At 62.5% G+C, this 115,343-nt stretch carries 91 protein-coding genes and 1 tRNA gene (1 of these 92 running past the window's edge); 39 read left to right on the plus strand and 53 right to left on the minus strand.

The genetic code is table 11. The features are described 5' to 3' along the window. From HU750_RS16605 to fdhA, 7 genes are all read left to right on the plus strand, one after another. Positions 1 to 493: PLP-dependent aminotransferase family protein (locus HU750_RS16605; protein WP_514132425.1), on the plus strand; the 493-nt coding region annotated here is incomplete at its 5' end. Between the two features lie 15 nt (positions 494 to 508). Then, positions 509 to 1,759, plus strand: a complete 1,251-nt coding sequence (locus HU750_RS16610; RefSeq protein WP_008089646.1) for a sarcosine oxidase subunit beta family protein — start codon at positions 509 to 511, stop codon at positions 1,757 to 1,759. A gap of 14 nt (positions 1,760 to 1,773) precedes the next feature. Further along, the gene (locus tag HU750_RS16615) at positions 1,774 to 2,109 is read left to right on the plus strand and encodes a sarcosine oxidase subunit delta (protein ID WP_027594307.1); all 336 of its coding nucleotides are present in this window, start codon (positions 1,774 to 1,776) and stop codon (positions 2,107 to 2,109) included. Continuing rightward, positions 2,106 to 5,123 carry a sarcosine oxidase subunit alpha gene (locus HU750_RS16620; protein WP_186681246.1) on the plus strand — a complete coding sequence of 1,006 codons (3,018 nt, stop codon included), beginning with the start codon at positions 2,106 to 2,108 and terminating at the stop codon, positions 5,121 to 5,123. Before HU750_RS16615 ends, HU750_RS16620 begins: the two co-directional genes overlap by 4 nt. Before the next feature lie 181 nt (positions 5,124 to 5,304). Beyond that, a complete protein-coding gene (locus tag HU750_RS16625; protein WP_186681248.1) occupies positions 5,305 to 5,937 on the plus strand; it encodes a sarcosine oxidase subunit gamma in 633 nt (210 codons plus the stop codon). 12 nt (positions 5,938 to 5,949) lie between these two features. Continuing rightward, positions 5,950 to 6,807, plus strand: coding sequence for a formyltetrahydrofolate deformylase (gene purU, locus HU750_RS16630; protein WP_027594310.1), 858 nt, complete (start codon positions 5,950 to 5,952; stop codon positions 6,805 to 6,807). Positions 6,808 to 7,077: 270 nt separating this feature from the next. Further along, positions 7,078 to 8,277, plus strand: coding sequence for a formaldehyde dehydrogenase, glutathione-independent (gene fdhA, locus HU750_RS16635; protein ID WP_186681250.1), 1,200 nt, complete (start codon positions 7,078 to 7,080; stop codon positions 8,275 to 8,277). A gap of 484 nt (positions 8,278 to 8,761) precedes the next feature. Here fdhA and HU750_RS16640 read toward each other — a convergent pair whose 3' ends face one another. Both HU750_RS16640 and HU750_RS16645 read right to left on the minus strand, forming a co-directional pair. Beyond that, positions 8,762 to 8,953: a hypothetical protein gene (locus HU750_RS16640; protein ID WP_186681251.1), complete on the minus strand. Its 192-nt coding sequence runs from the start codon at positions 8,951 to 8,953 to the stop codon at positions 8,762 to 8,764. A gap of 304 nt (positions 8,954 to 9,257) precedes the next feature. Further along, positions 9,258 to 10,184, minus strand: a complete 927-nt coding sequence (locus HU750_RS16645) for an RHS repeat-associated core domain-containing protein (RefSeq protein WP_186681253.1) — start codon at positions 10,182 to 10,184, stop codon at positions 9,258 to 9,260. 328 nt (positions 10,185 to 10,512) lie between these two features. Here HU750_RS16645 and HU750_RS16650 point away from each other — a divergent pair, with 328 nt between their 5' ends. Next, positions 10,513 to 11,088, plus strand: a complete 576-nt coding sequence (locus HU750_RS16650) for a DUF2780 domain-containing protein (protein ID WP_186681255.1) — start codon at positions 10,513 to 10,515, stop codon at positions 11,086 to 11,088. 151 nt (positions 11,089 to 11,239) lie between these two features. On the opposite strand, the gene HU750_RS16655 is transcribed toward HU750_RS16650, so the two are convergent. Together HU750_RS16655 and yihG are read right to left on the minus strand one after the other, a co-directional pair. Beyond that, the gene (locus tag HU750_RS16655; protein ID WP_186681257.1) at positions 11,240 to 12,589 is read right to left on the minus strand and encodes an APC family permease; all 1,350 of its coding nucleotides are present in this window, start codon (positions 12,587 to 12,589) and stop codon (positions 11,240 to 11,242) included. A gap of 245 nt (positions 12,590 to 12,834) precedes the next feature. Continuing rightward, positions 12,835 to 13,722: a 1-acylglycerol-3-phosphate O-acyltransferase, YihG family gene (yihG, locus tag HU750_RS16660; RefSeq protein ID WP_186681259.1), complete on the minus strand. Its 888-nt coding sequence runs from the start codon at positions 13,720 to 13,722 to the stop codon at positions 12,835 to 12,837. Positions 13,723 to 13,904: 182 nt separating this feature from the next. Here yihG and rloA2 point away from each other — a divergent pair, with 182 nt between their 5' ends. The 4 genes from rloA2 (at position 13,905) to creD (ending at position 18,197) form a co-directional block, all read left to right on the plus strand. Beyond that, positions 13,905 to 14,405, plus strand: a complete 501-nt coding sequence (gene rloA2 / locus HU750_RS16665; RefSeq protein ID WP_186681261.1) for a retropepsin-like aspartic peptidase RloA2 — start codon at positions 13,905 to 13,907, stop codon at positions 14,403 to 14,405. A 151-nt stretch (positions 14,406 to 14,556) separates the two neighbouring features. After that, a complete protein-coding gene (creB, locus tag HU750_RS16670; RefSeq protein ID WP_186681264.1) occupies positions 14,557 to 15,237 on the plus strand; it encodes a two-component system response regulator CreB in 681 nt (226 codons plus the stop codon). Continuing rightward, the gene (gene creC / locus HU750_RS16675) at positions 15,237 to 16,670 is read left to right on the plus strand and encodes a two-component system sensor histidine kinase CreC (RefSeq protein WP_186681266.1); all 1,434 of its coding nucleotides are present in this window, start codon (positions 15,237 to 15,239) and stop codon (positions 16,668 to 16,670) included. Before creB ends, creC begins: the two co-directional genes overlap by 1 nt. 198 nt (positions 16,671 to 16,868) lie before the next feature. After that, on the plus strand, positions 16,869 to 18,197 hold the full coding sequence (creD, locus tag HU750_RS16680) for a cell envelope integrity protein CreD (RefSeq protein ID WP_186681268.1): 1,329 nt from the start codon (positions 16,869 to 16,871) through the stop codon (positions 18,195 to 18,197). A gap of 218 nt (positions 18,198 to 18,415) precedes the next feature. On the opposite strand, the gene HU750_RS16685 is transcribed toward creD, so the two are convergent. The 5 genes from HU750_RS16685 to aceE form a co-directional block, all read right to left on the minus strand. Further along, positions 18,416 to 19,039 carry a glutathione S-transferase gene (locus HU750_RS16685; RefSeq protein ID WP_186681270.1) on the minus strand — a complete coding sequence of 208 codons (624 nt, stop codon included), beginning with the start codon at positions 19,037 to 19,039 and terminating at the stop codon, positions 18,416 to 18,418. Positions 19,040 to 19,042: 3 nt separating this feature from the next. Then, positions 19,043 to 19,711 (minus strand): peptide-methionine (S)-S-oxide reductase MsrA, encoded by a 669-nt coding sequence (msrA, locus tag HU750_RS16690; RefSeq protein ID WP_186681273.1) that lies wholly within the window; start codon positions 19,709 to 19,711, stop codon positions 19,043 to 19,045. 165 nt (positions 19,712 to 19,876) lie between these two features. Next, positions 19,877 to 22,567 (minus strand): putative bifunctional diguanylate cyclase/phosphodiesterase, encoded by a 2,691-nt coding sequence (locus HU750_RS16695; protein WP_186681275.1) that lies wholly within the window; start codon positions 22,565 to 22,567, stop codon positions 19,877 to 19,879. Positions 22,568 to 22,928: 361 nt separating this feature from the next. Then, on the minus strand, positions 22,929 to 24,560 hold the full coding sequence (gene aceF / locus HU750_RS16700) for a dihydrolipoyllysine-residue acetyltransferase (protein ID WP_186681277.1): 1,632 nt from the start codon (positions 24,558 to 24,560) through the stop codon (positions 22,929 to 22,931). 13 nt (positions 24,561 to 24,573) lie between these two features. Next, positions 24,574 to 27,219 carry a pyruvate dehydrogenase (acetyl-transferring), homodimeric type gene (aceE, locus tag HU750_RS16705; RefSeq protein ID WP_027594324.1) on the minus strand — a complete coding sequence of 882 codons (2,646 nt, stop codon included), beginning with the start codon at positions 27,217 to 27,219 and terminating at the stop codon, positions 24,574 to 24,576. 383 nt (positions 27,220 to 27,602) lie between these two features. On the opposite strand from aceE, the gene glnE reads away from it, so the two are divergent. The 8 genes from glnE to HU750_RS16745 all read left to right on the plus strand — a co-directional run bounded on the left by glnE (position 27,603) and on the right by HU750_RS16745 (position 37,669). After that, positions 27,603 to 30,536, plus strand: coding sequence for a bifunctional [glutamate--ammonia ligase]-adenylyl-L-tyrosine phosphorylase/[glutamate--ammonia-ligase] adenylyltransferase (gene glnE, locus HU750_RS16710; RefSeq protein WP_186681280.1), 2,934 nt, complete (start codon positions 27,603 to 27,605; stop codon positions 30,534 to 30,536). 172 nt (positions 30,537 to 30,708) lie between these two features. Then, the gene (gene waaF, locus HU750_RS16715; RefSeq protein WP_027594326.1) at positions 30,709 to 31,758 is read left to right on the plus strand and encodes a lipopolysaccharide heptosyltransferase II; all 1,050 of its coding nucleotides are present in this window, start codon (positions 30,709 to 30,711) and stop codon (positions 31,756 to 31,758) included. Then, positions 31,759 to 32,817 (plus strand): lipopolysaccharide heptosyltransferase I, encoded by a 1,059-nt coding sequence (waaC, locus tag HU750_RS16720; protein ID WP_186681282.1) that lies wholly within the window; start codon positions 31,759 to 31,761, stop codon positions 32,815 to 32,817. Further along, the gene (locus HU750_RS16725) at positions 32,817 to 33,941 is read left to right on the plus strand and encodes a glycosyltransferase family 4 protein (RefSeq protein ID WP_186681284.1); all 1,125 of its coding nucleotides are present in this window, start codon (positions 32,817 to 32,819) and stop codon (positions 33,939 to 33,941) included. The genes waaC and HU750_RS16725 overlap by 1 nt, the downstream gene beginning before the upstream one ends. After that, positions 33,938 to 34,744 (plus strand): lipopolysaccharide core heptose(I) kinase RfaP, encoded by an 807-nt coding sequence (gene rfaP, locus HU750_RS16730; protein WP_085274046.1) that lies wholly within the window; start codon positions 33,938 to 33,940, stop codon positions 34,742 to 34,744. The genes HU750_RS16725 and rfaP overlap by 4 nt, the downstream gene beginning before the upstream one ends. Continuing rightward, positions 34,744 to 35,478: a lipopolysaccharide kinase InaA family protein gene (locus HU750_RS16735; RefSeq protein WP_186681286.1), complete on the plus strand. Its 735-nt coding sequence runs from the start codon at positions 34,744 to 34,746 to the stop codon at positions 35,476 to 35,478. Before rfaP ends, HU750_RS16735 begins: the two co-directional genes overlap by 1 nt. Continuing rightward, positions 35,475 to 36,227, plus strand: coding sequence for a lipopolysaccharide kinase InaA family protein (locus tag HU750_RS16740; RefSeq protein WP_186681288.1), 753 nt, complete (start codon positions 35,475 to 35,477; stop codon positions 36,225 to 36,227). The genes HU750_RS16735 and HU750_RS16740 overlap by 4 nt, the downstream gene beginning before the upstream one ends. Then, complete coding sequence (locus HU750_RS16745) at positions 36,227 to 37,669, plus strand: lipopolysaccharide kinase InaA family protein (RefSeq protein WP_186681290.1); 1,443 nt, start codon at positions 36,227 to 36,229, stop codon at positions 37,667 to 37,669. The genes HU750_RS16740 and HU750_RS16745 overlap by 1 nt, the downstream gene beginning before the upstream one ends. On the opposite strand, the gene HU750_RS16750 is transcribed toward HU750_RS16745, so the two are convergent. From HU750_RS16750 to HU750_RS16785, 8 genes are all read right to left on the minus strand, one after another. Further along, positions 37,630 to 40,644, minus strand: coding sequence for a dermonecrotic toxin domain-containing protein (locus HU750_RS16750; RefSeq protein ID WP_186681292.1), 3,015 nt, complete (start codon positions 40,642 to 40,644; stop codon positions 37,630 to 37,632). The genes HU750_RS16745 and HU750_RS16750 overlap by 40 nt on opposite strands. 69 nt (positions 40,645 to 40,713) lie before the next feature. Then, positions 40,714 to 40,890 carry a hypothetical protein gene (locus tag HU750_RS16755; protein WP_172960334.1) on the minus strand — a complete coding sequence of 59 codons (177 nt, stop codon included), beginning with the start codon at positions 40,888 to 40,890 and terminating at the stop codon, positions 40,714 to 40,716. Beyond that, on the minus strand, positions 40,887 to 41,999 hold the full coding sequence (locus HU750_RS16760; protein WP_186681295.1) for a PepSY-associated TM helix domain-containing protein: 1,113 nt from the start codon (positions 41,997 to 41,999) through the stop codon (positions 40,887 to 40,889). The genes HU750_RS16755 and HU750_RS16760 overlap by 4 nt, the downstream gene beginning before the upstream one ends. An 83-nt stretch (positions 42,000 to 42,082) precedes the next feature. Beyond that, a complete protein-coding gene (locus HU750_RS16765; RefSeq protein WP_186681298.1) occupies positions 42,083 to 44,515 on the minus strand; it encodes a TonB-dependent siderophore receptor in 2,433 nt (810 codons plus the stop codon). A 252-nt stretch (positions 44,516 to 44,767) separates the two neighbouring features. Continuing rightward, the gene (locus tag HU750_RS16770; protein ID WP_085274052.1) at positions 44,768 to 45,724 is read right to left on the minus strand and encodes a FecR domain-containing protein; all 957 of its coding nucleotides are present in this window, start codon (positions 45,722 to 45,724) and stop codon (positions 44,768 to 44,770) included. Further along, the gene (locus HU750_RS16775; RefSeq protein WP_099428143.1) at positions 45,721 to 46,239 is read right to left on the minus strand and encodes an RNA polymerase sigma factor; all 519 of its coding nucleotides are present in this window, start codon (positions 46,237 to 46,239) and stop codon (positions 45,721 to 45,723) included. The genes HU750_RS16770 and HU750_RS16775 overlap by 4 nt, the downstream gene beginning before the upstream one ends. A gap of 399 nt (positions 46,240 to 46,638) precedes the next feature. After that, on the minus strand, positions 46,639 to 47,349 hold the full coding sequence (locus HU750_RS16780; RefSeq protein ID WP_027594338.1) for a 3'-5' exonuclease: 711 nt from the start codon (positions 47,347 to 47,349) through the stop codon (positions 46,639 to 46,641). After that, a complete protein-coding gene (locus HU750_RS16785) occupies positions 47,346 to 49,283 on the minus strand; it encodes a DUF294 nucleotidyltransferase-like domain-containing protein (RefSeq protein ID WP_186681300.1) in 1,938 nt (645 codons plus the stop codon). Before HU750_RS16785 ends, HU750_RS16780 begins: the two co-directional genes overlap by 4 nt. 179 nt (positions 49,284 to 49,462) lie before the next feature. On the opposite strand from HU750_RS16785, the gene HU750_RS16790 reads away from it, so the two are divergent. Continuing rightward, entirely contained in the window at positions 49,463 to 49,912 is a 450-nt protein-coding gene (locus tag HU750_RS16790; protein WP_225874407.1) for a response regulator, read from the plus strand. Between the two features lie 130 nt (positions 49,913 to 50,042). Here HU750_RS16790 and HU750_RS16795 read toward each other — a convergent pair whose 3' ends face one another. After that, positions 50,043 to 52,220: a malate synthase G gene (locus HU750_RS16795; RefSeq protein ID WP_186681302.1), complete on the minus strand. Its 2,178-nt coding sequence runs from the start codon at positions 52,218 to 52,220 to the stop codon at positions 50,043 to 50,045. 453 nt (positions 52,221 to 52,673) lie between these two features. Between HU750_RS16795 and HU750_RS16800 the strand changes: the two genes are divergently transcribed. Further along, entirely contained in the window at positions 52,674 to 53,192 is a 519-nt protein-coding gene (locus HU750_RS16800; protein WP_027594342.1) for a glycine cleavage system transcriptional repressor, read from the plus strand. Positions 53,193 to 53,525: 333 nt separating this feature from the next. Here the strand turns inward: HU750_RS16800 and rarD are convergent, their stop codons facing one another. Next, a complete protein-coding gene (gene rarD, locus HU750_RS16805; protein WP_186681305.1) occupies positions 53,526 to 54,413 on the minus strand; it encodes an EamA family transporter RarD in 888 nt (295 codons plus the stop codon). A gap of 64 nt (positions 54,414 to 54,477) precedes the next feature. Continuing rightward, positions 54,478 to 55,452 carry an SrkA family protein kinase gene (gene srkA / locus HU750_RS16810; protein ID WP_186681307.1) on the minus strand — a complete coding sequence of 325 codons (975 nt, stop codon included), beginning with the start codon at positions 55,450 to 55,452 and terminating at the stop codon, positions 54,478 to 54,480. Positions 55,453 to 55,761: 309 nt separating this feature from the next. On the opposite strand from srkA, the gene HU750_RS16815 reads away from it, so the two are divergent. Beyond that, positions 55,762 to 59,865 carry a DUF1588 domain-containing protein gene (locus tag HU750_RS16815; protein ID WP_186681309.1) on the plus strand — a complete coding sequence of 1,368 codons (4,104 nt, stop codon included), beginning with the start codon at positions 55,762 to 55,764 and terminating at the stop codon, positions 59,863 to 59,865. Position 59,866: 1 nt separating this feature from the next. Next, positions 59,867 to 61,219, plus strand: coding sequence for a DUF1552 domain-containing protein (locus HU750_RS16820; protein WP_186681311.1), 1,353 nt, complete (start codon positions 59,867 to 59,869; stop codon positions 61,217 to 61,219). A 1-nt stretch (position 61,220) separates the two neighbouring features. Here HU750_RS16820 and modE read toward each other — a convergent pair whose 3' ends face one another. Further along, on the minus strand, positions 61,221 to 61,985 hold the full coding sequence (gene modE, locus HU750_RS16825; RefSeq protein WP_186681313.1) for a molybdenum-dependent transcriptional regulator ModE: 765 nt from the start codon (positions 61,983 to 61,985) through the stop codon (positions 61,221 to 61,223). A 26-nt stretch (positions 61,986 to 62,011) separates the two neighbouring features. After that, positions 62,012 to 62,749, minus strand: a complete 738-nt coding sequence (locus tag HU750_RS16830) for a ComFC family protein (protein WP_186681315.1) — start codon at positions 62,747 to 62,749, stop codon at positions 62,012 to 62,014. 89 nt (positions 62,750 to 62,838) lie between these two features. On the opposite strand from HU750_RS16830, the gene bioB reads away from it, so the two are divergent. The 9 genes from bioB (at position 62,839) to HU750_RS16875 (ending at position 73,323) form a co-directional block, all read left to right on the plus strand. After that, on the plus strand, positions 62,839 to 63,897 hold the full coding sequence (bioB, locus tag HU750_RS16835) for a biotin synthase BioB (RefSeq protein ID WP_027594348.1): 1,059 nt from the start codon (positions 62,839 to 62,841) through the stop codon (positions 63,895 to 63,897). A 1-nt stretch (position 63,898) separates the two neighbouring features. Then, positions 63,899 to 65,071, plus strand: coding sequence for an 8-amino-7-oxononanoate synthase (gene bioF, locus HU750_RS16840; protein ID WP_027594349.1), 1,173 nt, complete (start codon positions 63,899 to 63,901; stop codon positions 65,069 to 65,071). Then, on the plus strand, positions 65,064 to 65,795 hold the full coding sequence (locus HU750_RS16845; RefSeq protein WP_186681317.1) for an alpha/beta fold hydrolase: 732 nt from the start codon (positions 65,064 to 65,066) through the stop codon (positions 65,793 to 65,795). The genes bioF and HU750_RS16845 overlap by 8 nt, the downstream gene beginning before the upstream one ends. Continuing rightward, the gene (gene bioC / locus HU750_RS16850; RefSeq protein WP_186681319.1) at positions 65,788 to 66,606 is read left to right on the plus strand and encodes a malonyl-ACP O-methyltransferase BioC; all 819 of its coding nucleotides are present in this window, start codon (positions 65,788 to 65,790) and stop codon (positions 66,604 to 66,606) included. Before HU750_RS16845 ends, bioC begins: the two co-directional genes overlap by 8 nt. A gap of 10 nt (positions 66,607 to 66,616) precedes the next feature. Then, positions 66,617 to 67,297 (plus strand): dethiobiotin synthase, encoded by a 681-nt coding sequence (gene bioD / locus HU750_RS16855; protein ID WP_186681321.1) that lies wholly within the window; start codon positions 66,617 to 66,619, stop codon positions 67,295 to 67,297. 112 nt (positions 67,298 to 67,409) lie between these two features. Next, positions 67,410 to 67,706 carry a pyrroloquinoline quinone biosynthesis protein PqqE gene (locus HU750_RS16860; RefSeq protein WP_186681324.1) on the plus strand — a complete coding sequence of 99 codons (297 nt, stop codon included), beginning with the start codon at positions 67,410 to 67,412 and terminating at the stop codon, positions 67,704 to 67,706. A 364-nt stretch (positions 67,707 to 68,070) separates the two neighbouring features. Then, a complete protein-coding gene (locus HU750_RS16865) occupies positions 68,071 to 69,876 on the plus strand; it encodes a phenylacyl-CoA dehydrogenase (protein ID WP_099452704.1) in 1,806 nt (601 codons plus the stop codon). A 261-nt stretch (positions 69,877 to 70,137) separates the two neighbouring features. Beyond that, positions 70,138 to 71,421 carry a GGDEF domain-containing protein gene (locus tag HU750_RS16870; protein WP_027594355.1) on the plus strand — a complete coding sequence of 428 codons (1,284 nt, stop codon included), beginning with the start codon at positions 70,138 to 70,140 and terminating at the stop codon, positions 71,419 to 71,421. A 123-nt stretch (positions 71,422 to 71,544) separates the two neighbouring features. Further along, the gene (locus tag HU750_RS16875) at positions 71,545 to 73,323 is read left to right on the plus strand and encodes an acyl-CoA dehydrogenase C-terminal domain-containing protein (RefSeq protein ID WP_186681326.1); all 1,779 of its coding nucleotides are present in this window, start codon (positions 71,545 to 71,547) and stop codon (positions 73,321 to 73,323) included. Positions 73,324 to 73,684: 361 nt separating this feature from the next. Here HU750_RS16875 and HU750_RS16880 read toward each other — a convergent pair whose 3' ends face one another. After that, positions 73,685 to 74,608 carry a LysR family transcriptional regulator gene (locus HU750_RS16880; RefSeq protein ID WP_085274061.1) on the minus strand — a complete coding sequence of 308 codons (924 nt, stop codon included), beginning with the start codon at positions 74,606 to 74,608 and terminating at the stop codon, positions 73,685 to 73,687. A 211-nt stretch (positions 74,609 to 74,819) separates the two neighbouring features. Between HU750_RS16880 and HU750_RS16885 the strand changes: the two genes are divergently transcribed. Together HU750_RS16885 and HU750_RS16890 are read left to right on the plus strand one after the other, a co-directional pair. Beyond that, positions 74,820 to 76,100: an aspartate aminotransferase family protein gene (locus HU750_RS16885; RefSeq protein ID WP_186681328.1), complete on the plus strand. Its 1,281-nt coding sequence runs from the start codon at positions 74,820 to 74,822 to the stop codon at positions 76,098 to 76,100. Positions 76,101 to 76,372: 272 nt separating this feature from the next. After that, the gene (locus HU750_RS16890; protein ID WP_007904205.1) at positions 76,373 to 76,531 is read left to right on the plus strand and encodes a YqaE/Pmp3 family membrane protein; all 159 of its coding nucleotides are present in this window, start codon (positions 76,373 to 76,375) and stop codon (positions 76,529 to 76,531) included. 197 nt (positions 76,532 to 76,728) lie between these two features. On the opposite strand, the gene HU750_RS16895 is transcribed toward HU750_RS16890, so the two are convergent. From HU750_RS16895 to HU750_RS16955, 13 genes are all read right to left on the minus strand, one after another. Beyond that, a complete protein-coding gene (locus tag HU750_RS16895) occupies positions 76,729 to 77,658 on the minus strand; it encodes an RHS repeat-associated core domain-containing protein (RefSeq protein WP_186681331.1) in 930 nt (309 codons plus the stop codon). Between the two features lie 189 nt (positions 77,659 to 77,847). After that, complete coding sequence (locus HU750_RS16900; RefSeq protein WP_186681333.1) at positions 77,848 to 79,674, minus strand: S9 family peptidase; 1,827 nt, start codon at positions 79,672 to 79,674, stop codon at positions 77,848 to 77,850. Beyond that, positions 79,640 to 80,800, minus strand: a complete 1,161-nt coding sequence (gene pqqE / locus HU750_RS16905) for a pyrroloquinoline quinone biosynthesis protein PqqE (RefSeq protein WP_186681335.1) — start codon at positions 80,798 to 80,800, stop codon at positions 79,640 to 79,642. Before pqqE ends, HU750_RS16900 begins: the two co-directional genes overlap by 35 nt. Next, positions 80,772 to 81,047, minus strand: a complete 276-nt coding sequence (gene pqqD, locus HU750_RS16910; RefSeq protein WP_027594361.1) for a pyrroloquinoline quinone biosynthesis peptide chaperone PqqD — start codon at positions 81,045 to 81,047, stop codon at positions 80,772 to 80,774. Before pqqD ends, pqqE begins: the two co-directional genes overlap by 29 nt. Then, positions 81,044 to 81,799: a pyrroloquinoline-quinone synthase PqqC gene (gene pqqC, locus HU750_RS16915; RefSeq protein WP_027594362.1), complete on the minus strand. Its 756-nt coding sequence runs from the start codon at positions 81,797 to 81,799 to the stop codon at positions 81,044 to 81,046. Before pqqC ends, pqqD begins: the two co-directional genes overlap by 4 nt. A 9-nt stretch (positions 81,800 to 81,808) precedes the next feature. After that, positions 81,809 to 82,720, minus strand: a complete 912-nt coding sequence (gene pqqB / locus HU750_RS16920) for a pyrroloquinoline quinone biosynthesis protein PqqB (protein ID WP_027594363.1) — start codon at positions 82,718 to 82,720, stop codon at positions 81,809 to 81,811. A gap of 78 nt (positions 82,721 to 82,798) precedes the next feature. Next, positions 82,799 to 82,870 (minus strand): pyrroloquinoline quinone precursor peptide PqqA, encoded by a 72-nt coding sequence (pqqA, locus tag HU750_RS16925; RefSeq protein WP_003243383.1) that lies wholly within the window; start codon positions 82,868 to 82,870, stop codon positions 82,799 to 82,801. Between the two features lie 169 nt (positions 82,871 to 83,039). Further along, positions 83,040 to 85,319: a pyrroloquinoline quinone biosynthesis protein PqqF gene (gene pqqF / locus HU750_RS16930; RefSeq protein ID WP_186681338.1), complete on the minus strand. Its 2,280-nt coding sequence runs from the start codon at positions 85,317 to 85,319 to the stop codon at positions 83,040 to 83,042. Positions 85,320 to 85,559: 240 nt separating this feature from the next. Continuing rightward, positions 85,560 to 86,354, minus strand: a complete 795-nt coding sequence (locus HU750_RS16935; protein ID WP_186681340.1) for a carbon-nitrogen hydrolase family protein — start codon at positions 86,352 to 86,354, stop codon at positions 85,560 to 85,562. A 14-nt stretch (positions 86,355 to 86,368) separates the two neighbouring features. Further along, complete coding sequence (locus HU750_RS16940; RefSeq protein WP_027594366.1) at positions 86,369 to 88,051, minus strand: flavin monoamine oxidase family protein; 1,683 nt, start codon at positions 88,049 to 88,051, stop codon at positions 86,369 to 86,371. Positions 88,052 to 88,213: 162 nt separating this feature from the next. After that, positions 88,214 to 88,528, minus strand: coding sequence for a type II toxin-antitoxin system RelB family anti-toxin transcriptional regulator (gene relB / locus HU750_RS16945; RefSeq protein WP_027594367.1), 315 nt, complete (start codon positions 88,526 to 88,528; stop codon positions 88,214 to 88,216). Further along, positions 88,506 to 88,868: a type II toxin-antitoxin system RelE/ParE family toxin gene (locus HU750_RS16950; protein WP_186681342.1), complete on the minus strand. Its 363-nt coding sequence runs from the start codon at positions 88,866 to 88,868 to the stop codon at positions 88,506 to 88,508. The genes relB and HU750_RS16950 overlap by 23 nt, the downstream gene beginning before the upstream one ends. A 193-nt stretch (positions 88,869 to 89,061) precedes the next feature. Next, positions 89,062 to 89,523, minus strand: coding sequence for an Lrp/AsnC family transcriptional regulator (locus HU750_RS16955; RefSeq protein WP_027594369.1), 462 nt, complete (start codon positions 89,521 to 89,523; stop codon positions 89,062 to 89,064). Between the two features lie 114 nt (positions 89,524 to 89,637). Between HU750_RS16955 and HU750_RS16960 the strand changes: the two genes are divergently transcribed. Beyond that, on the plus strand, positions 89,638 to 90,195 hold the full coding sequence (locus HU750_RS16960) for an LbetaH domain-containing protein (RefSeq protein WP_186681344.1): 558 nt from the start codon (positions 89,638 to 89,640) through the stop codon (positions 90,193 to 90,195). A 63-nt stretch (positions 90,196 to 90,258) separates the two neighbouring features. On the opposite strand, the gene HU750_RS16965 is transcribed toward HU750_RS16960, so the two are convergent. The 5 genes from HU750_RS16965 to rpsU all read right to left on the minus strand — a co-directional run bounded on the left by HU750_RS16965 (position 90,259) and on the right by rpsU (position 98,652). Further along, positions 90,259 to 90,335 (minus strand) — tRNA-Ile (locus tag HU750_RS16965). Between the two features lie 16 nt (positions 90,336 to 90,351). Then, positions 90,352 to 94,095 (minus strand): bifunctional diguanylate cyclase/phosphodiesterase, encoded by a 3,744-nt coding sequence (locus tag HU750_RS16970; RefSeq protein WP_099452713.1) that lies wholly within the window; start codon positions 94,093 to 94,095, stop codon positions 90,352 to 90,354. A 131-nt stretch (positions 94,096 to 94,226) separates the two neighbouring features. Then, the gene (gene rpoD / locus HU750_RS16975; protein WP_085274068.1) at positions 94,227 to 96,074 is read right to left on the minus strand and encodes an RNA polymerase sigma factor RpoD; all 1,848 of its coding nucleotides are present in this window, start codon (positions 96,072 to 96,074) and stop codon (positions 94,227 to 94,229) included. 67 nt (positions 96,075 to 96,141) lie between these two features. Beyond that, entirely contained in the window at positions 96,142 to 98,124 is a 1,983-nt protein-coding gene (gene dnaG / locus HU750_RS16980) for a DNA primase (RefSeq protein ID WP_186681346.1), read from the minus strand. A gap of 312 nt (positions 98,125 to 98,436) precedes the next feature. Beyond that, positions 98,437 to 98,652: a 30S ribosomal protein S21 gene (gene rpsU, locus HU750_RS16985; protein ID WP_003255575.1), complete on the minus strand. Its 216-nt coding sequence runs from the start codon at positions 98,650 to 98,652 to the stop codon at positions 98,437 to 98,439. Between the two features lie 204 nt (positions 98,653 to 98,856). Here rpsU and tsaD point away from each other — a divergent pair, with 204 nt between their 5' ends. Next, on the plus strand, positions 98,857 to 99,882 hold the full coding sequence (gene tsaD / locus HU750_RS16990) for a tRNA (adenosine(37)-N6)-threonylcarbamoyltransferase complex transferase subunit TsaD (protein WP_027594375.1): 1,026 nt from the start codon (positions 98,857 to 98,859) through the stop codon (positions 99,880 to 99,882). Between the two features lie 6 nt (positions 99,883 to 99,888). On the opposite strand, the gene plsY is transcribed toward tsaD, so the two are convergent. Beyond that, positions 99,889 to 100,458: a glycerol-3-phosphate 1-O-acyltransferase PlsY gene (gene plsY / locus HU750_RS16995; protein ID WP_027594376.1), complete on the minus strand. Its 570-nt coding sequence runs from the start codon at positions 100,456 to 100,458 to the stop codon at positions 99,889 to 99,891. Between the two features lie 74 nt (positions 100,459 to 100,532). Between plsY and folB the strand changes: the two genes are divergently transcribed. Beyond that, a complete protein-coding gene (gene folB / locus HU750_RS17000; RefSeq protein WP_033703061.1) occupies positions 100,533 to 100,889 on the plus strand; it encodes a dihydroneopterin aldolase in 357 nt (118 codons plus the stop codon). Then, entirely contained in the window at positions 100,880 to 101,389 is a 510-nt protein-coding gene (gene folK, locus HU750_RS17005; RefSeq protein ID WP_027594378.1) for a 2-amino-4-hydroxy-6-hydroxymethyldihydropteridine diphosphokinase, read from the plus strand. The genes folB and folK overlap by 10 nt, the downstream gene beginning before the upstream one ends. Before the next feature lie 139 nt (positions 101,390 to 101,528). Here folK and HU750_RS17010 read toward each other — a convergent pair whose 3' ends face one another. From HU750_RS17010 to HU750_RS17060, 11 genes are all read right to left on the minus strand, one after another. Beyond that, a complete protein-coding gene (locus HU750_RS17010) occupies positions 101,529 to 102,647 on the minus strand; it encodes a multifunctional CCA addition/repair protein (RefSeq protein ID WP_186681349.1) in 1,119 nt (372 codons plus the stop codon). Positions 102,648 to 102,707: 60 nt separating this feature from the next. Continuing rightward, positions 102,708 to 104,276 (minus strand): SpoVR family protein, encoded by a 1,569-nt coding sequence (locus HU750_RS17015; protein ID WP_027594380.1) that lies wholly within the window; start codon positions 104,274 to 104,276, stop codon positions 102,708 to 102,710. Beyond that, positions 104,273 to 105,544 carry a YeaH/YhbH family protein gene (locus tag HU750_RS17020; RefSeq protein WP_027594381.1) on the minus strand — a complete coding sequence of 424 codons (1,272 nt, stop codon included), beginning with the start codon at positions 105,542 to 105,544 and terminating at the stop codon, positions 104,273 to 104,275. The genes HU750_RS17015 and HU750_RS17020 overlap by 4 nt, the downstream gene beginning before the upstream one ends. A gap of 119 nt (positions 105,545 to 105,663) precedes the next feature. Next, complete coding sequence (locus HU750_RS17025; RefSeq protein ID WP_027594382.1) at positions 105,664 to 107,586, minus strand: PrkA family serine protein kinase; 1,923 nt, start codon at positions 107,584 to 107,586, stop codon at positions 105,664 to 105,666. 283 nt (positions 107,587 to 107,869) lie between these two features. Beyond that, positions 107,870 to 108,199, minus strand: coding sequence for a thiosulfate sulfurtransferase GlpE (gene glpE, locus HU750_RS17030; protein WP_027594383.1), 330 nt, complete (start codon positions 108,197 to 108,199; stop codon positions 107,870 to 107,872). A 14-nt stretch (positions 108,200 to 108,213) separates the two neighbouring features. Beyond that, positions 108,214 to 109,080, minus strand: coding sequence for a symmetrical bis(5'-nucleosyl)-tetraphosphatase (locus HU750_RS17035; RefSeq protein WP_027594384.1), 867 nt, complete (start codon positions 109,078 to 109,080; stop codon positions 108,214 to 108,216). Beyond that, the gene (gene apaG / locus HU750_RS17040; protein WP_027594385.1) at positions 109,080 to 109,460 is read right to left on the minus strand and encodes a Co2+/Mg2+ efflux facilitator ApaG/CorD; all 381 of its coding nucleotides are present in this window, start codon (positions 109,458 to 109,460) and stop codon (positions 109,080 to 109,082) included. The genes HU750_RS17035 and apaG overlap by 1 nt, the downstream gene beginning before the upstream one ends. A 163-nt stretch (positions 109,461 to 109,623) precedes the next feature. Beyond that, positions 109,624 to 110,424, minus strand: a complete 801-nt coding sequence (gene rsmA, locus HU750_RS17045; protein WP_027594386.1) for a 16S rRNA (adenine(1518)-N(6)/adenine(1519)-N(6))-dimethyltransferase RsmA — start codon at positions 110,422 to 110,424, stop codon at positions 109,624 to 109,626. Further along, positions 110,421 to 111,410, minus strand: a complete 990-nt coding sequence (gene pdxA / locus HU750_RS17050; RefSeq protein WP_186681351.1) for a 4-hydroxythreonine-4-phosphate dehydrogenase PdxA — start codon at positions 111,408 to 111,410, stop codon at positions 110,421 to 110,423. Before pdxA ends, rsmA begins: the two co-directional genes overlap by 4 nt. Next, positions 111,407 to 112,726: a peptidylprolyl isomerase SurA gene (gene surA, locus HU750_RS17055; RefSeq protein WP_027594388.1), complete on the minus strand. Its 1,320-nt coding sequence runs from the start codon at positions 112,724 to 112,726 to the stop codon at positions 111,407 to 111,409. Before surA ends, pdxA begins: the two co-directional genes overlap by 4 nt. Next, a protein-coding gene (locus HU750_RS17060) for an LPS-assembly protein LptD (RefSeq protein ID WP_027594389.1) crosses the window boundary here: on the minus strand, positions 112,707 to 115,343 show its 3' portion. Its footprint extends 171 nt past the window's final position; the window shows 2,637 of its 2,808 coding nt (coding positions 172–2,808); its start codon lies beyond the right edge, outside the window; it ends in the stop codon at positions 112,707 to 112,709. Before HU750_RS17060 ends, surA begins: the two co-directional genes overlap by 20 nt.

Here is a 115,343-nt window from a genome sequence, read left to right on the forward strand (position 1 = left end):
TGCCGTGTTCCCCGGCGCCCAGGGTGGCCCGCTGATGCACGTCATCGCCGCCAAGGCCGTGTGCTTCAAGGAAGCGCTGGAGCCAGGCTTCAAGGCCTACCAGCAACAAGTCATCGAAAACGCCCAGGCCATGGCCCAAGTGTTCATCGACCGCGGCTACGACGTGGTTTCCGGCGGCACTGACAACCACCTGTTCCTGGTCAGCCTGATCCGCCAGGGCCTCACCGGTAAAGATGCCGACGCCGCCCTGGGCCGCGCGCACATCACCGTCAACAAGAACGCCGTACCGAACGACCCGCAGTCGCCGTTCGTCACCTCGGGCCTGCGCATCGGCACCCCGGCCGTCACCACCCGCGGCTTCAAGGTCGCTCAGTGTGTGGCCCTGGCCGGCTGGATCTGCGACATCCTCGACAACCTCGGTGACGCTGACGTCGAAGCCGATGTGGCGAAGAACGTCGCGGCGCTATGCGCAGACTTCCCTGTTTACCGCTGAGTGGAGTAAACGACCATGCAACGCTACTCGGGCTTCGGCCTCTTCAAACACTCCCTCAGCCACCACGAAAACTGGCAGCGCATGTGGCGCACGCCGACCCCTAAAAAGGTCTACGACGTGGTCATCGTTGGCGGTGGCGGCCATGGCCTGGCCACGGCCTACTACCTGGCCAAGGAACACGGCATCACCAACGTCGCAGTGATCGAGAAGGGTTACCTGGGCGGCGGCAACACCGCCCGTAACACCACCATCGTGCGTTCCAACTACCTGTGGGACGAATCGGCGCAATTGTACGAGCACGCCATGAAGCTGTGGGAGGGCCTGTCCCAGGACATCAACTACAACGTGATGTTCTCCCAGCGCGGTGTCTACAACCTGTGCCACACCTTGCAGGACATTCGTGACTCCGAGCGCCGCGTCAGCGCCAACCGCCTCAACGGTGTCGATGGCGAACTGCTGAACACCGCCCAGGTCGCGGCCGAAATCCCGTACCTGGACTGCTCGAAGAACACCCGTTACCCGATCCTCGGCGCGACCGTTCAGCGCCGTGGTGGCGTTGCCCGTCACGACGCCGTGGCCTGGGGTTACGCCCGTGCCGCCGACGCCCTGGGCGTGGACCTGATCCAGCAGACTGAAGTCATCGGTTTCCGCAAGGAAAACGGCGCGGTCATCGGTGTCGAAACCAACAAAGGCTTCATCGGCGCCAAGCGTGTCGGCGTGGTCACCGCGGGTAACTCCGGGCACATGGCCAAACTGGCCGGCTTCCGCCTGCCGCTGGAATCGCACCCGCTGCAAGCCCTGGTGTCCGAGCCGATCAAGCCGATCATCGACAGCGTGATCATGTCCAACGCCGTGCACGGCTACATCAGCCAGTCCGACAAGGGCGACCTGGTGATCGGCGCCGGTATCGACGGTTGGGTCGGCTACGGCCAGCGCGGTTCGTACCCGGTGATCGAGCACACCCTGCAAGCGATCGTCGAGATGTTCCCCAACCTCTCGCGCGTGCGCATGAACCGCCAATGGGGCGGCATCGTCGACACCTCGCCGGACGCCTGCCCGATCATCTCCAAAACCCCGGTCAAGAACATGTTCTTCAACTGCGGTTGGGGTACCGGTGGCTTCAAGGCGACCCCGGGTTCGGGCAACGTCTTCGCTGCCAGCCTGGCCAAAGGCGAGATGCACCCACTGGCCGCGCCGTTCTCCATGGACCGTTTCTACAACGGCGCACTGATCGACGAACACGGCGCCGCCGCCGTCGCCCACTAACCGGAGACACCGTCATGTTGCATATTTTCTGTCCCCACTGCGGCGAGCTGCGCTCCGAAGAAGAGTTCCACGCCTCTGGCCAGGCGCACATCGCCCGCCCGCTGGACCCTGCCGCCTGCTCCGACGAGGAGTGGGGTACCTACATGTTCTTCCGTGACAACCCGCGCGGTATTCACCACGAACTGTGGGACCACGTTGCCGGCTGCCGTCAGTACTTCAACGTCACCCGCGACACCGTGACCTACGAGATTCTGGAAACCTACAAGATTGGCGAGAAGCCGCAGGTGACCGCCAACGGCAAGCAAAACAGCGCACCGTCGACCGTCAAAGGCCAAGGGGAAAAAGTATGAGCCAGACCTATCGCCTCGCCAGCGGCGGCCGTATCGATCGCAGCAAGGTCCTGAACTTCACCTTCAACGGCAAGACCTACCAGGGTTATGCCGGTGACAGCCTGGCCGCTGCGCTGCTGGCCAACGGCGTCGACATCGTCGGCCGTAGCTTCAAGTACTCGCGCCCGCGCGGCATCATCGCCGCCGGTACCGAAGAGCCGAACGCCATCCTGCAGATCGGCTCCAGCGAAGCCACCCAGATCCCTAACGTGCGTGCCACCCAGCAGGCGCTGTACGCCGGCCTGGTCGCCACCAGCACCAACGGCTGGCCTAACGTCAACAACGACGTCATGGGCATCCTTGGCAAGGTGGGCGGCAGCATGATGCCGCCGGGCTTCTACTACAAAACCTTCATGTACCCGAAATCGTTCTGGATGACGTACGAGAAGTACATCCGTAAAGCGGCCGGCCTTGGCCGTGCACCGCTGCAGAACGACCCGGACAGCTACGACTACATGAACCAGCACTGCGACGTGCTGATCGTCGGTGCCGGCCCTGCTGGCCTGGCCGCCGCCTTGGCTGCTGCCCGCAGTGGCGCCCGCGTGATCCTCGCCGATGAACAGGAAGAGTTCGGTGGCAGCCTGCTCGACACCCGCGAAACCCTCGACGGCAAGCCTGCCGCTGATTGGGTCAATGCGGTGGTCAAAGAGCTGGAAAGCCTGCCGGAAGTGACCCTGCTGCCACGTGCCACGGTCAACGGCTACCACGACCACAACTTCCTGACCATCCACGAGCGCCTCACCGACCACCTCGGCGACCGCGCCCCGATCGGCCAGGTGCGTCACCGCGTGCACCGTGTGCGTGCCGGCCGTGTGGTACTGGCCGCTGGCGCCCACGAGCGCCCGCTGGTGTACGGCAACAATGACGTGCCGGGCAACATGCTGGCCGGCGCTGTGTCCACCTACGTACGCCGCTACGGTGTGGCCCCGGGCCGCAAGCTGGTGCTGTCGACCAACAACGACCACGCCTACCGCGCCGCGCTGGACTGGCACGACGCTGGCCTGCAAGTGGTCGCCATCGCCGACGCCCGCCACAACCCACGCGGCTCGCTGGTTGAAGAAGCGCGTGCAAAAGGCATCCGCATCCTCACTTCCAGCGCCGTGGTCGAGGCCAAAGGCAGCAAGCACGTGACCGGCGCCCGCGTGGCCGCCATCGACGTGCAGGCCCACAAAGTCACCAGCCCAGGCGAAACCCTCGAGTGCGACCTGATCGCCAGCTCCGGCGGTTACAGCCCGATCGTCCACCTGGCGTCGCACCTGGGCGGTCGCCCGGTCTGGCGCGATGACATCCTCGGCTTCGTGCCGGGCGATGCACCGCAAAAACGCGTTTGCGTCGGCGGCATCCATGGTGTCTACGCCCTGGGCGATGTGATTGCCGACGGCTTTGAAGGCGGCGCTCGCGCAGCCACCGAAGCCGGCTTCAAGGCCACCACCGGCACCTTGCCGAAAACCGTGGCACGCAAGGAAGAGGCCACCGTGGCCCTGTTCCAGGTGCCGCACGACAAGGGCAGCAAAGGGCCTAAGCAGTTCGTCGACCAACAGAACGACGTGACCGCTGCCGGTATCGAGCTGGCCACCCGCGAAGGCTTCGAGTCGGTCGAACACGTCAAGCGCTACACCGCGCTGGGCTTCGGTACCGATCAGGGCAAACTGGGCAACATCAACGGCCTGGCCATCGCCGCCCGTTCGATCGGCATCACCATCCCGGAAATGGGCACCACCATGTTCCGCCCCAACTACACGCCGGTCACCTTCGGTGCGGTAGCGGGCCGTCACTGTGGCCACCTGTTCGAACCTGTACGCTTCACCGCCCTGCATGGCTGGCACGTGAAGAACGGCGCCGAGTTCGAAGACGTTGGCCAGTGGAAACGCCCGTGGTACTTCCCCAAAGCCGGTGAAGACATCCACGCCGCCGTGGCCCGCGAGTGCAAGGCCGTGCGTGACAGCGTCGGCCTGCTCGACGCCTCGACCCTGGGCAAGATCGACATCCAGGGCCCGGACGCGCGTGAGTTCCTCAACCGCATCTACAGCAACGCCTGGACCAAGCTCGACGTGGGCAAGGCCCGCTACGGCCTGATGTGCAAGGAAGACGGCATGGTCTTCGACGACGGAGTGACCGCCTGCGTTGGCGACAACCACTTCTACATGACCACCACCACCGGCGGCGCCGCACGCGTGCTGCAGTGGCTGGAGCTGTACCACCAGACCGAATGGCCAGAGATGAAGGTGTACTTCACCTCGGTCACCGACCACTGGGCGACCATGACCCTGTCCGGCCCCAACAGCCGCAAGCTGCTGAGCGCGCTGACCGACGACATCGACCTGGACAAGGACGCCTTCCCGTTCATGACCTGGAAGGAAGGCACCGTCGCCGGCGTACCGGCCCGTGTGTTCCGCATCTCGTTCACCGGTGAGCTGTCGTACGAAGTGAACGTGCAGGCCAACTACGCCATGGGCGTGCTGGAAAAGATCATCGAGGCGGGCAAGCAATACAACCTGACCCCGTATGGCACCGAGACCATGCACGTGCTGCGTGCCGAGAAGGGCTTCATCATCGTCGGCCAGGACACTGACGGCTCGATGAACCCAGACGACCTGAACATGAGCTGGTGCGTCGGCCGTAACAAGCCATTCTCGTGGATCGGCCTGCGTGGCATGAACCGCGAAGACTGCCTGCGCGACAACCGCAAGCAGCTGGTCGGCCTCAAGCCGGTGGACCCGACCCAGTGGCTGCCAGAAGGCGCGCAACTGGTGTTCGACCCCAAGCAACCGATCCCGATGGACATGGTTGGCCACGTCACCTCCAGCTACGCGGCCAACTCCCTGGGGTATTCGTTCGCCATGGGTGTGGTCAAAGGCGGCCTCAAGCGCATGGGCGAGCGGGTGTACTCGCCGCAGGCTGACGGCAGCGTGATCGAGGCGGAAATCGTGTCTTCGGTGTTCTTCGATCCGAAGGGTGAGCGGCAGAACGTTTAAGGCCCATGGATAGCTCCGCTTGAAATGCAAGCCCTGTGGGAGCGGGCTTGCCCCGCGAATGCAATGGTGGCCATGCCGCCCACTTCGCGGGACAAGCCCGCTCCCACAGACCACCACTCGCATTCGGGCATTGCGTCTGACCTTCGGTCTTACGGACAACAGAATTCAAGGCAGGTAAGAAATGAGCGCTATCAACGTCTTCCAGCAAAACCCCGGCGCCGACGCCAAGGCCCAGTCGCCGCTGCACCATGCCGACCTGGCCAGCCTGGTTGGCAAGGGCCGCAAGAACGCAGGCGTGACCCTGCGTGAGAAAAAATTCCTCGGCCACCTGACCCTGCGTGGCGACGGCCATGACCCGGCCTTTGCCGCATGCGTGCACAAGGCCCTGGGCCTGGAGCTGCCGGTGGCCCTGACCGTGGTCGCCAACAGCGACATGTCGCTGCAGTGGATGGGCCCCGACGAGTGGCTGCTGATCGTCCCGGGCGGCCAGGAGTTTGCCATCGAGCAAAAACTGCGCGCGGCCCTCGACGGGCTGCACATCCAGGTGGTCAACGTCAGCGGCGGGCAGAGCCTGCTGGAACTGCGCGGCCCGCACGTGCGCGAAGTGCTGATGAAGTCCACCAGCTATGATGTTCACCCAAACAACTTCCCGGTGGGCAAGGCCGTCGGTACCGTGTTCGCCAAGTCGCAACTGGTGATCCGCCGCACCGCCGAAGACACCTGGGAACTGGTGATTCGCCGCAGCTTCGCCGATTACTGGTGGCTGTGGCTGCAGGACGCTTCGGCCGAATACGGCCTGAGCATCGAAGCCTAAGGAGAGCCGCACATGAGTCGGGCACCGGATACCTGGATTCTCACCGCCGACTGCCCGAGCATGCTCGGTACCGTCGACGTGGTGACGCGTTTCCTCTACGAGCAGCGCTGCTACGTCACGGAGCACCACTCCTTCGATGACCGGCAGTCGGGGCGTTTCTTCATTCGCGTCGAATTCCGCCAGCCGGACGATTTTGACGAGGCGGGCTTCCGTGCCGGCCTCGCTGAACGTAGCGAAGCGTTCGGTATGGCCTTCGAGCTGACCGCGCCTAATCACCGCCCCAAGGTGGTGATCATGGTGTCCAAGGCTGACCACTGCCTGAACGACCTGTTGTATCGCCAGCGTATTGGCCAACTGGGCATGGACGTGGTCGCAGTGGTGTCCAACCACCCAGACCTCGAACCGCTGGCGCATTGGCACAAGATTCCTTACTACCACTTTGCACTCGACCCCAACGACAAGGCGGGGCAAGAGCGCAAGGTGCTGCAGGTGATTGAGGAGACTGGCGCGGAACTGGTCATCCTTGCCCGCTACATGCAGGTGCTGTCGCCCGAGCTGTGTCGGCGCCTGGACGGCTGGGCGATCAACATTCACCACTCGTTGTTGCCGGGGTTCAAAGGCGCCAAGCCTTATCACCAGGCGTACAACAAGGGCGTGAAGATGGTGGGTGCGACCGCGCACTACATCAACAACGATCTCGATGAAGGGCCGATCATTGCCCAGGGGGTCGAGGTGGTGGACCACAGCCATTACCCGGAAGACCTGATTGCCAAGGGGCGGGATATCGAATGCCTGACCCTGGCGCGCGCTGTGGGGTATCACATTGAGCGGCGGGTGTTCCTTAACGCCAACAGGACTGTCGTTCTCTGACGCCTGTAAGGGCCTCTTCGCGGGACAAGCCCGCTCCCACAGGTACAGCGCCGCTTTCAAAGGCGGCGCTGTACCTGTGGGAGCGGGCTTGTCCCGCGAATGGGCTCAGCAAATTTTCCCTGCCGTTAAAAGGCATCTCCCTGTCGTTTCCAGTCAGTGCAAACCGCCGTATCAGGCCCACAATTCCCCTCATCCCAGTAACACATGCCGCCCATGGATGGCGGCGCTTCAACCAACGCTGCATAAATAAAAATCAAGCGAGGTAAGAGCATGTCTGGCAATCGTGGAGTGGTGTATCTCGGCGCCGGCAAGGTCGAGGTGCAGAAGATCGACTACCCGAAAATGCAGGACCCGCGCGGCAAGAAGATCGAACACGGCGTCATTCTCAAGGTGGTCTCCACCAACATCTGCGGCTCCGACCAGCACATGGTCCGCGGCCGTACCACTGCCCAGGTCGGCCTGGTTCTGGGCCACGAAATCACCGGTGAAATCGTCGAGTTGGGGCGTGATGTCGAACGCCTTAAAAAAGGCGACCTGGTGTCGGTACCGTTCAACGTCGCCTGCGGCCGCTGCCGCTCCTGCAAAGAAATGCACACCGGCGTCTGCCTCACTGTAAACCCGGCCCGCGCCGGCGGTGCCTACGGCTACGTCGACATGGGCGACTGGACCGGTGGCCAGGCCGAGTACGTGCTGGTGCCTTATGCCGACTTCAACCTGCTGAAACTACCGGACCGCGACAAGGCCATGGAAAAAATCCGTGACCTGACCTGCCTGTCCGACATTCTGCCCACCGGCTACCACGGCGCAGTGACGGCGGGCGTAGGCCCAGGCAGCACCGTTTACGTCGCGGGCGCCGGCCCGGTCGGCCTGGCCGCTGCTGCGTCTGCCCGCCTGCTGGGCGCTGCCTGCGTGATCGTTGGTGACCTCAACCAAGCCCGTCTGGCGCACGCCAAGTCGCAGGGCTTCGAAGTGGTCGACCTGTCCAAGGACACCCCGCTGCACGAGCAGATCATCGACATTCTCGGTGAGCCGGAAGTGGACTGTGCCGTCGACGCCGTTGGCTTCGAGGCCCGCGGCCACGGCCATGAAGGCGCCAAGCATGAAGCCCCGGCCACCGTGCTGAACTCGCTGATGCAAGTGACCCGCGTTGCCGGCAACATCGGTATCCCGGGCCTGTACGTGACCGAAGACCCAGGTGCCGTGGATGCCGCTGCCAAGATCGGCGCCCTGAGCATCCGCTTCGGCCTGGGTTGGGCCAAGTCGCACAGCTTCCACACCGGCCAGACACCGACCATGAAGTACAACCGCCAGCTGATGCAGGCGATCATGTGGGACCGTATCAACATTGCTGAGGTGGTTGGTGTGCAGGTGATCAACCTGGACCAGGCGCCGGAAGGGTATGGCGAGTTCGATGCGGGCGTGCCGAAGAAGTTTGTGATTGACCCGCACAAGATGTGGGGCGCGGCGTAATTAAAGTTGAGCTAAAAGCCCTTCGAATGAGGGGCTTTTTTCTAGACTACAACCTACAAGGCTTGAGCTGATGAACCAGAAGGCCCAACTCTCTACCGCTGCTGCGGGGTACGCCTTATTAAGGCGTCATGCCCCTTGAACTTCTGTAGCTTCCACGAATGTATATACCTTCAATTGTGGGGGCTTGGGCTTTAGCGAAAAGACTTTCACCTAATTTAACGATGAAGTCGTTCCGTTCGGCTCTTGATTTCCGTGCGGAGGTATTTACTCACGCTAGGAGATAATGGCGGATTATGTCCATTGGCACTCAGATGCGCATTCAGCTGCCTGATCTCGATGTCATTAGCCACATACTCGGATAAATTGTACTGTGCAATATATTCTTTGGTATCTGCTGTTTCGATGATATACAGCGTTTCACGGTGGAATGTCGAATTGTGTGTTTTTGGTTCCAGCTTATAATTTCTGGTGTTTCCGGGTTTTTCTAGCAGATTAACTGCTGGCTCTGATGGCTTTCTTGGGTGATAAATCTCGATTTGAATAGAGGGGATTTTTTCTGCTCGCCCAGTGGGGTATCCGCACTACGAAAAATGGCGCGGTGGTGGTCGCCTTGGTTGACGGTGATCAGCTTGTTACCCTGGTAGAAGAAAAGCAAACGGTTCGATCCTTTGCTCATGATTCAGGTCTCTGCTGCTCTGGATGTATGGGGTGTGCCAGAAGCCCATTCTGAACAGCCGCAAGAATTTCGATACTGGCAGAAATAACAGTTTTTCAGCTTCCCCAGCACTGCCTCATAACCTGTGGGGTTTGCCCGCGAAGAGGCCAGCCCTGCCAATCCATTACTCAGCGCATCATCCCCTGCTCGGCATCAGATCGGTACGCTGAGCTTTCGCTTCGTCTTGAACTGGGTCGAAGCGCATAGTTTCCACGCCAGCGGGACCCTGACCGTAGAAGGGTTTTTGTGGTCAGCATCGCCGAATCTATGTGTTACTCCCTCTGATGAAATAAATCATATTCTCCAATCTATTTATTTCACGATCTAGAGATGTAATTTTTTGATCAAGTTTATGGGTGGTGTTGTGGAGTTTGTACATCTCCTGAATTCCAGGATTTGAGTTGTAAAAGCTTGTTAAGTTGGTTTCAGCTACTTGTGCGTCGACGATTTGCGCGAAGGCGGCATCAGAGTTCCAGTGACCGCGCGCTGTTCTTTCATTTTTAGATTGAGTGGTGTGTATAAGGTCATGCATTTCTTTAAGCTTGCCTGGGTTGTTGAATGAATAATTCAAAACCTTTTGTTTGTCTTCTTTTAGGCTAGGGTTATCCAGCTCCAGCTTGGCGCGCTCTTGTTTTAATTGATTTAGCCGAAGCGTCATAGGGCTTTCTGACGGCGAAGGTGCGGAGGTTACTTTGTGGGTGGTAGCGCCTGCCGAATTGTTTTTTTTCCCTGGGGGGGCATGACCTGAGGGGTCTAAGTGATTAATTGGGTCTCCGGAGCAATAGGCATATGCGTTAATGCCTCCGTCATCGAAGGGGCTTAGCGAATCAGGAGATAAAAATCGCATCAGTATGGGGCTAAACACCCGGTAGCCATTGCCCAGTACATAGCTTTCAGACCCTGTGTCGAGCCGTTCTGCATTAAAACCTAAGACAGTGCTTGACGAGGGGAGAGTTGGATCGTAACCGTAAGTAGTGAATGTATGGACTTCTGTTTTTTGGGGGGCATTCAACCTGAGCACCGAGCCGCCATTTTCTACTGCCAACAGTCCAGTACCCAATATTGTATCGGTATTTCGTTGTGCAAGTGGAATGTCAGGAGTTTGTATGCTCCTGGATATCTGGCCACCTTGCTGTACGCTGGAGAGCTTGCCGCTTTGGTAGAAGTAATGGACAGTGCCTTCGCGTTTCATGGGATATCCATAATAATTTGTCAGAAATGTAATGCTTTGATAAATGTAGCTATGCGTTATTGGTTTAACAACTAGCAAAAATGATAGGTGCTTAGGTCGAGCGATCACCACTAGGCTGGGAGCTAGGTGTACGGTCCCGGAATGAGAGGGTGCTGACAGTGAGGGTTGGGCCTGTCAGTTAGCGGGGCCGCTGTGCGCCCTTCGCGGGCAAGCCCGCACACAACAGAGGGTACGCGACATACCCCGATACGCGGCCTGGAACAAACCACCAATCCTTCAGTCGAATGCCTCGTTTCCCCGGCCATCCCGGCCCACGAGGTCCCTCCCGATGAAAGCATTCACCCTGGCAACCCTGATGACCCTGGCCGCAAGCCCGGTGTTCGCCTTCAACCTCAGCGATGCCGCCAATGCCGTGTCGGCCATGCAGAACCAAAAACAACAGGGCCAGGTGCAGGCGCCCGAGGCGCAGGCCAATTTGCTCAATACCTTGGGCAGTGAACTGAAGATCACCCCGGAACAGGCCGTGGGCGGGGCGGGGGCGATGCTGGGTTTGGCGCGCAATAACCTGAGTTCCGACGACTACGGTCAGCTGACCAAAGCTGTGCCTGGGCTGGACTTGCTGTCCGGTGCCAATGCGCTGGGCGGGTTGAGTGGGTTGGGTGAGCTGCTCGGCAAGAACAGCGAAAGCCAGTCGGCGTTGAACAATGCGCTGGGCAACAACGTGGAGAACCGCAGCGACCTGGACAGCGCGTTCAAGGCGCTGGGCATGGATACCGGGATGATCGGGCAGTTTGCGCCGTTGATTCTGCAGTACCTGGGGCAGCAGGGGATTGCGGGGGCGTTGCTGCAGAACCTGGGTAGCCTGTGGACAACCCCCGCGCCGTTGGCTCAGCCTTCGGTCTGAAGGCCTAACACCATTTCTGTGGGAGCGGCCTTGTGTAGCGAAAGGGGCGCGCAGCGGCCCCAGGATTTAAGCATCACAGTCAAGATTGCTGGGGCCGCTACGCGACCCTTTCGCGACACAAGGCCGCTCCCACAAAGCACAATTGCGTAGATCAGGCGGCTTCTGTGAAGTCCACCAGGCTGACCGGGCGGCGGAAGCCGCTAGTCAGTACGGCCAGGTACGCAAGGCCCAGCGCAAACCAGCACAGCCCAATCACTAGCGTCAGCGCCGACAGGCTGGTCCATAGCCACAGCGTCAGGCCCAATCCCACCAGCGGCACCACGCCATAGCACAGCAGGCCTTTGAGGTTGCGCTGTGCGCTGTCACCCATCAGGTGGGTCTTCACCACCGCCAGGTTCACCGCCGAGAACGCCACCAGCGCGCCAAAGCTGATCAGCGAGGCGAGGGTGGACAGGTCGATCACCAGCGCCAACAGCGAAAACGCCGACACCAGCAAAATGGCGAACACCGGCGTGCCAAAACGCGGCGACAGGTAACCGAACGTGCGCTGCGGCAGCACCTTGTCACGGCCCATGGTGAACAGGATTCGCGACACCGCGGCCTGCGAGGCCAGTGCCGAACCCAGGCTGCCGGCGACGAAGGCGGCGGTAAAGAAGTTGGCCAGGAATTGCCCGCCTGCCTTGAACATCACTTCATTGGCCGCCGCATCGGCGTTTGCAAACGTGCTGCCCGGCAGCACCAGCTGGCTGACGTAGGCCAGCGCGGTGAACAGTACGCCGGCGAAGAGCGTGGTGAGGATGATCGCCCGTGGCACGTCGCGGCGGGCATCGCGGCATTCTTCGGCCAGGGTGGAGACGGCATCGAAGCCGAGGAACGACAGGCACAGTACTGCGGCGCCCGCCATCAGCGGGCCGAAGCCAGGTTGTGTGCCGTCACCCATCAGCGGCGAGAGCAGGTCTAGCGGTTGGCCGGCCAGGGTCTGGCAGGACAAGGCCACGAATACCCCGATAAACACGATCTGCGCACCGACGATCAGGTTGCTGGTTTTAGCCACCGAGTTAATGCCGACCACGTTGAGCACGGTCACCAGGGCGATGGAGGCGAGCACGAAGGCCCAGGCGGGCACAGCCGGGAAGGCAATGTTGAGGAACAGGCCGATCAGCAGGTAGTTGATCATCGGCAGGAACAAGTAATCGAGCAGCAGCGACCAACCCGCCAGGAAACCAACGTTCTGGCCGAAGGCCATGTTGGTGTAGGAGTACGCCGAACCCGCGACCGGGAAGCGTTTGACCATGAAACTGTAGGACGCGGCGGTAAACAGCATGGCCACCAGCGTAACCAGGTAGGCGCCAGCGGTGCGGCCACCGGTGAGTTCGGTGACGATGCCGTAGGTGGTGAAGATGGTCAGCGGAACCATGTACACCAGGCCGAAGAAGACCAGGGCGGGTAGGCCCAAGACGCGACGAAGTTGGGCGGGGGTGGAGCAAGGTTGGTTGGCCATCGATCGATCCAGGCAATTTTTTGTAGTTGTGCTTTGATCGATTTTTATCCACTTAGGTGGAGGGTGACAAAGAAGTAATCCTTATGTTGATTATTAGCCTGGGTTTTAATCAGATTTGTGCTGTGCCTGTGCAGGCCTCTTCGCGGGCAAGCCCGCTCCCACAGGTTCACTACAGGTCTTGAGAGCGGTGGTAGAACTGTGGGAGCGGGCTTGCCCCGCGAAGAGGCCGGACCAGCCAACATGGCCTAGCGCAATTCTGCGCGCAACTCCTCGATACGCTGGTCTTTTTCCAACCACAGCTGGTTCACCCAAGCCTGCACGGTCTGCCGGAAGGCCGGGTCATTTTCATAATCCCCATCCCACAACGCTGGGTCCAACTCACGCACCTGAATGTCGATAATCACCCGGCTAATGCTGCCATTGAGCAAATCCCAGAACCCCGGCGCCTGGTTGCCCGGGTAAACGATGGTCACGTCCAGCAGCGCATCCAGCTGCTCGCCCAGCGCCGCCAGCACGAATGCCACGCCGCCGGCCTTGGGCTTGAGCAGGTAGCGGTAAGGCGATTGCTGCTCCTTGCGCTTGGCTTCGGTGAAGCGCGTGCCTTCCAGGTAGTTGACCACGGTTACCGGCTGGCGTTTGAACAGCTCACAGGCGGCCTTGGTGATCTCCAGGTCCTTGCCCTTGAGCTCGGGGTGCTTGTCCAGAAACGCCTTGCTGTAGCGCTTCATGAACGGGTAATCCAGCCCCCACCAGGCCAGGCCCAGCAGTGGCACCCAAATCAGCTCCTTCTTGAGGAAGAACTTGAAGAACGGCGTGCGGCGGTTGAGGCTTTCGATCAGCGCGGGGATGTCGACCCAGGTCTGGTGGTTGCTCACGGCCAGGTACGAGGTGTCCTTGCGAAGGCGGTCGACGCCGCGGATATCCCACTGGGTGGGGATGCACAGGGCGAAAATCGCCTTGTCGATCTCTGACCAGGTTTCGGCGACCCACATCACCGCCGCTGAGGCATAGTCACGGCCACGGCCCGGCAGCACCAGCTTGAGCAGGGCAAAGACCAGCAGCGGGCAGATCAACACCACAGTGTTGAGCAGCAGCAGGAGGGTTGTGAGAATGCCGGTCAGCAGGCGACGCATAAAGGAACTCTTGTAGTGAGATAAAAACAGCCGGCAATGATAAGCAGCGATGCGGCCTACGCCAAATGTCCAATGCCCAGCGGCGAGGACAAATGTTTCACATTGTGTTGATTACCGTGTGCAGACGAACCTATTCAACTCATGCAGTCTAAGCACTGTCTGCACTCAAGGAAGCGTAACCCGTGAAAACACTGCTTGCCCTGTTGTCACTGTTCGCCTTGCCGGTCATGGCCGCCGAGCCGACGATTTATGGCCGTTACGAAAACATTGCCCTGCCGGAGATTGGCGAGACCTTGAAGGCCAAGATGGACACCGGTGCCTTCACCGCATCGCTGTCGGCCAAAGACATCGAGCTGTTCACCCGCGATGGCGATGAGTGGGTACGCTTCCGCCTGGCGACCAAAGAGTCCGACGGCAAGGTCTACGAGCACAAGGTCTCGCGCATCAGCAAGATCAAGGGCCGTGCCGACGAAGAGGAAGAGGGCGATGCGCCGGAAATCTCCAAGCGCCCGGTGGTCGACCTGGAGCTGTGCCTGGGTGATGTGAAGCGCACGGTTGAAGTGAACCTGGTGGACCGCAGCAGTTTCAACTACCCGCTGTTGATCGGTTCCAAAGCGTTGCGTGAGTTCAAGGCAGCGGTCAACCCGGCCAAGAAGTTCACCGCCGGCAAGCCGGACTGCTGACCAAAATTTCACCCGTTCCTCCGTGTAGGAGCAGCCTTGTGCTGCGAAGAGTCCATGCCAGACGCAGCACAAGTGCTGACGATACCGGCCTTTTCGCAGCACAAGGCTGCTCCTACAATGTCCAGCTACGCCCCCAGCCAGGCCGGACACCATGCCCCATATCCTCATCGTCGAAGACGAAGCTGCCATCGCCGACACCCTGGTCTACGCCCTGCAGGCCGACGGCCACAGCACCGAGTGGGTGACCCTGGGCAGCGCCGCCCTCGACCAGCAGCGCCAGCGCCCGGCCGACCTCATCATCCTCGACATCGGCCTGCCCGATATCAGTGGTTTCGAAACCTGCCGCCAACTGCGCCGCTTCAGCGAGGTGCCGGTGATGTTCCTCAGCGCCCGCGATGGCGAAATCGACCGGGTGGTGGGCCTGGAGATCGGCGCCGACGACTACGTGGTCAAACCCTTCAGCCCCCGCGAGGTGGCGGCACGGGTGCGGGCCATCCTTAAACGCATGGCACCACGTGTTGAGCCCGCCGCCGCGGCAACGCTGTTCCAGCTCGATACCCTGCGCATGCAGATCAGCTACCGTAACCAGCCGCTGAGCCTGACCCGCCACGAGTTTCGTTTGCTGCAGTGCCTGCTGGAACAGCCCCAGCGGGTGTTCAGCCGCGAGCAACTGCTCGATGCCCTGGGCGTGGCGTCTGACGTGGGCTACGAGCGCACCATCGACAGCCACATCAAGAGCCTGCGCGCCAAGTTGCGCCTGGTCGCAAGCGAGGCAGAACCGATACAGACCCACCGCGGCCTCGGCTACAGCTACAGCCCGGATCACGCCTGATGCGCCTGGGCATCCGGATCTTCCTGGTGTACTTCCTGTTCGTCGGGCTGGCAGGGTACTTCCTGCTTAACACGGTGCGTGAACAGATCCGCCCGGTGGTGCGCCAATCGTCCGAAGAAACCTTGGTCGACACCGCCAACCTGCTGGCGGAGATCCTGCACGATGACGTCAAGGCCGGCACCCTCGGGCAAAGCCGCTTGCCCGAAGTCCTCAAGGCTTACGGTTCGCGCAGCCCGGGCGCGCAGATCTGGGGCTTGGCGAAGAACCAGGTCAGCCACCGCATCTACGTGACCGACGCCAAAGGCATCGTGCTGCTCGACTCCAGCGGTGAGGACCTGGGCAAGGATTACTCGAAGTGGAATGACGTTTACCTCACCCTGCGCGGCGAGTACGGCGCCCGCTCCACGCGCAGTGTCGCCGATGACGAAAGCACATCGGTGATGCATGTGGCTGCGCCGATCATCGATGACGGCCAGATCATCGGCGTGGTTACTGTGGCCAAGCCCAACAGTTCGCTGCAACCCTACATCGACCGCTCCGAGCAGCGTTTGCTCACGTTGGGCCTGGGCTTGATCGGCCTGGGCTTGTTGATTGGCGCAGCGCTGTCGTGGTGGCTGGCGCGCTCGCTGCGCAGGCTGGCCCGTTACGCCCAGGCGGTCAGCGAAGGTGAGCGGGCGGCGCTGCCGCATTACAAGGGCGGTGAGCTGGCGCACCTGGCCAATGCAGTGGAGCGCATGCGCACGCAGCTGGAAGGCAAGGCCTACGTCGAGCGCTATGTGCACACCCTGACCCACGAACTGAAAAGCCCGCTGGCGGCCATCCGCGGTGCCTCCGAGCTGCTGCAGGGCGATATGCCGGCCGAGCAGCGGGCGCGGTTTGCCGGCAACATCGAGCGCGAAAGCGAGCGCCTGCAGCAGATGATCGAACGCCTGCTCAACCTCGCCCGCGTGGAGCAGATGCAGGCGCTGGAGGATGAACAGCAGGTGGCGCTGGCGGCACTGGTCGACGAATTGCTGTTGGCCCATGCGGCGCGCATCGAAGCGGCGGGCCTGCAGGTGCGGCAGCGGGTGCCGGCCGGTTTGCGGTTGTTGTGCGATCCGTTTCTGATGCGCCAGGCGTTGGCCAACCTGCTCGACAATGCGCTGGACTTTACCCCGACCGGTGGGGCGTTGTTGTTCGAGCTTGAGCGCGACGGTGGGCGGGTGGCGTTGAGCCTGTTCAACCAGGGACAGGCGATACCGGCGTATGCCATTGGGCGGGTGAGTGAGCGCTTTTACTCGCTGCCGCGGCCGGGGAGTGGGCGCAAGAGCACCGGGCTGGGGCTGAATTTTGTAGCCGAGGTGATGCAGCTGCATGGCGGGGCGTTGGCGGTGGATAACGTCGATGGCGGGGTGCGGGTGCGGTTGTGGCTGCCGGTGCGGCGTATCAGCTGAGATTGCCGGGTCCGCTGCGCGGCCCATCGCCGGCAAGCCAGCTCCCACAGGTACTCCACAGCTTGGGACCTTATGTTGTACCTGTGGGAGCTGGCTTGCCGGCGATAGGGCCCTTGAAAGTACACACAATCTCCACACAAGCTCCGCAAGGCCTCCACGCAAGGCGCAGACACTGCGCCCACTGCCAAAGGAGGCCCTATGAACAAGACCCTTGGATTCAAGCTCGGCATGATTGCCCTGCTGATGGTGCTGTTGCTGATCCCGCTGCTGATGATCAACGGCCTCATCGACGAGCGCCAGACCCTGCGTGACAGCGTAGTACGTGACATCGCCCAGAGCGCCAGCTTCGACCAGCAGGTCAGTGGCCCGCTGCTGGTGGTGCCTTACCGCAAGTACCAGCGCCGCTGGATCGACAAGGACGGCGAGCGTATCCAGGAGACCAGCAGCATCGCCGGCCACCTGTACTTCCTGCCGGAAACCTTTGAGGCCGATCTGGGTGTCGATACCGAGCTGCGTTCTCGCGGCATCTACCAGGCGCGGCTGTTTCACGCCAAGGGCCGCATCAGTGGCCGCTTCAAGCTCCCCGAACGCTGGGGCATCGACAAGGATTTTGAAGACTACCGGTTCGACAAGCCCTTTCTGGTGGTGGGCATCAGCGACATTCGTGGCATCGAGAATGGCCTGGAGCTGACGCTCGACGAGCGCAAGTTGCCGTTCGAAGCGGGGACTGGGCTCGACTGGATGCGCGGTGGCGTGCATGCCAGCGTGCCAGGGCTGGATGGCCTGCAAGCGCGGGAGCTCAGCTACGGCTTCGACCTGGCGCTGCAAGGCACTGGCCAGTTGCAGGTGTTGCCGGTTGGCCGTACCAGCAGTGTGGATATGCGCGCCAACTGGCCGCACCCAAGCTTCATCGGCAGTTACCTGCCCAGCCGTCGCGACATCGATGCCCAAGGCTTCACTGCCCACTGGCAGACGTCGTTCTTCGCCACCAACCTTGAAGATGCCCTGCGCCAGTGCGCCACGGCCGGGCATTGTGAGGATTTCAGCGAGCGCACCTTTGGCGTCAGCTTTGTCGACCCGGTTGATCAGTACCTGAAGAGCGAGCGGGCGATCAAATACGCGCTGCTGTTCATTGCCCTGACCTTTGCCGGCTTCTTCCTGTTCGAGGTGCTGAAGAACCTCAGCGTGCACCCGGTGCAGTACATCCTGGTGGGTGTGGCCTTGGCGTTTTTCTACCTGCTGTTGCTGTCGATGTCCGAACACATCGGCTTTGGCCCGGCGTATGGGCTATCGGCTTCAGCCTGTGTGTTGCTGATTGGCTTCTACCTGAGCCACGTGCTGCGCAGCCTGGGGCGTGGGGTTGGGTTTGCGGCGGGGTTAGCGGCGTTGTACGGGATGCTTTATGGGCTGCTCAGCGCCGAGGACTACGCGCTGTTGATGGGGTCGTTGCTGTGCTTTGGTTTGTTGGGCGTGTTCATGGTGCTGACCCGGCGGCTGGACTGGGCGCGGGTGGGGAGGGCGGCATGAGGGAGGACAGAGAGCTTGGGCGGTGGTTGGCGCGCAGGATCGGGGAGTTATTTCCTGTGATTCCGAGGTGAAGCCTGGGGCTGCGGTGCAGCCCATTCGCGGGGCAAGCCCGCTCCCACAGGGATGGACTGCCCCCAAGAATTTGGACACCAATCCAACCCTTGGGGGCAGTCCAGGGATGGATTTGTGGGAGCGGGCTTGCCCCGCGAAGAGGCCCGTCAGGCCACCGGAGATGTGGCAACCATCGACGGCCGCTTGATCACCTCGGCATACCACGCCGCCAGCCCAGGCTGGCGCTCACGCCAACCAAAATCAGGCTGACGCAAATCCAGATAACCCAGCGCACAGGCCACGCCAATCGCAGCCAGATCAAAGCCCGAGATCAGCTCCGCCAGATGTTCCTGCTCCAGGTTGGCCAGGCTGCGGCGGATCTTGTGGCCCTGCGCCTCGAGCCAGCCATCCCAGCGCTTGTCCTCAGGCCGCAGGAAGCTCTCATAGCGGCTCGACACCGCCGCATCCATGATCGCATCGGCCTGCGACGCCAAGGTCATGCGCCGCCAGCGCGCCGAGCCCTCACGCGGCAGCAATGGCAGGCCGACGTGCTGCAGGTCGAGGTACTCGCAAATCACCCGGCTGTCGTGCAGCACCGTGCCGTCGTCCAGGCGCAGGGCCGGGATCTTGCCGATCGGGTTGCCCTGGTTGAGTTGGTCATCACCACTCACGGGGCTGATGTTCACCGGCTGCAGGGTGACGCGGTCAAGCTGGCCGGTCTCGTGCAGCACCACCATGACCTTGCGCACGAAGGGCGACAGCGGCGAGTGGAACAGGGTCATCGTGGCCATGGTTCAGTTGCCCTGCAGGCTGGGTGGCAGGCACACACCGGTACCGCCAATACCGCAGTAGCCGTCCGGGTTCTTGGCCAGGTACTGCTGGTGGTAGGCCTCGGCGAAGTACACGGTCGGGGCCTGGTCGATCTCGGTGGTGATCTCACCGAAACCGGCCTTGTTCAGCTCGGCCTGGAAGGCATCGCGGCTGGCCTTGGCTTCTTCGAGCTGCTGCGGCGAGGTGCAGTAGATGGCCGAGCGGTACTGGGTGCCGACGTCGTTGCCCTGGCGCATGCCCTGGGTTGGGTTGTGCAGTTCCCAGAACATGGCCAGCAGCTCGCGGTAGCTGACCTTGTCCTTGTCGAACACCACCAGCACCACTTCGGTGTGGCCGGTCAGGCCGGAACAGACTTCTTCGTACGTGGGGTTGGGGGTGAAGCCGCCGGCATAGCCGACCACCGTGCTGACCACGCCTTCACGTTGCCAGAAGCGGCGCTCGGCGCCCCAGAAGCAGCCCAGGCCGAAGATGGCGAAGTCGATGGCACCTTCGAAGAAGGGGCCCAGCATGGGGGTGCCTTCGAACACATAGTGGAACTCGGGCAGCGACATTGGCGTTTCACGGCCAGGCAGGGCCTGCTCCGCGGTTGGCATGACGTTTTTGTTCACCAGGATTTCCGAACGCAGGACCATGGCCGTTCCTCTGTATGTCAGGTAGATAGGTGCTGGCCTCTTCGCGGGGCAAGCCCGCTCTCACAGGTACAGCACAGGTTACAAAGTTGTATAACCCTGTGGGAGCGGGCTTGCCCCGCGAAGGGGCCCGAATGGACTCTATAGTGCCCGAGGTTAACGCTGCTGTCAGGCCATTGGACCGCGCGGATAGCGCTTCAGTCGCTCGGCCAGCTCACGCCCCGGAATCGGCCGATCGAACAGGTACCCCTGGCCCACGTCGCACCGGTGCCGGCGCAGAAACGCCAGCTGCGCCGGGGTCTCGATCCCTTCGGCAACCACCTTGAGCTTGAGGTTGTGGGCCATGGCCACCACCGCCGAGGTGATTTCCATGTCGTCCTGGTTATCCGGGATTTCGTTGATGAAGCTGCGGTCGATCTTGATGATGTCGATCGGAAACTTCTTCAAATAGCTCAACGACGAATAGCCCGTGCCGAAATCGTCCATTGCCAGGGTCAGGCCCAGGGCCTTGAGCTCGTCGAGCTGGCGGTGGGTGTCTTCGGTCGCTTCCAGCAGCAGGCCTTCGGTCAGCTCCAGCTCCAGCAGGTGCGAGGGCAGCGCTTCTTCCTTGAGGATCGAACTGATCGAGGCTACCAGGTCCGGGTCGGAGAATTGCTTGGGCGACAGGTTGATGGCCACGTGCAAGTTGCCCAGGCCGGCCTCGCGCAGTTGCTGGCTCATGCGGCACGACTGGCGCACCACCCACTTGCCGATGGGGATGATCAGGCCGGTTTCCTCGGCCACGCTGATGAACTGGTCCGGGCGGATCATGCCGCGCTCGGGGTGGTTCCAGCGCAGCAGTGCTTCCAACCCCAGCAGGCGGCCGCTGCGCAGGCACAGCTTGGGCTGGTAGAACACTTCCAGTTCGTTCTGGGTCAGGGCGCGGCGCAGGTTGTTCTCGACGAACAGCTTGTAACTGGCCTCGGCATTGAGCACTTCGGTGAACACCTGCACCTGGTGCTTGCCGTTGGCCTTGGCCTTGTGCAGCGCCAGGCCTGCGTTTTTCATCAGGCTCGCCGGGTCGATACCATGCAGCGGCGCACAGGCAAGGCCCACCGAGGCGGTGACGTTGATCAGCTGGTTGTCGACGAACATCGGCTTGTCGAGGGTGTGCAGCAACTGCTGGGCGACGTCCTGGCCGTCTTCCAGGCGGGTGTCGTCGAGCAGCACAGCGAACTCGTTGCTGGCGAAACGCGCCAGGATGCCACCGGGGCTGAGGCTGTTGCGCAGGCGGCGAGCCAGGCTCACCAACAGCTTGTCGCCGGTCTGGTGGCCGAGGCTGTCGTTGATGCGCTTGAAGTTGTCGATGTCCACCAGCAGCAGGCACATCGAGCTCTCGCTGTTACGGGCAAAGCGCTCGTCGAGGCTGCGGATGAACGCCGGGCGGTTGCCCAGGTTGGTCAGGTTGTCGGTGTAGGCCAGGCGCTCGATGCGCTGTTGGGCCAGCTTGGTCTGGGTGACGTCTTCGTAGATGCCGATGTAGTGGGTCAGCTCACGGTTGTCGCCATACACCTTGGATATCGACAGTTGGCCCCAGTAGGGCTCGAGGTTTTTGCGCCGGCTCTTGAATTCGCCTTGCCAGCTGTTGCCCATGGCCAGGCTCGACGGCGAATCGAACAGCAACTCGCTGAGGTTTTCCAGGGCTGGCAGCTCGGCCAGTTGGCGCCCCTGCACTTCATCGGTGCTGTACTGGGTGATCGCCGTGAAGCTTGGGTTGACGTATTCCACCACGCCGTCGCGGTTGACCAGCAAAAAGGCACTCGCGCTTTGTTCCACGGCGCGCTGGAACAGGTGCAGGGCGCTGGCCGCAGTGCGTCGGTTGTGGTTGGTGATGACCTGGGCGAACTGGTCGGCCAGCTCACCGGCAAAGGCGATTTCATCGGACTGCCAGGCCCGCGGCTGGCCGCTCTGCTCCAGGCACAACACCCCGATTACCTGGCCATCGACGCGCACGCTGGCATCGAGCATGGCTTTGTTGTCGGGGCGCAGGCTCTGGGTCAGGGCGCGGGTGCGCGGGTCGTGGTTGGCGTTGTGGGCGTCGATGGCGCGGCTGGCGTGCAGGGCGTCGAGGTAGTCGGGAAAGTGGCTGGCATCGATGGCTTCGGGCAGACGATGCTCCTGCTCGTGGCGGTACCAGGCACTGATCGGCTCCAGGCGCTGGTCTTCCAGATGCCAGATGCTGGCGCTGTCGACCTTGTAGATTTCGCAGGCGCTCTGGGTGATCAGTTCGGCGGCTTCGAGCAGCGAGTTCTCTGCGCTGTAACGCTGGCGGGCCAGGCGCAGGATCAGGTCTTGCTGGCCACGCACACGCTCCAGGTGTTCAAGCTGTTCTTGCTGGGCGCGCTGGTTGAGCTGTAGGGCCAGTTGCAGGCGGTTGTTGCGCGACTCCAGCTCACTGGCGTCGGGGTCGGCGGCGTCTGCGGGCGGGTCGTCGAGTACGCTCAGGTAGCCGCGCAGCAGTTGCCGGTTGTGTTGCCTGTAGGCTTCTCCGGCCTCCAGCAGGCGCAGTGACGCGCCAGGGGCATGCAGGGTGTAGCGCACGCGGTAGTAGCCACGGCGGGCAAGCTGCGACTGGATTTCGTCGTGCAGCCTGTAACGGGCTTCGGGCTCCATCAGGCTGGCATAGGGCGAATCGACCAGGGCGCACAGCTCGCCTGCCTGCAGGCCGAACTGGCGTTCGCAGGTGGGGTCGAGGTAGAGCATGGCCCAGGTGGCTTCGTTGAGCCTTTCGAAGCGCAGCATGCCGAGCCGCGAGGGCACGGGTAGCTGCGTGACGACCTCGGCCGCCACACGGCTGGCGGCATCGGGTTGGCTTTTCATCGAAGACTCGCTTGAAGAGGGAAACACGGCCTGGTCGGCGGCGTATCTGGCAAGGTTGCATCATGTCCCGAAGGCTGGCAAGCGGCCATGCGTGATGCTGTGTACGGGTTATCGGCAGAGGTACCACAAACTATAGGCGCGCCCCTTGTAGGAGCAGCCTTGTGCTGCGAAGAGAGCCTGCCAAACGCTGGAAATATTGGCGGTGGTACCGGCCCTTTCGCAGCACAAGGCTGCTCCTACAAATAAACGGGTGCGGTGTGAGCTGTAGGCAAAAAAAAGCCCCGCCAAATGACGGGGTTGAGGTACGAGCGTGGCAGCTCGAAAAGGGTACTGCCCCTCTTGCGAGGGGCAGCGTGCCGCTTTACAGCAGCAGGGTGCGGATATCCGCCAGCACGTCGCCCAGGCGCTTGGTGAAGCGCGCGGCGGCAGCGCCGTTGATCACACGGTGATCGTAGGACAGCGACAGCGGCAGCATCAGCTTCGGCTGGAAGGCTTTGCCATCCCAGACTGGCTGCATGGTTGCCTTCGAAACGCCCAGGATCGCCACCTCAGGCGCGTTGACGATCGGCGTGAAGCCGGTGCCGCCAATGTGGCCGAGGCTGGAGATGGTGAAGCAGGCGCCTTGCATGTCGTCGGCCGACAGCTTTTTGGTGCGCGCTTTCTCGGCCAGTGCAGCGGCTTCGGCAGCCAGTTGCAGCAGGCTCTTCTGGTCGACGTTCTTGATCACAGGGACCAGCAGGCCATCCGGGGTGTCCACGGCAAAGCCGATGTTCACGTATTTCTTGCGGATGATCGCCTTGCCGCTTGGCGCCAGCGAGCTGTTGAAGTCCGGCATTTCCTTGAGCAGGAATGCGCTGGCCTTGAGCAACAGTGGCAGCACGGTCAGCTTGACGCCAGCCTTCTCGGCCACGGCCTTCTGCGCAACGCGGAAGGCTTCCAGCTCGGTGATGTCGGCGGAGTCGAACTGAGTCACGTGCGGCACGTTCAGCCAGCTGCGGTGCAGGTTGGCGGCACCGACCTGCATCAGGCGGGTCAGGGCCACTTCTTCCACTTCACCGAACTTGCTGAAGTCCACGGCAGGGATTGGCGGGATGCCAGCGCCGCCGGCGGCTGCCGGGGCTTCCTTGGCCTTCTGCATCATCGCTTTGACGTAAACCTGCACGTCTTCTTTCAGGATGCGGCCATGCGGGCCGGTGGCCGCGACAGCGCCCAGCTCGACACCGAATTCACGGGCCAGCTGACGAACGGCTGGGCCAGCGTGAACCTTGGCGTTGTTGCCAGCAGCCGGCGCGGTAGCGACCGGAGCAGGGGCAGCAGCCGGGGCGGCAGCGGCAGGTGCGGCAGCAGGCGCAGCCTCAGCCTTGGCCGGTGCAGCAGCGGCCGGAGCCGGTGCGGCAGCCGGCGCTGCGCCAGCAACCTTCAGCTTGAAGATCAGGTCGCCAGTGCCGACTTCATCTTCCAGCTTGCACAGCACTTCTTCGACCACGCCAGCAGCAGGCGATGGGATCTCCATGGAGGCCTTGTCGGACTCCAGAGTGATCAGCGACTGGTCGGCTTCGACGGTGTCGCCGACCTTGACCAGCACTTCGATGATCTTGGCCTTGCCCGACGAGCCGATGTCCGGCACGTGGATGTCTTGCACGCTGGCGGCAGCCGGGGCTGCAGCAGGCGCAGGCGCGGCTTCGGCGGCCGGCTTTTCAGCGGCGGCCGGCGCAGCGGCAGGGGCAGGTGCGGCGGCTGGCGCCTCGGACGCCGCAGCGCCCTCGGCTTCCAGCACCAGCAGCTCGTCGCCTTCTTTCAGGCGATCGCCCAGCTTGACCTTCAGCTCTTTGATCACGCCGGCCTTAGGGGCCGGGATCTCCATGGAGGCCTTGTCGGACTCCAGGGTCAGCAGGCTCTGGTCAGCCTCGATACGGTCACCGACCTTGACGAACAGCTCGATGATTTCACCTTCACCGCTGCCGATGTCAGGTACGCGAATGAGTTCGCTCACTTAAAAATACTCCTCAGCAGTCCAGTGGGTTGCGCTTGTCCGGATCGATGCCGAACTTGACGATAGCGTCAGCCACCACTTTCGGTTCGATCTCGCCACGGTCAGCCAAGGCTTCCAGGGCAGCCAGCACCACGAAGTGGCGGTCAACTTCGAAGAAGTGACGCAGCTTCTTGCGGCTGTCGCTGCGACCGTAACCGTCGGTACCCAGGACTTTGAACTCTTTGCTCGGCACCCACTGGCGAATCTGTTCGGCGAACAGCTTCATGTAGTCGGTGGAGGCGATGACCGGGCCTTTGCGACCGTTCAGGCACTCTTCGACGTAAGTCAGCTGAGGCTTCTGGCCAGGCTTGAGGCGGTTGGCGCGTTCCACGGCCAGGCCGTCGCGACGCAGTTCGTTGAAGCTGGTGACGCTCCACACGTCGGCACCGACGTTGAACTCTTCACGCAGGATCTTCGCTGCTTCGCGGACTTCGCGCAGGATGGTGCCGGAGCCCATCAGCTGAACGTGGTGCGCGGCTTCGCGGGTGTCTTCTTCGAGCAGGTACATACCCTTGATGATGCCTTCCTCGACACCGGCCGGCATGGCTGGCTGCTGGTAGGATTCGTTCATCACGGTGATGTAGTAGAAGATGTCCTGTTGCTCTTCGGTCATCTTCTTCATGCCGTCCTGGATGATCACCGCCAGCTCGTAGCCGTAGGTCGGATCGTAGGTGCGGCAGTTCGGGATGGTGCCCGCCATCATGTGGCTGTGACCGTCTTCGTGCTGCAGGCCTTCACCGTTGAGGGTGGTACGGCCGGCGGTACCGCCGATCAGGAAGCCACGGGTGCGGCTGTCGCCAGCGGCCCAGGCCAGGTCGCCGATACGCTGGAAGCCGAACATCGAGTAGAAGATGTAGAACGGCAGCATCGGCTGGTTGTGGCAGCTGTACGAGGTACCGGCAGCGATGAACGACGACATGGCGCCGGCTTCGTTGATGCCTTCCTCGAGAATCTGGCCCTTCTTGTCTTCGCGGTAGAACATCACCTGGTCTTTATCGACTGGCTCGTAGAGCTGGCCGACGGACGAGTAGATGCCCAGCTGGCGGAACATGCCTTCCATACCGAAGGTACGGGCTTCGTCCGGGATGATCGGGACGATGCGCTGGCCGATTTCCTTGTCCTTGACCAGTTGCGCCAGGATGCGCACGAAGGCCATGGTGGTGGAGATTTCGCGGTCGCCCGAGCCGTCCAGGATCGCTTTCAGCGTTTCCAGGGATGGGGTCGGCACGCTGAAGCTCTTGGCGCGACGTTGCGGCACGAAGCCACCCAGGGCAGCGCGGCGCTCGGCCAGGTACTTGGCTTCGGCAGAACCTTCTTCCGGCTTGAAGAACGGCAGGTTCTCAAGGTCAGCATCCTTGACCGGGATGTCGAAGCGGTCACGGAAGTGACGCAGGCTGTCGACGTCGACCTTCTTGGTGTTGTGCGCGGTGTTCTTGGCTTCGCCTGCACCGGTGCCGTAACCCTTGATGGTCTTGGCCAGGATGACAGTCGGCTGCTCTTTGTGGTTCACCGCCTGGTGATAAGCCGCGTAGACCTTGTACGGGTCGTGGCCGCCACGGTTGAGCTTCCAGATCTCTTCGTCGGACAGGTCTTCGACCATGGCCTTGAGCTCTGGGGTGTTGAAGAAGTTCTCACGCACGTACGCGCCGTCTTTGGCTTTGTAGTTCTGGTACTCGCCGTCGATGACTTCGTCCATGCGGCGCTGCAGGGCACCGTTGGTGTCCTTGGCCAGCAGTGGGTCCCAGAAGCGGCCCCAGACGACTTTGTTGACGTTCCAGCCACCGCCACGGAACACGCCTTCGAGTTCCTGGATGATCTTGCCGTTGCCGCGAACCGGGCCGTCGAGGCGCTGCAGGTTGCAGTTGATGACGAAGATCAGGTTGTCCAGCTTCTCGCGGCCGGCCAGGGCGATTGCGCCCAGGGATTCCGGCTCGTCGCACTCGCCGTCGCCCATGAAGCACCAGACCTTCTGCTTGCCGGCCGGGATGAAGCCACGGGCTTCCAGGTACTTCATGAAGCGCGCTTGGTAGATCGCCTGGATCGGGCCCAGACCCATCGAAACGGTCGGGAACTGCCAGAAGTCAGGCATCAGCCATGGGTGCGGGTACGAAGACAGGCCGTTGCCGTCCACTTCCTGACGGAAGTTGTTCATCTGGTCTTCGCTGATGCGGCCTTCCATGAAGGCACGGGCGTAAACGCCTGGCGAAGCGTGGCCCTGGAAGAACACCAGGTCGCCGCCGTGTTCTTCGGTCGGGGCCTGGAAGAAGTAGTTGAAGCCGATGTCGTACAGGGTGGCACTGGAGGCGAAGCTGGAGATGTGGCCGCCCAGGTCCGAGTCCTTCAGGTTGGTGCGCATCACCATGGCCAGCGCGTTCCAACGCACCAACGAGCGAATGCGGCGTTCCATGAACAGGTCGCCAGGCATGCGTGCTTCGTGGGTGACAGGGATGGTGTTGCGGTATGGCGTGGTGATCGCATACGGCAGCTGGGAGCCACTGCGGGTGGCCAGCTCGCCCATACGGGTCATCAGGTAATGAGCGCGGTCTTCGCCTTCTTTGTCGAGGACCGACTCCAGGGCATCCAGCCATTCCTGGGTTTCGATTGGATCGAGGTCTTGCATGGCTTGCTCCAGGGCGGAAAGGCAACCAGAATCGATTGCCTGAGTTTGCGACTGGCCTTATGGGCAGACGTCGTGAATTCTTGGATTACCGGAGTGTGATCCGGCGCCGTGTAGTTTTACTACAAATGCATTCGCATTTCATGCTTTTAGACAGTCGGGGTAGTAGTAAAACTACACAAATGCGGCTTTTGGTCGCACCCCGGCTTGTGGGGAAAAACGTTCATGTTGGTTGGCGATGTGTCGCGAACGGGTGATTCTTGATGTTTTTTGCCAGTGATTGCTTTTTTTCAGCTATTTCCAACTTTTGTATGACAGTCCAACCGTGGTCCGCCTTCCATTTGGCCGCCTTTACCCCTCTCTTTCACGCCGATCAAGGATAGTCCATGCGCCTGCCTTTGCCGCTCGATCTGCCCGCCACCCTGCAACCGCTGGTCGCTCGTAATCAGCAGTTCCTCAGCGAAGCTGTGGCTGGCCACCCCGAACTCGACCTGAACGGTTGCAGCCCGGCCCATCGGCAACAGTTTGACCAAGTTGCTGCCGCCAGCGACTTCGTCCTTGGCCTGGCCCAGCGCGAACCGGCCATGCTGCTCGCCCTGATGGCCAGTGGTGAACTGGACCGCCGCTATGCGCCCGGCGAGTTGCGCGGGCAGATCGGGGCGGTGGCCCAGGCAGCGCAAAGCGAAGACGAGCTGGCGCGTAACCTGCGGCGCGAGCGTAATCGCCAGCAGTTGCGCATCATCTGGCGCGACATTACGCGCCAGGCCGAGCTGGGCGAAACCTGCCGTGACCTGTCCGACCTTGCCGACGCCGCCATCGACGAAGCGTATCAATGGCTGTACCCACGCCATTGCCAGCAGTTCGGCACGCCCATCGGCCACCGCAGCGGCCTCGCACAGCACATGGTGGTGCTGGGCATGGGCAAGCTGGGTGCGGTGGAGCTGAACCTGTCGTCGGACATTGACCTGATCTTCGCCTTCCCCGAGGGCGGCGAGACTGAAGGGGTCAAGCGCTCGCTGGACAACCAGGAGTTCTTCACCCGCCTGGGTCAGCGCCTGATCAAGGCCCTGGACCCGGTCACCGTCGACGGTTTCGTGTTCCGCGTCGACATGCGCCTGCGCCCTTACGGTTCGGCCGGTTCGCTGGTGCTGAGCTTCAATGCCCTGGAGCAGTACTACCAGGACCAAGGCCGCGACTGGGAACGCTACGCCATGATCAAGGCGCGGGTGGTGGCCGGTGACCAGGCGGCAGGCGCTCAGTTGCAAGAGATGCTGCGCCCGTTCGTCTACCGCCGTTACCTGGACTTCTCGGCCATCGAAGCCCTGCGCACCATGAAGCAGCTGATCCAGCAGGAGGTACGGCGCAAGGGCATGTCCGAGAACATCAAGCTGGGTGCTGGCGGCATCCGCGAGGTGGAGTTCATCGCCCAGGCCTTCCAGCTGATTCATGGCGGGCGAGACCTGAGCCTGCAGCAACGGCCCTTGCTCAAGGTGCTGGCGACCCTCGAAGGGCAAGGTTACCTGCCACCTGCGGTGGTGGCCGAGTTGCGTGAAGGCTACGAATTCCTGCGTTATACCGAGCACGCTATCCAGGCCATCGCCGACCGCCAGACGCAGATGCTGCCGGACAACGAAATTGACCAGGCGCGGGTCGCCTACATCCTCGGCTTCGCCGACTGGCAGGGCTTCCATGACCAATTGATGTACTGGCGCGGCCGGGTCGATTGGCACTTCCGCCAAGTGATCGCCGACCCGGATGATGAGGACGGCGAGGGCGAACTGGTGGTCGGTGGCGAATGGTCGCCGCTGTGGGAGCAGGCGCAGGATGAAGACGCCGCCTGTCGTCAGCTTGAAGAAGCTGGGTTCAAACAACCCGCCGATGCATTGCGTCGCCTCGCTGGGTTGCGGGGCAGCCCGCAATTGCGCTCGATGCAGCGCATTGGGCGCGAGCGTTTGGACGCCTTTATTCCAAGGCTCCTGGCCCAGGCCGTGGAGCACCAAGACCCTGACCTGGTGCTTGAACGCGTGCTGCCGCTGGTCGAAGCGGTTGCGCGGCGGTCGGCCTACTTGGTGCTGCTCACCGAAAACCCGGGTGCTTTGCGCCGCCTGTTGACCCTGTGCGCGGCCAGCCCCTGGATCGCCGAGCAGATTGCCCGCTACCCGTTGCTGCTCGACGAGTTGCTCAACGAAGGCCGGCTGTTCAGCCCGCCACTGGCGCCGGAGCTGGCCAGCGAACTGCGCGAGCGTTTGACGCGCATCCCCGAAGACGACCTGGAACAGCAGATGGAGGCGCTGCGCCACTTCAAGCTGGCCCACAGCCTGCGTGTGGCGGCCTCGGAAATCAGTGGCAACCTGCCGTTGATGAAAGTCAGCGATTACCTGACCTGGCTGGCCGAAGCCATCCTCGACCAGGTGCTGGCCCTGGCCTGGCGCCAGACCGTAGCCCGCCACGGCCAGCCCAAGCGCAGCGACGGCAGCCTGTGCGACCCGGGCTTCATCATCATTGGTTATGGCAAGGTCGGTGGGCTTGAACTGGGCCATGGCTCGGACCTGGACCTGGTGTTCATTCACGATGGCGACCCCCAGGCCGAAACCGATGGCGCCAAGCCGATCGACAGCGCGCAGTTCTTTACCCGCCTGGGCCAGCGCATCATCCACTTGCTGACCACCCAGACCAACTCTGGCCAGCTGTATGACGTGGACATGCGCCTGCGCCCGTCCGGCGCTTCGGGGCTGTTGGTCAGCTCGCTGGGTGCCTTCGAGCGCTATCAACAGAATGAGGCCTGGACCTGGGAGCACCAGGCCTTGGTGCGTGCGCGTGTGCTGGTCGGCTGCAAACAGGTGGGCGCGGCGTTCGAAGGCGTGCGCGCCAACGTCCTGGGCCAACCCCGTGACCTTGAAACGTTGCGCACCGAAGTCAGTGAGATGCGCGCCAAGATGCGCGGCAATCTCGGCACCAAGGCCACGGCTGCCGGCACCGCAGCCAATGCCTTCGAGGCCGGTGTACCCTTCGATATCAAGCAGGATGCCGGCGGTATCGTCGATATCGAATTTATGGTGCAATACGCGGCTTTGGCCTGGTCTCACGACCACCCGGCCATACTCCGATGGACCGATAACATCCGCATTCTGGAAGAGCTGGAGCAGGCAGGTTTGATGCCGGCCAGTGACGCGGTGCTGTTGCGTGAAGTGTACAAGGCGTTCCGTTCTGCCTCGCACCGCCAGGCCCTGCAGAAGCAGGCCGGGGTGATCGATGCGGCGCAGTTTGCCGATGAACGCCGCGAGGTGCGGCGGATCTGGGGCGAGCTGGGTTTGACTTGATACCGCTGGGGCCCTGTAGGAGCGGCCTTGTGCCGCGAAGGGCTGCAAAGCAGCCCCAAAGGTCCATGCCCCACCACCGGTGTTACACTGTCCGCCACATAGCCTGAATATAAAGAGGGGAGGCCAGGCTGTACCGCAGCCTGTAGCCTCCCCGAGCGTTTCTGGACTAAGCATGAGAATACTGATCATTGGCCCCAGCTGGGTCGGCGACATGGTAATGGCGCAGACCTTGTTCCAGTGCCTGAAACAGCAGCACCCCGACTGCGTGATCGACGTGCTGGCGCCCGAGTGGAGCCGGCCGATCCTCGAACGCATGCCCGAGGTGCGCCAAGCGTTGAGCTTCCCGCTTGGCCACGGTGCGCTGGAACTGGCCACCCGACGTCGCATCGGCAAGTCCCTGGCCGGCCAGTACGACCAGGCAATTCTGCTGCCCAACTCGATGAAATCGGCGTTGGTGCCGTTCTTTGCCGGTATTCCCAAACGCACCGGCTGGCGCGGCGAGATGCGCTTCGGCCTGCTTAACGACGTGCGCAAGCTGGACAAGGCACGTTACCCGCTGATGATCGAGCGCTTCATGGCCCTGGCCTACGCGCCGGGCACCGAGCTGCCACAGCCTTACCCGCGCCCCAGCCTGCAGATCGAACCGCAGAGCCGTGACGCCGCCCTGGCCAAGTTCGGCCTGGCACTCGACCGTCCGGTGCTGGCGCTGTGCCCCGGTGCCGAGTTTGGCGAGGCCAAACGCTGGCCGGCCGAGCACTACGCCGCCGTGGCCGAGGCGATGATCCGCCAGGGCTGGCAGGTGTGGTTGTTCGGTTCGAAAAGCGATCACCCCGTCGGCGAGCAGATCCGCGACCGGCTGATCCCGGGCTTGCGCGAAGAATCCTACAACTTGGCCGGCGAAACCTCGCTGGCCGAGGCCATCGACCTGATGTCTTGCGCCGATTCCGTGGTGTCCAACGACTCCGGGCTGATGCACGTGGCGGCCGCGCTGAATCGCCCGCTGGTCGCCGTGTATGGCTCGACCTCGCCGGGCTTCACGCCGCCGCTGGCCGAACAGGTGGAAGTGGTGCGCACCGGCATCGAATGCAGCCCGTGCTTCGACCGCACCTGCCGTTTTGGGCACTACAACTGCCTGCGCCTGCTCGACCCGCAGCAAGTCATCGCCGCCTTGCACAGCCTGGGCGGTCCGAACCTGATCGATACCGTGGCCGAGGTCGACTAAGTGCGGGTACTGATCATCAAGACATCGTCGCTGGGGGATGTGATCCACACCCTGCCGGCGATCACCGATGCCGCCCACGCGATACCGGGCATTCGTTTCGACTGGGTGGTGGAAGAAGGCTTTGCCGAGATCCCCAGCTGGCACCCGGCGGTCGACCAGGTGATCCCGGTGGCGATCCGTCGCTGGCGCAAGAACATCTGGCAGACCCTCAAGAGCGGCGAGTGGAAGGCGTTCAAGCAGCGCGTTCGCGCGCGCAAGTACGACCTGGTGATCGATGCCCAGGGCCTGGTCAAGTCGGCCTGGCTGACCCGCTACGTCAAGGCACCCGTGGCCGGGTTGGACCGTTACTCGGCGCGCGAAGGCCTGGCCAGCCGTTTTTATGACCGGCGCCTGTCGGTCGCCACGGGCCAGCACGCCGTCGAACGTGTGCGCCAGCTGTTCGCCCTGGCCCTGGCCTACGACTTGCCGGAAGGCATCGGCAACTACGGCCTGGACCTCGATCGCCTGCAATTGCCGCCGGCCGCGCCCTACGTGGTGTTCCTGCACGGCACCACCTGGGCCACCAAGCATTGGCCCGAGGCATACTGGCGCGAGCTGGCCGAGCGCATGGGCCGGCGCAAGCTGCAAGTGCGCCTGCCGTGGGGCAACCCGGCCGAGAAGGCACGCGCCGAACGTATCGCCCAGGGCTTGAATAACTGCCAGGTACTGCCCAAGTTGAACCTTGTCGGCGTTGCCCGCGTGCTGGCGGCGGCCAAGGCCTGCGTGGCGGTGGACACCGGCCTGGGCCATTTGGCTGCGGCGCTGGATGTGCCGACTATTTCACTGTTCGGCCCGACCAACCCGGGCCTGACCGGCGCCTATGGCCGCGCCCAGGTTCACCAGGCCAGCGATTTCCCCTGTGCGCCGTGCCTGCTGAAGAAGTGCACCTACAAGCCGAGCGCCGATGACCTGCGCCGGTTCGATCTCAAACGCGAGTGGCCGCTGTGCTTCACTCGCCTGAATCCCGAGCATGTGGCGAGCCGCTTGAGCGCGCTGCTGCTGGCTGAGGATGTTCGTTGATGCAACTGGCTTTCGTGCTTTACAAATATTTCCCCTTCGGCGGGCTGCAGCGCGATTTCATGCGCATTGCCCTGGAATGCCAGAAGCGGGGCCACCAGATCCGTGTGTACACGCTGATCTGGGAAGGTGACATTCCGCCTGGCTTCGAAGTGCTGGTGGCGCCGGTCAAGGCGCTGTTCAACCACCGCCGCAACGAGAAGCTCAGCGCCTGGATGGAAGCCGACCTGGCCAAGCGCCCGGTCGACCGCCTGATCGGCTTCAACAAGATGCCGGGGCTGGACGTGTACTACGCCGCCGACGGCTGCTTCGAGGACAAGGCCCAGACCCTGCGTGGCGGCCTCTATAAGCGCTGGGGCCGCTACCGGCACTTTGCCGAGTACGAGCGCGCGGTGTTCGCCAAAGACTCGAAAACCGAGGTGCTGATGATCTCGGAGGTGCAGCAGCCGCTGTTCGTCAAGCACTACGGCACCCCGGCTGAACGCTTCCACCTGCTGCCGCCGGGCATTTCCCAGGACCGTCGGGCGCCGGCCAACGCCGCCCAGATCCGCGCCGAGTTCCGCCAGGAATTCAACCTGGGCGACGATGACCTGCTGCTGGTGCAGATCGGTTCGGGCTTCAAGACCAAGGGCGTCGACCGCAGCCTCAAGGCCTTGGCCGCGCTGCCGTCGGCCTTGCGCAAGCGCACCCGGTTGATGGTCATCGGCCAGGACGACCCCAAGGTCTTCCAACTGCAGGGCGCGACCCTCGGCCTGGGCGACCAGGTGCAGTTCCTCAAGGGGCGTAGCGATATCCCACGCTTCCTGCTGGGCGCTGACCTGCTGATCCACCCGGCCTATAACGAAAACACCGGCACCGTGCTGCTCGAAGCGCTGGTGGCAGGCTTGCCGGTGCTGGTCTCCAAGGTGTGTGGCTATGCCCATTATATCGCCGAAGCCGACAGCGGCCTGGTGCTGGATGAGCCATTCGAACAGGAACAGCTCAATGGCTACCTGCAACGCATGCTCGAAGACCCGCAGGCCCGTGCCGACTGGTCGCGCAACGGCCTGGCCTTTGCCGATACGGCCGACCTGTACAGCATGCCGCAGCATGCTGCTGATGTGATCCTGGGGCAGGAGACCGCATGAAGCTGATACTGGCCGAACCCTTCAAGCGCTTGTGGGCCGGGCGTGATGCCTTCGAGGCCGTGGAAGCGCTGCAAGGCGAGGTGTACCGCGAGCTGGAAGGGCGCCGCACGCTGCGCACCGTCGTTGAGGGCGAGGGGTTTTTCGTCAAGATTCACCGCGGCATCGGCTGGGGTGAGATCTTCAAGAACCTGTTCAGCGCCAAGCTGCCGGTGCTCGGTGCCGGCCAGGAATGGCGAGCCATCCAGCGCCTGCACGAGGTCGGCGTGCCGACCATGACCGCCGTCGCCTATGGCGAGCGCGGCAGCAACCCGGCCACTCAGCATTCGTTCATCGTGACCGAAGAACTGGCGCCGACCATCAGCCTGGAAGACTTCAGTATCGACTGGGTCAAGCAGCCGCCCGCGCCACGCCTCAAGCGTGCGCTGATCGCCGAAGTGGCGAAGATGACCGGCGGCATGCACCGCGCCGGGGTCAACCACCGCGACTGCTACATCTGCCACTTCCTGCTGCACACCGATCGCCCGGTGACGCCAGAAGACTTCAAACTGTCGGTCATCGACCTGCACCGTGCCCAGACCCGGGCGACAATCAGCCGCCGCTGGCGTGACAAAGACCTGGCCGCGCTGTACTTCTCGGCGCTGGACATCGGCCTGACCCGGCGCGACAAACTGCGCTTTTTGCGTGGCTACTTCCAGCGCCCGCTGCGCCAAGTGCTTGCCGACGAGGCCGCGCTGCTCGCCTGGCTGGAACGCAAGGCGCAGAAACTCTATGACCGCAAACAACGCTATGGGGATGCACTCTGATGGCGGGTTGGACACTGGCGCCAGGCTACGAACACCTGGCGGCGGATTTCGGCAGCCTTCACGCAGTCTTCGCCCTGCAGGGTGAACGCCTGACCCGCGACCCGCTCAGCGAAGTGGTGCGCATCGAGCGCGAGGGCGTCAATTACTACGTCAAGCGTTACACTGGGGCGGGCAAGCACATGCGCCGCTACCTCGGCCGGCCGCGCATCAAGGCCGAATGGCAAAACCTCAAGCAGTTCGCCAAGTGGGGCATTCCCACCGCCGAAGTGGTCGCCTGGGGCCTGGAGCGCAAAGGCCTGGCGTTTGGCCGCGGGGCGATGATCACCCGCGAGCTGCCGCGCACCGAAGACCTGTCGGCCTTGGCCGAACGCAAAGACCCGCGCCTGTCAGACCCCGCTTGGGTCGACCACGTCAGCCGCCAGCTGGCGCGCCATACCCGGGTCATGCACGAGCACCGTTTTGCCCACAACGACTTGAAGTGGCGCAACCTGCTGGTCGACGACCAGGGCACGTTGTTCTTCATCGACTGCCCGACCGGCGACTTCTGGCGCGGTTTCATGTGGCGGCACCGGATGATCAAAGACCTGGCGTGCCTGGACAAGGTCGCCAAATACCACCTGTCGGCGACCCAGCGCCTGCGTTTCTACCTGCAATACCGTGGTCGCGACAGGCTCAACGCCCGCGACAAGCAGCGGATTCGCCAAGTGCTGAGCTTTTTCGAGGGAAGGGAATGACCGATTACCTGGCCAGCGCAGACCTCGCGCTGCTCAAACGCCACGGCTTGAATGATTTCGACGCGCTGTGGGCGCTGCAGCTCGATGCCGTGGACGAGCCCAACATCGGCCGCGGGGGCTGGAGCAGCGTGTTCCGCCTGGAACTCGAAGGCAAGGGCTACTACCTCAAGCGCCAGAGCGACTACCTCACCCGAACCTTGCACCGGCCATTCGGCGAGCCGACCTTCGCCCGCGAATTCCGCAACATCAGCCGCTACCAGAAGCTGCACATTCCGGCCTTGCAAGCGGTGTTCTATGGCGAGCGCAAGCAGGCCGGCGAGCACCGGGCGATCCTCATGACCCGTGCCCTGGACGAGTGGGCCGACCTGGACAGCCTGCTGGCTCAGTGGCCGCAGTTGGGCGATGCCGAACGCAACGGCATCCTCGAGGCCTGCGGCCAGTTGGCGCGCACGCTGCACAGCGCTGGCCAGGTGCACGGCTGCTTCTACCCCAAGCACATCTTCCTACGGCAACGCCGCGAAGGCTGGGATGCCCAGCTGATCGACCTGGAAAAAACCCGGCCCCTGCTGTTCGGCATGCGTGACCGGCTCAAGGACCTGGAGCCCCTGTTGCGCCGTGCGCGGGCCTGGAGCGAGGCGGATGTGCGTCACCTGCTGGCAGCCTACCTGGTGCAGCCGGCGGACAGCACGCTGGTCGGCACCTGGCTGCAACGCCTGACGCAACGCCGTCGTGAAAAAGAGGCCCGCTGATGCGTTTGTCTGAATTGAAAGAGGCCGGGCGCGCCCCGGCGTTGCCCCTGAACGTGAGCCTGGCTGATGCCGCCGGCAGCGCCGAGCTGCAACTGCTGAGCCTGCTGCGTGTGCTACCCGGCCAGCGTTATGTGGGTGCTGGTGTCTGGCGTGGCACGCCGGTGCTGGCCAAGCTGTTGGTGGGCAGCAATGCTGCCCGGCACTTCCAGCGCGAGCTGCAAGGCGTCAAGTGGTTGGCCGAGCAGGGCCTGACCACGCCCAAACTGCTGGCCGATGGTTTGAAGGAAGGGGAGGGTGGCTGGCTGCTGTTCGAGTTTCTGGATGGCGCCGAAAGCCTGGCCGATGCCTGGGCCGCCGTGGAGCACCTGCCCGTACTGGCAGACGAGCAACACGCGGTGTTGGGTGAGGCGCTGACTGCGGTGGCGCAGATGCACGCCAAGGGCTTGTGGCAGGAAGACCTGCACCTGGACAACCTGCTGCGCCATGGCGGCAAGCTGTACCTGATCGACGGCGCGGGCATCAAGGCCGAGACCCCGGGCCAGCAGTTGTCGCGCCCGCGTGTGCTGGAAAACCTCGGCGTGTTCTTCGCCCAATTGCCCAAGCGCCTTGAGCCGTTCATCGAAGAGCTGCTGGTACATTACCTGTTGGCCAATGCCGAGCACGCGCTGCCACTCGAAGCGCTGCAGAAGCAGGTGGACAAGGTGCGCAGCTGGCGCCAGAAGGACTACCTGGAAAAGGCCGGCCGCGAGTGCTCGCTGTTCAGCGTCAAGCGCAGCCTTTCGGGCCTGCGGGCGATTCGCCGCGCTGAGGTGCAGGCCATGCTGCCGGTGCTGGAGCATGCCGATGAGCTGATCGACAAGGGCCACTTGTACAAGACCGGTGGCGCCGCCAGTGTGGCCCGCATCGAGGTCGATGGCCGGCAACTGGTGCTCAAACGCTACAACATCAAGAACACCGCGCACTGGTTCAAGCGCTTCTGGCGCCCGAGCCGCGCCTGGCACTCGTGGATCGAAGGCCACCGCCTGGAATTTCTCGACATCGCCACGCCACGCCCTCTGGCAGTGCTAGAGGAGCGTGTCATGGGCCTGCGCAGCCGTGCCTACCTGGTCACCGATTATGTCGATGGCCCGGACCTGACCGCGTGCTTTGCGCCCTATGTGGAAAACGGCGAGGCACCTGAAGAGCAGGTCGACGCGCTGGTGAAGGTCATGCAGCAACTGATCCGCGAGCGCATCAGCCATGGCGACTTCAAGGGCCACAACCTGTTCTGGGACAACGGCCAGTGGTCGCTGATCGACCTCGATGCCATGTGCCAGCACGCCACCCAGCTCAGCTTCGCCCCGGCCTATGCCCGTGACCGGGCGCGGCTGCTGCGCAACTGGCCGCGTGACAGTGCCTTGCATCAGCGGCTGGACCGGTTGCTGCCGCGGTTGTCCGAATAAGCTGCTGGCAGCGCCAGCCAGTTGCTGCTGCGGCCGGTCTGGCGCACGCGGATGCGCCATTGCGCATCCTGCCAGCGCAGCACTGCCCACGCGGGCACGGTGCCGCGCAGCGTCTCAGGCAATACCAGGTGGTAGTGAGCGGCGAGCAGATGGCGGCGCACAGGTAACTGGTGGCTGCCCAGTTGCAGGTACAGCGTGGTGTTGTCCTGAAGCAGCTGGGCATCGTCTTCGGTCGCGGTGCCGTGTAACGGGGTGGTCAGGCGGCAGTCCTCCAACAGTTGCTGGATATTCGGCAACCCGTCGTACCAGAGCACTGGGGAGTCGACCACCCAACTGCCGTCCAGGCAGCGCTTGATCGGCAGCTTCAGGTACGTGTTCGGCTGGTTCGGGTCGGTGGCGCGCCAGCGTGTGCCGTCGAAGGTGACATTGAAGTAGCGTCCCAGGTTATCCCTCACGTAGTACTGCGACAGGCCGGGGCTCGCCGACTGCTGTTCGTACACGGCCTCGTCGTGCAGTGCATCGATGCGGTAGCGCAGCCTGGCTACGTCAGGGGTCGCTTCGTAATGCCGGGGCAGCGGCACCGGTGGCGGCTTGGGCAGGCCGCGCATGACCCGGCGCATCAGCCCAGAGCCTGCCATGTCGTTGATCCCCGCGGTGGCGTGGCCAAGAGCGGCGACTGCGTGATGGAGCGCGCCGTTATGGTCGGCCCGGTCGAGCGCTTCGAAACCGTCCCAGATGGAAATGCCCATGCGCCCGAACGCCAGTGCGGTCGAGCCCGCCTGCGGCAGCACCAGGGTGAGGATATCCAGCACCAGCCTGAGCACATTGACCGAAAACTCCCCCAGCAGCTCTTGATTGCTGCGGGTCACGGCATTGGCTTGGGCCATCAGGGTGTTGACCTCGGCGCGGTAGAGGGCGTCGTACAGGTTGCCGGTGATGGTCTGCAAGCTGATGTGTGAGCCCAGGCGGCCCTGTACCAGCAGTGCCTCCAGGCTTCTTCGGTTGCCCAGCGGCAAGCGTTGCAACACATAGTGGCGCAACTGCGCATCGCTGCGCACGGCGCGGATCAGCGCCCGAGCGTTGTTGTATTCACGCCAGGGGCGGCGGTCTGGCGCGTCGGGGCTGTAGACCACGATGCGGTAAGCGTGCTCTGGCGAGACCAGCAGCACGACACCTTGCAGGGTTTGCCCCTGGATCAGCATCTGCCGGGCGATCACCTGTTGTTCGTTGCGGTGCGGCCGATTGTGGCTGTCGGGTGAGTGAATGACGCAGTCGGCCCAACCATACCCCTGCTCGATCGTGCTCGGCTGAAAATGCCCGGCATAACGCGCCTTGACCGCTTCGGCGTGCATGCGCGTGCGGCACAGTTGCGCGTAGGCTTGCTGGCGCCAGCGGCCATGGGGCGAATCGAGCAGTTGGGTGCGCAGGTAGGCTTGGTAGCCGCTGCCGGCATTCAGGCGCCGTACGATCTGCTTGATCCGCAGTGGCGTCAGGGCTGGCAGCGGCTGATCCGCGTCGAGGTGCACGCGGGCGGTCAGCCAGTAATCGACGTCGAACCAGGCGATATTGAGCAGTGCCAGTTCATCCAACCGGTAGCTTTGGTTGACCAGTTCGATCGTCCCGCCCGCGTGCGGGCGGCTGGCCACGGGGATGTAGGCGCTGGTGTCGAGTGGGTTGCTGATGGGGCCAACCTGGCGGGCCAGGGTCACGCTGATCGAGATCTGCTCCGGTGCGGTGTCGATGCCGGGGTCTTGCTGCAGAAACTCGCGCAGCCGCTGGCGCACCCAGGCGAGCAGGGTGTGGCGTTGGTTGAACTGCTCCAACGTGAGGATGCCTGGCGCGGCTGCGGCGTTGATGGCCGCCACCTGCTCTTGCATGGCTTGCATGATGTGGGCAACGCCTTGCTGCGAGGTCGAGCGCAACCAGTCGGGCATGTGCTTTTCCAGCAACAGGCCATAGCGGGTGGCTACAGGCCCTTGGCTGCCGAGCTCGCGGTGCAGGTCCAGTGCGTTGCTCAGTTGGGCGTCGAGGTGTTCGATACTGCGTTGCAGGCCCTGCGCCCAGGCGGCCTGCCAGGCGGCGGTCAGGCGTTTGCCATGGGCCTCGCGAATGGCCAGGGCCTGCGCCTCGGCGAGGTCCTCGCTGAACCAGTCGTAGCGCAGGCGTTCGGCTCGGTGGGCATGTTGGCGGTCTGCGCTCACCACCAGCAGCCGGGTCAGCGGTTCGCTCTGCACCGGGTCTTCGAGGCGTTCGCATAATTCCACGTGCAAGGCGGCCAGGCTGTCGAACGCTTCGATGCCATGCACGATGCTGCACAAAAGCGCCCGCCCGACCGGTTCCTGTGCGTCGAGCAAGCGGCCCTCCGGGCCGTTCTCGGTGAGGATCAGCACGCCTGGCAAGTGGCTGCGCCAGCTGGGCGCCGAGCCCGACAGCAACGGGCGGTACAGCTGCGGGCGGCTGGCGGCGGGCAGGTGCCGACGTTGCCAGGGGTGTGGGTATTCAAGGCAGGTGGTCAACAGCCGGGCATGCTCCACAGACAAGGTCTGGTCGTGGCTGCGCAAGCGCATCTCTGTGAACAGTTGATCGCGGCGCAGGATGGCCAGGCGTGCTTGCCGGCTCAGTCCATTTTCGTCACGCGCCAGCCAATAGCTGGCCAGGCGCGCATGCAGGTCTTGGCGAAGCGTCGCGCAGAAGCGTTCGATGTGGGCGTTGAAGTCGCTTGGCAGGTTGAGCGGGCGGTCGTCGTGTCGGGCTTGCGTATCGGCCGGTGGCTTGAAGGCGCCGCCGTCGAACAGGCGGAAGCCGACCAGGTCCAGCAGGCGGAAGCGCCCGAAGTACAAGGTCCGGGCGGTGATCGCTGGGTTGGGGAACAGGGTGCTCAGGGCTTGGTCGAGGCTGTGTTCCACACCCGGCAAGGGGGGCAGTAGTGCGTCGAGTTGGCTGTCCAGCGACTGGAGGCGCAGCAGCGGTGTCATGGCCTATCTCCTGGTGAAAGGGGACCATGCTGCACCGCGTTGGCCGGGCGGCTGCGTTAACCCATTACCTCAACGCCGCCAGAAGCCGCGCAGGGCCAAGTACGCTGGCAGGCCCAGGCCGACCCAGGACAAGCCGTCCCACGCGCCGTCGCCCAGCAGTGCAGCGAACAGGCCTAGGGCACCGAGCAGGGCGATAAGTGCCGGCCAGGCGAAAATCTTAGTGGTCGATCGCGACGCGTGGCTCATGCCTTGGCCTCCCGTGGTTTACGCTGCTTGCCCCACCACAGGTACAGGCCGCTGCCGAGCACGATGAGGGTCAGCACGTCGAGCACCGCCCAGAGGATCTGCATGGGGCGCCCGCCGTAGTCACCGAAGTGCAGCGGCTGCGACAGGCCCATGGCGTCCATGTACCAGGGCCGTTCGCCGACGGCGGTTACTTGCAGGGTCTGCGCATCGATCAGCACCGGGGTGAGCAGGTGCGAGGTCAGGTGCGTAGCGCCTTTCATGAACACGGCGTAGTGGTGCTCGCTGGAAAAGCGCGTGCCGGGGAAGGCGATGAAATCCGGGCGCATGCCGGGCGCCGCGTGCTCAGCGATGGCCAACAGGCGACTGGCCGGGGCGCGTTCGGTGAGCGGCGGGGCATCACGGTAGGGGGCGACCATGGCGGCCAGGCTGTCGTTGCGCCAGGCGGCGATGACCAGGTCGGAGAGTGCGCTGATCACACCGGTGACGCCAACCGTCAGCGCCCAGGCCAGGGTCACCACGCCGATCAGGTTGTGCAGGTCGAGCCAACGCAAGCGGCGGGACTTGTCGTGGCGCACCGTGGCGAAATCCAGGCGGCGCATGAACGGCGCGTAGAGCACGGTGCCAGAAACGATCGCCACGACGAACAGCACGCCCATGAACGCCAGCAGCAACTTGCCAGGCAGGCCGGCGAACAGGTCCACGTGCAGGCGCAGCATGACCATCATGAACCCGCCGTTCGCAGCCGGCATGGCGACGGCTTCGCCGGTGCGGGCGTCGAGCATGAAGGTGTGCGACGCATTGGGTTCGGTGCCGGCGGTCGCGGCTGTGATTGCCACCACGCCGTTGCGCTCGTCCTCGTCGTAGCCGAAGTACTGCATCACCTCCCCTGGGCGGTGTTGCTCGGCCTTGAGCACCAACTGTTGCAGGTCGAGGTGCGGGGTGCCGGCGGGCATTTCGCGCAGTTGCGGTGCATCGCCGAGCAGGTGTTCCAGCTCGTGCTGGAAAATCAGCGGCAGGCCGGTGAGGGCCAGCACCATCAGGAACAGGGTGCAGACCAGGCTGCTCCAGGTGTGGATGAAGGACCAGCGGCGGATGGTTGAGCTTTTCATTTCATTTTGTTTCTCGACGTCCAGAAAGACCAAAGCCGCCCCCTGAAGGACGGCTTGGCCGGCGCGCGTGGGTTGTCAGGTCATCACCATTTGTAGGTGGCGCTGGCAACGACGCTGCGCTCATCGCCGTAGTAGCAGTAGTAACTGTCACAGGTGGAGAGGTAGTCCTTGTTGAACACGTTGGTCGCGTTGACCGCCACCGACGCGCCTTTGAGGCTGTTGTTCAGGCGGCCGAGGTCGTAGTGCACCGAGGCATCGAACACGGTGTAGGCATTGGCCTTGCCCAGGTAGGTGTTGGCCTGGTCGCCATAGGTGTTGCCCGTGTAGCGCGCGCCACCGCCGATGCCGAAACCGTCAAGCACGCCGCTGTGCCAGGTGTAGTCGGCCCACAGCGAGGCTTGCTGGTTGGGCATCAGTTGCAGGCGGTTGCCTTTGTAGTCGCCCTTTTGCACTTCGGACTTGGCCAAGGTGTAGGCAGCAGTCAGCTTGAGGTTTTCGCTGACGTCGGATACCGCTTCCAGCTCCAGGCCGCGCACTTTCACTTCGCCAGTCTGGCTGGTGACGCTCACGTTGCCGATGGTGTTGGTGACCGAGACGTTTTTCTGGGTCAGGTCATACACGGCTGCCGACAGCAACGTGTTGGAACCTGGCGGTTGGTATTTGATACCCAGCTCCCATTGCTTGCCTTCGGTCGGTTTGAACGACTCCGTGGCAGACACGGCGGCATTGCTGACCGGCTGGAACGACTCCGCATACGACAGATACGGTACAAAGCCCGAGTCGAACACATAGCTGATCGCCGCGTTGCCGCTGAATTGCTTGTCACGCTGGGTGTTGGTGGCATCGCCCTGGTTGAGGTACTTGGTGCCGGTGTGCACCCAGTCTTCCCGGCCACCCAGGGTCAGGCGCCAGTTGTTCAGTGCCATCTGGTCCTGGACATACAGGCCCGTCTGACGGGTTTTCTGGTTGTAGTCATAGAACGCCGTGGAGCGATCCGGGCGGGTGATCGGCAGCCCGTAAACCGGGTTGTTAACGTTGCTGTTCGGTACGTTGAAGCCGTAGATCGACAGGTAGTTGGTGTTGACGCGCTGGTGGTCCAGGCCGATCAGCAAGGTGTGGGTAATGTCCCCGCTGGCGAAGTCAGCCTGGAAGTTGTTGTCCACGGCGAATTGGCTGATGTCTTCGTCGACGTTGGTGGACATGCGGCTGACAGTCCCATCGTCTTGTACTGGCCCACCGCCCTCGTAGTAGCTGCCGGGGGTGATGGTCTGGAACGCCAGGTCCGACTTGGTGTAGCGCAGGTTTTGGCGGAACTGCCAGACATCGTTGATGCGATGCTCGAAGGCATAGCCCAGCGCGTAGTAGGTGCGGTCGTAGAACTCGTAGTCCGGATCGCCCAGGTTTTTGTGGTGGGAGATCTTGCCGAACGGCATGTCGATCTTGGTGCCCTGGATCGGCCGAAACTGGCTGGTGGCGCCGGTATCGTCGCGGGTGAACTGGGTCAGCAAGGTCAGCGAGGTGTCGTCGTCGATGTTCCAGGTCAGGCTCGGGGCGATGTTGTAGCGCTTGTCGTCGATATGGTCGATCTGGGTGCCGCCATCGCGGATCACGCCACTGACGCTGTACAGGAACTGACCTTGGTCGTCGATTTTGCCGGTGCTGGCGAAGTTGATCTGGCGGTGGTTGTCGCTGCCGTACTGCAGTTCGATTTCGTGGGTGCTTTCAGCTTGTGGGCGACGGCTGACCATGTCCAGCAGGCCGCCCGGTGGGGTTTGCCCATAGATCGAGGAAGCCGGGCCGCGCAGCAGTGCGAGGCGGTCGAGGTTCCAGGTTTCAGCTTTCGGGTTGGCGTACACGCCACGGGGCAGCGGCAGGCCATCGAGGAACTGGGTCGGCTCGAAGCCACGCACGCGCATCCAGTCATAGCGTGTGTCGCTGCCGAAGCTGGCAGACACGATGCCGGGCATGTAGCGCACGGCATCATCCAGGCTGTGCACGCCGCGGTCGGCCATTTGCTGGCGTGTGGCAACAGAGATGGAGCGGGGGACTTCGACCAGCGCGGTATCGGTCTTGGTGCCGGCGGCGGTGCGCTGGGCGAGGTAGCCCTCTACCGGGCCCCAGGCGCTTTCGCTGACGCTGTCGGCGTTCACGGTGGTTTCCGGCAGTGCCAGGGTGCCGTCCGGGACGGCCACCAGGCTGTAGCTGCCAACGCTGCTCTGCTGCAGCTGCAACCCAGTGCCGCGCAGGGCGGCCTGCAAGGCGCCGATGCCGTCGTACTGGCCGTTGACCGGGGCCGAGGTGCGGCCGCTGACCAGGGCCGGGTCGATGGCCAGGGCGATGCCTGATTGGCTGGCGATCTGGTTGAGGGTGCTGGCCAAGGGCGCGCTAGGCAGGTCGTAGGCGCGCTGGGCGGATTGCTCGGCGGCGAACAGGGCAGGGCTGGCCAGCGGCGCGGCCAGGCCAATGGCCAGGGCCATCAGGCTGGGGCGCAGGATACGATCGACAGTACGGGACATGCAGCGGCTCCAAGACGGATAAGTGCTAACTGCTTCCTTGCCGAGCGAGATTTCAAAAGTGACAGGGCTTGTCGAAAAAAAAGTAAAAAGACTTCAAGAACCGGCGATGCCCGTTCAAACGCCATCCGCTGTAGGAGCAGCCTTGTGCTGCGAAGAGGCCAGTGAAAGCAGCGAAGATCCACTGTGTTGTCGCGGGCCTCTTCGCAGCGCAAGGCTGCTCCTACAGTGCATTCGCGCCATAACAACAGATCACTATTTGGCCTTGACGGTCACCCACCACGGCGTATGCCGCTCGATCTGCACCGGCAGTGCCGGCTCCAGCGACGCCAGGGCTAGGTCGGTGTCGGTCAGCGGGAAGCTGCCGGTGACACGCAGGTCGGCAACTTCGTCAGCCACCCCGAGATGGCCGCTGCGGTAATGCCCAAGCGCGGCCAGCAAGTCAGCCAGGCGCACGTTGTCCACCACCAGCATGCCGCGGGTCCAGGCATCGGCGCCGACGGCGACTGTGCCGACCTGGCCAAGCCCGTTGGCATCCATGAGCACCTGCTGGCCTTCGCGCAACACCTGCTCGTCGCCACTGTTCAGCGGCATGGCCGCAACCGAGGCCTGCAGCACTTCCAGGCGTGTGCCCTGTGCCTCACGGCGTACCAGGAAGCGTGTGCCCAGCGGGCGCAGGCGACCGTCGTCGGTGCGCACCAGCAGCGGGCGTGGGTCTTGGTGGCCGGTCTCGACCGAGATCTCGCCCTGGTGCAGCACGATCACCCGTTGCTCGCCTTGGTAGTCGATATCCACCGCGGTATGGGTGTTTAGGCTCAGCAGGGTGCCGTCTTCCAGGCGCAGGGTGCGCAGCTCGCCGGTGGCGGTGCGTTGGTCGGCCAGCCAATAGTTCGGTGACAGCGAGGGGGCGCCGACCCAGGCCAGCAGTGAGCCCAGCAGCAACATCCCGGCCAGGCCGCTGCCAACCTTGCCGATGCGCCGCCGCAGCCCGGCCCGCGACTGCAGCAGTGCCTGGCGCGCAGGCCCGGCAGCGGCGCTCACGCGCTGGTCGAGGCTGCCCAGTTGGCGCCAGGCGCGGGCATGCTCTTCGCTGGCGGCGTGCCAGCGCATGAACGCGTTGCGCTCATCAGGCGTGCCGCTGCCTTCATCCAGGCTCAGCTTCCAGGCGATGGCCGCTTCCAGGACGCGGGACGATACCGGTGAGCCGTTCACGTCGGCTCCCCGTACAAGGCCACATAGCACTGGCGCAGGCCTTGGGCGATGTACTGGCGTACCCGCGATACCGAAACGCCAAGGCGCTCGGCGATTTCGGCATGGCCCATGCCGTCCAGGCGGTTGTACAGGAAGGCCGCCCGCGCTTTGCTCGACAGTTTGCCCAGCAGACGGTCGATGGCTTTGAGGTCTTCGAGAATCAGGTGCTGGGTTTCCGGGGAGGGGTGTTCGGCTTCGGGCAGCAGGGCGAGTTCGGCCAGGTAGGCCTGCTCCAGCGCGGTGCGGCGGAAATGGTCGAACATCAGCCCTTTGGCCACGGCGGCCAGAAAGGCGCGTGGCTCGCGGGGCGTTTCCAGCCGATCACGGCCGAGCAGGCGCACGAAGGTGTCCTGGCTCAGGTCTTCGGCACGCTGACGGCAGGCCATGCTGCGTTGCAGCCAGGCGAGCAGCCAACTGCGATGGTCGCGGTAAAGCGCACCGACCAGCTCGGCGTGTGGGCTGTGTGCAGAAGACAAGCAGCGTCCCCCCGGAACGAATGCATTAACTAACGATAATTATTCGCGATTGTTGCAGAGGCAGGGGGCGGGGCGCAATGGACGCTTATCGGATTGCCACTATGGTGGGGGCGCTGCCGGGTGTAATGATTGGGTGATTTGGCGCCTGTGAGATCGAGCGCCGCCCGCGCGGCGCATCGCGAGCAACGCTCGCTCCTACGTTTGTTTCGGGCCAATTATTCCTGGGGCATATGCGCGCGACCGCTTTGTATGTTCGACGCGATAACGCGCCATGCGCCAAGGCGGTCGCGCGCGCCTGTCACAGGCGTTACTGGCCAAAAATAAACGTAGGAGCGAGCGTTGCTCGCGATGCGCCGCGCGGGCGGCGCTCGATCTCACAGGCGCAACAACACTCAAGCCCTACAAACCGTGACTATGCACCTTACGCCGACGCCACCCCCGCAACCGCTGCTCCAGCTGCAACGGGCTGTCCAACTGCTGGCGGCGGGCCTGGCTGAACAGGATCAAAGCCAGCTCAGCAGTCACCTGAGCATCGGCACTGGCATGGTGGCGCTCTTCCACCTGCAGGCCAAAACGCGCAACCCAGTCATCCAGCCCGGCTTCGCGCAGCACCGTGTCGGGGTTGAGCATCGGCGCCAGTTCGGCAACATCGAGAAACGGCAACTGCAGGCGATAGCCCAGGCTTTCTTTCAGCGCGCGGGCGAGCATGCGCTGGTCGAAGGGCGCATGGAACGCCAGCACTGGGCTATCGCCAATGAAGTCGAGCAGGTCGAGCAAGGCCTCGACCGGGTCGCAGCCGGCCGCCAGGGCACTGGGCCCCAGCCCGTGGATCAACACGCTGGCGTTGGTCTTTTGGGTCGGGCGGTACAGGGTGCGTTCAAACTGCTGGGCAAAGTCGATGGCGCCGTCTTCGATGGCCACGGCGCCAATCGACAACACCTGGTCACGGTTGGGGTTGAGGCCGCTGGTTTCCAGGTCCAGCACCACCCAGCGCTGTTCACGCAACGTGCACACCCCCAGCGCCGACGGCTTGGGCAACTGCGCCAGGCGCTGGCGCGAGGCGTCGTCCAGGTCGGGCATGCTGGGGCGTAGCCAGGCGAACAGGCTCATAGCTGGTACCGCAAGGCCAGGCTGCTTTGCAGGCGCTGCGCCTGGCGCAGCGACTCCCGCAGAATGCGCCGGTCCAGGTGGTTGAGGCTGTCTGGGTCGACGCGGTTGGAGTAGGGCAGGTTATCGCGTGTCTGGCGCTGGTGCTGCTGCATGCGGGTTTGCTGGATGAAGTGGTAAGCCTCTTCATACGCTGCGCCGTCGAGTGGCTCGATGACGCCTTTCGTCACCAGTTGGCGCAAGCGCTCGAGGGTGTTGCAGGCACCGATGCCATTGGCCAGGGCCAGCAACCGCGCGCCATCGACGAAGGGCGTCAGGCCCTGCACCTTGAGGTCGAGGGTAGCGGCCTTGTCATTGCCTTGGCGGGTCAGCACGAATTCACGCAGGCGGCCCACGGGTGGGCGCTGGCGCAGGGCGTTGTCGGCCATCATGCGCTGGAAGAGGCGGTTGTCGGCCACCTGCGCCAGCAGGCTGTGGCGCAGTTGTTCGCAGCCTTGCTCGTCGCCCCAGACCACACGCAGGTCGAAATAGATGCTCGAAGCCAGCAGGTTTTCCGGGCTGGCCTCGCGGACGAAGCCGGCAAAGCGCTGTGCCCATTCGCTGCGTGACAGGCACAGCTCGGGGTTGCCGGCCATGACATTGCCCTTGCACAGGGTAAAACCGCACTGGGCCAGGCATTGGTTGATGTACTGCGCCAGTGGCAGCAGGCGGGCGCGGACCGCGTCGGCTTCGGCGCTGTCGCGGGCTTCGAACAGGATGCCGTTGTCCTGGTCGGTGTGCAGGGTCTGCTCGCGCCGCCCTTCGCTGCCGAAACACAGCCAGCTGAAGGGCACGCCTGGGTCGCCGCGCTCGGCCAGGGCCAGTTCGATGACCCGGCAGACGGTGTGGTCGTTCAGCAGCGTGATGATCTGGGTGATCTGCGTCGACGAGGCGCCGTGGGCGAGCATGCGCTCGACCAGTTGGCTGATTTCACCGCGCAGGGAAACCAGGGTTTCCAGGCGTGGTGCATGACGAATGGTACGCGCCAGGTGCACCAGGTCGACCCGTTGCAGGGAGAACAGGTCACGTTCGGAGACCACCCCGCACAGGCGCTGGTTGTCCACCAGGCAAACATGGGCGATGTGCCGCTCGGTCATGGCCATGGCGGCGTCGAAGGCGCTGGCCTGCGGGCTGAGGTAGAACGGTTTGGCGGTCATGTGCTGCTCGATCGGCGCACCCAGGTGGGCATCCGCGGCGGCTACCACCTGGCGCAGGTCGCGCAGGGTGAAGATGCCGATCGGGTAGCGTGCGGGGTCGACCACGACAATGCTGCCGACCTGCTGCTCGTGCATCAACCGCACGGCGTCGCGCAGCGGCATGTCGGGGCTGCAGACCACCGGGTGACGCATGGCCAGTTCGCCCAAGGGGGTATTCAACGAGTACTGGGTGCCGAGGGTTTCCACGGCACGTTGGCGCACTTGCTGGTTGACCTGGTCGAGCAGGCTGCTGACCCCGCGCAGGGCGAAGTCGCGGAAAGCTTCCGACAAGGAGAACACGCGGATGAACGCGGCCTTGTTCAGTTGCAGACAGAAGGTGTCCTCACCGGCCAGGTGCTCGGTGCGGGTGGCACGCTCGCCCAGCAGCGCGGCCAGGGGGAAGCACTCGCCGCTGGTGATCTCGAAGGTGGTTTCCACCCCGGGTTTGACCAGGTGCTGGCGCTCGCCCACGACGCGCCCCTGCTTGACGATGTAGAAGTGTTCGACCGGGCCATCGGCGGGTTTGACGATGCTTTCGCCGCTGGCATAGAAGCGCAGCTGGCACTGCTCGACCAGATACGCCAGGTGGCCGTGCTCCATCTGGTTGAACGGGGGGAAGCGCTGCAGAAACTGCAACGTGCCTTGTATGTTCTGTAGCACAGCCGTCCTGCCCGCCTGGCTGTAGGCGTCCTTTTTACTCATGAAGCTGACCGTATCGCTACGCCGAACTATATATATCTATATATAGGTGCCGGCCTTGTTGTTCTCGGTCCCCATGGTCGGCTGGCTGCGCTGTGGTGCCCATTGGACGTAAGTCTATGAGCGGCGTGTGATCAATATCGCAAGATGCGGTCTTACCGTGAGCACGACTTTTTGACGAGATGACCATGGTTGAGCATGACGACCTCCTGAGTGACGCCGAACGCGAGGCACTGGCCGTGGTAAGTGCGCCTGTTGCGCCCCGACCGGTGGTGCTGGTGGTCGATGACAATGCCGTGAACAGGAAGGCGCTGAGCTACTACCTGAAAAGCAGAGGCATCGATTGCATGACGGCCGATGGTGCTCTGGAAGCGCTGTGGAAGCTGCACTGGGAACCCAGAATTGCCCTGATGATTACTGATCTGCGCATGGAACCCAAGGATGGAATGGCGTTGATCCGGCAGATTCGTGAGTCGAGGTGGGCTGCGTTGTCGATCATCGTGGTGTCGGGTGACACCGATGTGAAAGAGGCGGTGGATGTGATGCACCTTGGGGTGGTGGATTTTCTGCTCAAACCTGTGGATCTGGAGAAACTGCTGAGGTTAGTGAAGCAGGAGTTAGGGCTCAAGTAGGTCGGTTGCTTGTGCCATAGCATTCGCGGGCACGCCCGCTCCCACAAGTACCCCACTGCATGCGAGCTGAGTGGGGTACCTGTAGGAGCGGGCTTGCCCGCGAATGGGCCGCGCAGCGGCCCCTTGCGATTTACAGCCCGTTACGCGCCTTGAACTCGCGACGACGGCGGTGCAGTACCGGCTCGGTATAACCGTTCGGCTGCTTGCCACCTTCGATCACCAGCTCCACAGCCGCCTGGAACGCGACGTTATCGTCGAAGTTCGGCGCCATCGGGCGGTACAGGGCATCGCTGGCGTTCTGCTGGTCAACCACCACCGCCATGCGCTTGAGGCTTTCCAGCACCTGCGCCTCGCTGACCACGCCATGGCGCAGCCAGTTGGCCAGCAACTGGGCCGAGATGCGCAGGGTGGCGCGGTCTTCCATCAGGCCGACGTTGTTGATGTCCGGCACTTTCGAGCAACCCACGCCCTGATCGATCCAGCGCACCACGTAACCGAGGATGCCTTGGGCGTTGTTGTCCAGCTCGTTGCGGATCTCTTCGTCCGACCAGTTGGTGTCGGCAGCCAGCGGGATGGCCAGGATGTCGTCGACCGACGCCGGGGTGCGCGTAGCCAGCTCGCGCTGACGTGCCTGCACATCGACCTTGTGGTAGTGCAGGGCATGCAGGGTCGCGGCAGTCGGCGAAGGTACCCAGGCGGTGTTGGCGCCGGCCAGCGGGTGAGCGATCTTCTGCTCAAGCATGGCGGCCATCAGGTCGGGCATGGCCCACATGCCTTTGCCGATCTGCGCACGGCCTTGCAGGCCGGTGGCCAGGCCCACGTCGACGTTGTTGTTCTCGTAAGCGCCGATCCACTTCTCGTTCTTCATGGCGCCTTTGCGCACGACAGCGCCGGCTTCCATGGAGGTGTGGATTTCGTCACCGGTGCGGTCGAGGAAGCCGGTGTTGATGAACGCTACGCGCTCGGCGGCGGCCTTGATGCAGGACTTGAGGTTGACCGTGGTGCGGCGCTCCTCGTCCATGATGCCGACCTTGACGGTGTTGCGCGGCATGCCCAGCAGGTCTTCGACCTGGCTGAAGATTTCGGCGGCAAAGGCCACTTCTTCAGGGCCGTGCATCTTCGGCTTGACGATGTACACGCTGCCGGTGCGGGTGTTCTTGCGGGTGGTGTTGCCGTTGAGGTTGTGCAGGGCGATCAGGTTGGTGAACAGCCCGTCCTGGATGCCTTCCGGGATTTCGTTGCCCTGGGCATCGAGGATCGCCGGGTTGGTCATCAGGTGACCCACGTTGCGCACGAACAACAGCGAACGACCGTGCAGGGTGACGCTGCCACCGTTAGGCGCGGCGTACTCGCGGTCTGGGTTCATGGTACGGGTGAAGGTCTTGCCACCCTTGTTCACGCTTTCAGCCAGGTCGCCTTTCATCAGGCCCAGCCAGTTGCGGTAGACGATGACCTTGTCATCGGCGTCTACAGCCGCAACCGAGTCTTCGCAGTCCATGATGGTGGTCAGTGCCGATTCCATCAGGATGTCTTTGACGCCGGCGGCATCGGTGCTGCCGACCGGGGTGCTGGCATCGACCTGGATTTCGAAGTGCAGGCCGTTGTGCTTGAGCAGCACGGCGGTCGGCGCGGCGGCGTCACCGACGAAGCCGATCAGTTGTGCGTCGTCACGCAGGCCGCTGTTGCTGCCCCCCTTGAGGGCGACCACCAGCTTGCCGCCCTGGATGCTGTAGGCGGTGGAGTCGACATGCGAGCCCGCAGCCAGTGGCGCGGCTTCGTCGAGGAAGGCGCGAGCGAAGGCGATGACCTTGTCGCCACGCGCTTTGTTGTAACCCTGGCCTTTCTCGGCGCCGCCTTCATCGCTGATGGCATCGGTGCCATACAGGGCGTCGTAGAGCGAGCCCCAGCGGGCGTTGGCGGCGTTCAGGGCGAAACGGGCGTTCATCACCGGCACGACCAGCTGCGGGCCGGCCATGCGGGCGATTTCTTCGTCCACGTTTTGTGTGGTGGCCTGGAAATCGTCGGCTTGTGGCAGCAGATAGCCGATTTCCTGGAGGAAGCTTTTGTAGGCTACGGCGTCATGGGCCTGGCCTTTGCGTGCCTGGTGCCAGGCGTCGATCTTGGCTTGCAGCTCGTCGCGCTTGGCGAGCAGGGCTTTGTTCTTTGGAGCGAGGTCATTGATGATCTTCTCTGCACCTGCCCAGAACTGCTCGGCGACGATGCCGGTCCCTGGGATGGCTTCGTTGTTCACGAAGTCGTACAGGACCTTGGCGACCTGAAGGCCACCGACTTGAACGTATCCAGTCATTGCTTGCCTCACTCTGCTCAGCTATTTCGCTCTTCTGTATTAAGCCTGTAGCGCTTCTCTAAACACGGCACCAGTGCATGCCCTGGGTGAATGAACCCTAGGGCGGCTGGGTGCGGCCTGCCAGACGGGCTGGCGGGCAGTGTGCGTATTTTCACAGGCGCCTTGGCAGACATCCAAACGACGTTTTGTAGTCCGCGCCACGGGATACTACATGAAGCAGTAGGCGGGGCAAAATCAGACTAAAAGCGTCGTTGTGCGACCCGTTGGTCGCGTATGGTCACGCTGGGAGTGGGTATGTTCGCAAAAAACAGGTGGATTGTTCCAGATAAATCTTGAAACAGTACACGATTCGTTATGTCGATTGCCCTGCGGCAGGTTGCCGCGCCTTGCCTATACTCAATCGATCCCCCGGTTTATCGCCGCCCAGCGCGGTTCGACGCAGAGGAAGGGCTTGTGGATCATCTTGTACTCACTGTGATTGCCCCTGACAAGGCCGGGCAGGTCGAACGCATTGCCCAATGCATCGCCGACCACAGCGGCAACTGGCTGGAAAGCCGCATGTCACGCATGGCCGGGCAGTTTGCTGGCATTTTGCGGGTGGCGGTGCCGGCAGAAAATTACACAGAGCTGGTGGCGTCGTTGCAGGGCTTGGCGCGGTATGACATTCGCGTGCTGATTGCCGAGAGCGGCATCGAGCCCTCGTGCACCTGGAAGCCGATCGCCATGGAGCTGGTGGGCAATGACCGGCCGGGGATCGTGCGTGATATCACCCGGCTGCTGGCCGAGCTTGGGGTGAACCTGGAGCGTTTTACCACCGAAGTGCGGCCTGCACCGATGAGCAGCGAGCCGCTGTTTCATGCCAATGCGCTGTTGGCCTTGCCGTTGACGTTGTCGCTGGATGAGCTGCGGCAACGGTTGGAGAGTTTGGCGGATGATTTGATGGTGGAGTTGGAGTTGCGGGCGGAGGATTGATTTGAGATTGCCGGGTCCGCTTTGCGGCCCATTCGCAGCACAAGGCTGCTCCTACAGGTACCGCGCAACCTCTGTAGGAGCAGCCTTGTGCTGCGAATGGGCCGCGAAGCGGACCCCAGGGTTATCCCCCATTTCACAGGTACGGCCCTGTGGATAACCTGGGGGCGCACCTCTCCAGCCCAGGTAACATGCGCCTTGCAAGGTTTTGATCAAAAAACGCCCAATAATCAGCAGCTTGTGCACAAAGCACGGGGACGAGGGTGTGGATAACCTCTGGAGATGTCTCTGCAGGCCACGAACTACATGGGCTGCAGAGTTTTGATTATTTTTTGATCAAGCGCGTTTGCGCAAATTCAACCAGGCATCGACGCTATAAATCGCCAAACCCGCCCAGATGAACATGAACGCCACCAGGGTGCTCGACGACAAATGCTCGTCAAACAGCAACACTGCCTGCAGCAACACCAGCGTCGGCGCCAGGTACTGCAGGAAGCCCAAGGTGGTATACGGCAGGTGGCGTGCGGCGGCGTTGAAGCACACCAGCGGTACTAGGGTCACTGGCCCTGCCGCCATCAACCACAACGCTTCACTGCTGGTGTAGAACGCGCCCTGTGCGCTCAGGGCAGCGGGGTGCAGCAACATCCAGCCAAGGGCCAGCGGCACCAACATCCAGGTTTCCACCACCAGGCCCGGCAGCGCTGCCACCGGCGCCTGTTTGCGGATCAACCCATAAAAGCCGAAGCTCAGCGCCAGCACCAGCGACACCCAGGGCAGGCTGCCCACTTGCCACACCTGCTGGGCCACCCCCACGGTCGCCATGGCCACCGCCAGCCATTGCAGGCGGCGCAGGCGCTCGCCGAGGATGAGCATGCCCAGCAACACGTTGATCAGCGGGTTGATGTAGTAGCCCAGGCTGGCTTCGAGCATGCGGCCGTTGTTCACGGACCACACATACGTCAGCCAGTTACCCGCGATCAGCGCGCCGCTCAGGGCGAGGATGGCCAGCCTGCGCGGGTTGTTGCGTAATTCGCGCCACCAGCCAGGGTGCTTCCATACCAATAGCAGCAACGAACCGAACAACGCCGACCAGAGCACCCGGTGGACGATGATCTCCACGGCGGGGACGCTCTGGATGGCCTTGAAGTACAGGGGGAACAGGCCCCAAATGATGTAGGCGCTGAGGCCCAGGATGTACCCGCGTTGCGGGTTTGCGGCGTGCATGCAGAATCCTTGCTTAGGTAGCTAAATAAAGCGACGCCTATTGTAGACAGAGGTCAGCACACATCTAGAACAATTTCAGCGGTTGTTCATCGAGGGCCGCCATCTGCTCGCGCAGTGCCAGAATTTGGTCGCCCCAGTAGCGCGGTTGGCCAAACCAGGGGAAGCTGCGCGGGAAGGCCGGGTCGTCCCAGCGACGGGCCAGCCAGGCGCTGTGGTGCAATTGGCGCAAGGCTCGCAAGGGCTCGATCAGGGGCAGCTCGCGTGGGTCGAAGTCGTGGAACTCGTTGTAGCCGTCGATCAGCTCTGCCAGTTGGCCGAGGCGTTCCTCGCGGCTACCAGCGAGCATCATCCACAGGTCTTGCACCGCTGGGCCCATGCGGCAGTCGTCGAGGTCGACGACGTGATACACCTCGTCGCGATGCATCAGGTTGCCGGGGTGCAGGTCGCCGTGCAGGCGCATCACCTTGTGCGGGGTGCGCGCGTAGATGTCCTCGACCCGCTTCAGCAGGTCGCGGGCGACGGACTCAAAGGCAGGTAGCAATTCCCGCGGTACGAAGTTGCCCTCAAGCAGGGTTTGCAGTGACGCGTGGCCAAAGTTGTCCACAGCCAATGCTTCGCGGTGCTCGAACGGGCGTGTCGCGGCCACGGCGTGCAGGCGGCCGAGCAACTGGCCGAGGCGATACAGCTGGTCGAGGTTGCCGGGCTCCGGGGCATGGCCGCCGCGGCGGGGGAACAGGGTGAAGCGAAAACCCTGGTGCTCGAACAGCGTGCGGCCGTCGTGCTGGAGAGGCGCGACCACCGGCACTTCACAATCGGCAAGCTCAGCGGTGAAGCGGTGCTCTTCGAGGATGGCCTCATCGCTCCAGCGGCCTGGGCGGTAGAACTTGGCGATCAGCGGCTGTGAGTCTTCGATGCCCACCTGATAGACGCGGTTCTCGTAGCTGTTCAGCGCCAGGATCCGGGCGTCGCTGAGAAAGCCAATGCTTTCCACGGCGTCCAGGACCAGGTCGGGGGTGAGGGTAACGAAAGGGTGAGACATGAAGGCTCCGCAGGGGCATGGGGCATAGCGCCCGCATTGTAATGACGCTCTGAGCGCCCAGCGTCCCCCAATCGGTTCGCAGGCGCAAGCGATCGAATAGGCACGCTGACCCGCCGGGTACCTAGCATTTCTGCCAGTACCCACAAAAAGGATGCTGGCTTACTGTCCTGCTCATCGCTCTCGCATATCGGCAGTTGCGCACGAACGGTTCATAGATCCCGGGTTCGCTTGGTCATATCGGCCACTGGAGCACCGGGGCGGTTGTCACCTGCGCATGTGCGCGGAGTGGCTTCGACAAGGAGAAGATTCATGCGCCGTCTTGCTGCGTTCGGTCTTGCTGCACTGCTGATAAGCCTGGTGGGATACATGAGCCTCGCACCTTCGCAGGAGCGCTCGAAAACACGACAGGCAACGCCTGAACAGTGCCAAGCGCCTGCCTATGAAAAGCCCGCTGCTGGAGAAACCCCCTACAGCCAGGACAGTTTGGTGACCAATGTTGGCAGGGCCTTCCAATGCAAAAACGACAGAGAGGGTACTGTCGGTGCCTGGCAGTGGTGTAATCAGCCACCTTACTCCCCCGGTGAGGCATTCAACGGTAGCGACCTCTGGCGCGATGCGTGGAACGACCTTGGTGCTTGTAATGCTCAGCCCCAGACCAACACCCTGGAACTGTCATTCACCACAGTGGCGGGCAAGGTACCGTTCACGGCATCGGCGCAAGGGGTCGGGCCGGCAGGGCGGCGCAACCTTGAGGTCAGTGGCGTGCTGCGCTGCAAAAAAGAGACGATTCCGTTCTCGGGGCGTTCTGATGAAGTGCTGACTTTGCCTGACCTTCCTGCCTGCAAGTACGACCTGATCATGAACGAAGCGCAGGGTTACCTGCCGCTGACCACGCCTACCCAGGTCGAATTCAAACCTGACACGCCAGAAAAGATCAGCTTCGAGGTCAAGTTTCGCCAGCCACTGGACCTGAGCAGGCTAGTAACGCTGCCAGGTGTGAAGGTGGAACTGTTCGCCAGCGGCTTGTATCAACCACGGCAGATGGCGATGGGCAACCGGGTGCTTTACGTCGGCTCCAGTGCCATCCCCGTCTACACCTATGAAGCGCGCACGGCCGGGTTCATCTATGCGATCCCGCTGGACGAGGCCGGTAAGCCAACAGGGGTGTACTTGCTGGCCTCAGGGCTGGAAGAGCCGCATGGCGTGGTGTACCGCGATGGCGACCTGTATTTCTCGACCTCCGGCAAATTGTATCGGGTGCGCAATGTCGATGAGCACTATCGTGATGCTAAGCCTGAAGTGGTGATGAACTTCCCCGCCGACGACACCGCCTTCCCGCTTGCCCGGCCTGGTCAGCGTATCTGGCACCAGAAGCATCCGTTGCACTTCAACCCGATTGATCCATTGGACAAGGGTCTTTATACCGCCGTCGGTATTCCCTGCAATACCTGCATCATTCCGCCAGATGGGCGTTACGGCACCGTCTTGCGCTATGACATCGAAAACGCCACCTCGCGGGTGCTGGCCAGAGGCGTGCGCAACGCGGTCGGCTTCACCTGGCACCCGGACGGCAAGATCTGGTTCACCGATAACAACCGGCAGGGCTACCTGAACTCCGACGAAGTCAACTTGATCAGCCAGGAAGGGCAGCATTTCGGCGTGCCATATTTCTACGGCCGCGATGTGCCTGGGTTTACCCAGGAGGAATACCAGGAGCCAGGCTCTATCGTGCCGCCATTGGCCGATGGGGCGATCGTTTCGGACAAGCCATTGCACCTGCTCAAGCCTGAAGATTATCAGGCGCCCGCCTATGAACTGGGCAGCAACACCGCACCGCTGGGCATCGAATTCTGGAACGGGTTCTACAACGACGCCGCCAATCTCCAGCGCCTGCTGGTGGCCGTGCATGGCACAGGGATCAAGGCCAGCCCAGGCATGGAGCTGCGCATGCTCACAGTCAAGGACGGACGTGAGGTTATCAACCAGATCCCGCTGGTAACGGGTTGGGGAGGCTCGACAGAACACTTCAATGTGTATTGCCTGGACGATTCGTGCCTGGGTCGCCCAGCCGACATGTTGCCATTGAGCGACAACTCGCTGCTGGTGTCCGACGACTTGGCCGGGGTGATCTACCGGATCACCTTCGACTCCACGCAAGTGATAGGCAAGAGCCTGCTCAAACTGCAACCCACTGCGGCGCCAAGCCCCGAGGTACGGCCACTGATGATCAGTGGCACGCTCAAGGGCAGCGATGGACGCAGCCGGCGTTTCGATGTCGCCTGGGGTGAGTCGCCACTGAGCATCAAGGGCCTGGCTGCCGGCACGTATACGGTCACGCTGGACAACGTCGGTGAGCTGATACCCAGCCAGCGCCAGCAGCAGGTGACGCTGAGTGACTCGCCGAACGCGCAGGTCGTGCAACTCGCCTACATCGAACGGCCACCGTTCCAACCCGTCAAGGCCACCGTGGTTGCACCGGCCAAGCCTGCATTCAGTGGCGAGGCGCCGGAGCAATGGGAAGTCACCCTGATCAGCGACGGGGAGGCGCAGGTCATCAAGGTGCCATGGGGCAGATCCCATGACGTGCTGCTACCAGTCGGTGAGCACAAATTCAACTTCCCTTACTACCAGGGCGAACTGCCTGAGCCGACCCAGCAGGTCGTGAACATCGATGAAGAAAGCCGGGATGCGGTGAAGGTGCAGATGCGCTACCAGCACGTCGCCGAACTCGGCAAACAGGTTGTGGCGACCACCTGTGCGAAGTGCCACACCGTGCAGTACTTCCAGGATGCCAACAAGGCCATCAACTGGAGCCTGGCGGGCAAGGAAGCATTGGTACAGCAGATCCTCGGCATGAGCGTGAGTGGGCATTGCGATGCGTCTTGCTCGGGGCAGATTGCGGATTACTTCTATGACGAACTGTGGGCCGGCTATCTGGACCCTGGGCAAGCATACGGCAAGCGGCAACTGCGCCTGCTGACGCGTGACGAGTATGTGAACAGCGTGCACGACCTGTTTGCCGTGCACGTGCAGGCCGATGCGTTGCCGGCCGACAAGTTTGATAAAGCGTTCAAATACGTCGGGGAGGCAGATCTGGGGATGATCAACGCCGAAGACCTGAAGACGCTGTATGACGTGGCGTGGAATGTGGCAGGCAAGGTCGACCCGCAATGGCTGGCTCAGCAGAGCGTCGAAAGCCTCGGCCATCGCGTCTTCCGACGGCCACTGAGCCCGGATGAGTTGAGCCGTTATGAGGCCGTGAAGGCTGACCATGATGATGCCTCGCTGGTCGCAGCATTGCTGTTGTCACCTCACTTCCTGTACCGCTCCGAATTGGGCGTAACAGATGGCCGGACATCCGGCACCTATCAGTTGACCGCCAACGAACGAGCGACAGCGCTTTCTTACGCAATGCTGGGTACCACGCCGAGTGAAGAGCTCATGCGCAAAGCCGAACAAGGCCAGCTCGAGACGCCCGAGCAGATGGGGGCGCAGGCTCAGCAGATGCTGATGAGTGAGCAGGGCATCGCACAGTTCAACCGCTTCATCAGCTACTACATCAAGACCAGCCGCGATATCCAGGAAAAGCCCGGGCTGGCGCCTGAGGTCATCCAGAGCATGCGACAGGAGCAGGCACGTCTGGTGGGGGAGGTGCTCAAGAGCGGCGGGGCATTCAATGCACTGTTCAACCCTGGGTATACCTTCCTCAATCAAAGGTTGGCAGAACAGTACGCGATTGCGGGCGTGACCGGCGACGACATGCGCAAGGTCACGGTCGATGAACGAAGGGGTGGGCTGTTGCACCTGGGCGCTACCCAGGCGGCCACCTCTGACTACCAGGCTACCTCTCTGGTCAAGCGCGGCATCATGATCCGTGAGCAGCTGCTGTGCCGGGAGTTCGGTGCGCCGGTCGATGCCGACCCGCAAGAGCCGCAGTATCCGCCAAGGGCGATCACAACCCGCGAGCGTTGGGACCTGGTCAACGGCGAGCAGGCCTCGGAGGGCCGTTGCTGGCAGTGCCACAAGTACATGAACGACACCGGTTCCAGCATGGAAAACTACGATGCGTCCGGGCGTTATCGCGAAACCGAGCCGGCTTACAACCATGCGCAGTTCCCGGTGCAGGTGAACATTGATGCCGCAGGGCCGTTCATCAGCAACACGGGCCTGGAGAACTGGGCAAGCGTCCACAACGTGCGCGATATCGCTCGGCTGCTGCCCACTAACCTGACGGCGCAAACCTGCATGGCCGACAGCTATTTCCGTTTCATGTTCGGCAACAAAGTGTCTGCAGGGTCGGTGGGCACGTTGAAGGCTGCCGCCGAATCGCTCAAGACCAACGGTTCGTTAATCCAGATGATTCGCGAGCTGGCTACCTCACCTGTGTTCCTCAAGCGCCAAGAGGAGAATTGACATGGACATCCTGAAGAGCCGTCGGCGTTTCCTGATGCAATTGGCTGCGGCGGGTACGCTGTTGCCGCTGAGCAGCAGTGGGTTTGCGAAGTACCTGTTGCAAGAGACGAAGGAGCAGCCTCAACTGAAGGTAGTGTTCTTCGTCGTGCCGGATGGGCTTGCAGTCGACTCCTACAGTGGGAGCGCGCACAACAGCGATGGCTTGTGGTTTCCTAAGGCCGCCCGGAGTGCAGATACCGATACCGGTGATTTCACACTCAACCTAGTCAGCCAGGAACTGGCGGATTATCGCAGCCAGTCGCTTTACCTGCAGGGCTTGATCCTGGGGCCTGGTAACATTGGCCATGATGGATGGAAATTTGTCTTGCGCGATACGTCAGGAAGCAAGAGCTCTATCGATAGAGTGCTTGGTGATGCCATGCCAGGTACCCAACCCAGCCATCGCAGTCTGTTCGCCGGGCCTCATGCCGGGATCGACAACACGCCCTGGTACGTCTCGTGGGACGACAACAAGATCAGAACGCCGCAGCAGGACCCGGTGCGCCTGAACGAATCGGTATTTGGCGGCACCGCCCGCGCGGTACGCGACCTCCAGGTGCGTAACGCCCATGTATTCGACCCGATCCGCGCTGATATCGCCGAGCTCCGTGGGCGTCTGGCCGGTGCCCAGCGAGAGAAGCTGGTCACCCATCTTGATTCGCTGGAGCAGGTGGTCAAGGACATCGAAGGTGCGGTGCCTTCAGACTGCGGGCCACTGACGCTGGACCAGCACCCCATCAGTTCGGCGCAATTCCGTAACCAGGTGCAGCAAAGCCATCATAAGGTTGTGGCGGCAGCGCTGGCCTGCGGGGTGACCCGTGTCGCAACCGTGCAGATTGGGCGTTCGGCGGAGTCGCTGAACATTCTTGATGTGAGTGCCAGCACCAACCCCCATGATTGCGCTCACCGTTATGCTGGCGAGAGAGAATGGCGGGAGTCAAGGCAATGGTATGTGCGACAGGTGAAGCTGTTCATGGACGAGCTCGCCAAATACGATGACCCGCATGTGCCTGGCGACAAACTGCTCAAGCACACGTTGGTTGTACTCACCAGCGAGATGGCCGACGGTGCTCCGGAGCACATGGTCGATATGCCGCTGGTACTGATGGGGGGCGCCAGCGGGCTGCTAAATGTTGGTAACGGCAACGGTCGCTATTTCAACATCAAGAGCCAAGGTGATCGTTCGCACTGGGCCAAGGGTAGCTTGGTTGACATGCAACGCATATGGTCGACCATCGCGCTAGCGGCGGGCACCACGGTGCCCTATCCCGGCGATGTGTCGCCGGTGACAGGGATCTTCAGCAACGTGTCTTGATTCAGGCCGGTACCCCAAGCAGCACGCTGGAAGGATGGAACTGGGCACGTACCGGCTCGCCGGCCAACAGCTGTTGTTGTGCCAGCCAGTCGGCCTCGGCGAAGGCGCACAAGGTCTGCCCGTTGGCCAGGCTCAGGCGTACCTCGCTGGGGCCTTGGGTATCGGCCAGCACTTGCTCAATGGTGGCCGTCAGGCAGTTGCTGCCGGCTTCGACCTCATCGTCGCTGGCCAGCAGCTGTACCCAGCCGGCCTTGAGCAACGCCACCACGTGGATACCTAGTGTCAGTTCCAGGCGTGCGGTGCTGTCGTGGGTGATCAGCGCATCGATCTCCAGGCCACCACCCAATGCCAGGCTGACGCGATCATGGCGCCCCTCACGACGAAGGCCGCTGACTTCGCCCTGCAGCTGGTTGCGCGCGCTGGTGCGCAACATCAGGCGCCCGAGCAGGTCGAGGTCGGTGGATTCCTCGGCGGCTTCGAGCAGCTGCGCCTGCAGGTTCTGCAAGCGCTGGTACAGCCGTAGCACGCGGCCGCCTTCGGCCGACAGGCGTGCGCCACCGCCGCCACGCCCGCCGGTGCTGCGCTCGACCAGCGGCTGGCTGGCGAGGTTGTTGAGCTCATCGATGGCGTCCCAGGCGGCTTTGTAGCTGATGCCGGCAGCCTTGGCGGCGCGGGTGATCGAGCCTTGCTCGGCGATGTGCTGGAGCAAGGCAATGCGTTGCGGGCGGCGGGCGATGTGCTGGGTGAGGAGAGCGGGCAGGGACATGATGGCGCCTATCTGAGACTGACCCGTCAAGCTTGCCCCGGTTTTGCCGTGCGTGCCAGGCAATACACATCGACCCTGCATGCACCGGCCCTGCATAGCACGGCGGCGATGGCTTGCGCGGTGGCTCCCGTGGTCAGCACGTCATCAACCACGGCCACATGCAAGCCTTTGAGCGCGTGTTCGTCGGCCACGGCAAAGGCTCGCTGCAGATTGCGCTGGCGCGCTTTGGCATCCAGGCTCTGCTGCGCCGGCGTTTCGCGTGTGCGCAGCAATAGTCGCTCGTCGCAGTCGATTGCCAGGCTTTTGGACAACCAGCGCGTCAGCATGCCGGCCTGGTTGAAGCCGCGCGCTCGCAGTCGACGCTTGGCCAACGGAACAGGCAACAGCAGGTCAGGTTGCGTCAGGCCCTCTGCGTAGCGGTGTTGCAGGCCATGGCTCAACATTTCGGCCATCAAACGCCCTAGCGGCCATTGGCGGTTGTGCTTGAAACGGCTGATCAGCGTGTCGACTGGAAATCCGTAATGCCACAGCGCGACGACGTGCTCGAACGCCGGCGCACGGCGGCAACACTGGGCGCAGGTCAGGTTGGCCATCGGTAACGGCAGGGCGCAGCGCAGGCAATGGTCCGTCAGCCAAGGCAGCTCCTGCTCGCAGGCCATACACAACGGGTACGCCTGTTCAGCAGGCGCATCGCACAGCAAACAGCTGTGGTTAATATTTGCACACTTGTAAACCAGTGCTTTCAGTCTTAGTTGACAGTTCATAGGCCTTCCGTGACTATGCGAGCTATCCGTGATGCGCTGGCGGGCTTTCCTGTCCCGGCGCCAGTTACAGCCTAAACAAGGAAACGCCGATGAGCGCCAGCACAACTGCAACAACACGTCACGACTGGACCTTGGCCGAGGTCAAGGCGCTGTTTCAGCAACCGTTCAATGACCTGCTGTTCCAGGCGCAAACCGTGCACCGCGCGCACTTCGACCCGAACCGCGTTCAGGTTTCGACCTTGCTGTCGATCAAGACCGGCGCCTGCCCTGAAGATTGCAAATATTGTCCGCAGTCCGGCCACTACAACACCGGGCTGGAAAAACAAAAGCTGATGGAAGTGCAGAAGGTGCTGGAAGAAGCCGCCCGCGCCAAAGCCATCGGCTCCACCCGCTTCTGCATGGGCGCGGCGTGGAAGCACCCGTCGGCCAAGGACATGCCCTACGTGCTGGAGATGGTCAAAGGGGTGAAGGCCATGGGCCTGGAAACCTGCATGACCCTCGGCAAGCTCGACCAGGACCAGACCCAGGCCCTGGCCCAGGCCGGCCTCGACTACTACAACCACAACCTCGACACCTCGCCGGAGTTCTACGGCAGCATCATCACCACCCGCACCTACAGCGAGCGCCTGCAGACCCTGGCCTATGTGCGCGATGCCGGGATGAAGATCTGCTCCGGTGGCATCCTCGGCATGGGCGAGTCGCTGGACGATCGCGCCGGGCTACTGATCCAGTTGGCTAACCTGCCGGAGCACCCAGAGTCGGTGCCGATCAACATGCTGGTCAAGGTCGCCGGCACGCCGCTGGCCGAGGAAGAAGATGTCGACCCGTTCGATTTCATCCGCATGCTGGCGGTGGCTCGCCTGCTGATGCCAAAGTCGCATGTGCGCCTGTCGGCCGGCCGCGAGCAGATGAACGAACAGATGCAGGCCCTGGCCTTCATGGCTGGCGCCAACTCGATCTTCTATGGCGAAAAACTGCTGACCACCGCCAACCCGCAGGCTGACAAAGACATGCAGCTGTTCGCCCGCCTTGGCATCAAGCCTGAGGCCCGCGAAGAGCATGCCGATGAAGTGCACCAGGCGGCCATCGAGCAGGCGCTGGTCGAACAGCGCAGCAGCGAGATGTTCTACAACGCAGCATCGGCCTGAGATGGCCTTTGACCTGGCGGCGCGCCTGGCCGAACGGCGCGCCGCAGACCTGTATCGGCAACGGCCCCTGCTGGAGAGCCCGCAAGGGCCTGAAGTGGTGGTCGATGGCCAGCCGCTGTTGGCGTTTTGCAGCAATGATTACCTGGGCCTTGCCAACCACCCCGAGGTGATTGCTGCGTGGCAGGCGGGCGCCGAGCGGTGGGGTGTCGGTGGCGGGGCCTCGCACCTGGTGGTTGGCCACAGCACGCCGCACCACCAGGTCGAGGAGGCCTTGGCAGAACTCACCGGGCGCCCGCGCGCGCTGTTGTTCTCCACCGGTTACATGGCCAACCTGGGTGCAATCACCGCGCTGGTGGGGCAGGGTGACACGGTGTTGCAGGACCGCCTTAACCACGCGTCCTTGCTCGACGGCGGGCTGCTGAGCGGCGCCCGTTTCAACCGCTATCTGCACAACGACCCGGCCAGCCTGGAAAGCCGCCTGGACAAGGCCGTCGGCAATACCTTGGTGGTAACCGACGGGGTGTTCAGCATGGATGGCGACCTTGCCGATTTGCCGGCGTTGGCCAAGGTTGCCCGCGCCCGCGGCGCCTGGCTGATGGTCGATGATGCCCATGGCCTGGGCACGTTGGGTGCGCAAGGTGGCGGTATCGTCGAGCACTTCGGCCTGGGCCTCGATGACGTGCCTGTGCTGATCGGCACGCTGGGCAAGGCCTGCGGTACGGCGGGTGCCTTTGTCGCCGGCAGCGAGGCGTTGATCGAAGCGCTGGTGCAGTTTGCCCGGCCCTACATCTACACCACTAGCCAACCGCCCGCCCTGGCCTGCGCGACACTCAAGAGCCTTGAGCTGCTGCGCCGCGAAACCTGGCGCCGTGAGCACCTGGCCGCGTTGATCCGCCAGTTCCGCCTGGGTGCCGAACAGATCGGCCTGCAGCTGATGGACAGCCCGACGCCGATCCAGCCAATCCTGATTGGCGACAGCGCACAAGCGCTGCGCCTGTCGCAGATGTTGCGTGAACGTGGCCTGCTGGTCACTGCCATCCGCCCGCCCACCGTGCCTGCCGGCAGCGCACGCTTGCGGGTTACCTTGAGCGCCGCGCACAGCGAGGCGCAGGTGCAGCTATTGTTGAATGCATTGGCCGAGTGTTATCCACAGCTGGAGGCCGCCGATGCGTAACCGACTGATCCTTCTCCCCGGATGGGGCCTGGGTACTGCTGCGCTGGAGCCGTTGGCGGCCAGCCTGCGCGCCCAGGATGCCCGCTTGCAGGTCGAGCTGATGCCCCTGCCGGAGCTGGCCGACGCCGACGTACAGGCGTGGGTCGACCACCTTGACCGCAAGTTGCCCCGTGATACCTGGCTGGGCGGTTGGTCGCTGGGCGGCATGCTCGCCAGCGAACTTGCGCGCAAGCGCGGCGACCACTGTTGCGGACTGCTGACCTTGGCCAGCAACCCCAGTTTCGTGGCGCGGCCAGACTGGCCCCACGGCATGGCCGAAGATACCTTCGGCACCTTCCTCGACGGTTGCCGCAGCCACACCCAGGTAACCCTCAAACGCTTCCGCACCCTGTGCAGCGACGGCGCCCAACAACCTCGTACCTTGCTGCGCCAGCTGGGCGTCGGTGTGCCGGATACCGACCCGCTGTACCTCGCCACCGGGCTGGAAGTACTGGCCCAGCTGGATACCCGCGAGGCACTGCAGGCTTATGGCGGTCCGCAACTGCACCTGTTCGCCGGCAGTGATGCACTGGTCCCGGCCGAGGCGGCCAAAGCGCTGAGCGAGTTGTTGCCCGACGTGGAGGTTGGGCTGGTTGAAGACAGTTCCCACGCGTTCCTGCTGGAATACCCACAGGAGCTGGCGGCGGGTATCAAGAGTTTTCTGCATGAGAGCGGCGATGACTGACCTTTCCCGTCCGACCCTGCCCGGCGCGCTGCCGGACAAGCGCCAGGTGGCGGCCTCGTTTTCCCGCGCGGCGGCCAGCTACGACAGCGTCGCGGCGTTGCAGCGCGACGTCGGCCTGAACCTGTTGGGCCAGTTGCCAGAGGGCTTGGCACCGTCGCACTGGCTGGACCTGGGCAGCGGCACCGGCCACTTCAGCCGGGTGCTGGCCGAGCGCTTCGCGCAGGCCAGTGGCGTGGCGGTGGATATCGCCGAAGGCATGCTGCGCCATGCCCGCAACGAACAGCGCGGCGCGCAGTACCACGTGGCCGGCGATGCCGAGCGCTTGCCGCTACGCGATGCCAGCGTCGATCTGGTGTTCTCCAGCCTGGCGGTGCAGTGGTGCGGGCAGTTCGCCAGTGTGCTGGACGAGGCGCGCCGGGTGTTACGCCCAGGCGGGGTGCTGGCATTCAGCAGCCTGTGCGTCGGCACCCTCGATGAACTGCGTGCCAGTTGGCAGGCCGTGGATGGCCTGGTGCATGTCAACCGCTTCCGCCGCTTTGACGATTACCAGCGTCTGTGCGCGGGCAGTGGCTTCGAGCAGGTAGCGCTGCAGCAGCGCGCGCACGTGCTGCACTACCCCGATGTACGCAGCCTGACCCACGAGCTGAAGGCGCTTGGTGCACACAATATCAACCCGGGCCGCCCTTCGGGCCTCACCGGCCGTGCCCGCATGCAGGGCTTGTTGCAGGCATACGAGGCATTTCGCCAGCCTCAGGGGCTGCCCGCCACTTACCAAGTGGTCTATGGTGTGCTGCGCAAGCCACAGGCGTAAGGGGAGTCAGATGAGCCAGGCCTATTTCATTGCCGGTACCGATACCGATGTCGGCAAGACCACGATTGCTGCCGGCCTGCTGCATGCAGCGCGGTTGCAGGGCATGAGCACATTGGGCGCCAAACCGGTGGCGTCGGGTTGTACGGTAACCGCAAAGGGGCTGCGCAACAGCGACGCACAGGCGCTGATCGATGAAAGCACGATCAAATTGCCGTACGAACAGGTCAACCCATTCGCCTTCGAGCCTGCGATCGCACCCCATGTCGCCGCACGCGAGGCCGGCGTCACGCTGGGTGTACCCGAGCTGTTGGCGGCGATGCGCAACGTGCTGCAGCAAAACGCCGACTTCACGTTGATCGAAGGCGCCGGTGGCTGGCGTGTGCCGCTGTCGGGCCAGGCCAACCTGTCTGACCTGGCCATTGCCCTGCAACTGCCAGTGATCCTGGTGGTTGGGGTGCGCCTGGGCTGTATCAGCCATGCCTTGCTCAGCGCCGAAGCGATTGCCCGCGATGGGCTGCAACTGGCGGGCTGGGTGGCGAATATCATCGAACCGCGCACATCGCGCCTGGAAGAAAACCTGGCCAGCCTCGCCGAGCGCTTGCCGGCGCCATGCCTGGGGCGGGTACCGAAGTTGAAGCTGGCGAGTGCCAATATGGTGGCTGAGCATTTGCAGCTGGATTTGCTGGATTAACGGCCGCTGCCTATCGACTGGCACTGGGCCATTAACGATTTAAACGGGCCTTTTCTGCCATCTACTGCTTTAATGAGGCCTGTTCGTCATCCAGCGTCAATGGAGTCCTGACATGGAAATCACCGGCAGCTCCGCCTATTACGCGGGCCTCAGCGCAATCCAAAGCGGCCAGAACCGCGTCGATCAAGCCGCCAGCCAGATCGCCAACCATACCGCCGAACGCACCGCCACCAGCCAGTCGAGCGACTTCCAGGCTGAGCGTCTGCGCGCTGTTGATCGCAGCCAGCAGATGGACTTGGCCACCAGTACCGTGCAACTGGCACTGGGCAAACATGAAGTGGAGCTTGGCGCGAAAGTCGTCAAGGCATCCGACGAAATGCTCGGCCGGATCATCGACACCTACGCCTGATCCCTCGCGGCACTCAACTTAGCGACTCTTCCTTTGTGGGCGCGGGCTTCCCTTGCGCCTCATTGCGCCCCTGCGCGCCCTCTGTAGGAGCAGCCTTGTGCTGCGAAGAGTCCGCTAAACACCCTGGGATGTTCGTTTTTATCGCTGGCCTCTTCGCAGCACAAGGCTGCTCCTACAAGGGGTTGTGTTGATTTCATGTGTGGGGTGGCGTAAACGCCATTTTTCGTGGCGTAAATGGCACTATCGTCCCTCCTTGACATCCGCTCGCGCTAAACGTAAGTTTCAAACAACTGTTTGATCGACGACCGCCAAGCCTTGCCGGCAGTTCCGATCACCCCCGAACTCATCACAGAGGTTCATCGCAATGCCTGACTACAAAGCCCCCTTGCGTGATATCCGTTTCGTTCGCGACGAACTGCTCGGCTACGAAGCGCATTATCAGAGCCTGCCGGGTTGCCAGGACGCCACGCCCGACATGGTCGACGCGATCCTCGAAGAAGGCGCGAAGTTCTGTGAGCAGGTACTGGCCCCGCTGAACCGCGTTGGCGATCAGGAAGGCTGCACCTGGAGCGAGTCGGGCGTGAAGACGCCGACCGGTTTCAAAGCGGCCTACGAGCAATTCGTCGAAGGTGGCTGGCCGAGCCTGGCCCACGACGTGGCCCACGGCGGCCAAGGCCTGCCAGAGTCGCTGGGCCTGGCCCTGAGCGAGATGGTGGGTGAGTCGAACTGGTCGTGGGGCATGTACCCAGGCCTGTCCCATGGCGCGATGAACACCATTTCCGAGCACGGCACCGAAGAGCAACAGCACACCTACCTGACCAAGCTGGTCAGCGGCGAGTGGACCGGCACCATGTGCCTGACCGAGCCGCACTGCGGTACCGACCTGGGCATGCTGCGCACTAAGGCCGAGCCACAGGCCGACGGGTCGTACAAAGTGTCCGGCACCAAGATCTTCATCTCCGCCGGTGAGCACGACATGGCCGATAACATCGTCCATATCGTCCTGGCCCGCCTGCCGGATGCACCGGCCGGCACCAAAGGCATCTCGCTGTTCATCGTGCCCAAGTTCCTGCCCAACGCCGAAGGCGCTGTCGGTGAGCGCAACGCGGTGACCTGTGGCTCGATCGAGCACAAAATGGGCATCCACGGTAACGCCACCTGCGTGATGAACTTCGACGGCGCTACCGGCTACCTGATCGGCCCGGCCAACAAAGGCCTGAACTGCATGTTCACCTTCATGAACACTGCTCGCCTGGGCACCGCGCTGCAGGGCCTGGCCCACGCCGAAGTGGCGTTCCAAGGTGGCCTGAAATACGCCCGTGAGCGCCTGCAGATGCGTTCGCTGACCGGCCCTAAAGCCCCTGAAAAGGCGGCTGACCCGATCATCGTCCACCCGGACGTGCGCCGCATGCTGCTGACCATGAAGGCCTTCGCCGAAGGCAACCGCGCCATGGTCTACTTCACCGCCAAGCAGGTGGATATCGTCAAGTACAGCCAGGACGAGGAAGAGCGCAAAAAAGCCGACGCCCTGCTGGCCTTCATGACCCCGATCGCCAAGGCCTTCATGACCGAAGTCGGTTTCGAGGCTGCCAACCACGGCGTGCAGATCTACGGCGGCCATGGCTTCATCGCCGAGTGGGGCATGGAGCAGAACGTGCGCGACAGCCGTATCTCCATGCTGTACGAAGGCACCACCGGTATCCAGGCGCTGGACCTGCTCGGCCGTAAAGTGCTGATGACCCAAGGCGAAGCGCTGAAGGGCTTTACCAAGATCGTGCACAAGTTCTGCCAGGCGCAGGAAGGCAACGAGGCGGTCAAAGAGTTCGTTGAGCCGTTGGCGGCGATCAACAAGGAATGGGGCGAGCTGACCATGAAAGTGGGTATGGCGGCCATGAAGGATCGCGAAGAAGTGGGTGCCGCTTCGGTCGATTACCTGATGTATTCCGGTTACGCCTGCCTGGCTTACTTCTGGGCCGACATTGCCCGCCTGGCTGCCGAGAAGCTGGCTGCCGGTACTGAAGAAGTGGCGTTCTACACCGCCAAGCTGCAGACCGCGCGCTTCTACTTCCAGCGCATCCTGCCGCGCACCCGTACCCATGTGGCGACCATGCTGTCGGGTGCTGGAAACCTGATGGCGATGGACGAAGAGCACTTCGGCCTCTCTTACTGATCCACCGCGTGCACAAAAACCCGCCTGCCCTCACCGGCAGGCGGGTTTTTTCATTTTGCAGCCAGATGCCTGTGTAGGAGCAGCCTTGTGCTGCGAAGAGGCCATAACGGCCACAGAAAATCGTTTGTCATACCGGCCTCTTCGCAGCACAAGGCTGCTCCTACACAGGAGCTGCATCAGACTGTATTCAACTGTTCACGCGCGCTGCCGATGAAATAAGGGCACAATGCCACTATTGATCTGCCGGGTTGGAGATTACCCTTGTTTCGTCTTGATGCTGTACGCGTAACCCACTTCCTGCCTTCGCTGTTTCTCTTGCTGGCAGGCCTTGCGGCGGCTTACGTAAGAGACCTCAGTGTCTTTTTCACATCGCTGTTCAATGTCTTGCCCACCTTGGTCCTGCTATTGGGCGGTGCCTACTGCGCCGTTTACCGACGCCAGCGTGAGCTGTTTCTGATGGTGACGGTGTACATCGCCTACTTCCTGCTCGACACCCAGACCGACTTCTACCGCGACAACGGCCACGTGCGTGCGGACGCCGCGGTCATCTTCCACTTGGTGTGCCTGCTGCTGCCGGCCCTGTTCGGGCTGTATGGCGCCTGGCAGGAGCGCACCCACCTGCTGCAGGACCTGGTCGCCCGCTTCGCAGTGTTGTTCGCCGTTGCCAGCGTTGCGGTGGCACTGGAGCAAAGCTACCCCGATGCGCTACTGGCCTGGCTGGCAGAGATCCGCTGGCCGGCCTTGCATGGCCAGTGGATGAGCCTGATCCAGATGGTCTACCCGCTGTTCCTCGGCGTGTTCATCCTGCTGGTGGTGCAGTACCTGCGTGCGCCCAGGCCGTTGCATGCGGCGCAGGTCATTGGCCTGATCGGCCTGTTCTGGATGCTGCCGCAGACGTTCATCCTGCCGTTTACCCTGAACATCATGTGCAGCCAGGTGATGTTGATGATTGCCGCGGCTGTGGCGCACGAGGCCTATCAGATGGCCTTCCGCGACGAGCTGACGGGCTTGCCGGGGCGCCGTGCTTTGAACGAGCGTATGCAGCGGCTGGGGCGCAACTATGTGATCGCCATGACCGACGTCGACCACTTCAAGAAATTCAACGATACCCACGGCCACGATGTCGGCGACCAGGTGTTGCGCCTGGTTGCCAGCCGGTTGTCCAAGGTCACCGGTGGCGGCCGCGCCTACCGTTATGGTGGCGAGGAATTCGCCCTGGTCTTTGCGGGCAAGACGGCTGAAGAATGCGTGCCGCATGTGGAAGCTGTGCGCGGGGTGATTGCTAACTATGCGATGCAGCTGCGCGACCAGAACAGCCGACCGCAGGACGATTCGACAGGGCGTCAGCGCCGTGCTGGCAGCGGCGCGGGTACGGTGTCGGTGACCATCAGCATCGGTGTGGCCGAGCGCCAGGCCGATCATCGCAACCCGGAGGCGGTGCTCAAGTCGGCCGACCAGGCGCTGTACAGCGCCAAAGAGGCCGGGCGCAATTGTGTCATGGTGCATGGGCAACAATCGCAGCGTGGGGCGGTCCGCATGGCGTGACCAAACACGACTATACGGTCAGCTGATGACCCTATGTCTCGTAAAAGTTGTTCGGTTACACTGCCTGCAACCCAGTGTCGCGGTTCCCCGAGACCGCCCCGACCCTACGAGTGAGAGGTTGTCATGGCCGACTATAAAGCGCCCCTGCGCGACATGCGCTTCGTTTTGAATGAAGTCTTCAACGTGACCGAGCAATGGGCGCAGTTGCCCGCGCTGGCCGAGGTGGTGGATACCGAGACCGCCATGGCCGTGCTGGAAGAGGCCGGCAAGGTGACGGCCAGGACCATCGCCCCACTCAGCCGCGCCGCCGACGAAGAGGGCTGCCACTGGGACAACGGCGCGGTCAGCACGCCGGCCGGCTTCATCGAGGCCTACAACACCTACGCCGAAGGTGGTTGGGTGGGCGTTGGTGGCGATCCCTTGTTCGGCGGCATGGGCATGCCCAAGGTTATCTCGGCCCAGGTCGAGGAAATGGTCAACGCGTCGAGCCTGGCCTTCGGCCTGTATCCGATGCTGACTGCCGGTGCCTGCCTGTCGATCAATGCCCACGCCAGTAAAGCGCTCAAGCAACAGTACCTGCCCAACATGTACGCCGGCGTCTGGGCTGGCTCCATGTGCCTGACCGAGCCCCATGCCGGCACCGACTTGGGCATCATCCGCACCAAGGCCGAACCCCAGGCCGACGGCAGCTACAAGGTCAGTGGCACCAAGATCTTCATCACCGGTGGTGAGCACGACCTGACCGAGAACATCATCCATCTGGTGCTGGCCAAGCTGCCGGACGCGCCCGCCGGGCCGAAAGGTATTTCGTTGTTCCTGGTGCCCAAGTTCCTGGTCAACCCAGACGGCAGCCTGGGCGCGCGCAACCCGGCCACTTGCGGCTCGATCGAACACAAGATGGGTATTCAAGCCTCCGCCACTTGTGTGATGAACTTCGACGAAGCGGTCGGTTACCTGGTCGGTGAGCCCAATAAGGGATTGGCGGCCATGTTCACCATGATGAACTACGAGCGCCTGGGTGTCGGCATTCAGGGCCTGGCATCGGCTGAACGTTCCTACCAAAATGCCGTGGAATACGCCCGTGACCGGCTGCAGAGCCGTGCCCCGACCGGCCCGCACGCCAAGGATAAGGTTGCCGACCCGATCATCGTCCACCCTGATGTGCGGCGCATGTTGCTGACCATGAAAGCCTTGATCGAAGGCGGGCGCGCCTTCTCGAGCTACGTGGCGCTGCAACTCGACAGTGCCAAATACAGCGAAGACGCCACCACACGCAAGCGCAGTGAAGAGCTGGTAGCCCTGTTGACGCCGGTGGCCAAGGCCTTCCTCACCGACCTAGGCCTGGAGTGCGCGGTGCACGGCCAGCAGGTGTTCGGTGGGCATGGCTACATTCGTGAGTGGGGCCAGGAGCAACTGGTGCGTGATGTGCGTATTACGCAGATCTACGAAGGCACCAACGGCATCCAGGCCCTCGACCTGATGGGGCGCAAGGTGGTTGCCAGTGGCGGTGCGTACTACAAGCTCTTCTCCGACGAGATCCGCCGCTTCATCGCGGGGGCCGACAGCGCGCTGGACGAGTTCGCCAAGCCGCTGGGCGCGTACCTCGACCAGCTGGACGGGCTGACCGAGTGGGTGCTGGAGCAGGCCAAGGGCAACCCCAATGAAATTGGCGCGGCCTCGGTCGAGTACCTGCATGCCTTTGGTTATGTGGCCTATGGCTACATGTGGGCGCTGATGGCGCGTGCGGCGCAGGCGGGTGAGGGGGATGAGGCGTTCTACTCGGGCAAGCTGGGTACGGCGCGGTTCTACTTTGCACGGTTGCTGCCACGGGTGGATTCGCTGGTGGCGTCGGTGAAGGCGGGGAGCGAGTCGCTGTACCTGCTGGACGCTGAGCAGTTCTGATAGATCTTGAAGCCGCTTTGCGGCCCTTCGCGACGCAAGGCCGCTCCTACAGGCCGGCGGTGCTATGAAGGAGCGGCCTTGCGTCGCGAAGGGACGCAGAGCGCCCCCAATAGTCGATATGATTCGCAATGAATCCTCTTTGTAAGCTTTTTCCTACACGACGTGGTGACTTTTCACCACTGTTCTCAGATTGGATCCACAGGTAATCTTTACCACATGGACGTTGCGCAGGAAGCGCAAAGGACAGATCAAGGAAGACGACGAAGGACCACCTGCCAGGATGGCGGGGCGATACGGATGTCACAGGGAAACAGTCTGGAAAACCCCGCTTCGGCGGGGTTTTCTTTGTGCGCGTGTTTTGTCAGCCCAGCACATCCAGAGGCGAGCCCCCTAGCTGGCGCGCGTCTGTCTCTTCTTCCAGTAACGTACGCAGCAGCTCCACCGAGGCTTGCTGGCGCTGCGCATCGCGGAACACCAGCCCGACCTTGAGCGGCACCCGCGGCTCGCTCAATGGCTTCCACAGCAGCCCCTGGTCATCCTCGGCCGCGTCCTTGGCCCGCCCCGGCAAGATGGTAGCCAGCGCCGTATGGGCCAGGCTGTCGAGAATCCCCGCCATGTTGTTCATCTCTGCCTGCACCTGCGGCCGACGGCCCTGGCTGGCCAGTTGCGCCTGCCAGATCTGTCGAATTTGAAACTCTTCGCCCAGCATCAGCATGGGCAGTTCAGCGGCCTGGCGGATCGACACCTTCTTGAAGTCCTTCAAGGGATGGGTGTCGGGGATGACCAATTGCAGTTCATCTTCGTACAGCAACAGGCCATGCAGCCCGGGTTGGCGCGGTGGCAGGTAACTGATGCCGATGTCCAGGCTGCCATTGAGCAGGCGCCGTTCGATTTCCAGCCCCGACAGCTCGTAGATTTGCACCACAAGGTGCGGCTGGGCCTTGCGCAAGCGTTCGAGCAACTGCGGCACCAGGCTGGGCCGCACGGTCTGCAGCACGCCGATGGCCAGGGTACGCAAAGACTGGCCCTTGAAGTTGCGCATGGCCTCCTGGGCCCGTTGCAGGCCATCGAGCAGCGGCAGGGCATGGTTGTACAGCGTGTGGGCGGCCAAGGTCGGCAGCAGGCGCTTGTTGCTGCGCTCGAACAGGCTCAGGTCGAGGCTGTGCTCCAGTTGGCGGATCTGCTGGGAAAGCGCGGGTTGGGACAAAGACAGGCGCTCGGCGGCGCGGCCGACATGGCCTTCTTCGTACACCGCGACGAAATAACGCAGTTGGCGGAAATCCATAAGCAACACTTATCGAAAATGCTGGAAAAACGAAATGGTCGAAACCCGTCTTGGCGCCTAGTCTATCGCCGTATTCCAGTGGGTTAAAGCGGTCATAGGGCCGGATTGTTACCCCGGATGAAAAACACTTTTGATAGGCAAGGCTGAATATCAAGTGCCGGCATCAAGACCGCACATTGGCCGCCCTTTACCGTGATTGGTTGGAGCCCTGATGAACCTGTTCAACCTGCGTCGCTCGGCTGCCGCCGCCGTCGCCGAGCCCGAGCGTGCGCCGGTGACCGTGGCGGATGCGCCGCAGTTGTCCCGTGAGCGCCTGATGCCGAGTACCGAACGTGCCCCGCAGGTTTTCGTGCGCGGCCAGGGCTCGTGGTTGTGGGACAGCGAAGGGCATGCCTTCTTGGACTTCACCCAGGGCGGCGCGGTGAACAGCCTCGGCCACAGCCCCAGCGTACTGGTCAAGGCGCTGGGCAATCAGGCCCAGGCGCTGATCAACCCGGGTTCGGGGTTTCACAGCCGCGGCCGGCTGGCGCTGGTCAACCGCCTGTGCCAGAGCACCGGCAGCGACCAGGCCTACCTGCTGAACAGCGGCGCCGAAGCGTGCGAAGGGGCGATCAAGCTGGCGCGCAAATGGGGCCAGCTGCACCGCAATGGCGCCTATCACATCATCACCGCCAGCCAGGCTTGCCACGGCCGCAGCCTGGGCGCGCTGTCGGCTTCCGACCCGCTGCCGTGCAATCGCTGCGAGCCTGGGCTGCCGGGCTTCAGCAAGGTGCCTTTCAATGACCTGGCGGCACTGCATGCGGAAGTGAACTCGCGCACCGTGGCAATCATGCTTGAGCCGATCCAAGGCGAGGCGGGGGTTATTCCCGCCACACAGGCGTACCTCAAAGGCGTCGAAACGCTGTGCCGCGAGCTGGGCATCCTGCTGATTCTGGATGAAGTCCAGACCGGTATCGGCCGGTGTGGTGCGCTGCTCGCTGAGCAGACTTACGGGGTACGTGCCGACATCATCACCCTGGGCAAGGGCTTGGGCGGTGGGGTACCGCTGGCCGCCTTGCTGGCACGCGGCACCGCTTGCTGCGCCGAGCCGGGTGAGCTGGAAGGCAGCCACCATGGCAACGCGCTGATGAGCGCGGCAGGCCTGGCAGTGCTGGACACCGTGCTGGAGCCTGGCTTTTTCGAGCATGTGCAGGACAGCGGCCGCCACCTGCGCGAAGGCCTGAGCCGCCTGGCTGGTCGTTATGGCCAGGGCGAGGTGCGTGGCCAGGGGCTGCTGTGGGCCCTGCAACTGCACGAAGGCGTCGCCCAGGACCTGGTAACGGCCGCCCTGCATGAAGGCCTGCTGCTCAATGCACCGCAGGCGGATGTGGTGCGTTTCTCGCCGGCGTTGACCGTGAGCAAGGGCAACATCGACGAAATGCTCCTGCGCCTGGCCCGCGCTTTTGCCCGCCTGCATGCACAGCAGCAAGCCCGCCGCGAAATGCCGGCGTAACTGAATTAAACGAACCGTCTGGCGTTCCTGCGCATCGCCCCTGGCCTGTTTCATTTGGCCCGGGGCGTTTTTTTTGGGGTGCTTGGCGCTGGATCTTGTGCGCCTGGAAGATCGAGCGCCGCGCGGGCGGCGCTCGACTTGCGCACCACCTCAAAAACCAAGACAAGCACTTGGCAGCCTTCACCCTATCTTTTCCTTTTTACCTGGCGCCCAACGTGGAACCTCTGACGAGTGTGGCTAGTCTCTGTTGTAACCCTTCAGGAGAGACGTGCATGGACTTCATTCGCATCATCATCGCCATCTTGCTGCCGCCGCTTGGGGTATTTCTGCAGGTGGGCTTTGCCGGGGCGTTCTGGCTGAATATTCTGCTGACGCTGTGTGGGTACATTCCGGGGATCGTGCATGCGGTGTATATCATCGCCAAGCGCTGAGCATACAGGGGCTGCATAGCAGCCCTTGGCTTTGCACGGAAAGTGTCTCCGCAAATACTTTTCTCTTTGAAGTGGACTTGGAATGCTCATGGTGCAGATGTGGATTCCAACACAATTTTGACCGTTCCTCGCTTGTTTTCAGTTTGACTGGTCTTGTCGGCGAACTTCGTCAAAGAGGGTCGCAAGAAAGCTAAATTTTAGAAATTTCTAACCTGATTAATCACAAATGAAGTCCAGCCTAGTACTGTCCAGGATTCATCTATTTCTCTTGCTTGGCGGCTTCTCAATCCATAGTCTTCATCCATTAGGTGTTTGAGGTTTGTTAGGAAGTAGTTATCGGTTCGAGTATAAAATTGATGCATTGTGTCATAATGTGGGTAATAGGGGCGTTGTATTATCGCTTTTATGAGCTCTTTGGGCGGTATGTATGACATAAGTACGCTATTTTCCACGCCGGCATGATCAATGTTTCCCAGCTGATGCATTAACTTGTTATAGTTTTCAATCGTCGTGGGAAGTGCGTCCGAATTGGCTGGCCGAGGCGTACGGTTTTGAGAGGGACGACTTGCTGGATCCCTGGCATGGGGGGCGGGTTGTAATGAGGGTTGCTGTTGCCGTCTTCCCGCTCGGGAAGAAATTCCACTAGTACTCCTCCCTCTGTCTCCCGATATCCAGCCCCATATAGTTCCGGAGGGGTCTTCGCGGTTTACAGGATCGCCGCTGCAGTAAGCATACCCATTGATACCCCCTCCCTTGAAGGGGCTCAGATCATCGTAACTGTTGAACCGCATGGTCACTGGGTTAAAGCCACGGCGGCTGCCTAGCAAGTAATGCCCAGTTGCAGGCTGTAGCAACTGCCCAGTAAAATACAATAGAACTTTGGATTCAAGTGTACGGGTGAAACCGTAGGGTGTGAAGGAGGAGGGGCGGTGCACAGGCCCCAACCTGGCAACTACCGAGTTTGACTGTTCGGTTAACAAAAGCTGAGTGTTGAGGTTGGTGTACTTTGATGTTGTGGTTTCGATGAGCGGTTTATCACCGGCGTGCACAATGGAAGTGCGTTCCTCGCCCAGCAACAGGGTACTTGGCAGGCGTTGGTTATAAAATATAGCGGTGTCTTTGCGCATGGTCGGAGCTCAGCTAAGGCCGTACGTTTACTGTGCCCTATTTCTACTTGTTTCACGACTAGCAATATTACTAGGTGGATCGGGCTTCGTAAGAAGCCCCAAGAAACCTCATCGCTTACCAATACCCGTAAACGCTGAGCAGCCTTGGCCACATTAGCGTGTTCCATGCGGCGCCTACGACATCAGCTCTCATGCCGACTCTAACACCCGGCAATAAAACGCCCATTCCTCTTCCAACGCATGCGCCAGGTTCTGTGCATTACGGAACCCGTGCCGCTCTCCCGCATAGAAGTGCCCCTCGGCTGCAATGCCATTTGCCTTCAGGGCGTCCAGCATCAGGCGCGTCTGCTCTGGCACCACCACCGCATCCAGCTCACCCTGGAAGAAAATCACCGGCACTTTGATCTGCGCTGCATGCAACAAGGGCGTGCGTGCGCGATAACGTTCGGCGTCCTGCAGCGGGTCGCCGATCAACCAGTCCAGGTAGTCCCCTTCGAACTTGTGCGTGGCGCGGCCCAGTGCGACTGGGTCACTGACGCCGTACAGGCTGGCGCCGGCCCGGAACACATCATGGAACGCCAGGGCACATAGCGTGGTGTATCCGCCCGCGCTGCCGCCGCGAATGAAGGCCTTGCTCGGGTCGATCAGCCCCAGCCCCGCTAGGTGCGCAACCGCCGCGCAGGCATCCTCGACATCGCTCTCGCCCCAGCGCAGGTGCAGCGCCTGGCGATAGGCCCGGCCATAACCCGTGCTGCCGCGGTAGTTAAGGTCGGCGACGGCGAAGCCGCGCTGGGTCCAATACTGGATGCGTGGGTCCAGCGCTGGGTAGCACGCCGAGGTCGGCCCGCCATGGATAAACACCACCAAGGGCGCGGGCGCTTTGGCGTTCATGGCCGGGTAGAAGAAACCATGGGCGATACCGTTGCCGCTGGCGTAGCGCATGGCCTGCGGCTTGCTGATGCATTCGGCGGGCAGCACCTCGGCACCACCGGCCAGTACCCGCACCTCATGATTGCTCAGGTCGATGGCAATGACGGCGGGTGGGCTGACGGGCGAGGCGGCGATGGCATAGAGCTGCCCGGCATCCATCGCCAGGCTGCGAAAGCGGGTGTAGGCGCTGGCAAAACGCTCCACTTGCTGGTTTGCGGTTATCAGCCCTAACTGCGCAAAGCCGTCCTCGAACCAACTGGCTACATAGCGTTGCGGCCCCAAGGCGAGCCAGGTGCTGGTGCCCAGTTGCCAGGGCGCGCCGGCATGGTCGGCGGGTTCGGCGGGCAGGGCTTGCCAGTGCCCGGCGATCTCCCCCCAGGGCTGCCAGAAGCCATTGCGATCCGACAGGCAATACAAGCGGCCTTGTGCATCGAAACGCGGTTGTTGCAGGGATTCGTCCAGGCCCGCCACGCAGCGCGCAGGCCCCCAGGCGCCGCTGCTGTCACGCTCGCGCAACAACAGGCGCGTCTGTGTCCAGGGTTGCGCCGGGCGGTCCCATTCGACCCAGGCCAGGCGCTGCCCGTCGCTGCTCAAAGTGGGGGACGCGTAGAAGTCGGCACCTTCAGCCAGCACCTCGCGGGCGCCTTCGCGCAGGGCAACCAGGCGATGCTCCACGGTTGGCCCATGGTGTTCCTCGACTGCCAGCACCTGGCCGTCATGCCAGTGCACATCGCCGTAGCGGCAGTCGTCTGCCTGGGTCAGCGGGCGCGGCACTTCGCCGTCCAGCCCTTGGGTATACACCTGTTGATCCGTTTCGTTGACGAAGACCAGCCCGTCACCGCCGACACAGAAACTGCCGCCGCCGTATTCGTACACCCGGCTGCGCACACTGAAGCCATCCGGTGTCAGGCACTGGGCTTGGTACTGGTGCCAGTGCCAGATTCGGCAGGCACCGTCGGCCGGGCGGAATTCGTTCCAGAACAGCCCGGCCGGGCTGACCTGGAGCTCGGCGAAGTCGGTGCCTGCAGCAACGGCCTGGGCTGCGCTGAATTCAGCCGCGAGCGATGACACGGGAGTTTCGTTCATTGCGGAAGGTCATCTCTTCAATCGCGAGTTGGGCGGTTTCTGCCTCCTCGCGGGCCTTGAGGATGATGCCGTGGTCAGCCGATTTTGCGCACACCGGGTCGGCGTTACTGGCATCGCCGGTGAGCATGAAGGCCTGGCAACGGCAACCGCCGAAGTCCTTTTCCTTCTCATCGCAGGAGCGGCAGGGCTCAGGCATCCATTGGTAACCGCGGAAACGGTTGAAGCCGAACGAGTCGTACCAGATATGCCGCAGATCGTGGTCACGCACGTTGGGGAACTGCACCGGCAGTTGGCGGGCGCCGTGGCAGGGCAAGGCGGTGCCGTCCGGGGTGATGGTCAGGAACAGGCTGCCCCAGCCATTCATGCAGGCCTTGGGGCGCTCTTCGTAATAGTCCGGGGTGACGAAGATCAGCTTGCAGGGGTTGCCCTCGGCCTTGAGCTTGTCACGGTATTGGTTGGTGATGCGCTCGGCGCGCTCTAGCTGCGCGCGGGTCGGCAGCAGGCCCAGGCGGTTGAGGTGCGCCCAGCCATAGAACTGGCAGGTGGCGAGCTCGACGAAGTCAGCTTCGAGGGCGATGCACAGCTCGATGATGCGGTCGATCTTGTCGATGTTGTGCCGATGGGTGACGAAGTTGAGCACCATCGGGTAGCCGTGGGCCTTCACGGCACGGGCCATCTCCAGCTTCTGCGCGAAGGCCTTTTTCGAGCCGGCCAGCAGGTTGTTCACCTGCTCGTCGCTGGCCTGGAAGCTGATCTGGATATGGTCCAGGCCGGCTTTTTTGAATTCGGCGATACGGGCTTCGGTCAGGCCGATGCCGGAGGTGATCAGGTTGGTGTAGTAGCCCAGCCGACGGGCCTCACCGATCAGCTCGGCGAGGTCCTGGCGCACCAGCGGTTCGCCGCCGGAGAAACCAATCTGTGCGGCGCCCATTTCTCGCGCTTCGGTCATCACCTTGAACCACTGCGCGGTGCTCAGTTCCTGGCCTTGGGCGGCGAAGTCCAGCGGGTTGGAGCAGTACGGGCATTGCAGCGGGCAACGGTAGGTGAGCTCGGCCAGCAGCCACAGCGGCAAGCCGACCTCGGGCGTGGCCGGCAACTCAGGCGAGGACGATCCAGTGTTCGCCACGGGCCACCTCCATGAACTGCTCGATGTCGTCGGCAACTTCCGGCACATCGGGGAACTGCCGCGCAAGTTCGGCAATGATTGCCGCGACGTCGCGCTGGCCATCGATCAGGCCACCGATCAGCGCAGCGCTTTCGTTGAGCTTGATCATGCCCTCGGGGTACAGCAACACATGGCCTTTCTGTGCCGGCTCGTACTGGAAGCGGTAGCCGGGGCGCCAGTTGGGCACTTGCTTGCGATCGAAACTCATAGGGCGATCCCCTTGTGCCAGACCCGTTCCTGGGTGACCGAATGATAAGGCGGGCGGTTCAGCTCGTAGGCCATGCTCATGGCATCGAGCATGCTCCAAAGAATATCCAGCTTGAACTGCAGGATCTCCAGCATACGCTCCTGGCCCGCACGGGTGGTGTAGTGCTGCAAGGTGATTGCCAGGCCGTGCTCGACATCACGCCGCGCCTGGCCCAGGCGCGTGCGGAAGTATTCGTAACCGGCGGGGTCGATCCAGGGGTAGTGCTGTGGCCAGCTGTCCAGGCGCGACTGGTGGATCTGCGGGGCGAACAGCTCGGTCAGCGAGCTGCTGGCCGCCTCTTGCCAACTGGCGCGGCGGGCGAAGTTGACGTAGGCGTCGACGGCAAAGCGCACGCCGGGCAGTACCAGCTCCTGGGAGCGCAGTTGATCAGGGTCCAGGCCCACGGCCTGGCCAAGGCGCAGCCAGGCCTCAATACCGCCGTCTTCGCCAGGCGCGCCGTCATGGTCGAGCAGGCGCTGGATCCACTCACGGCGTACTTCGCGGTCCGGGCAGTTGGCCAGGATCGCGGCATCCTTCATCGGGATGTTGACCTGGTAGTAGAAGCGGTTGGCTACCCAGCCCTGGATCTGCTCGCGGCTGGCGCGGCCCTGGTACATCGCCACGTGATACGGGTGATGAATATGGTAGTAGGCACCTTTGGCGCGCAGGGCCTGCTCGAATTCGGCAGGGGACATCGGCAACGGGTCGCTCATCAGGCCTCCTTAAAGCTCGATGCTCATGCCATCGAAGGCGACTTCAACGCCTCGACGCTGGACCTCGGCCCGTTCTGGCGAGTCTTCATCGAGAATTGGGTTGGTGTTGTTGATGTGGATAAGTACCTTGCGCTGGCGCGGGAAACCATCGAGCACCTCGAGCATGCCGCCGGGGCCGTTTTGCGCCAGGTGGCCCATCTCGCGCCCGGTGCGGGTGCCGACACCACGGCGCTGCATTTCATCGTCTTCCCACAGGGTGCCGTCGACCAGCAGGCAGTCGGCGCCGTGCATCATCGCCAGCAGCTTGTCGTCGACCTGGCCCAGGCCCGGGGCGTAGAACAGCTTGCCACCGGTGCGGGTGTCTTCGACCAGCAAGCCCAGGTTGTCACCCGGGTGCGGGTCGAAGCGGTGCGGCGAATAGGGGGGCGCGGCGCTGCGCAGGGGGAAGGGCGTGAACCTGAGGTTGGGGCAGGCGTCGATAACGAAGCTGCCTTCGAGCTCGATACGGTTCCATTGCAGGCCGCCGTTCCAGTGGCTGAGCATGTTGAACAGCGGAAAGCCGGTGGTCAGGTCTTGGTGGACCATGTCTGTGCACCACACCGGGTGCGGGCAGCCTTCGCGCAGGCTGAGCAGGCCGGTGGTGTGGTCGATCTGGCTGTCGAGCAGGACGATGGCATTGATGCCGGTATCGCGCAGGGCGCGGGCCGGCTGCATCGGCGCGAAGGCCTGCAGTTGGGCGCGGATGTCGGGCGAGGCATTGCACAAGACCCAGTGCTCGCCATCGTCGGACAGCGCGATGGACGATTGCGTGCGCGCCGTGGCCCGCAGGCTACCGTCGCGGTAGCCCTTGCAGTTGACGCAGTTGCAGTTCCACTGGGGGAAGCCGCCGCCGGCGGCAGAACCGAGAATCTGGATGTACATGGCCACTCTCTACCGGGAAACCGTATCCAAAAAACACAAACGCCCCGGCGGGCCGAGGCGTCGAACCGTAAGCAGGGCTTAGCGGTTGGCGAAGTACATGGTGACTTCGAAGCCGATACGCAGATCAGTGTATGCAGGTTTGGTCCACATGGGATGACTCCTTCCGAACGGGGTTGAGTTGGTCAGCTACTTATTGGGTACCGCCGTACGCCGGAGGTTCCCTTGACTGAGATTGCGCTATCTTACAAGAAAAATTTGTACCGAAAGGTTAATTCTTCGAAAAGCGCCCTTGCAGTAAACGTAACAATCCTCGTTTTTGCTAGTGCCAGGATGGGTCTGGCGCTGCGCTGTTGGCCAGGCAGAGCCAAGGGGCATGAGGGGCCAGAAGACTGCCAAGTAGCGCATCAAGGTCCGCTTGCCGAGCCATGAGGATAGACCACTGTAGGTCATTCAGCCTGTCGGGTCGTGTCGCCAGGTGTGTCTGCCACGCCCATTCGGCCACCTCGGCATTGGCCATCGCAGGCTCGGCGAACTGCTCGGCCAGCGCCTGCTGTGCTGCGCTGTCGAGCACCACGCCTTTGCTTAGGACCGGTTGCAGGTGAGCGAGAATTTGAGCAGGGGTGGCATGGGGCGATTGCACGCCAAACAGCAGGCCAGCGCAGCCTTCAATCTGACGGAAGGCGCTGAACACCGCGTAGCCCAGTTGCAGCTCTACCCGTAGGCGTTGATACACCGGCCCCTGCAACAGCTGCGCGAGCAGGCGGCCGATGGCTTGCTGGTCAGCGGGCACTGGGCAGAACAGCAACACTGCGTTTTCGCTGCCGGCCAGTGCAGCGTCTACCCATCGACGGGCCTGCCACTGGGGCGGCGCTGTGGCCGTGGCGCCTTGCCCGGGGCAGTGGGTCAGCACGGTGCCGAGTGGGCCCGTGTCTTCAAAGCCCAGTGCCAGGCCATGCCAGCGGGCCTGTTCCCACGCCTGCGCAAGCTGCCTCGGTTCGAGCGAGCCCGCGGGTAGCGGTTCGGCCTTGTGGGTATGCATGGCATCAGGCAGTCGCTTGAGCAGGGCTCTGATCGGGATCAGGGCGGGCGCGGGCGGCGGCGGAGTGTGCCAATCGGCAGGTGAGGGCGCGTTCAGCAGCGCGAGGGCTTCGGTGACGGCGTTCATCACCGCCGACGGTTGGCCGGCGCACTGTAGCTGCCAATATTCGCCAGCTTCGCTGAACTGTAGGTGCAGCCCGGCGCGTTCGGCGCGCTCCTGCAAGGGGCGCAGCGCCTGGCAAAGGATTGGGAACACGCCATGGCGCAGGCTTGAGGGCAGGTGCCAGCGCAGATAAAGGGCGGCGTATTGGCGTGATGCCGGGAGCATGTCGCTGATGGCCAGTGCTTTAGGTAACGGCGCGGTCGCGGGGGGCGGTGCGGCGGTCAGCAGAGCGTCTGCGGCGGGTATCTGCCATTGGCCATGCTCGCTGCTGGGAAGGCTGGCAAGCAGTGCCTTCAGCGCGCTCAGGCCTTGTTCGTCGAGTGCGGCGAAGGGCTGGCCTGAGCTGTCCCGTCGTGCCAGCTCCAGCGGGCTGGCGGCCCACTCACGGCTGCGCTGCAATTGACTGAACGCGGCGTTCAGCCGCTGCGGATCGGCCTGACGGATAAAACCGAACCAGCTATGCAGCAATGCGATCGCCTCATCCTTGCAGGCATCAGCCCCGAGCTGCAGGTCGATGTGCCAGAGCAGCTGCCCGGCGAACGCATACAACGTTTCGGCTTCGAAGCCTTGCAGCCAACCGCGCTGGCGAAGCGCACTCAGCCAGCCGCCTGGTCGGCTGTCGTCGAGCAGGTCGATCAGCAACCCCAGTGCGCGCTCGGCACCTTCTGGCAGGCTTTCGTGGGCGAACGTCAGTGGCTGCCCGGCCCTGCGCAGTGGCGGCGGCGATGCCTGCGTGGCACGGCTACCGGCCGGGAACAGGCTGCCAGATTCCCGACCCAGGCGTTCCAGTGCTTCCAGCGGTTGTGGGCCGCACAGGCTCAGTGTGATCTGCCCACCTTGGTAGAAGCGTTGGTGAAACAGGCCAAGGGCGCGTTGAAACGCAGGATCTTGCAGGGCGAGGGTATAACGATTGCCCGCCTGAAAACTGCTCAGCGGATGCTGGGGCGAAACCGACTGTAGCAGGGCGAATTGCTGCTGAGCCTGCGGGTTACGTGACCAGGCGATGAACTCGGCATGAATGACCTCACGCTCCCGGCGCTGGCGCTCGATGCCAAGGTCGGGTTCGGCCAGCATCTGGCACAGGCGCTCCAGCCCGCCGGCTAAAGCCGCGGGGGGGACCTCGAAGAAAAAGTCGGTGGTGCGCTCACGGGTGCTGGCGTTGACCTGGCCACCGAGGGCCTGCACATACCGCATCAGGCCGTCCTCCAACGGGAAGCGTGCTGTGCCCAGGAAGAACAGGTGTTCGAGAAAATGCGCCATGCCCGGCCATTTTGCCGGGGCATCGTGGCTGCCTGCCTGCACCCGCAACGCGGCCGCCGCACGCTTGAGGCGCGGGGCATGGCGCAGAGTCAGCTGCAGGCCGTTGGCGAGGGTGAGGTGCTGCGTGGCGTCAGGCATGGGGGCTCCAGGTAGGCGTTCATGCTAACGCATTTGTGCTGCCTGGCCTGGCCCAATCGCCGGCAAGCCGGCGCCTACGGGGCCTGTTTGCGTTGTCATTGTGGGAGCAACTGTCTTGTGGTGGTTGTGCCGGCCCCATCGCTGGCAAGCCAGCTCCCACAGGTGCGGCGCTAGCCTTTGAGGCTACACAGTTCGGGTGGGAGCCGGCTTGCCGGCGATTGGGCCGCAACGCGGCCCCTGTCAGCCCTCGCGCACATGCAGTTCCTGGCGCAAGTCGGTCAGGTAAGGAAACGCCTTGCGCCCTTCTACCACCTGCTCACGCGCAAGCTCGGCCAGCAACTGGCACTCGTCCCGCCCGGCCATGGCCAGCAGGCTGCCATCCGGGCCGATGATGCTGCTCTGGCCGCAATAGTGGATGTCGCCCTCGGCCCCACAATAGTTGGCATACACCAGGTAACACTGGTTCTCCTGCGCCCGCACTCGCACCGTCACCTGGCAGATGAAATCGTAAGGCGCCATGTTCGCCGTCGGTACCAGGATCAGTTCGGCGCCGTCCAGCGCCAGGCGCCGGGCGTTCTCCGGAAACTCGATGTCGTAGCAGATCAGCAGGCCTACCTTCCAGCCTTCCAGTTCCACAACGGGGAAATGGTCGGGGCCTGCGCTGAACATCGAGCGGTCCAGCTCACCGAACAGGTGCGTCTTACGGTAGTTGCACAGGCTGCGACCATGGGCATCGATCAACTGCACGCTGTTGTAGAACGCGCCATCATCGCTGCGCTCCGGGTAGCCATAGGCGATGGCGATGCGATGCGCCTGGGCGATCTCCACCACGTCCATGGCCGCGGGGCCATCACTGGCCTCGGCCAGGCGCTCGACCTGGGCCAGGCCGATGTTGTAGCCGGTGAGGAACATCTCCGGGCACACCAGCAGCTGGGCGCCGCGTTCAGCCGCCCGCTGCGCCTGGTGCTGCAGCCGTTGCAGATTGCCGGGCACGTCCAGTGGGTTGGGCGCGCCCTGGAACAGAGCGATACGCATGGCGCCTCCTTGTCTCAGTCGGCCAGGGCGATCGGGCCGATTTCATCGAACACATCGCCTGGGCCTGGGTTGTCCGGGTGGGTCTGGCCACCGAAGTGATTCATGATACCCCACACGGCATTGAGCGACGTCTGCACCGCGCCTTCCACCCACGCCGGCGTCCACGACACGTCGTCGCCGGCGATGAACATGCCGCGCTGTTCGGCGGGCATGTCCTGCTGCATGAAGTGCGCGTACATGCGCTGGTTGTAGCGGTAATGGCCCGGCAGCGCGCCCTTGAAGGCACCGAGAAAGTGCGGGTCGGCCTCCCACGAGATGGTGATCGGGTCGCCGATGATGTGCCCGGCGATATCGGTCTTCGGGTAGATTTTCTTCAGTGCGTCGAGGGCCAGTTGCACGCGTTTTTCCACCGGGTGCGGGAGCATCTTTAGGGCATCGCTCATCCACGCGTAGGACAGGCAGATCACCCCCGGCTTGTCGTCGCCGTTGTCGAACAGGTAGGTACCGCGGGTGAGGCGGTCGGTGAGCGTCATGCTCATCAGGTCACGGCCGGTTTGCGGGTCTTTGTCCTTCCAGAACGGGCGGTCGACCATCACGAAGGTTTTCGACGATTGCATGTAGCGGGTACGGTCCAGGGCCATCCACATCTTCTGCGAGAACAGCGACTCTTCGCAGTCGATCTGCGTGGTCAGCAGCCAGGTCTGGCACGTTGCAAGCACGGCGGCGTAATGGCGGGTGTCGCCCCAGTTGTCGGTCACCGCCAACTGGCCATCGGCGGCGCGGGCAATGCGCTTGACCCCGGTGCGCGGCGCACCGCCGTGCAGCGAGCTGAGGCTGGTGCCTTGCGGCCAATGGGCGCAGCGCTCCGGCACATGGCGCCAGATGCCTTGCGGCACCTGCTCGACGCCGCCCACGACCAAGTGTTGGTGGTCGTCGCAATTGGTCATCACCACGCGGAAGATTTCCAGCATCGAGTTGGGGAAGTCCGAGTCCCAGCCTCCGGTACCGAAGCCGACCTGGCCGAACACCTCCCGGTGCTGGAAGCTCAGCTTGGCGAAGGAGCGCGAGGTGGCGACGAAGTCGTAGAACGTGCGGTCGTCCCACAGGGGCACCAGCGTGTTCCACAGCGCTTTCAGGCGCGGTACATCACGGTCACGGATCGCCTGCTGGATATCGGCAAACTGCGCGCCACTTTCCAGGGCGTCGGCCCAGGCGTCGGCCACCTCGTGGAAAAGGTCGGGCAGGTCCGCGGCCTTTTCGGCGTAGTAGGTCTGGCCTTCCAGGTCGATCACCGTGCTGCCCGAGGCGGGGGTCAGCGGGTTGGGGAATGGCTTGGTCTCCAGGCCCAACTTGTCCACATAGTGGTAGAAGGCCGTCGAAGAGACCGGAAAGCGCATGCCACCCAACTCGGCGATGATCCCGTCGGTGCCGTTGAAGGCTTGCGAACGCAGCCGGCCACCCAGTTTCGACGCTTCATAGACGACAGGCTTGAGGCCCAGCTTCATCAACTCGTAAGCCGCTACCAGGCCAGCGATCCCGGCCCCGACAATCGCCACTTCCTCACCCTGGCGCTCGGCCGGGATGCTGCCCAGGCCGGCCGGGTGTTCCAGCCAGTCATCGAAGGCGAAGGGGAAGTCCGGGCCGAAGATGGTGATGGGCTTTTTGCCGTCGGCGGGGTGGCGGTTCTTGTTGTTCATGAAGTGACCTTGCCAGAGGGGCTGCGCAGAGAGCGGAGCCTGAGTATAGGAGATGCCTGGGGGTCATTTTAGGGCGTGGGGGGTTCGTAATTAAGATGCAGAGTGTTGGCTGAATGTAATTAGATTCGTCGTATTCGAGCTGCTTTAAGTCATTTCGACGAATTAGGTCAACGAAGCCAGATGATCCACGGTCTCCGGAAACCTCTGTACCAGGCGAATCAATGTGACTGCCTGTGCATTCGGCTTGGAACGGCCTTGTTCCCAACTCTCTAGCGTCCGGGCATTGGTCCTGAGGTAGTTCGCAAAAACTGCCCTCGACATGTTCAGCCGCTGCCGCAGCTCTAGTAACTCGTTAGGGGCAAGCGGAGGGAGTTGGGAGAAGCTGACCTTGTGCGAGCGCAGTGTCTTTTTGCCTTGGCGTTCCTCGGCTAACGCGTGCAGACCTTCGGTGAGCTCAGTGAAGAGGTTGCGGGGCATGGTTTGTCCTCGACAGATACTCGCGTTCGAGCAGAGTTTTTAGCGCTTTACGCTGAAGATCAGTCAGATCATCCTGAATGTCTTTTCCGTAAATGGTGAATAGCCAAAACTGTGCGCCAGAGAGCCAATAGTAGTAAATGATCCGGGTGCCGCTTCGCTTGCCTTTGTGGCGCTGCGTATCAGAAAACCGGAGTTTCCTGAGGCCGCCTGTTCCTTTGATGACATCACCTGCAAGTGGATGCCTCAACAGAAATTGCTGCAAGGCGTGAAAATCCTTGTCGCTCAGGTAGTCGGTTCGATGACGTTCGAACGGCGGTAGCTCAACAAAAATGGCATCCATTTTGTGTACGTTATCTGCGTATAGTTTGGGGTGGGCGAGCAGGCCCGTCAATAGGGCCGCCTTTCAGGCTATACACATTGGCGCCGTGCTGGGATGCTAGTGAATTGCAGCATGTGACACGGGTTAGAGAGTCCTGAGTTGCTGCGCCTCAAAGGCATACTCGAAGAGCAAGGCATAATCGACTGCCTCTCTTTCAAAGCAATTGCCCTCGGTCCACCTTGCTGCTCAAAATGATCGACGTGGTGGTCTTCTCCACCCCGTCGACACTGCCGATCTGATCAAGCAACTGGTCCAGCTGCTCCGGCGAATCGGTCCGCAGCCAAGCCACATAATCGAACTCGCCACTCACCGCGCACAGTTGCTGCACCTGCCCCATGGCACTCAGACGCCGCACCACCTCCTTGCCGGAACGGGGCTGCACCTTGATCCCGACATACGCCTGCAAGCCACCGCCCATCACGTGTTGGCCCAAGCGCACACCGTAGCCTGAGATCACCTTGTTCTTCTCCAGCCGCTCCAGGCGTGAGTTGACCGTGGTGCGCGCGATACCCAGCAGGCGGGCGAGGGTGGCAACGCTTTCGCGGGCATTGATTTGCAGCAGGGCGATCAGCTGGCGGTCGATTTCATCCAGCGTAATGGGGCGGGCATCCGACATGGCAAGTCTCTACAGTGGGCCCGCTAGCCTAGCCAGCCAATGGCAACCAGGGCAAGGCTGCGTCATTGGCTTTCTTTCGGCATCATGGCAGGCCGACCGTACTGGACCCACGCCGTGAACTTCGCAAACCTGCTCGAATGCTGGCGACTGGAAGTCTCCAACAAGAAAAAGCCCGGCCGCCGCATCAGCCTGCTGTTCAACGTGCTGCGCCGCGCCTGCAAGGACAACAAGCTGCGCTTTCTCTTTGCCTTCCGCCTGGCCCAGTACCTCGACGCACGAGGCGGCCTGGCCCAGCGTCATGCCGCGCGCATGCAGCAACGGCTCAATCTGAAGTACGCCGTGGACATCGACATCGGCGCCCAAATCGCCCCCGGGCTGCGCATCGCCCACCTGCCTGGCGTGGTGATTACCCGCCACGTGAGCATCGGGCGTAACTTTTTCATCCGGCAGAATTGCTCGATCGGCATCAAGACCCTAGGGCTGGAGGCGTATGCGTTGCGCATTGGCGATAACGTCAGCATGGGCGCCAACAGCTGCATCGTGGCGGACCGGATCAGCATTGGCGATAACGTGGTGATTGGTGCCATGTCGCTGGTGATGCGGGACATTCCGGCGGGAAACACGTTTTACAATACGCGGCAGGTAGAGATTCAGCCTCGGGCGAGCTACTGAATATTTTGTTGCGCTGAACAACAGGCACAAAAAAGCCGCGCGATTGCGCGGCTTTGTCGTATTTGGTGGGCCCACACGGACTCGAACCGTGGACCAAAGGATTATGAGTCCTCTGCTCTAACCAACTGAGCTATAGGCCCTCAGTAAGTGGCCGGATTATAACGAGGGTTTTGAAAGGGTGCCATCCGAAAGATCGGATAGTGCTATACGAAGAAACGTCGCGGCGAACTCCTCCGGGGGTAAGGGCAGGCTGACGATGTAGCCTTGGATCTGTTCACAGCCCTCGGCTGCCAGGAAGCGCTGCTGGGCCTGGTTCTCCACACCTTCGGCAATGATCGTGAACTGCATGCTGCGGCCCAGGGCAATGATCGCCCTGGCGATAGCGGCGTCGTGGGGGTCGTCAGGTAGGCCGCGGATGAACGACTTGTCGATCTTGAGGATGTCCAACGGCAGGCGTTTAAGGTAGCTGAGGGACGAATAACCCGTGCCGAAGTCGTCGATGGCCAGCTGCACGCCCAGTTTTTTCAACTGGTGCAGCACGGCCAGGGCTTCTTCTGCCTGGCTCATGATGAAGTTCTCGGTGATCTCCAACTGCAGGTCGCCGGCCTTGAGCTGGTAGGTCTTTAACAACTGTTCGATGCGCCGTGCCAGGTGGGGGTGGCGCAGTTGGGCGCCGGCCAGGTTGATCGACAGTGGGCCAAAGTCTTCGTAGTGCATCTTCCAGATGTGCATCTGCTGGCACGCCTTTTCAAGCACCCAGTCACCGAGCTGCAGAATGGTGCCGTTCTCTTCCGCCAGGTGAATGAAGTGCTCTGGCGGCACTTCGCCAAAGGTCGGGTGGCTCCAGCGGATTAGCGCTTCGGCGCCGACCAGGCTCTGGGTTTTGAGGCTGAGCTTGGGCTGGAAGCACAGGCTCATTTCGTTGCGTTCGACGGCGCGGCGCAGCTCATGTTCGAGGGCGATGCGCTCGCTGGCCTGGGCGGTGAGGTCGCGGGTGTAGGCTTCTACGCGGTTGCGGCCTTTGGCTTTGGAGCGGTACATGGCGGCGTCGGCATTGCGGATCAGTGTGGAGACGTCGCTGCCGTCCTGTGGATAAAGGCTGATACCGATGCTGGCGCTGGTGAAAAACTCGTGCTCGCCGGCCTGGAAGGGCGCGCTGAAGCAAGCCAGCAGTTTGCCGGCGATGCTGTTGGCGTCGCTGGGCCTGTGCAGGCCGGGCAACAGAATGATGAACTCGTCACCGCCCAGGCGCGCCACGGTGTCGACGTCGCGCACCTGTTCTTTCAGGCGTTGGGCGATGCCTTTGAGCAACAGGTCGCCGACCGGGTGGCCCAGGCTGTCGTTGATGTGCTTGAAGCGGTCGAGGTCGAGGAACAACACCGCGCCCTGGCGGTTCGAGACTTGGGCACAGGTGAGTACGGCCTGCAGGCGATTCTCGAACAGGGCACGGTTGGGCAGGCCGGTGAGCGGGTCGTGGTGAGCCTGGTAATCCAGCTTGGCCTGGGCGTGCTTGAGGCTGGAAATGTCGGCGAACACGGCGACGAAATGGGTGATCTCGTACTCGCTGTTGCGCACCGCGCTGATGGTCAGCCAACTGGGGTACAGCTCGCCATTCTTGCGTTTGTTGTAGATCTCGCCCTGCCAGTGCCCCTCGTCGGTCAGTTGATGCCACATGGCGGCATAGAAGGCGCTGTCGTGCTGGCCGGAGGCAAGCAGGCGCGGGGTTTGGCCGAGCGCCTCGATCTCGCCGTAGCCGGTAATTTCGCTGAAGGCGCGGTTGACCGCGCTGATGCGCTGGTCGATGTCGGTGATCATAACGCCCTCGGCGGTGTTTTCGAACACGGTGGCGGCCAGCTGCAGTTTTTCCTGCATGAGGTGGCGCTCGGTGATGTCGCGGGCAATGGTCAGCATGCAGTCGACACCGCCAATCGGCAGGGGCCGGGCGGACAATTCGCACAGGCGGATCTGCCCGTCGCTGCGGCGGATGTGGCAGCTGAAGTCACGTACGAAGCCATCACGCTTGAGCTGGTCGACCAGCCGCTTGCGCTCGTTGAGGTCCACCCAGATGCCCAGGTCAAGGGAGGTCTGGTCGATGGTCGGGTTCAGGTCGTAGCCGGTGAGGCGGCAGAAGCCTTCGTTGACTTCAATCAGCAGCCCGTCGCTCTGGCGCGACAGCAGCAGGCCGTCGGGCGATGCGTGGAATGCCTTGGCGAACTTCTCTTCCGAAGTTTGCAGTTGCTCCTGGGTTTCTTTGAGCTGGCTGATGTCGCGCACGGCCACGACCAGCGCCGGCGTGCCATCGAGCTCGAATGTTTCTGCCGAGGTCAGGCCTGTGAACAACTGGCCATTGCTGCGGCGGAAGCTCATTTCCAGGTTGCGGATGCCGCCTTGGTGCAGGCGTTCGAGCAGCCGCGGCCCGGTGCCGGCGACGGCCCACAGGTTCAGCTCGGTGGCGGTGCGGCCGATCACTTGACCTGGGGTGAGGCCGATCTGCTCTTCGAAGGCTTCGTTGACCTCCAGCAGGCAGCCGTCGCTGTGGCGGGCGATCAGCAGGATGTCCGGGCACTGCTGGAACACCGAGGCGAACTTCTGCTCCGACAGGCGCAGGGCGTCTTCGGTGCGTTTGGTCTCGCTGATGTCGATCATCAGCCCGCGCATTACCGGCCGGTGGCCATGCTCGATCATGCTGACGATGTTGCGAATCCATAGGGGCTGGCCATCGGCGCGGATGACCCGGTAGTCGAGGCTGTGATCGCGGCCGGCTGCGGTTTCACTGTCGCAATAAGCCTGGGCCCAGAGCGCGTCCTCCGGGTGCAGGATGCTGCGCCAGAAGCCGGGCTTGAGCCAGTCATGCAACGGGTAGCCGAGCAGGTCCTCGGCATGGGGCGAGACATAGTTGTAGGTGAAATCGTTGGCGTCGGCTTCCCAGGCGATGGCCGACAGGCTCTCGACCAGGCCGCGGTAGTGATACTCGCTGCTTCGCAGCTCTTGTTCGAGGGCGATGCGCCGGGAAATTTCCGAGCTAAGCCTGCGGTTGATGCGGATCACCACGGCAAGAACCGCCACCAGCAACAGCACCGCAGGCAGGCCATACACCAGCATGTCGGACCAGAACAGGCGCTGGTCCACCACGTTACCGACCCAGCGCTGTTGAATACGGTTGATCTCGGCGCTGCTCATGTCGGCCATGACTTTGTCGAGAATGCCCACCAGAACTTTGTTGTCCCGTGGTGCGGCCATGGCCAGTTGGTAGCGGTAGGGCGTTTCGCCACTGACATAGAGGCCGTCGAGCTTGAGCTGGCGAAGGCTCCAGATACTCGAGGCGAGGTCGCCGACCACGGCGTCGACTTCGTCTGTGGCCAGTGCCTGCAGGGTCGAACTGACGTTGGGCATGGCCACCAGGTTCAGGTCGGGGTGGTGGGTGCGCAGCAGTTCGTGCGGGGCGTAGTTTTCGACCACAGCGATCTTCAGGCCGTACAGATCCTTCAATGAGCGGGGTTGCGCGCCGCCTTTGTGGGCCAGGATAACAATCGGGAAGTCGAGGTAGGGGCGCGTAAAGGCCAGGTAACCCTGGCGCTCGGGAGTCGACATGATGCCGGGTAGCAGGTCGAGCTGGTTATTGCGCGCCTGCGCCAATACCTCGGTCCAGCTCTTGGGCTCGACCGGTTTTAGCGTCACGCCCAGGCGTTCCTGGATCGTGTCGATGTAGTCGGCGGCCAATCCCTGGTACCGGCCCTCCTGGTCGCGAAACTCGAACGGTGGCCAAGAGGCGTCTACGCCCAGGCTTAACTGCGGGTGGGCAGCCAGCCAGGCTTTTTCCTCGTCTGTCAGGGTTAGGGCGCCGGCCGTTGTGGTCCACAGGATAAGGAGCAGCAACAGAATGGCCGGCATCAGGGGCATAGCGGCCTCGCTATCAGAGTGTCTGACGTCGAGTGTAGACGGGCATTCAGGGGGATGTGGGGCAGAAATCAGGCATTGTGTCGCCGCTTTGGCCACAAAAGAAAAACCCCGGCCTGGGCCGGGGTTTGTCATCACTCGTCGAGGAAGGAACGCAGATGCTCGCTGCGCGTTGGGTGGCGCAATTTGCGCAACGCCTTCGCTTCGATCTGACGGATCCGTTCACGGGTCACGTCAAACTGCTTACCTACCTCTTCGAGGGTGTGGTCGGTGTTCATGTCGATGCCGAAGCGCATACGCAGCACTTTGGCTTCGCGGGCGGTCAGGCCCGAGAGCACGTCACGGGTGGCTTCCTTGAGGCTTTCGACCGTGGCCACGTCGATCGGGGACTGCATGGTCGAGTCCTCGATGAAGTCGCCCAGGTGCGAATCTTCGTCGTCACCAATTGGGGTTTCCATGGAGATCGGCTCTTTGGCGATCTTCAGTACCTTGCGGATCTTGTCCTCAGGCATTTCCATGCGCTCGCCCAGCTCTTCCGGGGTCGGTTCACGGCCCATTTCCTGCAGCATCTGGCGGGAAATACGGTTGAGCTTGTTGATCGTCTCGATCATGTGCACCGGAATACGGATGGTGCGGGCCTGGTCGGCGATCGAACGGGTGATCGCCTGGCGAATCCACCAGGTGGCATAGGTCGAGAACTTGTAGCCGCGACGGTATTCGAACTTGTCCACCGCTTTCATCAAGCCGATGTTGCCTTCCTGGATCAGATCGAGGAACTGCAGGCCACGGTTGGTGTACTTCTTGGCGATGGAGATCACCAGACGCAGGTTCGCCTCGACCATTTCTTTCTTGGCGCGGCGGGCCTTGGCTTCACCGATCGACATGCGACGGTTGATTTCCTTGATCTCCGCGACGGTCAGGCCAGTCTCGGTCTCAAGGTCGATCAGCTTCTGTTGGCAGGCGACGATGGCAGCGTCTTTTTCACCCAGGGCAGCAGCCCACTTGGTGTTACGCTTGGCCAGGTCACCGCTCCAGGTCTGGTCGGTTTCGTTGCTTGGGAACATGCGCAGGAAGTCGGCACGCGGCATGCGAGCGTCACGGACGCACAGTTGCATGATGGCGCGTTCTTGCTGACGCAGGCGGCTCAGTGCATCACGCACGCGCTCGACCAGTACCTCGAACTGCTTGGGTACCAGCTTGATCGGCATGAACAGATCGGCCAGCGCCTGCATGGCGCCGATGCTCTCGGCATGGCTACGGCCATGCTTTTTCAGCACCTTGAGGGTGACGGCAAGCTGATCGGAAACCGCACCGAAACGCTGAGCGGCAACGACTGGGTCCGGGCCACTTTCGGCCTCTTCCTCATCGTCGCTCTCTTCGCTTTCTTCTTCGTCGTCCGTTTCTTCCTTGGCAGCCGCAACCTTGGCACCTGGAACAGGCACTTCTTCGGTCGGGGCAGCGATGTTGTCATCAGGGTCGATATAACCGCTGAGCACATCGGACAAACGGCCACCTTCGGTGGTGACGCGGTCGTATTCGCTGAGAATGTAGTCGACAGTACCCGGGAAGTGAGCGATGGCGCCCATGACTTCACGGATGCCTTCCTCGATACGCTTGGCGATTTCGATCTCGCCTTCGCGGGTCAGCAGCTCGACAGTACCCATTTCACGCATGTACATGCGCACTGGGTCGGTCGTGCGGCCGATATCGGTTTCAACTGCCGCCAACGCAGCAGCGGCTTCTTCGGCCGCGGCTTCGTCGGTGTCGGCTTCCGCCAACAGAAGGGCATCCGCATCCGGAGCACTCTCGAATACGTTGATCCCCATGTCGTTGATCATGCGGATGATGTCTTCCACCTGTTCAGGATCTGAAATATCCTCAGGCAGGTGGTCGTTGACCTCCGCGTAAGTCAGGTAGCCCTGCTCACGACCGCGGGTGATCAACTCTTTGATACGAGACTGCTGTTGCGCTTTTCCGGACATAACACCCTATCCACTGAAGGTCTTGGCGGGCAAAAAACAAGCCGAGGATTATACCCGAGCATGGGCCTCACGCGCCAGATGAGGTCGGCGTTTGTGCGGGAACATTCCTGCTAAGCAGGGCGAGAAGCTGCGATTTTTCCTCACTGCTCAACTCGCTTTGACGTGCTTTCCTGAGCAGATGTTCCAGGCTGCGCTCGCGTTGGCGGGCGGACAAGCTAGTTATAGTGTCGAAAAACTGTTGTTCAAGGTTGTCGGCTACGATCAGCCATTCCTTCTCGGCCAGCGCCCGCAGCAAACGGCCCTGTTCAGTGCCGTGCCAACGTGCGATCAACTGCATTGAGCTTAGCCCAGGATTCTTCTGAGCGGCTTCGATCAATGCCACCAGCAACTGGCTGTACAGGTGCTCTTCGTCGGCGAAGTGGCTGGCATCTTCCACCTTGCCGGCCAGTAATGGGTGGTGCAGCAACGTGCGCAAGGCCGCCAGGGTCGGGGGCTCCACGGGTGCCGGGGTGCGCGGTGGGGCCTCGTCGCGTTGCTGCCAGGGCTTGCCGCCTTTGCGGTTTTTGTCCCAGGGCTTGTCGCTCCACGGCTTCTTGCCGCCCGCCTTGTTCGGCTTCCATTGTTGCTCTTGCTGCGCCGGCGCGTAGTCGTGCTGCGGCATGTCGCCGTAGTCTGGCGTGTAGCTGGCCATGGCATCGTAGTCATAGCCCGGATCGTAGTCCGGGACGCTGCTACTGGCTGCCGGTTGTTGGGCCAGTTGCTCGACTTGCTGAGGGTCGAGGCCGGTGATTTCCTTCAGGCGGTTACGCATCAACTGACGCAAGTTGGCGCCAGGGATTTTTTCGATCAACGGTGCAGCCAGGGTCGCCAAATGCGCCTTGCCTTCTAGCGAGCGCGGGTCAGCTTCGGCGCTCAGTTGCTCGAAAAAGTAATCTGCCAGGGGTTGGGCATGCTGGTTGATACGTGCCATGAAGGCGTCGGTGCCTTCGGCGCGCACCAGGCTGTCCGGGTCTTCGCCTTCGGGCAGGAACAGAAAGCGTGCGCGGCGGCCGTCCTGCAGGGCCGACAGGGTCGACTCCAGCGCGCGCCAGGCCGCCTTGCGCCCGGCCTGGTCGCCGTCGAAACAGAACAGCACGCTGGGCACCACGCGGAACAGGCGCTTGAGGTGCTCTTCGCTGGTGGCGGTACCGAGGGTGGCGACGGCGTTGCGCAGGCCCTGCTGGGCCAGTGCGATGACGTCCATGTAGCCTTCGACGACGATGATTTCGTCGAGGTTGCGGTTGTGCTTGCGCGCCTCGTAAAGCCCGTAGAGTTCCTGGCCTTTATGAAAAACCGGGGTTTCCGGGGAGTTGAGGTACTTGGGTTTGTCGTCACCCAGTACGCGGCCGCCGAAGGCGATCACGCGGCCACGGCTGTCGCGGATCGGGAACATCACGCGGTCGCGGAAGCGGTCATAGCGTTTGCCGGTTTCGGCGTTCTCGATCAGCAGGCCGGCATCGATCATGACCTTTTGCTGCAGGGTGTCGGCGCCCAAGTGCTTGAGCAGGTTGTCCCAGCCAGGTGGCGCGAAGCCCAGGCCGAAGTCCCGGGCAATCTCCCCAGACAGGCCGCGGCCTTTGAGGTAGTCCACCGCCGCTTTGCGGGTGGGGTGGTTGCGCAGTGCCTGGCGGTAGAATTCGGTAGCGGCTTCCAGTAGCGGATACAGCGGTGAATCGGTTGGCTGGCGCGGCTTTTGTGCGCGACGGCCTTCTTCGCGGGGCACTTCCATGCCAGCGGCGCGGGCCAGTTCCTCGACGGCCTGGGGGAAGTCCAGGTTGTCGTGGTCCATGACGAAGCCGAGGGCGTTGCCACCGGCGCCGCAACCGAAGCAGTAATAGAACTGCTTGTCGGGGCTGACCGTGAAGGACGGGGTCTTTTCCTTGTGGAACGGGCAGCAGGCCGAGTAGTTTTTGCCGGTTTTTTTCAGCTGGACGCGCGAACTCACCACGTCGACAATGTCGAGGCGGTTGATAAGGTCGTCAATGAAACTCTGGGGAATCAGCCCGGCCATGGCAGTCTCGTCATCTGGCAACTGGCAAGTCTAATCGCTCACGCGCCGGTTGGGGCGAATGCTGCAAGGGGAAGTGCGAGGGAAGTATGTGCTCGTCGCCAGCCAATGAAGGCTCGTCAGACAGGACGTGCACGATCTGGTCAATGACCAGCTCTGACGTTTCAGGCAGGTTGCCCCCATGCAGTTCGCATGAAGCGAGTGCGTAAAAGGCCTTGAGCTAGCTGCCCAAGTTTGAAGCAGTTGTGAAGCAACCGCTGCCATCGGCCCGGCGGTGAGCCGGGCAGGGCAGAAGCTTTGCGTAGAACGTCTGTATTAGTACAGACGAACGGCGCGGCGCTGTTCGCGCTGAACTTTCTTGGCGTGGCGCTTAACAGCAGCAGCTGCTTTACGCTTACGCTCGGCGGTCGGCTTCTCGTAAAACTCGCGGCTACGAACTTCAGCCAGTACACCGGCTTTTTCGCAGGAGCGCTTGAAACGACGCAGAGCTACGTCGAAGGGTTCGTTCTCTTTAACTTTGACGGCTGGCATCCAGGGCTACCTTAATTCATTACCGGGGTAGACGTGCTCCTGGCAAAACAAAGGTGTGCTGGAGAACGTCGGTTTTCAAGGGTTGCGGATGTTAACCCTTAGCTGGCCGGAATGCAAAGCCTCTGATCGAAAACCGCTGGTCGGCACCCGACACGGCGACTATCATGCGCGGCTTCGAATTCAGCCCCCACAAGGGACGAGCCCATGCTAGTACTGGGATTGGAAACATCCTGCGACGAAACTGGCGTCGCATTATATGACAGCGAACGCGGTTTGTTGGCCGACGCGCTGTTCAGCCAGATCGACCTGCACCGCGTGTTCGGCGGTGTGGTACCGGAGCTTGCCTCACGCGATCACGTCAAGCGCATGCTGCCGTTGATTCGCCAGGTATTGGACGAGGCTGGCTGCGTGGCCACCGAGATCGATGCCATCGCCTACACCGCGGGTCCTGGGCTGGTCGGCGCACTGCTGGTCGGCGCGTCCTGCGCTCAGGCCCTGGCGTTTGCCTGGGACATCCCGGCCATTGGCGTGCACCACATGGAAGGCCATCTTCTGGCGCCCATGCTGGAAGAAAACCCGCCCGAGTTTCCGTTCGTCGCTTTGTTGGTGTCGGGTGGCCATACCCAGTTGGTCAGGGTCGATGGCATCGGCCAGTACGAGCTGTTGGGCGAAAGCCTGGACGACGCAGCCGGTGAGGCGTTCGACAAGACCGCCAAGCTGATCGGCCTGAACTACCCCGGCGGCCCGGAAATCGCCCGGCTGGCCGAGCAGGGCGTGCCAGGGCGGTTTGTTTTCCCACGGCCGATGACCGATCGCCCGGGGCTGGAATTCAGCTTCAGTGGCCTCAAGACGTTCGCCCTGAATACCTGGCAGCAGTGCCGTGATGCTGGCGACGACGGTGAGCAAACCCGTTGCGACGTGTCGCTGGCATTCCAGCAGGCGGTGGTGGAGACTTTGACCATCAAGTGCAAGCGGGCCCTGAAGCAGACGGGCCTGAAGCGGCTGGTGATTGCCGGTGGTGTCAGCGCCAACAAGGCCTTGCGTGCCTCGCTCGAGGAAATGCTGGGTGGCATGAAGGGCAACGTGTACTACGCGCGCCCGCAGTTCTGCACCGACAACGGCGCGATGATCGCCTATGCCGGCTGCCAGCGCCTGTTGGCCGGGCAGCAGCAGGACCTGGCGATCAGCGTGCAGGCGCGCTGGCCGATGGAGCAGTTGCCGCCGGTCTGAAAGTTGTCAGAAGTGGCGTTCACGCCCGGCGAACAGGTCGCGTAGGTTGTTGCGGTGGCCCCAGACGATCATCAGCGTGAGCACGCTGATCGGCAGCAATGCCTCGGGTTCGCGCCAGGCGAGCAGGGGCAAGGTCAGCGGCGTGGCGATAAGCGCCGCCAGCGAGCTGGTACGTGTGAGGTAGAAGGTCAGCAACCAGGCAGCGATGGCCAGCAATGCCGCCGGAAAGTACAGGCCCATGAGCATGCCGGCCGCGGTTGCCACGCCCTTGCCGCCCTGGAAGCGAAAGTACAGCGGGAACAGGTGACCCAGCACCGCGCACACGCCAACCCAGGCCTGCTCCTGCAGATCGAGGCCGGCAGCGCGGGCAAGCAATACGGGCAACAAGCCCTTGCACAGGTCGCCAAGCAGGGTCAGGATCGCCAGCTTGCGGCCTGCCAGGCGAAGCATGTTGGTGGCCCCGGCATTGCCTGAACCGCTGGCACGGGGGTCCGGGCTGCCGAAGAGGCGGCTCAGGACAATGGCGAAGGACAGCGAGCCGAGCAGGTAGGCGAGCAGCGCCAATAACCAAAACATGCTAACTATTCCGGGCGAGGACGCCCTGATTCTAACGGCGCCAGTCGCCCTTGTCGTGCTGTGGAGAGAAGTGCTTGGACAGAGTGTTCATCGAAGGCCTGGAAGTCGATACCGTCATCGGTGCCTATGACTGGGAGCGGGATATTCGCCAGTGCTTGCGCCTGGACCTGAGTTTTGCCTGGGACAACCGCCCGGCAGCGGCCGGCGACGATCTCAGCCTGGCGCTGGATTACGCCAGTGTTTCGGCGCGTATCCAGGCATTTTCTGAACAGGCACGCTTCGAGTTGGTAGAAACCTTCGCCGAGCGCCTGGTCGCGGTGCTGATGGAAGAATTCCAGATTCCGTGGGTGCGGTTGAAGCTGACCAAGCCAGGCGCGGTTCCGGCTGCCCGTGGCGGTGTTGGCGTGGAGATCGAGCGCGGATGTCTCTGAACACGGTTTACCTGGGCTTGGGCAGTAATATCGACCGGCATGCGCACTTGTGTGCCGGGCTTGATGCCTTGGCGGGCATTCTTACCGACATGCGCTGTTCGCCAGCGTTCGAAAGCCAGGCGGTCGGGATCAAGAGTGGGCCTTTCATCAACTTCGTGGTGACCGGCAAGACCGATTTGCCGTTGATGGAGCTGGACCGCCGCCTCAAGTTCATCGAGGCCGACAACGGCCGTTACGCGCCAGAGCGTAAAGGGCTGCCGCTGGATATCGACGTGCTGCTGTATGACGATCTGCACGGCACGTTCGATGGCTTGGTACTACCGCGGGCCGAGATTTTGAAAAACGCGTTTGTGCTGTGGCCATTGTCGTTGCTGGCGCCAGAGCTGGTGCACCCGGGGGTGGGCAAGCCGATGGCGCAGGTGTGGCAGGAGGCGCGGATCGATCAGGTGCTGGCGCCGGTTGCCTTTGAGTGGCGCGGGTTGCAATTGACGCCTGCCTGATCCGGGAGATCTGGTTGCCTGTGCCGGCCCTTTCGCGGGCAAGCCCGCTCCCACAGGGACCGCAAAATGCCTGAAAGCAGCGGCGTACTGGTGGGAGCGGGCTTGCCCCGCGAAAGGGCCAGGCAAGGCAATCGATAAATCAGCCTTCTGCACCACCCTTGTAGGCAACAAGCGCCTTGAGCCGCTCACCTTTCAGCGCCTCCCCAAGCGCCTGCCCGGTCAGCCCAGCCTGCACCAGCGGCTTCACATCCACCGCCCTCGCCGCCGCCGCTGCGCCCCTTAGGTAATCAGCCTGTGGATAAGCCCGCTCGCCCTGACGCGCACGCGCATCCATCTGGCAGGCGCTGAGGAAATCGTCAAAACGCTGTGGCCGGCGGTACACATCGAACTTCTGCAACAGCCCCAGCAATGCCTCAGGATCCAGCTCAAAGGCCTGGTTGCAGTGTGTCAGGCACTCACCCACCAGCATGGCCAGCTCCTGGCACTCGCGCGGTGCCTTGAAGCGCTGGCTGACCGCCTTGACCACTGCCGGCTGCAGCTCGCGCAGCAGGCAAGCCCAGCGCACGTGCAGCGGTTGACCGTGCAGCGCAGCCTGCTCCAGGCCTGCCAGTGCGTGATGGCTGTCGATGAGCTCAGGCAGCAACTCCTGCAAGGCGTCGCACGCGTGCAAGACCTCGAAGAACACCTGGGGTTGCGGCTCCATCAGCGCGCGCTCGATCTCTTTCCAGCTGCGCTCAGCGGTGAGCGCTTGCAGTTCGCCGGAGGCGCTGATCTGGCGCATCAGCGCCAGCGTCTCGTCAGCGACCTTGAAGCCGAGGGGGGCGTAGCGTGCGGCAAAGCGGGCAACCCGCAGTACCCGCAGCGGGTCTTCAGCGAATGCCGGGGATACGTGGCGTAACAGGCGCCTGTCGAGATCTTCTTTACCGTGGTAGGGGTCGTACAGCGTGCCCGCATCATCCTCCGCCATCGCATTGATGGTCAGGTCGCGGCGGATCAGGTCTTCTTCGAGGGTGACGTCGGGGCTTGCATGGAAGGTAAACCCGCCGTACCCCCGCCCGCTCTTGCGCTCGGTGCGCGCCAGCGCATATTCCTCACCGCTTTTGGGGTGGATGAAAACCGGAAAATCAGCGCCCACTGGGCGATAGCCCAGGGCTTGCATCTGTTCGACGGTCGCGCCAACCACCAGCCAATCGATATCGCTGACGGGGCGCCCGAGCAAGCGGTCGCGCACGGCGCCGCCGACTTTGTAGATGTGCATGTACAGCCTCCATAACTGCCCACAGGATAACCTGTTGGCAGTCATGCAGGGGCAGCGGTGCTAGAGGTGGTGGATGACGGCCAGGTCCATGCGTCCATAGTCGGCGCTTTCGCTGTGCTCGCCGCGGGGTGGCATGTGGTGGGTCTTCATGACCTGGTCGCCCTGAACAGTCTCCAGGTGGATGTCGAAGCCCCACAGGCGATGCAGGTGCTTGAGCACTTCCTCGGTCGAGTCGCCCAGGGGTTTGCGGTTGTGCTGTTGGTGGCGCAGGGTCAGCGAGCGGTCGCCGCGCCGGTCGATGCTCCAGATCTGCACGTTCGGTTCGCGGTTGCCCAGGTTGTATTGCGCCGCCAGTTGCTCGCGGATGACCCGATAACCGGTCTCATCATGGATGGCGGGCACCAACAGGTCATCGCGCTGGTCGTCGTCCAGAATGCTGAACAGCTTGAGGTCGCGGATCACCTTGGGCGACAGGTACTGCAGGATGAAGCTCTCGTCCTTGAAGCTGCTCATGGCGAACTTGATGGTCGATAGCCAGTCACTGCCGGCAATGTCGGGGAACCAGTGGCGATCCTCCTCGGTAGGGTTTTCGCAGATCCGGCGGATGTCGGTGTACATCGCAAACCCCAGCGCATAGGGGTTGATACCGTTGTAGTACGGGCTGTCAAAGCCTGGCTGGAACACCACGCTGGTGTGCGATTGCAGGAACTCCATGATGAAACCGTCGGTGACCAGGCCTTCGTCGTACAGGTCGTTCATCAGGGTGTAGTGCCAGAAGGTGGCCCACCCTTCGTTCATGACCTGGGTCTGGCGCTGTGGGTAGAAATACTGGGCGATCTTGCGCACGATGCGCACCACTTCACGCTGCCAGGGTTCGAGCAGCGGGGCGTGTTTTTCGATGAAATAGAGGATGTTTTCCTGAGGTTCGGCGGGGAAGCGCGCATCATCGCGGTCGCCGCCTTTTTCTGCGCCCTTGGGAATGGTGCGCCACAGGTCGTTGATCTGCCGCTGCAGGTGCTCTTCACGCTCTTTTTGCCGGCGCCGTTCCTCTTCGGCGGAAATAGGGTAGGGGCGCTTGTAACGGTCGACGCCGTAGTTCATCAGGGCGTGGCAGGAGTCGATGAGGTCTTCGACCGCATCGATGCCGTGGCGCTCTTCACATTGGGCGATGTACTGCTTGGCGAACACCAGGTAGTCGATGATCGAACTGGCATCGGTCCAGGTGCGGAACAGGTAATTGCCTTTGAAGAAGCTGTTATGGCCGTAGCAGGCGTGAGCAATCACCAGCGCCTGCATGCACATGGTGTTTTCTTCCATCAGGTAGGCGATGCACGGATCGGAGTTGATCACGATCTCGTAGGCCAAGCCCATCTGGCCCCGACTGTAGGATTTTTCGGTGCTGAGGAACTGTTTGCCATAGGACCAGTGGTGGTAACCCAGCGGCATGCCGACCGAGGCGTAGGCATCCATCATCTGCTCGGCGGTGATCACTTCGATCTGATTGGGGTAGGTGTCCAGGGCGTAACGCTCGGCCAGACGACTGATTTCCCGGTCGTAAGTCTGGATCAGGTCGAACGTCCACTCGGACCCGGTGGAAATGGGTTGGCGTTTCTGAGCTCTGGCGGTCATGTGGCTAACCTGCGCTGGAAGAGTTCACGGAAGACCGGGTAGATGTCGCCGGCCGATACCAACTGCTGCTGGGCGAACGTGTCGGGGAAGCCCTCGCCGATTCGCTCGTACTCGTACCACAGCGCCTGATGCTCACGGGGGGTGATCTCAACGTAAGTGTAGTACTGCACGTGCGGCATGATTTGCTTGGAGAGGATCTCGCGGCAGATCGGCGAGTCGTCGTTCCAGTTGTCACCGTCAGAGGCTTGCGCGGCGTAAATGTTCCAATCGCTGGCCGGGTAGCGCTCGGCCATGATTTCCTGCATCAGCTTGAGTGCGCTGGAGACGATGGTGCCGCCGGTTTCCCGCGAGTAGAAGAACTCCTCTTCGTCCACTTCCCGCGCACTGGTGTGGTGGCGGATGAAGACCACTTCGATACGGTCGTAATTGCGCTTGAGGAACAGGTACAACAGGATGAAAAAGCGCTTGGCGATGTCTTTGGTGGCCTGGGTCATGGAGCCGGACACGTCCATTAGGCAGAACATCACCGCTTTCGAACTGGGGTTGGGCTGCTTGACCAGCAGGTTGTACTTGAGGTCGAAGGTATCGAGGAAGGGCAGGCGGTTGATGCGCGCCTTGAGGCGTTCGATCTCTTGCTCGACTTCCTGGATGTCCGTGAAATTGTCGGGTTCCTCGACCTTCAGGCGGTCGAGTTCTTTCTGCGCTTCACGCAACAGGGCGCGGCTGCTGCCGGTCAGGGCGATACGCCGGGCATGGGCCGAACGCAGGGTGCGCACGATGTTGATGCGCGACGGGTTGCCTTCGTTGGCGATACCGGCGCGTACGGTCTTGAAGGTGTCGGCACCGGTCAGGTGACGTTTGACCAGGTTGGGCAGTTCGAGGTCTTCGAACATGAACTCGAGAAACTCTTCCTGGGTGATCTGGAAGACGAATTCGTCCATGCCCTCGCCGGAGTTGCCGGCTTTGCCGCGGCCACCACCACCACCGCCCCCTTGAGGCCTGGGGATGTGTTCGCCGGCAGTGAATTCCTTGTTGCCAGGGTGCACGATGGTCTGCTTGCCGCCACGACCGTGGTGCAACACCGGTTCATCGATGTCCCGTCCCGGAATGCTGATTTGCTCGCCATGCTCCATGTCCATGATGGAGCGGCGGCTCACGGCCTCTTCGACGGCCTTCTTGATGTGGTCACGGTAGCGCCGCAGAAAACGCTGGCGGTTGACCGTGCTCTTGTTCTTGCCGTTCAGGCGTCGGTCGATTACGTAGCTCATGGTCCCTCCGGTAGCTGGGAACAGCTGCACGCTTCAAGCTACGAGCTGCACGTAAAAGCAGCTGCCGCCGCCCGAGGCTGGCACTGCAGCCTTGGGCGTGCGGTGTGTAGCTTGCCGCTTTATTGCGATTTCCTGACCCGCAGGTACCATTCCGACAGCAGACGAACCTGCTTGTCGGTGTAGCCACGCTCCACCATCCGGGTGACGAAGTCGTTGTGTTTCTTCTGGTCTTCCTTGCTGGCCTTGGCATTGAAGCTGATGACCGGCAGCAAGTCTTCGGTGTTGGAGAACATCTTCTTCTCGATCACCACCCGCAGCTTTTCATAGCTGAGCCAGCTCGGGTTCTTGCCGTTGTTGTTGGCGCGTGCGCGCAGTACGAAGTTGACGATCTCGTTGCGGAAGTCTTTCGGGTTGCTGATACCGGCCGGCTTCTCGATTTTTTCCAGCTCTTCGTTGAGGGCAATGCGGTTGAGGATCTCGCCGGTTTCCGGGTCGCGGTATTCCTGGTCCTGGATCCAGAAGTCGGCGTACAGCACATAGCGGTCGAAGATGTTCTGGCCGTATTCGCTGTAGGACTCCAGGTAAGCAGTCTGGATTTCCTTGCCGATGAACTCGATGTAGCGCGGCGCCAGGTATTCCTTCAGGTAGCGCAGGTAGCGTTCGCGCACTTCGGCCGGGAACTGTTCCTGTTCGATTTGCTGTTCGAGCACGTACAACAGGTGAACCGGGTTGGCTGCGATTTCGTGTGGGTCGAAGTTGAAGACTTTGGAGAGGATCTTGAACGCGAAGCGGGTCGACAGGCCGTTCATGCCTTCGTCGACACCTGCCGAGTCGCGGTATTCCTGGATCGACTTGGCTTTCGGATCAGTGTCCTTGAGGTTTTCGCCATCGTAGACGCGCATCTTCGAATAGATGTTGGAGTTCTCTGGCTCTTTGAGGCGTGAGAGCACAGTGAACTGGGCCAGCATCTTGAGGGTGTCGGGCGCGCAGTGGGCCTTGGCCAGCGAGCTGTTGACCAGCAGTTTGTCGTAGATCTTGATCTCGTCACTGACGCGCAGGCAGTAGGGCACCTTGACGATGTAGATCCGGTCGATGAAGGCTTCGTTGTTCTTGTTGTTACGGAACGTGTGCCACTCCGATTCGTTGGAGTGGGCCAGCAGGATACCGGTGTAGGGAATCGCCCCCAGCCCCTCGGTACTGTTGTAGTTACCTTCCTGGGTCGCCGTAAGCAGTGGGTGCAGGACCTTGATCGGCGCCTTGAACATCTCGACGAATTCCATCAGGCCCTGGTTGGCCCGGCACAGCGCACCCGAATAGCTGTAGGCGTCGGCGTCGTTCTGTGGGTATTCCTCGAGCTTGCGGATGTCCACCTTGCCGACGAGGGCAGAGATGTCCTGGTTGTTCTCATCGCCAGGTTCGGTCTTGGCAATGGCGATCTGGTTGAGGATCGACGGATAGAGCTTGACCACTTTGAACTTGGAAATGTCGCCGCCGAACTCCTGCAGGCGCTTGGTGGCCCAGGGCGACATGATGGTGTTCAGGTAGCGCCGTGGGATCCCAAACTCTTCCTCGAGAATGGCCCCATCTTCGGTGGCATTGAACAAGCCCAGTGGCGATTCGAATACAGGTGAGCCCTTGATGGCGTAGAAGGGCACCTTTTCCATCAGTTGTTTGAGCTTTTCGGCCAGCGACGACTTGCCGCCACCTACCGGGCCCAGCAGGTAAAGGATCTGTTTCTTCTCTTCCAGGCCCTGCGCCGCATGGCGGAAGTACGACACGATCTGGTCGATGCATTCTTCCATGCCATGGAAGTCTTCAAAGGCCGGATAGCGCCTGATCACCTTGTTGGAGAAGATCCGCGATAGCCTGGAATTGTTAGAGGTGTCGACAAGCTCCGGTTCGCCGATGGCCAGCAACAGCCGTTCTGCCGCCGATGCGTAGGCGCTGCGATCCTGCTTGCACAGCTCGAGGTACTCCTGCAGCGAAAGTTCTTCCTGGCGGGTGGACTCGAAACGTTGTTGGAAGTGGCTAAAAATGCTCATGACGTCACCTCGCTCGATACGTGGAGACGACGCCGGATCAGTCAGCTGATGCTGGCATGCAACCGGGTTCGCCGATTGCTGTATACCCCCCAGAACACCCTTGAAACGCTACCGATGACCCGCACGCCGGTGTACCGGCTCTCCCCTTTTTTGGATGGCCTGGGCTTAAGGATAGTTGGTAATACGCAAGGTCAAGGGCGTGAGGCCGAGAAGTTGCTCGCGACCGTTCGTCAGGTGAGCCGCGAGCCCGCATGGGGCGCGGGCTGCAGTAAAAATGAAAAAATTATTCGGCAGCGCCTTGGGCGGTCTCGGCCGGGTAGGTGGCGCGCCACAGCTCAAAGCCGCCATCGACGCTGTACACCTCTGAAAAGCCCTGGCCCGCCAGGTAGGCGGCAGCGCTCTGGCTGGAATTGCCGTGGTAGCAGACCACCAGGGTCGGTGCATCGAGGTCGGCGTTGCGGATGAAATCGGCGACCGAATGGTTGTCCAGGTGGGTGGCGCCGCTGATGTGGCCGGCGGCAAAGGCTTGTGGGTCGCGAATGTCGACCACTACCGCACCTTGCGCGCGCAGGGCCAGAGCCTGCTCGGGAGGGATGCGTTTGAATTCGCTCATGGCTACGGTTTCCTTCAGGGCTGATCGTTGATTCTAGTGGGTTGTGCCGGCGGGCGTACGGTGCCGTCGTCGGAACAGTCGCAGCGATGGTATTCACCGCTGTCGACGTTGTAGAGGGTCATGGCACCGCCCCACACGCAACCGGTGTCCAGGGCGATGATGCCGGGTTCGTCGACGCGCCCTTCAAGGGCGGCCCAATGGCCGAAGATGATCTTCACGTGGCGTGAACGGCGGTCCTTGTGCGCATACCAGGGCTTGTAGCCTTTGGGGGCGGTGCCCAGGCCTTCCTTGCTCTTTAGGTCGAGCTTGCCCTCGGGGGTGCAGAAGCGCATGCGCGTGAGGTAGTTGGTGATCACCCGCAGGCGCTCGATGCCGGTGAGGTTCTTGCTCCACTTGTTAGGCTCGTTGCCGTACATGCCGTCGAGGTAAAGCTTGAGCCGGCCGTCGTCGCGCAGTGCTTCCTCGACTTCGGCGGCGAGCTCCAGGGCTCTGCCCAGGGTCCATTGTGGCGGTATGCCGGCATGCACCATGGCAATGCCGCGGGGCTCGTCGTAGTGCAGCAGTTTTTGCCGGCGCAGCCAGTCGAACAGCAGGTCGGCATCCGGCGCTTCGATGATTTCGCGCAAGGTGTCGCTTTTTTTCAGGCGTTCGACGTTGTGCCAGGCGGCCAGCAGGTGCAGGTCATGGTTGCCCAGCACGCAGACCAGCGACTGGCGGATCGAGTAGAGGAAACGCAGGGTCTCCAGCGATTCGGGGCCACGATTGACCAGGTCGCCGACCAGCCACAGGCGGTCGACGGCGGGGTTGAAGCGAACACGTTCGAGCAGGCACTTGAGCGGTTGCAGGCAGCCTTGCAGGTCACCGACGGCGTACGTTGCCATCAGTGCAGGGCCCCGGGTACCGCCAGGCGGAAGGGCGCGATTTCGGCGTCGAAGCGTTTACCGTCTTCGGCGAACATCTGGTAGCTGCCCTGCATGGTGCCCACGCGGGTGCTGATGACCGCGCCGCTGCTGTAGGTGTGGCTCTGGCCCGGGTCGATGTTAGGTTGCTGGCCGACCACGCCGGCGCCGCGCACTTCTTCGACTTCACCGTCACCGTTGGTGATCAGCCAGTGCCGCGACAGCAACTTGGCTGTGACAGAACCGTTGTTTTGCACGGTGATGGTGTAGGCGAAAGCGAAACGACTGTTTTCGGGGTCGGATTGTTCTTTGAGGTAACGGGTCACGACGCTGACGTCGATCTGGTAACGGGGATCGGACATGCAAAGGCCTTGGGCGAACTGACGCAATAATGCAGTCTAGGCCATTGGCGGGGGGGAGGGCCAGCGGTGTGGTCGCGGGCAGGTATGTGCAGGCGGGGTGGGGTGGCAGTGCCGGCCTCTTCGCGGGCAAGTCGGACCGCGAAGAGGCCGTAAAAGGCGCTAATCAGGCTTGCTGATCGGCCAACTGGTCAGCCAGGCGCACGAAGGCGGCCAGGTCCAGCTGTTCAGGCCGCAGGCTGCCATCTACGCCAGCGGCTTCGATCGCCTGGCTGTCGAGCAGGCCTTTAAGGGTGTTGCGCAGTGTCTTGCGGCGCTGGTTGAAGGCTTCGCGAACGACACGCTCCAGCAGCAGGTGGTCCTTGGCCGGGAACGGCAGCACTTCATGTGGCACCAGGCGCACGATGGCCGAGTCCACCTTCGGCGGCGGGTTGAACGCGCCAGGGCCAACGTTGAACAGGTGTTCGACCCGGCAGTGGTACTGCACCATGATCGACAGGCGGCCCCAATCACCGCCACCCGGGCCTGCGGCCATGCGCTCGACCACTTCCTTCTGCAGCATGAAGTGCATGTCGCGGATCAGGCCGGCATGGCTGAGCAGGTGGAAGATCAGCGGGGTGGAGATGTTGTAGGGCAGGTTGCCGACCACCTTGAGGCTGCGCGGTGGCACACCCAGCTGGTTGAAGTCGAACTTCAGGGCGTCGCCCTGGTGCAGGCGGAAGTTGTCGCGCCCGGCAAACTTGTGCTGCAGGATCGGCACCAGGTCCTTGTCCAGCTCCACTACGTCCAGTTGCGCGCCGCTGCCCAGCAGGCCCTCGGTGAGGGCGCCCTGGCCTGGGCCGATTTCCAGCAGGTGTTCACCTGCCTTGGCGTTGATGGCGCGCAGGATGCGGTCGATGATGCCGGCGTCGTGCAGGAAGTTCTGGCCGAAGCGCTTGCGCGCCCGGTGTTGGTATTGCTCGTTCATGGTCGGTTCTCGGCCATCTGGTAGGCGGTTTCCAGCGCGACTCGCAGGCTGCCGGTGTCGACTCTGCCGGTGCCGGCCAGGTCCAGGGCGGTGCCGTGGTCGACCGACGTGCGGATGATCGGCAGGCCCAAGGTCACATTGACTGCGGCGCCGAAACCTTTGTACTTGAGTACAGGCAGGCCCTGGTCGTGGTACATCGCCAGCACTGCGTCGCAGTGCTCCAGATATTTGGGGGTAAACAGGGTATCGGCCGGCAGCGGTCCGCGCAGGTCCATGCCTTCGGCACGCAGGCGGGCCAGTGTCGGTTCGATGATGTCGATTTCTTCGCGGCCCAGATGGCCGCCTTCTCCGGCGTGCGGGTTGAGGCCGCACACCAGGATGCGAGGGTTGGCAATGCCGAACTTGTCGCGCATGTCGGCATGCAGGATGCGGGTGACACGCTCGACGCGTTCGGCCGTGATGGCGTCGGCAATGTCGCGCAGTGGCAAGTGCGTGGTCACCAGGGCCACGCGCAGGCCACGGGTCGCCAGCATCATCACCACCTGTGCGGTGTGGGTCAGCTCGGCCAGAAACTCGGTATGCCCGGAGAAGGCAATGCCGCTTTCGTTGATCACACCCTTGTGCACCGGGGCGGTGATCATCCCGGCGAAATGCCCGTCGAGGCAGCCGTTGCCGGCGCGGGTCAGGGTTTCCAATACGAAGCCAGCATTGGCCTTGTCCAGTTGCCCTGCCGTCACGGCGGTGGCCAAGGGCGTATCCCACACGTACAGGCTGCCCGCAGGCGCGGGCTGGTCGGGCCAGTGCCCCGGCGCTACCGGCAGCAGGTTGACGGCCAGCCCCAGCTGCGTGGCCCGCTCGGCGAGCAGGTCACGGCTGGTGATGGCGATCAGGGGGTGGGGCTGGGCGTCTGCGGCGAGCAGCAAGCACAGGTCAGGACCTATGCCAGCTGGCTCGCCGGGGGTGACGGCGAAGCGCAGGGGCTTCACTGGGCGGCCTGGTCGGCGCCAGGCAGCTTGATTTCAACGTAGGCTTCGTCGCGGATCTGGCGCAGCCAGGTCTGCAGCTCTTCGTCGTACTTGCGGTTGCGCAGCACATTCATGGCCTGCTGCTCGCGTGCCTGCTCGGTGCTGTCGGTGGCGCGGCGGCCCAGCACTTCCAGGACGTGCCAGCCGTATTGGGTCTTGAACGGTTTGGTCACCACACCTTGCTGGGCGGTGGCCATCTGCTCGCGGAACTCAGGTACCAGGCTGTTCGGGTCGACCCAGTTGAGGTCGCCGCCGTTGAGCGCGGAGCCCGGGTCTTCCGAGAAGCTCTTCGCCAGTTCGCCAAAGTCTTCGCCGTTCTGGATACGGTCGTACAAGCGCTCGGCCAGCTGCTTGGTGGCCGCTTCGCTGCGGATTTCGCTCGGCTTGATCAGGATGTGGCGGACATGCACTTCGTCACGCAGCACGTTCTCGCCGCCACCACGCTTCTCCTCGAGCTTGAGCAGGATGAAGCCGTTGGGGATGCGGATTGGCTGGGTGATGTCGCCGACCGACATGTTGCTGAGCATCTTGGCGAAGTCAGGTGGCAGCTGGCCGGCTTTACGCCAGCCCATTTCACCACCCTCAAGGGCGTTTTCGCTGGCCGAGTTGGCAATTGCCACCTGGCCGAAGTCCGCGCCCTGGCGCAGTTGCTGGTAGAGCTCACCGACCTTGCGCGCAGCTTTCTGGATGTCGTCCGAATTGGCGGCTTCCGGGGTCGGGATGAGGATGTTGGCCAGGCGGTACTCTTCCGAGAGCTGCATCTTGCCCAGGTCCGAGTTCAGGTAGTTTTTCACTTCCTGCTCGGAAACCTGAATGCGCTCGGCCACACGGCGCTGACGCACGCGGCTGATGATCATTTCGCGCTTGACCTGCTCGCGCGCGTCGTCGAACGACAGACCATCATGGGCGAGGGCTGCGCGGAACTGGTCCAGCGACATGCCGTTGCGCTGGGCAATGGTGCCGATGGCCTGGTTCAGCTCCTCATCGGTGATGCGGATACCGGAGCGCTCGCCGATCTGCAGTTGCAGGTTCTCGACGATCAGGCGCTCGAGCACCTGCTGTTCCAGGGCGCTGGTCGGTGGCACGCCGGCGCCACGCTTGGCGATGGTTTGCTGAACTTCGTGGACGCGCTGGTCCAGTTGGCTCTGCATGACCACGTCGTTATCGACGATGGCCACCACTTTGTCCAGGGGTTGTACCGCGGCATGCACCGCGCCACTCAGCAATGCAGCGCCCAGCAACACTGGGCGCAGACGATCAATAAGCTTGGTCTTCACGTGTACGGTAACCTTGAATGCCTTCGTCGAGGAAAGATTCGACCTTGTTGCCTACTACACCACCGAGGCCTTTCAGCACGATCTGCAGGAAGATACCGTGGTCGCCTTTTTCGTTCTGCGGGAGTGCCTGGCTGAAGTCGTCGTAGTCGATCCAGTAACGGTTGACCAGGCGCAGCTTCCAGCAGCAGTTGTCGTATTCGAAACCGCCCATGGCTTCCAGGGTGCGGTTGCGGTTGTAGTCATGCTGCCAGCGAGCGATCACGCTCCACTGTGGAACGATCGGCCAGATGACCGAGAAGTCATGCTGTTGGATCTTGTAGTAATCCTTGATGTAGTTCGGATCACCCGGCGTGCCGTAGTCGCCGCCACCCACTTTCCAGGTACCCGTGGTCGAGTCGTAGGCAATGGTGTCGTTGCGGTAGCGGTAGCCGAGGTTGACGATCTTGTTCGGATTGTCTTCAGGCTGGTAGTGGAACATCGCGCTGCCCGAGCGGGTGCTGCGGCTGTCCGGGTCCCAGTTGAAGTCCGAGTTGAAGCGCCAGTCGCGGTTGAAGTTGTAGCTGTACAGCAGTGCGTACGGCGACACGTCAGACTGCGAGTCTTTACGGGTGCGGTAGTCGATGCCTGGCAGTTGGACCTTGCGGTCCTTGAAGTACAGCGCCTGACCGATGCTGAAGCTCTGACGTTCGAAGCCGTTGTCTTCGATCCAGCGCGTGGTCACGCCCAGCGACAGCTTGTTCTCGTCGCCGATGCGGTCGGTACCGCTGAAGCGGTTGTCGCGGAACAGCGAGTCGTAGCTGAACAGGGTTTCGCCCGAGTCGAACAGCGGGATGTCCTTCTGGTCCTCGTAAGGGACGTAGAGGTAGAACATGCGCGGTTCGAGGGTCTGGCGGTAGTTGGTACCGAACATCGACGTGTTGCGATCGAAGTACAGGCCGCTGTCGACGCTGAAAATCGGAACGTCGCGGTTGAGGCTGCTGTTGAAGTCGCCGTTGAGCGCGACCGAGGCTGGGTTGTTGGCGATGTCGCTCTTGCCCTTGCCATCCAGATCGAGGTCATAGTGGGTGTACATGTACTTAAGCTTCGGCGTGATGTAGCCGTAGCTGGCTTGCATAGGCAAGCTCATGGACGGGGCAACGTTCAGTCGCGTGCCGTTGGCGCGGGCAACACCGAAGATGTTCTCGTCCAGTCGACGGCCAGGAACGCCGGCACTTGCGTCAGGGTTGCCATCTTTGTCGAGTACGAAGTCGTTTTTCAGGTCACGATCAAAGCGAACCGCTTCAGTCTCATACCCAAAATTCAAACCACCCGGCTGGAACGGCAGTGCGCCATTGAGGGTGATCTGCGGCAGACGGTCATACGGCGTGATCTGCGAGATGGTCGCCATCTCGTAGGCATGCACGTTCAACCGTGCGGTATAGCTGTCGCCACGGTAGGTCAGGGCACCCTGCTGGTTGAGCAGGTCACGGCTTTCGACGCCGATCTGGTCAGACTCCAGGTCCTGGAAGTAGAACGGGTCGCTGATGTCGGTGTAGTCCACCTCGGTCATCAGGCGCTCGTCCAGCCCGCCCTTGTGCTGCCAGTTGACCATCCAGCGCTGATCTTTGTAGTCAGTCTGGTCTTTACGGTCGTCGTCCTTGTCGTTCAGGTACGCGCCGCCGAACTGGCCTTCGCTGGATGGGGTCAGGTAACGGAACTCACCTTCCATCAGCAGGCCGCGCTTGGTCATGTAGCGCGGGTACAACGTGGCGTCATAGTTGGGCGCCAGGTTGAAGTAGTACGGCGTGACCAGCATGAAGCCGGTGTCGCTGCTGCTGCTGAACGACGGCGGCAGGAAGCCGGACTGGCGACGGTCGTCGATCGGGAAGTAGATGTACGGTGTGTAGAACACCGGGAAATCCTTGACCCGCAGGGTGACGTTGGTCGCGGTACCGAAGCCGGTCGCCGGGTTCAGGGTGATGTTGTTGCCCTTCAGCTGCCAGGCGTTGCTGCCCGGTTCGCAGGTGGTGTACGTACCGTCTTTCAGACGGATGATGGCGTTTTCGCCACGCTTGGCGTACAGGGCGTTGCCGCGAATGTGCGACTTGTGCATCACGTATTCGGCGTTGTCGACCTGGGCTTCACCCGTGTCGAGCTGGATCTGCGCCTCGTCACCCACTACCAGCGAGCCGTTGTCACGGATCTTGACGTTGCCCTTGAGCTCGCCACGGTTTTCGGTCTGGTAGAGGTTGGCCTCGTCGGCCTCGGCCTGCATGCTGCCTTGGCGCATGACCACGTTACCGGCGAGGGTAGCGATCTGCTGCTCCTGCTGGTACTTGGAAACCTTGGCATTGATGTAGGTCGGCGATTCGTCCTTGGGCGTGGTGTCGGCCATGCCTGGGCGGGTCGGCTCGATGTACGCGCCACCGCAGTACGGGCCGGTTTCGGCCAGCTGGGCTGCGGTGAGCTTGTCACGGGGGACCCAGTCCAGGTGGCTGTAGTCTTCGCTGCGCGACTTCAGGCCACGGCCCTTGGCCTCGGTGACCAGCATCGGTTTGTCCGCGGTTTCGGCCTCGGCCGCCTGGGCCTCGGTGCCGGAACTGAGGGCAGCACCCTCGTGCACCGGACGCGGCGGCAG

This window comes from Pseudomonas sp. SWRI50 (assembly GCF_014269095.1).
GTDB lineage: Bacteria > Pseudomonadota > Gammaproteobacteria > Pseudomonadales > Pseudomonadaceae > Aquipseudomonas > Aquipseudomonas kermanshahensis.

Bases quoted from the DNA above. Each gene is read 5' to 3' on its own strand.
- HU750_RS16610 (WP_008089646.1), top strand. From the start codon at position 509: ATGCAACGCTACTCGGGCTTCGGCCTCTTCAAACACTCCCTCAGCCAC.
- HU750_RS16615 (WP_027594307.1), top strand. From the start codon at position 1,774: ATGTTGCATATTTTCTGTCCCCACTGCGGCGAGCTGCGCTCCGAAGAA.
- HU750_RS16620 (WP_186681246.1), top strand. From the start codon at position 2,106: ATGAGCCAGACCTATCGCCTCGCCAGCGGCGGCCGTATCGATCGCAGC.
- HU750_RS16625 (WP_186681248.1), top strand. From the start codon at position 5,305: ATGAGCGCTATCAACGTCTTCCAGCAAAACCCCGGCGCCGACGCCAAG.
- purU (WP_027594310.1), top strand. From the start codon at position 5,950: ATGAGTCGGGCACCGGATACCTGGATTCTCACCGCCGACTGCCCGAGC.
- fdhA (WP_186681250.1), top strand. From the start codon at position 7,078: ATGTCTGGCAATCGTGGAGTGGTGTATCTCGGCGCCGGCAAGGTCGAG.
- HU750_RS16640 (WP_186681251.1), bottom strand. From the start codon at position 8,953: ATGAGCAAAGGATCGAACCGTTTGCTTTTCTTCTACCAGGGTAACAAG.
- HU750_RS16645 (WP_186681253.1), bottom strand. From the start codon at position 10,184: ATGAAACGCGAAGGCACTGTCCATTACTTCTACCAAAGCGGCAAGCTC.
- HU750_RS16650 (WP_186681255.1), top strand. From the start codon at position 10,513: ATGAAAGCATTCACCCTGGCAACCCTGATGACCCTGGCCGCAAGCCCG.
- HU750_RS16655 (WP_186681257.1), bottom strand. From the start codon at position 12,589: ATGGCCAACCAACCTTGCTCCACCCCCGCCCAACTTCGTCGCGTCTTG.
- yihG (WP_186681259.1), bottom strand. From the start codon at position 13,722: ATGCGTCGCCTGCTGACCGGCATTCTCACAACCCTCCTGCTGCTGCTC.
- creB (WP_186681264.1), top strand. From the start codon at position 14,557: ATGCCCCATATCCTCATCGTCGAAGACGAAGCTGCCATCGCCGACACC.
- creC (WP_186681266.1), top strand. From the start codon at position 15,237: ATGCGCCTGGGCATCCGGATCTTCCTGGTGTACTTCCTGTTCGTCGGG.
- creD (WP_186681268.1), top strand. From the start codon at position 16,869: ATGAACAAGACCCTTGGATTCAAGCTCGGCATGATTGCCCTGCTGATG.
- HU750_RS16685 (WP_186681270.1), bottom strand. From the start codon at position 19,039: ATGGCCACGATGACCCTGTTCCACTCGCCGCTGTCGCCCTTCGTGCGC.
- msrA (WP_186681273.1), bottom strand. From the start codon at position 19,711: ATGGTCCTGCGTTCGGAAATCCTGGTGAACAAAAACGTCATGCCAACC.
- HU750_RS16695 (WP_186681275.1), bottom strand. From the start codon at position 22,567: ATGAAAAGCCAACCCGATGCCGCCAGCCGTGTGGCGGCCGAGGTCGTC.
- aceE (WP_027594324.1), bottom strand. From the start codon at position 27,219: ATGCAAGACCTCGATCCAATCGAAACCCAGGAATGGCTGGATGCCCTG.
- glnE (WP_186681280.1), top strand. From the start codon at position 27,603: ATGCGCCTGCCTTTGCCGCTCGATCTGCCCGCCACCCTGCAACCGCTG.
- waaF (WP_027594326.1), top strand. From the start codon at position 30,709: ATGAGAATACTGATCATTGGCCCCAGCTGGGTCGGCGACATGGTAATG.
- HU750_RS16725 (WP_186681284.1), top strand. From the start codon at position 32,817: ATGCAACTGGCTTTCGTGCTTTACAAATATTTCCCCTTCGGCGGGCTG.
- rfaP (WP_085274046.1), top strand. From the start codon at position 33,938: ATGAAGCTGATACTGGCCGAACCCTTCAAGCGCTTGTGGGCCGGGCGT.
- HU750_RS16735 (WP_186681286.1), top strand. From the start codon at position 34,744: ATGGCGGGTTGGACACTGGCGCCAGGCTACGAACACCTGGCGGCGGAT.
- HU750_RS16740 (WP_186681288.1), top strand. From the start codon at position 35,475: ATGACCGATTACCTGGCCAGCGCAGACCTCGCGCTGCTCAAACGCCAC.
- HU750_RS16745 (WP_186681290.1), top strand. From the start codon at position 36,227: ATGCGTTTGTCTGAATTGAAAGAGGCCGGGCGCGCCCCGGCGTTGCCC.
- HU750_RS16750 (WP_186681292.1), bottom strand. From the start codon at position 40,644: ATGACACCGCTGCTGCGCCTCCAGTCGCTGGACAGCCAACTCGACGCA.
- HU750_RS16755 (WP_172960334.1), bottom strand. From the start codon at position 40,890: ATGAGCCACGCGTCGCGATCGACCACTAAGATTTTCGCCTGGCCGGCA.
- HU750_RS16760 (WP_186681295.1), bottom strand. From the start codon at position 41,999: ATGAAAAGCTCAACCATCCGCCGCTGGTCCTTCATCCACACCTGGAGC.
- HU750_RS16765 (WP_186681298.1), bottom strand. From the start codon at position 44,515: ATGTCCCGTACTGTCGATCGTATCCTGCGCCCCAGCCTGATGGCCCTG.
- HU750_RS16780 (WP_027594338.1), bottom strand. From the start codon at position 47,349: ATGAGCCTGTTCGCCTGGCTACGCCCCAGCATGCCCGACCTGGACGAC.
- HU750_RS16785 (WP_186681300.1), bottom strand. From the start codon at position 49,283: ATGAGTAAAAAGGACGCCTACAGCCAGGCGGGCAGGACGGCTGTGCTA.
- HU750_RS16790 (WP_225874407.1), top strand. From the start codon at position 49,463: ATGACCATGGTTGAGCATGACGACCTCCTGAGTGACGCCGAACGCGAG.
- HU750_RS16795 (WP_186681302.1), bottom strand. From the start codon at position 52,220: ATGACTGGATACGTTCAAGTCGGTGGCCTTCAGGTCGCCAAGGTCCTG.
- rarD (WP_186681305.1), bottom strand. From the start codon at position 54,413: ATGCACGCCGCAAACCCGCAACGCGGGTACATCCTGGGCCTCAGCGCC.
- srkA (WP_186681307.1), bottom strand. From the start codon at position 55,452: ATGTCTCACCCTTTCGTTACCCTCACCCCCGACCTGGTCCTGGACGCC.
- HU750_RS16815 (WP_186681309.1), top strand. From the start codon at position 55,762: ATGCGCCGTCTTGCTGCGTTCGGTCTTGCTGCACTGCTGATAAGCCTG.
- HU750_RS16820 (WP_186681311.1), top strand. From the start codon at position 59,867: ATGGACATCCTGAAGAGCCGTCGGCGTTTCCTGATGCAATTGGCTGCG.
- modE (WP_186681313.1), bottom strand. From the start codon at position 61,985: ATGTCCCTGCCCGCTCTCCTCACCCAGCACATCGCCCGCCGCCCGCAA.
- HU750_RS16830 (WP_186681315.1), bottom strand. From the start codon at position 62,749: ATGAACTGTCAACTAAGACTGAAAGCACTGGTTTACAAGTGTGCAAAT.
- bioB (WP_027594348.1), top strand. From the start codon at position 62,839: ATGAGCGCCAGCACAACTGCAACAACACGTCACGACTGGACCTTGGCC.
- bioF (WP_027594349.1), top strand. From the start codon at position 63,899: ATGGCCTTTGACCTGGCGGCGCGCCTGGCCGAACGGCGCGCCGCAGAC.
- HU750_RS16845 (WP_186681317.1), top strand. From the start codon at position 65,064: ATGCGTAACCGACTGATCCTTCTCCCCGGATGGGGCCTGGGTACTGCT.
- bioC (WP_186681319.1), top strand. From the start codon at position 65,788: ATGACTGACCTTTCCCGTCCGACCCTGCCCGGCGCGCTGCCGGACAAG.
- bioD (WP_186681321.1), top strand. From the start codon at position 66,617: ATGAGCCAGGCCTATTTCATTGCCGGTACCGATACCGATGTCGGCAAG.
- HU750_RS16860 (WP_186681324.1), top strand. From the start codon at position 67,410: ATGGAAATCACCGGCAGCTCCGCCTATTACGCGGGCCTCAGCGCAATC.
- HU750_RS16865 (WP_099452704.1), top strand. From the start codon at position 68,071: ATGCCTGACTACAAAGCCCCCTTGCGTGATATCCGTTTCGTTCGCGAC.
- HU750_RS16875 (WP_186681326.1), top strand. From the start codon at position 71,545: ATGGCCGACTATAAAGCGCCCCTGCGCGACATGCGCTTCGTTTTGAAT.
- HU750_RS16880 (WP_085274061.1), bottom strand. From the start codon at position 74,608: ATGGATTTCCGCCAACTGCGTTATTTCGTCGCGGTGTACGAAGAAGGC.
- HU750_RS16885 (WP_186681328.1), top strand. From the start codon at position 74,820: ATGAACCTGTTCAACCTGCGTCGCTCGGCTGCCGCCGCCGTCGCCGAG.
- HU750_RS16890 (WP_007904205.1), top strand. From the start codon at position 76,373: ATGGACTTCATTCGCATCATCATCGCCATCTTGCTGCCGCCGCTTGGG.
- HU750_RS16895 (WP_186681331.1), bottom strand. From the start codon at position 77,658: ATGCGCAAAGACACCGCTATATTTTATAACCAACGCCTGCCAAGTACC.
- HU750_RS16900 (WP_186681333.1), bottom strand. From the start codon at position 79,674: ATGAACGAAACTCCCGTGTCATCGCTCGCGGCTGAATTCAGCGCAGCC.
- pqqD (WP_027594361.1), bottom strand. From the start codon at position 81,047: ATGAGTTTCGATCGCAAGCAAGTGCCCAACTGGCGCCCCGGCTACCGC.
- pqqC (WP_027594362.1), bottom strand. From the start codon at position 81,799: ATGAGCGACCCGTTGCCGATGTCCCCTGCCGAATTCGAGCAGGCCCTG.
- pqqB (WP_027594363.1), bottom strand. From the start codon at position 82,720: ATGTACATCCAGATTCTCGGTTCTGCCGCCGGCGGCGGCTTCCCCCAG.
- pqqF (WP_186681338.1), bottom strand. From the start codon at position 85,319: ATGCCTGACGCCACGCAGCACCTCACCCTCGCCAACGGCCTGCAGCTG.
- HU750_RS16935 (WP_186681340.1), bottom strand. From the start codon at position 86,354: ATGCGTATCGCTCTGTTCCAGGGCGCGCCCAACCCACTGGACGTGCCC.
- HU750_RS16940 (WP_027594366.1), bottom strand. From the start codon at position 88,051: ATGAACAACAAGAACCGCCACCCCGCCGACGGCAAAAAGCCCATCACC.
- relB (WP_027594367.1), bottom strand. From the start codon at position 88,528: ATGCCCCGCAACCTCTTCACTGAGCTCACCGAAGGTCTGCACGCGTTA.
- HU750_RS16950 (WP_186681342.1), bottom strand. From the start codon at position 88,868: ATGGATGCCATTTTTGTTGAGCTACCGCCGTTCGAACGTCATCGAACC.
- HU750_RS16955 (WP_027594369.1), bottom strand. From the start codon at position 89,523: ATGTCGGATGCCCGCCCCATTACGCTGGATGAAATCGACCGCCAGCTG.
- HU750_RS16970 (WP_099452713.1), bottom strand. From the start codon at position 94,095: ATGCCCCTGATGCCGGCCATTCTGTTGCTGCTCCTTATCCTGTGGACC.
- rpoD (WP_085274068.1), bottom strand. From the start codon at position 96,074: ATGTCCGGAAAAGCGCAACAGCAGTCTCGTATCAAAGAGTTGATCACC.
- dnaG (WP_186681346.1), bottom strand. From the start codon at position 98,124: ATGGCCGGGCTGATTCCCCAGAGTTTCATTGACGACCTTATCAACCGC.
- rpsU (WP_003255575.1), bottom strand. From the start codon at position 98,652: ATGCCAGCCGTCAAAGTTAAAGAGAACGAACCCTTCGACGTAGCTCTG.
- tsaD (WP_027594375.1), top strand. From the start codon at position 98,857: ATGCTAGTACTGGGATTGGAAACATCCTGCGACGAAACTGGCGTCGCA.
- plsY (WP_027594376.1), bottom strand. From the start codon at position 100,458: ATGTTTTGGTTATTGGCGCTGCTCGCCTACCTGCTCGGCTCGCTGTCC.
- folK (WP_027594378.1), top strand. From the start codon at position 100,880: ATGTCTCTGAACACGGTTTACCTGGGCTTGGGCAGTAATATCGACCGG.
- HU750_RS17010 (WP_186681349.1), bottom strand. From the start codon at position 102,647: ATGCACATCTACAAAGTCGGCGGCGCCGTGCGCGACCGCTTGCTCGGG.
- HU750_RS17015 (WP_027594380.1), bottom strand. From the start codon at position 104,276: ATGACCGCCAGAGCTCAGAAACGCCAACCCATTTCCACCGGGTCCGAG.
- HU750_RS17020 (WP_027594381.1), bottom strand. From the start codon at position 105,544: ATGAGCTACGTAATCGACCGACGCCTGAACGGCAAGAACAAGAGCACG.
- HU750_RS17025 (WP_027594382.1), bottom strand. From the start codon at position 107,586: ATGAGCATTTTTAGCCACTTCCAACAACGTTTCGAGTCCACCCGCCAG.
- glpE (WP_027594383.1), bottom strand. From the start codon at position 108,199: ATGAGCGAATTCAAACGCATCCCTCCCGAGCAGGCTCTGGCCCTGCGC.
- HU750_RS17035 (WP_027594384.1), bottom strand. From the start codon at position 109,080: ATGGCAACGTACGCCGTCGGTGACCTGCAAGGCTGCCTGCAACCGCTC.
- apaG (WP_027594385.1), bottom strand. From the start codon at position 109,460: ATGTCCGATCCCCGTTACCAGATCGACGTCAGCGTCGTGACCCGTTAC.
- rsmA (WP_027594386.1), bottom strand. From the start codon at position 110,424: ATGAACGAGCAATACCAACACCGGGCGCGCAAGCGCTTCGGCCAGAAC.